The sequence below is a fragment of the Flavobacterium sp. DW-iso2 genome (assembly GCF_058725285.1).
In genome coordinates, this window is sequence record NZ_JBZXDY010000005.1 from 1 (window position 1) to 115,343 (window position 115,343).

85 protein-coding genes, 3 tRNA genes, 1 other RNA gene and 1 pseudogene are annotated in these 115,343 nt (G+C 33.5%); 48 read left to right on the top strand and 42 right to left on the bottom strand.

The window, feature by feature from the left end:
* Positions 1–79 precede the first annotated feature (79 nt).
* Positions 80–217 (top strand): annotated as a pseudogene (locus AC4PRO_RS04860) (HipA family kinase); the annotation flags it as partial.
* The gene (locus AC4PRO_RS04865; RefSeq protein ID WP_492116524.1) at positions 195–578 is read left to right on the top strand and encodes a DUF3037 domain-containing protein; all 384 of its coding nucleotides are present in this window, start codon (positions 195–197) and stop codon (positions 576–578) included. The pseudogene AC4PRO_RS04860 and the gene AC4PRO_RS04865, both read left to right, overlap by 23 nt.
* A gap of 159 nt (positions 579–737) precedes the next feature.
* Here AC4PRO_RS04865 and AC4PRO_RS04870 read toward each other — a convergent pair whose 3' ends face one another.
* On the bottom strand, positions 738–1,247 hold the full coding sequence (locus tag AC4PRO_RS04870) for a GNAT family N-acetyltransferase (protein WP_074722463.1): 510 nt from the start codon (positions 1,245–1,247) through the stop codon (positions 738–740).
* 204 nt (positions 1,248–1,451) lie between these two features.
* Between AC4PRO_RS04870 and AC4PRO_RS04875 the strand changes: the two genes are divergently transcribed.
* Positions 1,452–3,902 carry a hybrid sensor histidine kinase/response regulator gene (locus AC4PRO_RS04875; RefSeq protein ID WP_492116525.1) on the top strand — a complete coding sequence of 817 codons (2,451 nt, stop codon included), beginning with the start codon at positions 1,452–1,454 and terminating at the stop codon, positions 3,900–3,902.
* Positions 3,903–4,426: 524 nt separating this feature from the next.
* Here AC4PRO_RS04875 and AC4PRO_RS04880 read toward each other — a convergent pair.
* From AC4PRO_RS04880 to thrA, 4 genes are all read right to left on the bottom strand, one after another.
* The gene (locus AC4PRO_RS04880) at positions 4,427–5,065 is read right to left on the bottom strand and encodes a hypothetical protein (RefSeq protein WP_492116526.1); all 639 of its coding nucleotides are present in this window, start codon (positions 5,063–5,065) and stop codon (positions 4,427–4,429) included.
* A 619-nt stretch (positions 5,066–5,684) separates the two neighbouring features.
* Positions 5,685–6,974, bottom strand: a complete 1,290-nt coding sequence (gene thrC / locus AC4PRO_RS04885) for a threonine synthase (RefSeq protein ID WP_492116527.1) — start codon at positions 6,972–6,974, stop codon at positions 5,685–5,687.
* Between the two features lie 117 nt (positions 6,975–7,091).
* On the bottom strand, positions 7,092–8,012 hold the full coding sequence (locus AC4PRO_RS04890; RefSeq protein ID WP_492116528.1) for a homoserine kinase: 921 nt from the start codon (positions 8,010–8,012) through the stop codon (positions 7,092–7,094).
* Positions 8,013–8,050: 38 nt separating this feature from the next.
* Positions 8,051–10,498, bottom strand: coding sequence for a bifunctional aspartate kinase/homoserine dehydrogenase I (gene thrA / locus AC4PRO_RS04895; RefSeq protein WP_492116529.1), 2,448 nt, complete (start codon positions 10,496–10,498; stop codon positions 8,051–8,053).
* A 682-nt stretch (positions 10,499–11,180) separates the two neighbouring features.
* Between thrA and hutH the strand changes: the two genes are divergently transcribed.
* From hutH to AC4PRO_RS04910, 3 genes are read left to right on the top strand one after another with little or no spacing between them, the layout of a single operon-like run.
* A complete protein-coding gene (gene hutH / locus AC4PRO_RS04900; protein ID WP_074722451.1) occupies positions 11,181–12,689 on the top strand; it encodes a histidine ammonia-lyase in 1,509 nt (502 codons plus the stop codon).
* 53 nt (positions 12,690–12,742) lie between these two features.
* Positions 12,743–13,387: a DUF47 domain-containing protein gene (locus tag AC4PRO_RS04905; RefSeq protein ID WP_074722449.1), complete on the top strand. Its 645-nt coding sequence runs from the start codon at positions 12,743–12,745 to the stop codon at positions 13,385–13,387.
* A gap of 30 nt (positions 13,388–13,417) precedes the next feature.
* Positions 13,418–14,755 (top strand): inorganic phosphate transporter, encoded by a 1,338-nt coding sequence (locus AC4PRO_RS04910; protein WP_074722447.1) that lies wholly within the window; start codon positions 13,418–13,420, stop codon positions 14,753–14,755.
* Positions 14,756–14,856: 101 nt separating this feature from the next.
* Here AC4PRO_RS04910 and AC4PRO_RS04915 read toward each other — a convergent pair whose 3' ends face one another.
* From AC4PRO_RS04915 to AC4PRO_RS04925, 3 genes are all read right to left on the bottom strand, one after another.
* Positions 14,857–15,366: a DUF421 domain-containing protein gene (locus tag AC4PRO_RS04915; RefSeq protein WP_492116530.1), complete on the bottom strand. Its 510-nt coding sequence runs from the start codon at positions 15,364–15,366 to the stop codon at positions 14,857–14,859.
* Positions 15,367–15,376: 10 nt separating this feature from the next.
* On the bottom strand, positions 15,377–16,750 hold the full coding sequence (gene rimK / locus AC4PRO_RS04920; protein WP_074722443.1) for a 30S ribosomal protein S6--L-glutamate ligase: 1,374 nt from the start codon (positions 16,748–16,750) through the stop codon (positions 15,377–15,379).
* Between the two features lie 142 nt (positions 16,751–16,892).
* The gene (locus AC4PRO_RS04925) at positions 16,893–19,442 is read right to left on the bottom strand and encodes an ATP-dependent Clp protease ATP-binding subunit (protein ID WP_074722441.1); all 2,550 of its coding nucleotides are present in this window, start codon (positions 19,440–19,442) and stop codon (positions 16,893–16,895) included.
* Between the two features lie 254 nt (positions 19,443–19,696).
* Between AC4PRO_RS04925 and gyrA the strand changes: the two genes are divergently transcribed.
* On the top strand, positions 19,697–22,342 hold the full coding sequence (gene gyrA / locus AC4PRO_RS04930) for a DNA gyrase subunit A (RefSeq protein WP_492116531.1): 2,646 nt from the start codon (positions 19,697–19,699) through the stop codon (positions 22,340–22,342).
* Between the two features lie 50 nt (positions 22,343–22,392).
* Positions 22,393–23,661 (top strand): tetratricopeptide repeat protein, encoded by a 1,269-nt coding sequence (locus AC4PRO_RS04935; RefSeq protein WP_492116532.1) that lies wholly within the window; start codon positions 22,393–22,395, stop codon positions 23,659–23,661.
* Positions 23,662–23,716: 55 nt separating this feature from the next.
* On the opposite strand, the gene AC4PRO_RS04940 is transcribed toward AC4PRO_RS04935, so the two are convergent.
* Positions 23,717–24,478, bottom strand: a complete 762-nt coding sequence (locus tag AC4PRO_RS04940; RefSeq protein ID WP_492116533.1) for a C40 family peptidase — start codon at positions 24,476–24,478, stop codon at positions 23,717–23,719.
* Between the two features lie 71 nt (positions 24,479–24,549).
* Positions 24,550–25,728, bottom strand: coding sequence for an acetyl-CoA C-acyltransferase (locus AC4PRO_RS04945; protein WP_074722433.1), 1,179 nt, complete (start codon positions 25,726–25,728; stop codon positions 24,550–24,552).
* A 238-nt stretch (positions 25,729–25,966) separates the two neighbouring features.
* On the opposite strand from AC4PRO_RS04945, the gene AC4PRO_RS04950 reads away from it, so the two are divergent.
* The 4 genes from AC4PRO_RS04950 (at position 25,967) to AC4PRO_RS04965 (ending at position 27,059) form a co-directional block, all read left to right on the top strand.
* Positions 25,967–26,050: transfer RNA gene (locus tag AC4PRO_RS04950), tRNA-Ser, on the top strand.
* 100 nt (positions 26,051–26,150) lie between these two features.
* Positions 26,151–26,225 (top strand) — tRNA-Pro (locus tag AC4PRO_RS04955).
* A 23-nt stretch (positions 26,226–26,248) separates the two neighbouring features.
* A tRNA-Arg gene (locus AC4PRO_RS04960) sits at positions 26,249–26,322 on the top strand.
* Positions 26,323–26,399: 77 nt separating this feature from the next.
* The gene (locus tag AC4PRO_RS04965) at positions 26,400–27,059 is read left to right on the top strand and encodes a M15 family metallopeptidase (RefSeq protein ID WP_492116534.1); all 660 of its coding nucleotides are present in this window, start codon (positions 26,400–26,402) and stop codon (positions 27,057–27,059) included.
* A gap of 1 nt (position 27,060) precedes the next feature.
* Here AC4PRO_RS04965 and AC4PRO_RS04970 read toward each other — a convergent pair whose 3' ends face one another.
* The 9 genes from AC4PRO_RS04970 to tsaD all read right to left on the bottom strand — a co-directional run bounded on the left by AC4PRO_RS04970 (position 27,061) and on the right by tsaD (position 37,048).
* The gene (locus AC4PRO_RS04970; protein ID WP_492116535.1) at positions 27,061–27,627 is read right to left on the bottom strand and encodes a hypothetical protein; all 567 of its coding nucleotides are present in this window, start codon (positions 27,625–27,627) and stop codon (positions 27,061–27,063) included.
* A gap of 2 nt (positions 27,628–27,629) precedes the next feature.
* Positions 27,630–28,811: a THUMP-like domain-containing protein gene (locus AC4PRO_RS04975; RefSeq protein WP_492116633.1), complete on the bottom strand. Its 1,182-nt coding sequence runs from the start codon at positions 28,809–28,811 to the stop codon at positions 27,630–27,632.
* 2 nt (positions 28,812–28,813) lie between these two features.
* Positions 28,814–29,905, bottom strand: a complete 1,092-nt coding sequence (locus AC4PRO_RS04980; protein ID WP_492116536.1) for an AI-2E family transporter — start codon at positions 29,903–29,905, stop codon at positions 28,814–28,816.
* 78 nt (positions 29,906–29,983) lie between these two features.
* Entirely contained in the window at positions 29,984–30,934 is a 951-nt protein-coding gene (locus tag AC4PRO_RS04985; RefSeq protein WP_074722425.1) for a zinc metalloprotease, read from the bottom strand.
* Between the two features lie 728 nt (positions 30,935–31,662).
* Entirely contained in the window at positions 31,663–32,610 is a 948-nt protein-coding gene (locus AC4PRO_RS04990) for a zinc metalloprotease (RefSeq protein WP_492116537.1), read from the bottom strand.
* A gap of 591 nt (positions 32,611–33,201) precedes the next feature.
* Positions 33,202–34,149: a zinc metalloprotease gene (locus AC4PRO_RS04995; RefSeq protein WP_074722421.1), complete on the bottom strand. Its 948-nt coding sequence runs from the start codon at positions 34,147–34,149 to the stop codon at positions 33,202–33,204.
* Positions 34,150–34,594: 445 nt separating this feature from the next.
* Complete coding sequence (locus AC4PRO_RS05000) at positions 34,595–35,233, bottom strand: DUF4159 domain-containing protein (protein WP_492116538.1); 639 nt, start codon at positions 35,231–35,233, stop codon at positions 34,595–34,597.
* 81 nt (positions 35,234–35,314) lie between these two features.
* Entirely contained in the window at positions 35,315–36,022 is a 708-nt protein-coding gene (locus tag AC4PRO_RS05005) for a 16S rRNA (uracil(1498)-N(3))-methyltransferase (RefSeq protein ID WP_074722417.1), read from the bottom strand.
* 3 nt (positions 36,023–36,025) lie between these two features.
* Positions 36,026–37,048, bottom strand: a complete 1,023-nt coding sequence (tsaD, locus tag AC4PRO_RS05010; protein ID WP_492116539.1) for a tRNA (adenosine(37)-N6)-threonylcarbamoyltransferase complex transferase subunit TsaD — start codon at positions 37,046–37,048, stop codon at positions 36,026–36,028.
* Positions 37,049–37,235: 187 nt separating this feature from the next.
* Here tsaD and AC4PRO_RS05015 point away from each other — a divergent pair, with 187 nt between their 5' ends.
* The 4 genes from AC4PRO_RS05015 (at position 37,236) to AC4PRO_RS05030 (ending at position 45,393) form a co-directional block, all read left to right on the top strand.
* Complete coding sequence (locus AC4PRO_RS05015) at positions 37,236–41,687, top strand: translocation/assembly module TamB domain-containing protein (protein ID WP_492116540.1); 4,452 nt, start codon at positions 37,236–37,238, stop codon at positions 41,685–41,687.
* A gap of 654 nt (positions 41,688–42,341) precedes the next feature.
* Positions 42,342–43,328, top strand: coding sequence for a 6-phosphofructokinase (gene pfkA / locus AC4PRO_RS05020; RefSeq protein WP_492116541.1), 987 nt, complete (start codon positions 42,342–42,344; stop codon positions 43,326–43,328).
* Positions 43,329–43,408: 80 nt separating this feature from the next.
* On the top strand, positions 43,409–44,413 hold the full coding sequence (gene gap, locus AC4PRO_RS05025; protein ID WP_492116542.1) for a type I glyceraldehyde-3-phosphate dehydrogenase: 1,005 nt from the start codon (positions 43,409–43,411) through the stop codon (positions 44,411–44,413).
* 128 nt (positions 44,414–44,541) lie between these two features.
* On the top strand, positions 44,542–45,393 hold the full coding sequence (locus AC4PRO_RS05030) for an N-acetylglucosamine kinase (protein WP_074722407.1): 852 nt from the start codon (positions 44,542–44,544) through the stop codon (positions 45,391–45,393).
* 42 nt (positions 45,394–45,435) lie between these two features.
* On the opposite strand, the gene AC4PRO_RS05035 is transcribed toward AC4PRO_RS05030, so the two are convergent.
* Both AC4PRO_RS05035 and AC4PRO_RS05040 read right to left on the bottom strand, forming a co-directional pair.
* A complete protein-coding gene (locus AC4PRO_RS05035) occupies positions 45,436–45,837 on the bottom strand; it encodes a RidA family protein (RefSeq protein WP_492116543.1) in 402 nt (133 codons plus the stop codon).
* A gap of 63 nt (positions 45,838–45,900) precedes the next feature.
* Positions 45,901–48,654 carry a putative LPS assembly protein LptD gene (locus tag AC4PRO_RS05040; protein WP_492116544.1) on the bottom strand — a complete coding sequence of 918 codons (2,754 nt, stop codon included), beginning with the start codon at positions 48,652–48,654 and terminating at the stop codon, positions 45,901–45,903.
* Between the two features lie 79 nt (positions 48,655–48,733).
* On the opposite strand from AC4PRO_RS05040, the gene AC4PRO_RS05045 reads away from it, so the two are divergent.
* From AC4PRO_RS05045 to AC4PRO_RS05085, 9 genes are all read left to right on the top strand, one after another.
* A complete protein-coding gene (locus AC4PRO_RS05045) occupies positions 48,734–49,792 on the top strand; it encodes an N-acetylmuramoyl-L-alanine amidase family protein (protein ID WP_492116545.1) in 1,059 nt (352 codons plus the stop codon).
* Between the two features lie 78 nt (positions 49,793–49,870).
* The gene (locus AC4PRO_RS05050) at positions 49,871–51,043 is read left to right on the top strand and encodes an N-acetylmuramoyl-L-alanine amidase family protein (RefSeq protein WP_492116546.1); all 1,173 of its coding nucleotides are present in this window, start codon (positions 49,871–49,873) and stop codon (positions 51,041–51,043) included.
* 48 nt (positions 51,044–51,091) lie between these two features.
* Entirely contained in the window at positions 51,092–52,057 is a 966-nt protein-coding gene (locus AC4PRO_RS05055; protein ID WP_492116547.1) for an MlaD family protein, read from the top strand.
* Positions 52,058–52,062: 5 nt separating this feature from the next.
* Positions 52,063–53,400, top strand: a complete 1,338-nt coding sequence (locus tag AC4PRO_RS05060) for a 4Fe-4S dicluster domain-containing protein (RefSeq protein ID WP_492116548.1) — start codon at positions 52,063–52,065, stop codon at positions 53,398–53,400.
* 81 nt (positions 53,401–53,481) lie between these two features.
* On the top strand, positions 53,482–54,273 hold the full coding sequence (locus AC4PRO_RS05065; protein WP_074722395.1) for a (Fe-S)-binding protein: 792 nt from the start codon (positions 53,482–53,484) through the stop codon (positions 54,271–54,273).
* Positions 54,274–54,320: 47 nt separating this feature from the next.
* Entirely contained in the window at positions 54,321–54,803 is a 483-nt protein-coding gene (locus AC4PRO_RS05070) for an ABC transporter ATPase (protein WP_492116549.1), read from the top strand.
* A gap of 14 nt (positions 54,804–54,817) precedes the next feature.
* A complete protein-coding gene (locus tag AC4PRO_RS05075; protein ID WP_492116550.1) occupies positions 54,818–57,811 on the top strand; it encodes a serine hydrolase domain-containing protein in 2,994 nt (997 codons plus the stop codon).
* A 95-nt stretch (positions 57,812–57,906) separates the two neighbouring features.
* On the top strand, positions 57,907–59,076 hold the full coding sequence (gene bshA / locus AC4PRO_RS05080) for an N-acetyl-alpha-D-glucosaminyl L-malate synthase BshA (protein WP_492116551.1): 1,170 nt from the start codon (positions 57,907–57,909) through the stop codon (positions 59,074–59,076).
* A gap of 27 nt (positions 59,077–59,103) precedes the next feature.
* Positions 59,104–59,532 carry a protease complex subunit PrcB family protein gene (locus AC4PRO_RS05085; protein ID WP_074722387.1) on the top strand — a complete coding sequence of 143 codons (429 nt, stop codon included), beginning with the start codon at positions 59,104–59,106 and terminating at the stop codon, positions 59,530–59,532.
* A 48-nt stretch (positions 59,533–59,580) separates the two neighbouring features.
* Here AC4PRO_RS05085 and AC4PRO_RS05090 read toward each other — a convergent pair whose 3' ends face one another.
* Complete coding sequence (locus tag AC4PRO_RS05090; RefSeq protein ID WP_074722385.1) at positions 59,581–60,084, bottom strand: hypothetical protein; 504 nt, start codon at positions 60,082–60,084, stop codon at positions 59,581–59,583.
* A 162-nt stretch (positions 60,085–60,246) separates the two neighbouring features.
* Entirely contained in the window at positions 60,247–61,050 is an 804-nt protein-coding gene (locus AC4PRO_RS05095; RefSeq protein WP_074722383.1) for a UDP-2,3-diacylglucosamine diphosphatase, read from the bottom strand.
* Between the two features lie 189 nt (positions 61,051–61,239).
* Between AC4PRO_RS05095 and aroC the strand changes: the two genes are divergently transcribed.
* The 4 genes from aroC to AC4PRO_RS05115 all read left to right on the top strand — a co-directional run bounded on the left by aroC (position 61,240) and on the right by AC4PRO_RS05115 (position 67,500).
* Positions 61,240–62,298 carry a chorismate synthase gene (gene aroC / locus AC4PRO_RS05100; protein WP_492116552.1) on the top strand — a complete coding sequence of 353 codons (1,059 nt, stop codon included), beginning with the start codon at positions 61,240–61,242 and terminating at the stop codon, positions 62,296–62,298.
* A 78-nt stretch (positions 62,299–62,376) separates the two neighbouring features.
* Positions 62,377–63,657, top strand: coding sequence for a dicarboxylate/amino acid:cation symporter (locus AC4PRO_RS05105; RefSeq protein ID WP_492116553.1), 1,281 nt, complete (start codon positions 62,377–62,379; stop codon positions 63,655–63,657).
* Between the two features lie 82 nt (positions 63,658–63,739).
* Positions 63,740–65,020 carry a dicarboxylate/amino acid:cation symporter gene (locus AC4PRO_RS05110; protein ID WP_074722377.1) on the top strand — a complete coding sequence of 427 codons (1,281 nt, stop codon included), beginning with the start codon at positions 63,740–63,742 and terminating at the stop codon, positions 65,018–65,020.
* Between the two features lie 272 nt (positions 65,021–65,292).
* On the top strand, positions 65,293–67,500 hold the full coding sequence (locus AC4PRO_RS05115; RefSeq protein WP_492116554.1) for a tetratricopeptide repeat-containing hybrid sensor histidine kinase/response regulator: 2,208 nt from the start codon (positions 65,293–65,295) through the stop codon (positions 67,498–67,500).
* A 108-nt stretch (positions 67,501–67,608) separates the two neighbouring features.
* Here AC4PRO_RS05115 and AC4PRO_RS05120 read toward each other — a convergent pair whose 3' ends face one another.
* From AC4PRO_RS05120 to AC4PRO_RS05130, 3 genes are all read right to left on the bottom strand, one after another.
* A complete protein-coding gene (locus AC4PRO_RS05120) occupies positions 67,609–68,085 on the bottom strand; it encodes an Hsp20/alpha crystallin family protein (RefSeq protein ID WP_074722373.1) in 477 nt (158 codons plus the stop codon).
* A gap of 185 nt (positions 68,086–68,270) precedes the next feature.
* Entirely contained in the window at positions 68,271–69,530 is a 1,260-nt protein-coding gene (locus AC4PRO_RS05125; RefSeq protein ID WP_074722371.1) for a DEAD/DEAH box helicase, read from the bottom strand.
* A gap of 132 nt (positions 69,531–69,662) precedes the next feature.
* A complete protein-coding gene (locus AC4PRO_RS05130) occupies positions 69,663–70,700 on the bottom strand; it encodes a formimidoylglutamase (RefSeq protein WP_074722369.1) in 1,038 nt (345 codons plus the stop codon).
* Positions 70,701–70,797: 97 nt separating this feature from the next.
* Here AC4PRO_RS05130 and AC4PRO_RS05135 point away from each other — a divergent pair, with 97 nt between their 5' ends.
* Complete coding sequence (locus AC4PRO_RS05135; protein WP_492116555.1) at positions 70,798–71,682, top strand: DUF8428 domain-containing protein; 885 nt, start codon at positions 70,798–70,800, stop codon at positions 71,680–71,682.
* Positions 71,683–71,730: 48 nt separating this feature from the next.
* On the opposite strand, the gene hutI is transcribed toward AC4PRO_RS05135, so the two are convergent.
* Together hutI and AC4PRO_RS05145 are read right to left on the bottom strand one after the other, a co-directional pair.
* A complete protein-coding gene (hutI, locus tag AC4PRO_RS05140) occupies positions 71,731–72,969 on the bottom strand; it encodes an imidazolonepropionase (protein ID WP_492116556.1) in 1,239 nt (412 codons plus the stop codon).
* 13 nt (positions 72,970–72,982) lie between these two features.
* On the bottom strand, positions 72,983–74,032 hold the full coding sequence (locus tag AC4PRO_RS05145; protein ID WP_492116557.1) for a glutaminyl-peptide cyclotransferase: 1,050 nt from the start codon (positions 74,030–74,032) through the stop codon (positions 72,983–72,985).
* Positions 74,033–74,119: 87 nt separating this feature from the next.
* Here AC4PRO_RS05145 and ffs point away from each other — a divergent pair.
* The 3 genes from ffs to fsa all read left to right on the top strand — a co-directional run bounded on the left by ffs (position 74,120) and on the right by fsa (position 75,933).
* Positions 74,120–74,217, top strand: an RNA gene (ffs, locus tag AC4PRO_RS05150) — signal recognition particle sRNA small type.
* A gap of 104 nt (positions 74,218–74,321) precedes the next feature.
* Complete coding sequence (locus AC4PRO_RS05155) at positions 74,322–75,125, top strand: SDR family oxidoreductase (RefSeq protein ID WP_492116558.1); 804 nt, start codon at positions 74,322–74,324, stop codon at positions 75,123–75,125.
* Between the two features lie 151 nt (positions 75,126–75,276).
* Positions 75,277–75,933: a fructose-6-phosphate aldolase gene (gene fsa / locus AC4PRO_RS05160; protein ID WP_492116559.1), complete on the top strand. Its 657-nt coding sequence runs from the start codon at positions 75,277–75,279 to the stop codon at positions 75,931–75,933.
* A 101-nt stretch (positions 75,934–76,034) separates the two neighbouring features.
* Here fsa and fahA read toward each other — a convergent pair whose 3' ends face one another.
* Positions 76,035–77,318: a fumarylacetoacetase gene (gene fahA / locus AC4PRO_RS05165; protein WP_492116560.1), complete on the bottom strand. Its 1,284-nt coding sequence runs from the start codon at positions 77,316–77,318 to the stop codon at positions 76,035–76,037.
* 107 nt (positions 77,319–77,425) lie between these two features.
* Between fahA and glyA the strand changes: the two genes are divergently transcribed.
* From glyA to AC4PRO_RS05225, 12 genes are all read left to right on the top strand, one after another.
* Positions 77,426–78,700, top strand: coding sequence for a serine hydroxymethyltransferase (glyA, locus tag AC4PRO_RS05170; protein ID WP_074722357.1), 1,275 nt, complete (start codon positions 77,426–77,428; stop codon positions 78,698–78,700).
* Positions 78,701–78,832: 132 nt separating this feature from the next.
* On the top strand, positions 78,833–79,426 hold the full coding sequence (locus tag AC4PRO_RS05175) for a MiaE family protein (protein ID WP_492116561.1): 594 nt from the start codon (positions 78,833–78,835) through the stop codon (positions 79,424–79,426).
* A 179-nt stretch (positions 79,427–79,605) separates the two neighbouring features.
* A complete protein-coding gene (locus tag AC4PRO_RS05180) occupies positions 79,606–80,160 on the top strand; it encodes a helix-turn-helix domain-containing protein (protein WP_074722353.1) in 555 nt (184 codons plus the stop codon).
* A 48-nt stretch (positions 80,161–80,208) separates the two neighbouring features.
* Entirely contained in the window at positions 80,209–80,661 is a 453-nt protein-coding gene (locus AC4PRO_RS05185) for a response regulator (protein WP_245744895.1), read from the top strand.
* Positions 80,662–80,673: 12 nt separating this feature from the next.
* Complete coding sequence (locus AC4PRO_RS05190; protein ID WP_492116562.1) at positions 80,674–82,464, top strand: ATP-binding protein; 1,791 nt, start codon at positions 80,674–80,676, stop codon at positions 82,462–82,464.
* A 102-nt stretch (positions 82,465–82,566) separates the two neighbouring features.
* Positions 82,567–83,064, top strand: coding sequence for a GNAT family N-acetyltransferase (locus AC4PRO_RS05195; protein WP_074722349.1), 498 nt, complete (start codon positions 82,567–82,569; stop codon positions 83,062–83,064).
* Between the two features lie 133 nt (positions 83,065–83,197).
* Positions 83,198–84,286 (top strand): efflux RND transporter periplasmic adaptor subunit, encoded by a 1,089-nt coding sequence (locus tag AC4PRO_RS05200; protein ID WP_492116563.1) that lies wholly within the window; start codon positions 83,198–83,200, stop codon positions 84,284–84,286.
* Positions 84,286–85,542: an ABC transporter permease gene (locus tag AC4PRO_RS05205; RefSeq protein ID WP_492116564.1), complete on the top strand. Its 1,257-nt coding sequence runs from the start codon at positions 84,286–84,288 to the stop codon at positions 85,540–85,542. Before AC4PRO_RS05200 ends, AC4PRO_RS05205 begins: the two co-directional genes overlap by 1 nt.
* A 2-nt stretch (positions 85,543–85,544) precedes the next feature.
* On the top strand, positions 85,545–86,225 hold the full coding sequence (locus AC4PRO_RS05210) for an ABC transporter ATP-binding protein (protein ID WP_074722343.1): 681 nt from the start codon (positions 85,545–85,547) through the stop codon (positions 86,223–86,225).
* Between the two features lie 829 nt (positions 86,226–87,054).
* On the top strand, positions 87,055–88,137 hold the full coding sequence (locus AC4PRO_RS05215) for an efflux RND transporter periplasmic adaptor subunit (protein ID WP_492116565.1): 1,083 nt from the start codon (positions 87,055–87,057) through the stop codon (positions 88,135–88,137).
* Between the two features lie 25 nt (positions 88,138–88,162).
* Positions 88,163–91,342: an efflux RND transporter permease subunit gene (locus tag AC4PRO_RS05220; RefSeq protein ID WP_492116566.1), complete on the top strand. Its 3,180-nt coding sequence runs from the start codon at positions 88,163–88,165 to the stop codon at positions 91,340–91,342.
* Positions 91,320–92,747 (top strand): TolC family protein, encoded by a 1,428-nt coding sequence (locus AC4PRO_RS05225; protein WP_492116567.1) that lies wholly within the window; start codon positions 91,320–91,322, stop codon positions 92,745–92,747. The genes AC4PRO_RS05220 and AC4PRO_RS05225 overlap by 23 nt, the downstream gene beginning before the upstream one ends.
* 68 nt (positions 92,748–92,815) lie before the next feature.
* Here AC4PRO_RS05225 and AC4PRO_RS05230 read toward each other — a convergent pair whose 3' ends face one another.
* The 4 genes from AC4PRO_RS05230 to AC4PRO_RS05245 form a co-directional block, all read right to left on the bottom strand.
* A complete protein-coding gene (locus AC4PRO_RS05230) occupies positions 92,816–93,382 on the bottom strand; it encodes a pentapeptide repeat-containing protein (protein ID WP_492116568.1) in 567 nt (188 codons plus the stop codon).
* Positions 93,383–93,667: 285 nt separating this feature from the next.
* Complete coding sequence (locus AC4PRO_RS05235; RefSeq protein WP_492116569.1) at positions 93,668–94,186, bottom strand: hypothetical protein; 519 nt, start codon at positions 94,184–94,186, stop codon at positions 93,668–93,670.
* 92 nt (positions 94,187–94,278) lie between these two features.
* Positions 94,279–94,485: a hypothetical protein gene (locus AC4PRO_RS05240; protein ID WP_492116570.1), complete on the bottom strand. Its 207-nt coding sequence runs from the start codon at positions 94,483–94,485 to the stop codon at positions 94,279–94,281.
* Between the two features lie 99 nt (positions 94,486–94,584).
* A complete protein-coding gene (locus tag AC4PRO_RS05245; protein ID WP_492116571.1) occupies positions 94,585–95,082 on the bottom strand; it encodes a YqiA/YcfP family alpha/beta fold hydrolase in 498 nt (165 codons plus the stop codon).
* Positions 95,083–95,366: 284 nt separating this feature from the next.
* Here AC4PRO_RS05245 and AC4PRO_RS05250 point away from each other — a divergent pair, with 284 nt between their 5' ends.
* Together AC4PRO_RS05250 and AC4PRO_RS05255 are read left to right on the top strand one after the other, a co-directional pair.
* Positions 95,367–96,590 (top strand): metallophosphoesterase family protein, encoded by a 1,224-nt coding sequence (locus tag AC4PRO_RS05250; RefSeq protein WP_492116572.1) that lies wholly within the window; start codon positions 95,367–95,369, stop codon positions 96,588–96,590.
* A 12-nt stretch (positions 96,591–96,602) separates the two neighbouring features.
* A complete protein-coding gene (locus AC4PRO_RS05255; protein ID WP_492116573.1) occupies positions 96,603–99,647 on the top strand; it encodes an AAA family ATPase in 3,045 nt (1,014 codons plus the stop codon).
* A gap of 360 nt (positions 99,648–100,007) precedes the next feature.
* On the opposite strand, the gene AC4PRO_RS05260 is transcribed toward AC4PRO_RS05255, so the two are convergent.
* On the bottom strand, positions 100,008–100,259 hold the full coding sequence (locus tag AC4PRO_RS05260; RefSeq protein ID WP_492116574.1) for an RteC domain-containing protein: 252 nt from the start codon (positions 100,257–100,259) through the stop codon (positions 100,008–100,010).
* Between the two features lie 233 nt (positions 100,260–100,492).
* On the opposite strand from AC4PRO_RS05260, the gene AC4PRO_RS05265 reads away from it, so the two are divergent.
* Positions 100,493–101,074, top strand: a complete 582-nt coding sequence (locus tag AC4PRO_RS05265) for a helix-turn-helix domain-containing protein (protein ID WP_074722319.1) — start codon at positions 100,493–100,495, stop codon at positions 101,072–101,074.
* Between the two features lie 110 nt (positions 101,075–101,184).
* Here the strand turns inward: AC4PRO_RS05265 and AC4PRO_RS05270 are convergent, their stop codons facing one another.
* The 8 genes from AC4PRO_RS05270 to AC4PRO_RS05305 are packed head-to-tail and all read right to left on the bottom strand — an operon-like array spanning position 101,185 to position 114,800.
* Entirely contained in the window at positions 101,185–101,868 is a 684-nt protein-coding gene (locus AC4PRO_RS05270) for a phosphonatase-like hydrolase (protein ID WP_074722318.1), read from the bottom strand.
* Positions 101,869–101,870: 2 nt separating this feature from the next.
* Positions 101,871–103,028, bottom strand: coding sequence for a TIGR03364 family FAD-dependent oxidoreductase (locus AC4PRO_RS05275; RefSeq protein WP_492116575.1), 1,158 nt, complete (start codon positions 103,026–103,028; stop codon positions 101,871–101,873).
* Entirely contained in the window at positions 103,012–104,310 is a 1,299-nt protein-coding gene (locus tag AC4PRO_RS05280) for a DUF5690 family protein (RefSeq protein ID WP_492116576.1), read from the bottom strand. Before AC4PRO_RS05280 ends, AC4PRO_RS05275 begins: the two co-directional genes overlap by 17 nt.
* Positions 104,303–107,134, bottom strand: a complete 2,832-nt coding sequence (locus tag AC4PRO_RS05285; protein ID WP_492116577.1) for a bifunctional YncE family protein/alkaline phosphatase family protein — start codon at positions 107,132–107,134, stop codon at positions 104,303–104,305. The genes AC4PRO_RS05280 and AC4PRO_RS05285 overlap by 8 nt, the downstream gene beginning before the upstream one ends.
* Before the next feature lie 32 nt (positions 107,135–107,166).
* Positions 107,167–108,516 carry a (R)-1-hydroxy-2-aminoethylphosphonate ammonia-lyase gene (gene pbfA / locus AC4PRO_RS05290; protein ID WP_492116578.1) on the bottom strand — a complete coding sequence of 450 codons (1,350 nt, stop codon included), beginning with the start codon at positions 108,514–108,516 and terminating at the stop codon, positions 107,167–107,169.
* A 34-nt stretch (positions 108,517–108,550) separates the two neighbouring features.
* Positions 108,551–110,191: an alkaline phosphatase family protein gene (locus AC4PRO_RS05295; RefSeq protein WP_492116579.1), complete on the bottom strand. Its 1,641-nt coding sequence runs from the start codon at positions 110,189–110,191 to the stop codon at positions 108,551–108,553.
* Positions 110,192–110,199: 8 nt separating this feature from the next.
* Positions 110,200–111,705 (bottom strand): SusD/RagB family nutrient-binding outer membrane lipoprotein, encoded by a 1,506-nt coding sequence (locus AC4PRO_RS05300; protein ID WP_492116580.1) that lies wholly within the window; start codon positions 111,703–111,705, stop codon positions 110,200–110,202.
* An 11-nt stretch (positions 111,706–111,716) separates the two neighbouring features.
* On the bottom strand, positions 111,717–114,800 hold the full coding sequence (locus AC4PRO_RS05305) for a SusC/RagA family TonB-linked outer membrane protein (protein ID WP_074722308.1): 3,084 nt from the start codon (positions 114,798–114,800) through the stop codon (positions 111,717–111,719).
* Positions 114,801–115,343 lie beyond the last annotated feature (543 nt).

Genomic DNA, 115,343 nt, shown 5'->3' on the forward strand with positions numbered 1-115,343 from the left:
AATTCGCTTGTACGTTTTTTTCATAATTCAACAAAGATAAAATTTATCATTTGTTGCGTTAGGTTATTGAATTCTCCTGGAATGGCTGGACTGGCAAGATACGGACGAAAGCCCTGAGGCGGTACGTGAAGTCTACTTTCAATTTTTATCGATGCGCCTGAACCATTCTCAAATTTTCATTAAAGAAGCCCAAAATGCAAGAGAAGCACTTATATGAGTACTCGGTAATCCGTGTTGTACCAAGGGTAGAGCGTGAAGAGTTCCTCAATGTGGGGATTATTGTTTTTTGCAAAAAAGCGAAGTTTATAAAAATGCTTTACACTATTGATATTGCAAAGATGCAACTGTTTTCCGGTGATTTAGATTTGGAACAACTGCAATTAAACCTAGAGTCCTTCCAGAAAATAGCACATGGAACAAAGCAGGGCGGACCCATTGCACAATTTGATATTCCATCGCGTTTTCGTTGGTTAACGGCGTTGCGTAGCTCGGCAATTCAAACATCGCGACCACATCCAGGATTATGTGATGATTTAGAACAAACAACGCAACGCTTGTTTGAAGATATGGTTTTGTAAATTATAACTAAAGACATGCCATATAATTAAAAAGAGGTAGTTCTTCTTAACGAACTTAAATGAACTTCGATTACTTATATGGTGAAAGAAAAATTTGATTCCACTTTGTTTGTATTCGCTACTTCCTATAGAGGGGTAACAATTTTTCTAGTAGTAGATTTAATTTATCTTTTTTTCTAAAACGATAAACTCTAAAGGCTGTTCTACGATTGAAATATGAATATCGCTTACTGGGAAAGGTTCACGATCACCTGTATCCACATAACCGTGGCGTTTGTACCAGTTAATTAACTCCGTTCTAATTGAGATCACTGTCATTACAATTTTAGACAAGTCTAATGTTTGTGCATGAACTTCGGCCTGTTGTAATAATTTTTTTCCAATTCCGCTATTTTGTAATTCCGGTGATACCGTCAACATGCCTAAATACAATTGTTGTTCTTTTTCGACCAACAAAACACAACCAATAATCTGGTTGTCCTCCGTGAATTTTAGCAACGTATTTTTATTGGTACCAATAATTTCCTTCAGTTCGGCTTCGTTCGTTCGGCTACCTTCTAATATGTTGGCTTCGGTGGTCCATCCTTTTTTGGAATATTCCCCTCGGTATCCTGAATTGATTAATTTATTTAAGTCCGAAACGTCTTGTAGTGTTGCTATTGTAATCATGGCGAGATATGGTAAAATGTAGTTGCAAATATAATTAAAAAGGGAACAAAATAAGATTTTAAAGGAGTTCTTATACAGTGTTAATTAGGTTGAAATCCGTGGCATGAAATGACGTAATTGATTGCTGCAATTGAAAATTTACGAATGTATTTATTCAGATAAAATTTATATATTCGTGTGCACCAAGTTATTGAAAAGATAAAGATGAAAAATTTCACATATGGTTATTATAGGTTTCTCCTAATTCTACTTTGTTTCGGAGTTTCTGAAACTATTTTTTCACAAAAAAACAATGATCAAGTTATAAAAGTGGGTTTATATGATAACCCTCCAAAAATATTTATTAATGAAAAAGGGCAGCCTGATGGTTTTTTTATTGATATTATTAAAGAAATTGGAAAAAGAGAAAATCTGAAATTTGAATACCAATTTGACACTTGGGATAATCTTTATAAAAATTTACAAAGAGGTGAAATTGATGTATTACCAGATGTAGTATTTTCATCAGAGCGAGATTCTATTTTTACTTTAAGTAAAATGCCTGTACTAAGTTCGTGGGCAGAATTGTTTTCAAGAAAAGGATTGAATTTACATTCTATATTGGATTTAAAAAACCTAAAAGTAGGTGTTTTAAAAGGTTCCATCGAAGAGAAATACATGACGGATTTTGTATCTAAGGAGTTCGATATCACCTATAAACTTTATACGTATGATAGTTATTCAAAATCTGTTAGTGCACTTAAAAGTAGTAAAATTGATGTAATCATCGCCGATAGGTTTTTTACTTTTTCAAATTTATTCGCTAAGAGTAGCAAACCAACAGGAATCTTAATTAGACCATTAGGATTACATTTTGCATTTACAAAAAATAAAAATGCTGCGTTGGTTGCATTATTCGATAGGAATATTTCAGCGTTAAAAAATGATGCAAATTCTATATATTATAAATCATTGTTTCGCTGGTTAGATAAGGATCCTAAGCTACTGATTCCTGATTATACAAAATGGTTAATCCTTGTCATTTTTATAGTTTTAGTTATTTCTATATCTTTTGTGTTGTTATTACGAGAAAGGGTAAAAATAAAAACTAGAGAACTCATTAAAGCAAAAGAAAAAGCCGAAGAAAGCGAAGATCAACTGAAATTAATTGCTAATAATTTTGTGAAAGGAATGATTTATCAAGTAGTGACACTTAATACAAATAAAAGAAAGTTTAATTATGTGAGCGATTCCGTTTTGAAGCTTTATGGTTGTACGGCGGCACAAGCAATAAAAAACCCGTATTTAATTTTTGGAAAAATACATCCTGAAGATATAGAAATGTTGGTAGATGTAGAGAGAAAAGCATTAAAAAATTTATCAGTTCTTAATGTCGAATGTAGGATAATTAATCCAGATGGAAGTGTGAGATGGTCTTACTTTGTATCAAAACCAAGAATAGTCAATGATTTAGTTTGTTGGGATGGGCTTGAAGTAGATATCAGCGAAAGAAAAATGATGGAGATCGAACTGCATATTGCAAAAGAAAAAGCCGAAGAATCAGATCGTTTAAAATCAGCTTTTCTTGCTAATATGAGTCACGAAATACGTACGCCAATGAACGGAATATTGGGTTTTGCAGAATTGTTGAAAGAACCAAATCTTAAAGGAAAAAAGCAACGGAAGTATATCAAGATAATTGAAAAAAGTGGAGCAAGAATGCTCAATATTATCAATGATATTATAAATATTTCGAAAATTGAATCCGGACAGATGGAGGTTAATATAAAGAAATCTAATATTAATGAACAATTAGAATATATCTACACCTTCTTTATTCCAGAGGCAGAAAAAAAAGGTATTCATCTATCCTATAAATACACTTTGCCTTCAAATGAAGCCTTCATAACAACAGATCGTGAGAAGGTCTTTGCGATATTAACAAATTTGGTAAAAAACGCCATCAATCATACCGAAAAAGGAAGTATTGAAATCGGCTATAACTTAAAAGAGGAGTTTATAGAATTTTATGTAAAAGATACCGGAATAGGTATCCCAAAAGACAGACAACAAGCTATTTTTGAACGTTTTATTCAGGCCGATATTGCCAATAAAATGGCGCTGCAAGGCGCGGGTTTAGGATTGTCTATTTCTAAAGCTTATGTAGAAATGTTAGGTGGTGAAATCTGGCTTGAATCACAGGAAGGAAAAGGAACTGTATTTTATTTCACACTTCCTTTTAAAGCAGATAAAAGCATAGAAATATCAAATAATAGAGAAATTGTATCTCCCGTTGAAGTACCCAGTTTTAAAAAGTTAAAAATAGTTCTTGCTGAAGATGATGAAGTGTCAGAAAAACTTATTTCAAAAGTTATTAAGGATTTCGGAAAGGAAATTATCTATACAAGAAATGGAATAGAAGCTTTAGAAGCGTGCCGCAATAACCCAGATGTAGATTTAATATTAATGGATATTCAAATGCCGATAATGGATGGTTATGAAGCCACCCGAGAGATACGTAAATTCAATAAAGAAGTAATTATAATTGCACAAACAGCTTACGCTTTAGCTGGAGATATGGAAAAAGCGGTTGATTCAGATTGCAATGATTATATTTCTAAACCAATTAAAATTGAAGAGTTGAAACAGTTAATTGTAAAACATTTTAAGGATTAAGTATAGGGTCTAAAATGAGAACCTCTATAGTTAAGTCTACAGGTTTATTCTTAATTTTAAAATAGATTTGTAACAGTATTTTAGACCTCGTTTTGAGTCAGGCATAAGTGGAGGTTTAGCTTGCATAAGATTAATGTAAACAAATTAAAAAATTGAGAATTACTTCCTTAAAAATTGATTAAAATCATTTTTACGTATTTTTTTTGTGCGTAACCCCAAAGCAGAACATCCTTTTTCCAATGATTGAATCTGCTGCTTTGGGGTTGGACTTTTGGCTTTATCTTTATTTTTTAAAGAACAAAAATAAAGGATATCGCCGCAATCCCTTACGCTACTTTATGTTTAGGAGATAATTACACAACAATTGTATTTAGAGAATATAGAAAACCAACTACTGTAAGTCATAAAAAAAAGCTACTAACTTCATGTCGTTAGCAGCTTTTAATTACGCAGGATTACTTTAGAAATAAAAAGACAGTTGCGATCCAAGTGAAAGAATTCAGCAGAACTGAATAATTAATAGTCTAGTTTTTATTTAATAAAACATCAGCATGTACTGCTACTTCGCTCCATGTTTTACTTACGCCATCTTTACCAGTATGCAATGCTTCGCAAGCTTTGTTAATTGAAGCTACTGCTGCTAAAGCATCCCAGTTTTCTAAATTCATCACCCCGTCAAAAGATAAGCTAGTATCACTATTCGTAGTATATTGTAAAGGAATGTTTGCTGTTTTCCCGTTTAAGAGTACATCAATAGAACAAGTATTGTCAGCAGCCACTTTAAACTCACCAGAAATAAGTTCCGTATTTTTCATCACTCCAAAAAAGAATTTTAAAATCTTAGGATCTCTGGTTCCTGTAGCGTCATTAGTAAACAAACTACTAACCGGAATACTAAATTTAGTACCATTCAACGCTTCCAATGCTGTTTTTCCTTGTCCTGTATTTGTTAATGTTATTTCTTTAAATATACCACCAACAGCTGCTTTGTCTGTTGTTTTATAAGCTGTAAAACTCACTTTGGTAGAATCATTTACTACACTGTACGTTCCATCTGTCGTTTGAATTTCTGTAGTCGTTCCTTCCGTCTCTTTCTTAGAATCTTTACAGCTAACGGCAGTAATCAGAATCATTGCTAGAGCAATCAGTTTTAAGTTTTTCATTGTATTATCCTTTTTTAAAGTTTGATGTAAAATTAGGCATAATAAGATAGACGACATCCCTTATATTGGAAAGACTGCAAGGGGTTTAATGTTAAATCGTATAAAAGGGTATGTTAAGAGATGTTAAAATTAGGATTTTGTGGGTATAAAAAAAGCTATTGTTGTTTTACAATAATAGGACTTTCTTGTTAGGTCTAATTGTTTACTTCAGGACCATGTATATAATTTCATTATCGTTTAGGAACAGCTTGTAAACAGGTGTTTTTTATATTCGAAAGAAAATTACATAGTTCGGAAGGATTGGGAAATGGTATGACCCAATCGCAACGTGTTCTATTCTTTCATAAACACCACCACTTAGCTTGTCTCGCTGAAAGCGTCTAAAAATTGATGTGTAACGTTACGGAGACGCTTCCAGTGTGACAAATAGTAAGACTGATTGATAACTAAAGAATATGGGTAGTGAATAAATATGATTAGCAGCTCTTGCCTTGCGTATAGCCTGACCTCGTTGTAGAATCAACTGGAATAACGTATTGCTCTTTAACGAGGTTATGCCATAAAAAAAAACCGACTGAAAATCACTTCTCAGTCGGTTGTTATATTTGATGTTGAAAGTTTATCCTAAAAACGCTTTCAACTCTTCGTAGGTCTTAATCTTAGTGCTTACTTTTTCTTTATCCATTACACTTTCTATTTGTGCAGGAATTGGTAATTTTACGTTTAAAGCTGGTTCTACGACATCCAAAAATTTAATAGGATGTGCCGTTTCTAGGAAAATACCAATAGCATTTGGATAGTTATGCAATTCTTTTTTCAATCCTAAATAACCCACAGCGCCATGTGGTTCAGCGATATAGCCGTTTGTGTTATATATGGTTTTCATCGCTTCAGTTGTTTCTTTATCTGTAAAAGTATACGAAGAGAAGTCTTTCTTGAATTGCGCCAAATCGTTGTGGTACATTTCCTGAATACGGATGAAATTACTAGGATTTCCTACATCCATAGCATTAGAAATCGTCGCTTTCGATGGTTGTGGATCGTAAAATCCGCTTGCCAAGAATCTTGGTACCGTATCATTTACATTCGTGGAAGCTACAAAATGAAGTAGGGGCAGGCCTAATTTTTTAGCCATAATTCCAGCACAGATATTCCCAAAATTCCCACTCGGGCAAGAGAATACCAATTCCTTGTTTTGCTTCTTCAGTTCTTTGTAGGCAAAGAAAAAGTAAAACATTTGCGGCAACCATCGTGCGATATTAATCGAATTTGCCGAAGTTAGATTGTGATGCTTTAAACTATCGTCTAAGAAAGCTTTTTTAACCATGTCTTGACAATCATCAAAAACACCATCTACTTCGAGTGCTTTAATATTCTGACCTAAAGTCGTCAATTGTTTTTCCTGAATGGCACTTACTTTCCCGGAAGGATAGAGAATGATCACTTCTACGCCAGCAACACCTAAAAATCCGCTCGCAACGGCACCACCAGTATCTCCGGAAGTAGCTACAAGAACGGTGTTCTTACTGTCTTTTTTGTCTTTATTGAAGTAGGCCACACATCGCGACATGAAACGCGCTCCTACGTCCTTAAACGCCATTGTTGGGCCATGGAATAATTCAAGAGAATATATCCCTTTTTCGACTTCAATGACGGGGAAATCAAAACACAGGGTATCAGCAATAATTTCTTTAAGTACATCAGCGGGAATTTCATCTCCTACAAATTGCTTGATAGCTTCAAAAGCGATTTCCTCATTGCTTAAATTTTCGATAGTATCGAAAAAGGCCTGAGGCAGTGGTGTTATGTTTTCTGGAAAATACAATCCTTTATCAGAGGCTAATCCTTGTATTACTGCTTCCTGAAAGGAAACGTTTGGGGCATTATGGTTTAAACTGTAGTATTTCATTGTAACTTTGATTTTCTTAAATCTTTTGCCACAAATTCACGGATTAAAAATAATTGTAAAAAATCTGTGAATCAGTGGTTATCATTTTACATTTTCATTTTGGGCTTTTACTCGGAATTATAAAATTCTCACGCCATCAGGATTCACTTTTGAAACGTGAATCTCGTATGGTAACTTCATTTCGTCATAGACTGCGCTCATGGCTTTAGCAATTTTATCGGCGGCGTCTTTTCCTTTGCTTAAAGCAAAAATAGAAGGTCCAGAACCCGATATTCCAGATCCTAAAGCACCGTTTTCTAATGCGGTTTGTTTGATTAAGTCAAAACCAGGAATTAGTACAGAACGCAACGGTTCTACGATTTCATCATGTAGAGAACGACCTATCAAGTCATAATCCTTAGTATATAAACCAGCAATTAATCCGCCTACATTTCCCCATTGCATGATTGCATTTTTTAGGGGAACCATTTGCTTCAATACAGAACGTGCATCTGATGTTTTTAACTCAATCTGAGGATGAACTACCGTCGCATACAATTCTGAAGGACTTTCTATTTTTATAATATCTAAAGGACTGTAGCTTCTCACTAATGTAAATCCACCCAAAAGGGCAGGGGCTACATTATCAGCATGAGCGTTTCCGCAAGCTAACTTTTCACCTTGCATAGCAAACTGTACCAAATCTTTAATTTCAAATGGATTTCCTAACAAAACATTTATACCATAAACGGCTCCGGCGGCACTGGCAGCACTGCTTCCAATTCCACTTCCAGCTTTGATGTTTTTGTATATTTCGATCTCAAAACCTGCATCTGAATTCAAAGCTTCAAGCATTGCTAAAGCAGCAACTCCAGCGACGTTTTTTTCGGTTTCCAAAGGTAAATCAGCACCCACAATTTTAGTGATGCGAATTCCTTTTTGATCTGATTTTCTGATAATCATTTCGTCCCCTACATTGTCTAAGCACAATCCAAGGACATCAAATCCACAGGATAGATTAGCAATTGTAGCGGGACAGAATATTTTTATTTCATTCATTTTCTTTATACTTTTTTTGCCCCTTTAGGGGTTAGGAACTATACGTTTCCAATTCGAATCACATCGGCAAAAATTCCTGAAGCAGTAACTGCAGCACCGGCACCGGCACCTTTTATCAATAAAGGTTGGTCAACATAGCGATCCGTGTAAAACAAAACAATATTGTCTTTTCCTTCTAAGTTGTAAAAAGGATGGTCTTTTGGGATGAATTGCAAACCTACGCTAGCCTTACCATTTTCAAATTGAGCAACAAATTTTAAGCGGCTTTCTTTTGCATTGGCTTCCGCCAAAATCCCTTCAAAATGTGCAGCATGTTCGACAAGAGATTTAAAGAAATCTTCATTAGTTGTAGTTTCCATACAAGCAGCAGGAAGGAAAGATTGGTTTTCAATTTCTTCAATTTCCATTTCGTAACCACTTTCGCGAATCAAAATCAGGATCTTTCTAGCGACATCGATTCCGCTCAAATCTATCTTTGGGTCAGGTTCTGTAAATCCTTGAACACCAGCTTCTTTTACCACTTCACTGAAAGCGTTGTTTTCGTCAAAATTATTAAAGATAAAGTTTAAACTACCAGATAAAACAGCTTGAATTTTGTTGACTTTATCTCCTGATGCGACTAGGTTTTTAACGGTGTCAATGATAGGTAATCCTGCTCCAACATTTGTTTCAAACAAGAAAGGGGCATTATATCTTCGGGATAAACTTTTAAGATTTTTATAATTTTCAAAAGCAGAAGAACAGGCAATTTTATTACAAGTTACAACGGCTACACTTTGTCTTAAGAAATGCTCGTATGTTTTAGAAACACCTTCGTTTGCCGTGATATCCACAAAAATACTATTACGTAAATTCAGCTCTTTTACTTTGTTAATGAACAATTGTTGGTCAGCCGCATCTCCTTTTTCGATAAGAGGTTGCCATGCTTTTAAGTCAATTCCATCTTCGTCAAAAATCATTTTGCGTGAATTAGACAAAGCGATTACACGAAGATTTATTTTTAAGTTTTCTTTTAGGAACTTCTTTTGTTGGTTGATCTGATCAATGAATTTCTCACCTACATTACCAACGCCCATAACAAACAAGTTCAACTGTTTCGTATTGTCTTCAAAGAAACGTTCGTGAAGTGTATTCAATGCTTTTTTTACATCTCTTTGATTGATTACCGCAGATATGTTTCTTTCAGAAGCTCCTTGCGCAATCGCACGAATGTTTACATTGTTTTTTCCTAAAGTACTAAACATTTTACCGCTCAATCCTTGGTGATTTTTCATGTTTTCGCCAACTAAAGCAATAATACATAGATTTTTTTCTACGATACAAGGATCTACTTTGTGCTGTAAAATCTCGATTTCAAAGGCTTTGTTTATTGCAGCTTCGGCAGCTTCGGCATCTTCATTAAGGATTCCAATGCAAATAGAGTGCTCAGAAGAGGCTTGAGTAATAAAGATAACGTTGATTTCTTCTAGGGATAATACCTCAAAAAGTCTTTTTGATGAACCGGATACTCCAATCATTCCCGGACCTTCAAGTGTGATCAATGTGATATTTTCGATATGGCTGATTCCTTTTACAGGCTGACCATTAGAAATAGACTGGCTTGAAATATAAGTTCCTTCCGCTTTTGGTTCGAAAGTATTTTTGATGTGAATAGGAATGTTCTTTCTTAAAACTGGCTGAATTGTTGGAGGAAACAAGACTTTGGCACCAAAATGAGACAATTCCATCGCTTCCTGATATGATATAGAAGCTATAGGTTGGGCCTGTTTTACGATTCTTGGGTTAGCAGTATACATTCCGTTGACATCAGTCCAGATTTCTAAATCAGTTGCATCTAATGCTCCAGCTAGTATTGCAGCGGTATAATCTGATCCACCACGTCCTAAAGTCGTGTTTATTCCATCAATAGAAGACGAAATAAAACCGGGCATTACGACAACCTGACTTTCATTCGAGGCAAAAAAAGAAACAATTAATTCATCAGTAACTTTGAAATTTACTGTAGCTTTTCCAAAATTATTGTTGGTTTTTATAAGTTCACGGCTGTCTTTATAACTACTGCTTTTAAAATCTTGTTTAAGTGCCTCAGCAATGATATAAGAAGAAAGTAATTCTCCAAAACTTAAAATAGTGTCGGATGTTCTATTGGATAGTTCTCCTAGAAGGAAACAACCGTCCAATAAGGTTTCTAGATGATTGATGATGCGTTTGATATGACTTAGTAAGCTGCTTTGCTCACTTACAGGAATCAATTCTTTTACGGCATCTAAATGTTTTTTCTCAATATCACCCACAATTTCCTTATAACTTTCATCATTAGAAGCAGCTCTTAATGAAGCCAGTTGAAGTAAATCAGTTACTTTGCTAAGGGCAGATACTACTACGATTAATTGGTCTTGTTTTGCTTGGTTTTGAACTATCTCAAGGACTAGTTTTATATTTTGTGCATTGGCTACCGAAGTTCCGCCAAATTTTAATACTTTCATTGTGTTTGTTTTATTTTAGAAAAATGGCAATGCTATTTACCCACCTAAAATCTTTCCTTCTTAAAAAAAGAAAAATATAAAATAGGATTATATGTAAAATGAATACCCCTAAGGGGTAGTAGTTGTTGTAGTTGTAAAGGTAGAAGTAACAGAAGTTGCAACCCAAATTTGAGTTGTTATCGAAGATTGATATGTTGTTCTGTTATTTGTCATTACTATTTTCCAAAAATACAGCTTTTTATAAAAAGCAACCTCCTTTATATGGTTTTTTGCGAATATTTTAATATAAACGAGAGAAATCAGCTTCTATTGAATATTTCCTATTTTATGAGCGCATTGTGGCGGCTATTGTTATTTATTTTGAAAGCAGGAAGTGATAACTAGGTATATTTGAGCTCTTTTTTTTAATTTCAACTGCTAATTTGGACTAGTTTATGGGGGACGAGTAACACTTTTGGTTTTTCGGAGCGTTAATTGGCTTTTGAAAACTGTGATAGGAAACTTAACATTAAAGAAACCGAAGTAATTAAAATAGTGTCTCTTCAAAGCAGGATTATTCGGGGAGAATTTGCATCAAATTTAGAAAAGCGATGCTTTTGAATCTAAGTTTTAAATTATTACTAATATATGTTGCTTTTTAATATTGATTTCTCCAATTTTGGCTTTTAAAATTTAAGATTAAATGGACAATACACATTATATAAGTACCGCACTACTTTCCCTAGAGACCGTAAATGAAATTATTGCAAATCAGATGTTACTAGAACTGTCTGATGAGGCTAAAATTAATATTCAAAAATGCAGGGATTTTTTAGATAAAAAAATGGCAACGCATTCTGAACCTATCTACGGAATAAATACTGGTTTTGGGTCACTTTGTAATGTTAAAATCTCTAATGAGAATTTATCTAAGCTTCAGGAAAACCTTGTGAAATCGCATGCTTGTGGAACTGGAGAAGAAGTTCCAAATGAAATAGTAAAACTAATGTTGTTGCTGAAAATTCAGTCTTTGAGCTACGGACATTCAGGAATACAATTACAGACAGTGGATCGCTTGATTGCTTTTTACAACAACGATGTCTTACCTATTATTTATACCCAAGGTTCTCTTGGTGCATCTGGAGATTTAGCTCCTTTAGCGCATTTGTCTTTACCATTATTAGGAGAAGGAGAAGTGTATTTTGAAGGGAAAAAAGTCCATTCAAGTGTGATAATGGAGCACTTTAATTGGGAACCTATAATTTTGCAGTCTAAAGAAGGTTTGGCCTTGCTAAATGGAACTCAATTTATGAGTGCTTATGGTGCTCATATCTTAATGAAAGCCAATAAATTTTCCTATTTAGCAGATTTGATTGGTACAATATCTTTGGAAGGATTTGACGGAAGAATCGAACCATTTAATGAGTTGATCCATTTTATACGTCCTCACAAAGGCCAAATTACAACTGCCAGTCGTGTAAAAGAATTTCTGGAAGGAAGTCAAATTATCGAGCAGGAGAAAGTACATGTACAAGATCCTTATTCATTCCGTTGTATTCCGCAAGTTCACGGAGCTTCAAAAGATGCTATTGATTACGTTAAAAAAGTATTTAAAACGGAGATTAATTCGGTTACAGATAATCCAAATATATTCATCGAAAGTGACCAAATCATCTCAGGTGGTAATTTTCACGGACAACCATTGGCATTAGCCTTAGATTTTATGGCCATTGCTTTAGCGGAACTAGGGAGTATTTCTGAAAGAAGAACCTATCAATTGATTTCGGGATTGCGGAACCTTCCTGCATTTTTAGTGGATAATCCAGGGTTGAATTCCGGATTTATGATCCCTCAATATACCGCTGCCAGTATTGCTAGTCAGAACAAGCAATTAGCAACACCTTCAAGCGTAGATAGTATTGTTTCTAGTAATGGACAAGAAGATCACGTGAGTATGGGAGCGAATGGCGCCACAAAAGCATTGCGTGTTATGGAAAATCTAGAACGTATCCTGGCAATCGAATTGATGAATGCTTCTCAGGCAATTGAATTTAGAAGGCCACTTCAGTCAAGTGAGTTTATCGAAATGTTCTTAAGTTCCTATAGAGAAGAAGTTCCGTTTGTAAAAGAAGACCGCATTTTACATTATGACATTGAGAAAACCGTTTCTTTTTTGAATAGTTTTCGGATTGAAGATGAATTGTTAGATTAAATAAACATTCGCAGTTATAATTATAGTAATTTTGCGCCCTAAAAAATAATAAAATGTCAATAAATAGTGTTTTCCAGTTTTTAGTTCCAAAGGATAAAAAATTTTTCCCTTTATTCGAAGAAGCATCCAGCAACTTAATTGAATTAGCTGCAAACTTACATGAAGCAGTAAATCTTCCTTTAAAAGAAAGAGAAGTTCTTTTTCAAAAAATTGATAAATTAGAACAAAAAGGAGAACATATTACCCGTCAAACGAATCTTGAATTGAGTAGAAACTTTATTACTCCATTTGACAGAGAAGATATACATTCCTTGATTACATCGATTGACAATGTTGCTGATAATCTTCAGGGTGCAGCAAGTAGAATGCGATTGTATCAAGTCGATAAAATTACAAAGTCCATTAGAAAATTGACTGAAATTAATCTTGAAGCTTGTCAGAATATTGATGTCGCCGTTAAAGAATTGAAAAATTTTAAGAACATCAAAAATATTACTGAGGCTTGTGCCAGAATCAATAAGTTAGAGAATAAGTCGGATACCGTTTACAATAAAGCAATTTTTGAAATATTCGAAAATGAAACGGATGCAATCACCATAATAAAATACAAAGAAGTGTTATCTGTGTTAGAAACTGCAACGGATAAGTGTAAAAGTGTAGCCGGAGTTTTAGAATCAATTGCTGTAAAGCATTCTTAATTTAATCGGTTACTTTTTGAAATTACATTTATGGAATTTACTTTACTTATAGTTATTATTATACTGGCTTTAATCTTTGATTACATCAACGGTTTTCATGATGCGGCCAATGCTATTGCAACCGTTGTTGCCACAAAAGTTTTATCTCCTTTTCAGGCGGTTCTTTGGGCTGCTTTCTTTAATTTCTTGGCCTATTGGGTTTTTGGATTTGGAGTTGCTGACACTGTTGCTAAAACGGCGCATACTATGGAGATCAACCTTGTAGTCATACTCGCAGGTGTTATTGCTGCCATTTGTTGGAACTTGTTAACCTGGTGGTTGGGAATACCTTCAAGCTCATCGCATACTTTAATTGGAGGTTTCGCGGGAGCTGCGGTTGCTCATGCGATTGCTGTTCATGGTTTTTCAGGTTATTTACTGGAGGATGGAACTACCGCTTACTGGTATGACATAGTTAGTTGGTATAAAGCAGGTAAAGACGGCGGAGTGCCCTCAGGCGTTTCCATCATTATTCTTTTTATTGTTTTAGCACCGTTGTTAGGGGCCTTGATGTCATATTTAATTTCAATTTGGCTTTTAAATGCTTCCAAAAAAACGATTACCCCAAAACTGGTTACTTTAGCTATAATGGGTATCACGATCTGGTTTGTGGAGAGTCAAATGAAATATTATGAAGCAATAGAAAAACCAAGATTTGATTCTCATTTTTGGAGTGTTGCTTTTGAATCACACAACCTTAAATGGTTTTTGGTAGCGTTTATCATCTTAGCCATTAGCTCATTTTGTTTAATATTTAGTAGTTTGAACTTGAATCAAGCTACTGCATGGTTGAAAAAAATGCAGTTATTGTCTTCTGCTGCGTTCAGTTTAGGTCATGGTGGAAACGATTCACAAAAAGTAATGGGTATTATTGCAGCGGCAGTTGCAGTATATATTCACACTACAGGATCAGCTCAAGATAGCATGCCTGACTGGTTAAATGTTGTTTTGCCAAAAGAGGATTTAGCTGGAGTAATGCCTGCCTGGATTCCCTTAGCATGTTATACTGCAATTGCATTAGGGACATTAAGTGGAGGGTGGAAAATTGTAAAAACAATGGGTTCTAAAATTACAAAAGTAACTTCTTTTGAAGGTGTTGCCGCCGAAACAGCTGGAGCTCTAACCTTATATTTCACAGAACATTTAAAAATACCGGTGAGTACCACGCATACTATAACTGGTTCTATCATTGGAGTTGGTCTGACTAAACGTGTATCTGCGGTGCGATGGGGAGTTACAGTGAGTCTTTTATGGGCTTGGGTATTAACGATTCCTATTTCGGCATTATTGGCAGGACTAGTTTACTATTTCCTTAGCTTGTTTTTATAAAAGTATTATAGTTTTCGAAATAAATAAAAAACCATCCTAATTATAAAGTTAGGATGGTTTTTTTTAGTTTATTGAATTTCTATTCCTAAACTGTTTTGAATTTATTTGATTGCTTTTTTTAATTTTTTCAATCTTTTATAATGCGTTTGTTTTAAATTACCATTTCCTGAAATCATACTTATATTTCCATCTACTTCAAGCATTGATAGTTTTACGTCAGAGAAATGATCAATTCCATGCTCTCTCATAGCTTCTCTTAATTCATCAGAAGTGATATTCAATTTGCTTAAAAGTTTAAAATCAATTTTGCCATCATGGATTAATATTTCTGGTTTTTCTTGAATTAAATCCTTTAAAAATTTAAATTTGAACATTGCTTTTTTCAAAATATAATTAATCAAAAAAAGTCCCGTAGCTGCTACTAAACCTCCAATTAAACTATTGTTAGGGCCAACCATTGCATTTTGAACCGAATTGCTGATTAACAAAATTAAAATTATATCACTAGTATTGAGTTGAGATAATTCTTTTTTACCAAAAATTCGCAAAGCGATAATCATAAAAAAATAAACGGCTGTACTTCTAAAAATGATATCGAGGTAGAGATTCATTATTGTTTATTTACATTCTATGTTTAAAATTTTTCTCGATAGCTTTGATCATTTCACCAGCGATATCTTTATTAGTAGCACCTTCAATTCCCTCTAATCCCGGAGAAGAGTTTACTTCTAATAATAAAGGGCCTTTAGAAGAACGAATAATATCTACTCCAGCTACTTTTAAGTCCATGGCCTTAGCTGCTTTTATAGCAATTTTTTTCTCTTCAGCAGTTGGTTTTATGATAGAAGCAGTTCCACCAAGGTGAATATTAGCTCTAAATTCGCCTGGCATAGCTTCACGCTGAATCGTTGCAACAACTTTTCCGTCAATTACAAATAATCGTAAATCTTTACCATCTGCTTCTTTGATGAATTCTTGAACTAGTATATTAGCATTTACACTTTTGAAAGCATTAATAACACTTTCTGCCGCTTTTTTAGTTTCAGCAAGTACAACACCTTTTCCTTGAGTTCCTTCTAATAACTTTACAATTAATGGTGAACCACCAACCATTTTAATTAGGTCATTAGTATCCAATGGAGAATTAGCAAAACCAGTAGTAGGAATCCCAATTCCGCTATTTAATAACAATTGTAAAGAGAATAATTTATCTCTTGATTGTGTGATTGCGTTTGCCGAGTTTAAACTATAAACTTTTAAAGCTTCAAATTGCCGAGTTAAGGCACAACCGTAAAAAGTGATACTTGGTCTTATTCTTGGAATAATAGCATCAAATTGATTTAAGATGATTCCACCTCGATAATGAATTTCTGGAGTTTGTGCATCCAGCTTCATATAGCATTCTTTGATATTTAAAAAATGCATTTCGTGACCACGCATTTCACCCGCTTCCATAATACGTTTATTACTGTATAATTCAGGATTACTGGCTAAAACTCCAATGCGTAAACCGGTAGCTGCTTTCTCTGAATTTTTATATAATTCTTTTAAATTGTCAGTGGTAGGTTGACCCAATAGGTACTGTTGTTCTGGATCAACAAGAACTCTTCCGCTCATGGCTTCTCTTCCTAGAAGCATTCTGAATCCCATGGAATCCCTGTTGGTCAAAGTCATTTCTATTGGCCATATAGATTCTCCTATTTTTAAATTAGTCTGAATAACATAACGTTGTTCTCTAAATCCGCTGGAGCTTTTTACGATTCGTTTATCAATAAGCGGCGCTTCGCAATGAATAACTGTTTTTAAATTATTCTGAATAGGGTTGATGTCAAATCGTACCCAATTTGTTTCGTTTTTGATAAAAGGAGCTATGTTAATAGCATGTAAAGCAGATGTTTTTGCACCAGAATCTACACGAGCTTTTATTGTGGGAATTCCCAGTTCAGGAAAGGAGCACCATTCTTCACTACCTAGAATAACTTTTTCTTGCGGCATATTATTTATTTTTGTTAAGGTCAAATTATAAAAGTCAAATGTAAATATTTGTTTTTAAAAATAGGATAAATTTACATAAAGAATAAACCCGTTATGTTATAAAAACGTAACGGGTTTGTTTTAGTATCTAAAAGATGTTATTCTATTGTTTCGTTGGCTCTTCAGCTTTATTAACTTTTACATTTAGTTCTTGAGCTCCGTCTTCAATGTCCATGAATATTTCATCTCCAGAAGCAATTTTAGAAGTGATAATCTCTTCTGCAAGTGAGTCTTCAACATATTTTTGAATAGCTCTTTTTAGTGGTCTAGCACCAAATTGCTTGTCAAAACCTTTGTCCGCAATAAACGCTTTTGCTTTGTCAGAAAGAGTCAATTTGTATCCTAGTTCAGTAAGACGAGCATATAATTTTTTCAATTCGATTTCGATAATTAAATCGATATCATGTTTCTCTAAGGTGTTGAAGACAATTACATCGTCAATTCTATTTAAGAACTCAGGAGCAAACGTTTTTTTCAAAGCACTTTCAATAATACTTTTGGAATTATCTTCGGCATTTGCGGTTCTTGCAGCTGTACCAAAACCAACACCTTGACCAAAATCTTTTAATTGTCTGGCTCCAACATTTGAAGTCATGATAATTATAGTGTTTTTGAAATCAATTTTACGACCCAAGCTATCAGTTAAATAACCATCGTCCAAGACTTGTAAAAGCATGTTGAAAACATCAGGATGTGCTTTTTCAATTTCATCTAATAATACAACACAATATGGTTTTCTGCGTACTTTCTCTGTTAACTGTCCACCTTCTTCGTAACCTACGTATCCCGGAGGCGCTCCAACTAAACGAGAGATAGCAAATTTTTCCATGTATTCACTCATGTCGATTCGAACTAGTGCGTCTTCAGAATCAAATAACTCCTTAGCAAGAACTTTGGCTAACTGTGTTTTTCCAACTCCTGTTTGACCTAAGAAAATAAACGAACCAATAGGTCTGTTTGGGTCTTTCAATCCAGCACGATTTCTTTGAATGGCACGAGCAATTTTTAAAACAGCTTCTTTTTGTCCGATAACCTTACTTTCAATAAGTTCTGGTAATATGGCTAGTTTATTACTTTCTGTTTGTGCGATACGGTTCACTGGAATTCCAGTCATCATTGAAACTACATCAGCAACATTATCTTCTGTAACTTCAATTCGGTTGTTTTTTGCATCTTCTTCCCATTGTTCTTGAGCTATTGCTAATTCTTTTTCGATGCGTTTTTCATCATCACGAAGTTTAGCTGCTTCCTCATATTTTTGTTTTTTAACAACAACATTTTTCAGTTCGCGTATTTCTTCTAATTGACGCTCTAAATCAAGTATCTTTTTAGGAACTTCGATGTTAGTAATATGTACACGTGAACCTGCTTCGTCTAAAGCGTCAATTGCTTTGTCTGGTAAAAAACGTTCAGACATGTATCTGTTTGTTAATTTTACACAAGCTTCAATTGCTTCTTGTGAATAAGTAACATTGTGATGGTCTTCGTATTTGTTTTTGATGTTATTTAAAATGGTAATTGTTTCTTCAACAGATGTTGGTTCTACAATTATCTTTTGAAAACGTCTTTCTAGCGCACCATCTTTTTCAATATATTGTCTGTATTCGTCCAATGTTGTAGCTCCGATACATTGGATTTCTCCTCTTGCAAGCGCTGGTTTGAACATATTGGATGCATCCAAAGAACCTGTAGCGCCACCAGCTCCAACGATAGTATGAATTTCGTCTATAAAAAGAATGATATCGTCATTTTTTTCCAATTCATTCATTACGGCTTTCATACGTTCTTCAAACTGTCCTCTGTATTTAGTTCCTGCAACAAGACTTGCAAGGTCTAATGTGACTACGCGTTTGTTGAAAAGAATTCGAGAAACTTTCTTTTGTATAATTCGTAAAGCTAAACCTTCGGCAATAGCTGATTTACCAACTCCGGGTTCACCGATAAGTAATGGGTTGTTCTTTTTACGTCGGCTCAGAATTTGGCAAACGCGTTCAATTTCTTTCTCACGTCCTACAACTGGGTCTAATTTTCCTTCTTCGGCCATTTCTGTTAAATCTCGTCCAAAATTGTCTAACACAGGTGTTTTAGATTTCTTATTAGATTTATTGGCTGGATTATTAAAATTACCTTCTTTTAGACTGTCATCTTGTCCTGAATCGTCATTATAAGAGTCTGTAGCTTTAGGTAAATTTTCCAAAAATTCTTCTTCGTTTGGTGTCATATTGATATATTGTTCTTTAGCTACATCGTAATCAATCTTAAGTTTATTCAATAGCTTGGTTGTTGGATCGTTTTCGTTTCTTAGAATACAAAGCAGTAAATGCGCTGTACTTACAGAGGAACTTTGAAATACTTTTGCTTCTAAAAAAGTGGTTTTTAAAGCGCGTTCTGCTTGCCGCGTTAAATGAAGGTTTTTCTTTTCTAAATTAGTGTCTACGCTAGGGGTTGCTGGGCTTAGTATTTCTACTTTTCTACGCAGATGGTCTAAATCGACAGAAAGGTTATTTAATATTTGAATTGCTTTGCCATTACCATCTCGAAGGATACCTAGCATCAAGTGTTCAGTGCCTATGAAGTCATGACCCAATCGCAAAGCTTCTTCTTTGCTATAAGTAATAACATCTTTTACTCTTGGTGAAAAATTATCATCCATAATGTATATTTTGTATATGTAAATTTAGTGAATTAGTATCTTAAAAACAAAAATCATACCTTAAGATGTCCTGTCAGCTAAGTGACAAAAAAAATAGGGGATTATTATAGTATAGCTTCAAATTTATTAAACAAAACCAATATAATTTTGTTAATAAATCTTTGAAATAAGAGTGTTAAAATGTTATAAAAAACTTCAAAAAGCTGTATATTGGCACGTTTTGAAACTAATATAATATTTTAATATAACAACTTATGTCTGAAGGAGAAAACATAATTCCTATTAACATAGAAGATGAAATGAAATCAGCTTACATCGATTATTCGATGTCAGTAATTGTGTCAAGAGCACTTCCTGATGTTAGAGATGGTTTGAAACCAGTGCATCGAAGAGTTCTTTACGGAATGTATGATTTAGGAGTTTTTTCAAATAAAGCCCATAAAAAATCCGCCAGAATTGTCGGAGAAGTTTTAGGTAAGTATCACCCTCATGGAGATACGTCTGTTTATGATGCCATGGTTCGTATGGCTCAGGAATGGAGCATGCGCTATTTACTAGTTGACGGTCAAGGTAACTTTGGTTCCGTTGATGGCGATAGCCCTGCGGCAATGCGTTACACTGAAGCTAGAATGCGTAAGATTTCGGAAGAAATAATGGCTGATATCGAAAAAGAGACAGTTGATTTTCAATTGAATTTTGATGATACTTTATATGAGCCAAAAGTAATGCCAACTCGCGTTCCTACTTTATTAATTAATGGAGCAACAGGAATTGCTGTAGGTATGGCAACTAATATGCCTCCTCACAATCTTACCGAAGTTATCAATGGTACTTTGGCGTATATGGATAATAATGATATCGAGATTGATGAGCTGATTAACTATATTAAAGCACCAGATTTTCCAACTGGTGGTATTATTTATGGTTACGAGGGGGTGCGTGAAGCGTTCAAAACAGGAAGAGGTAGAGTAGTGATGCGTGCTAAAGTTGGCTTTGAAGAAGTAGACGGTAGAGAATGTATTATCGTTACCGAAATCCCTTATCAAGTCAATAAGGCTGATATGATTAAGCGTACCGCTGATTTAGTAAATGATAAGAAAATTGAAGGGATTGCAAATATCCGTGATGAATCAGATAGAAACGGTATGCGTATTGTTTATATTCTGAAACGTGATGCTACGCCAAATGTAGTTTTAAATACCTTATATAAGTATACTCAATTACAGTCTTCTTTTAGTGTAAATAATATTGCATTAGTAAAAGGCCGTCCGCAGATGTTGAATCTGAAAGACATGATTCACTATTTTGTAGAGCATCGTCACGATGTCGTGACTCGTAGAACTCAATTTGAATTGCGTAAGGCAGAGGAAAGAGCGCATATTCTTGAAGGTATGATAATTGCGTCAGACAATATTGATGAGGTTATCGCATTAATTAAGGCTTCAAAAAACACTGAAGAAGCAAGAGGAAAATTGATTGAAAGATTCAAATTATCTGATATACAAGCAAGAGCAATTGTTGAAATGCGTTTGCGTCAACTGACAGGTCTTGAACAAGATAAGTTAAGAGCCGAATATGATGAAATCATGAAGCTAATCGAGCATTTAAGAGCTTTATTAGCAGATGTTAATTTAAGAATTGCTTTGATTAAACAAGAGCTTGTTGAAATTCGTGATAAATACGGAGATGAACGTCGTTCATTAATTGAATATTCAGGTGGTGATGTTAGTATTGAAGATTTAATTGCTGATGAAAATGTAGTTATTACAATTTCTCATGCAGGATATATTAAACGTACAAATCTAACGGAATACAAAACACAGAATAGAGGAGGAGTTGGTCAAAAAAGCGCAGGAACGAGAGATCAAGATTTCTTAGAGCACATGTTTGTTGCGACAAATCATCAATATATGATGTTCTTTACCCAAAAAGGAAAATGTTTCTGGATGCGTGTTTATGAAATACCGGAGGGAAGTAAAACAGCCAAAGGTAGAGCGATTCAAAATCTTGTTAATATCGAGAGTGATGATAAAGTAAAAGCATTTATATGTACTCAGGATCTAAAAGACCAAGACTATATTAAGAGCCATAATTTGATTATGGTAACTAAAAAAGGTCAGGTTAAGAAAACATCTTTAGAAAAATATTCTAAGCCTAGGGTGAATGGTGTTGCGGCAATTACGATTAAAGAAGGAGATGAATTGTTAGAAGCGAAATTAACGAATGGTGAAAGCCAAATTATACTTGCTGTGAAGTCAGGTAAATTAGTTCGTTTTGAGGAAACAAAAACTCGTCCAATGGGAAGAACGGCTTCTGGAGTTCGTGGAATTTCACTCAAGGATGATTCTGATGAAGTGATTGGCATGGTTACTGTAGATAAGGATGCAGTAAACGATTCACAAGTTTTAGTGGTAACTGAAAACGGATACGGAAAACGTACCAAATTAGTTGATGATGACGGAGTAGATGTTTACCGTATTACCAACCGTGGAGGAAAAGGAGTGAAAACTTTAAATATTACGGAGAAAACTGGTAATTTGATTTCAATTAATGCCGTTACTGATGCAGATGATTTAATGATTATCAACAAATCAGGACTGACTATTAGAATGGCTGTTGAAGACTTAAGAATTATGGGACGTGCTACTCAAGGTGTAAAATTGATTAACTTAAAAGGTAAAGATTCTATCGCTGCTGTTACTAAAGTTATGAAAGATGATCCTGAAGAGGTTGTTGTTGATGAAGATGGTAATGTTCTTGAAGTGGAAACAATCGAAAGAGTTAAACCAGTTATGGAAGAATTAGAAGATGAAGGTGTCGCTGACGATGATGAAGACGAGGAAGATTCAGATGAAGAGGAATCTGATGATGATTCTGATGATGATGATGACGAAGCATAAATAAAGATTATATACAAGAACCAGAATAATTAATTATAAAATAGAATTTTATGAAAAGTAAATATGTAATACTAGCGTCAGCTTTATTGATATCAGTAGCATCTTTTGCTCAAAAAGACGAAATTAAAGCTGCTGAAAAAGCGCTAAAAAAGGGAAACTCCCAGGAGGCAGTGACAATTTTGCAAGGTGCTGAATCCTTAATGTCTAATGCTAGTGATGATGAAAAAGCTCAGTTTTTCTTTGTGAAGGGAAATACTTATCTTGATTTAGCGAATAAAAGTGTCGATACTGATAAAAATTTAGGTTTGGCTGCAGATGCTTATTTAAGTTTAGTAGATGTAGAGAAAGCATCTGGAAAATCAAAATATTCGGAGCAGGCTACTAAATCAATTATTGAGATAAAATTTAAATTGATAAATAGTGCGATTGCTGACTCTAAAATTGACAAGCACGCTGATAGTGCAAAGAAACTTTATGATGCTTATTTGTTAGATAAAAAAGACACTTTAAATCTATACTACGCAGCATCAACTTATGTGAATGCAAAAGAGTATGATAAAGCGCTAAAAAGCTATGAAGAGTTGAAAAGACTAAATTATTCTGGAAAAGGAATTAGTTATTTAGCTGTAAATAAATTAACAGAAGAGGAAGATCTTTTTACTACAGTTGCAGAAAGAGACAGGATGGTAAAAATGGGTACTCATGAGAAGCCAAGAACAGAAGTTATTCCTTCGAAAAGGGGAGAGATATATAAAAATATGGCTTTGATATTAGTTGATGCTGGAAAAACAGAAGAAGCTAAAAAAGCGATTGCTGAGGCAAGAGTAGCAAACCCTGAAGACGTATCATTGCTATTAACTCAAGCAAATTTATATTTAGATACAAAAGATTTTGTAACGTATAAAAAAATAATAACTGAAGTGTTAGAAAAAAGCCCTAACGATGCGGATTTGATTTTTAATTTAGGTGTTATTAGCGCTAATGCAAAAGACTTAGTTGAAGCTGAAAAATATTATAAAAGAGCAATCGAAATAAAACCTGATTATATAAATGCTTATTTAAATTTAGCTATATTAAAATTAGATGCCGATACGAATATTTTGAAAGAAATGAATAAATTAGGAAATTCTGATAATGATAACAAACGATACTTAGTCTTAAAAAAACAAAGAGAAGATGTATTCAGAGGAGCGCTACCTTATTTGGAGAAAGCTTATGAATTGAATCCTAAAAACGCAGAAGTAGCATCTACACTTCTTAGTGTATATAGTGCCTTAGAAATGACTGAGAAGAAAAAAGAACTGAAAGCCAAAATGTAATATTAGTTTTCGTTTAAATAAAAACCTATCTAAAAATATTTTTAGATAGGTTTTTTTATATAATTTTTTTTATGACTCTGAGTTGATGAGTATGCTTATTTATTTCTGCATTATAGATACCTAAATGATCTAATCTGTCAATCCTTACTTTTCCACTGGCATGAATAATATAATTATTTTCCATGATAATGCCTACATGAGTAATGTTGCCTTCTTCATTATCAAAAAAAGCTAAATCACCAGGCTCGCTTTCTTCAATAAAACTCAATGCCTCTCCTTGTTTAGCTTGCTGTGACGCATCTCTTAATAATTTGTACCCATTAAGTTTGTAAACCATTTGGGTAAAACCGGAACAATCAATACCAAATGGAGTTTTTCCACCCCAAAGATAGGGAGCGTTTAAATACAAAAATGCAGTGTTGATAAGGTGTTTTTTGTCTTTGATGCCATTAACTTTAGTTCCTTCAAAATCAAAATTATTAATATTTATGTTGTCGTTGTCAATAAACGAAACAGAAGCACCCAAGGGTATTGGGATTAACAAATTAGAAGACCCAGTAATGTACTCAATTAAATCAGAATTTAGAATAATTGGCTCCTCAGAAAGCTGATTAAAGTTTGATTCAGAAATGGTTTGATATTGTTTAGAATCTACCCAACCTTCGTACCCATCGAAATGCATTTTAATGCGAGACCATTGCTTCTGCTGTTCTAAAATTTCAAAATGCTCACCAAATAATACTTGAGAAACGGTTTCGCTTCTATCACTAGGTTCAAACCGAAGCGGGATTATTGCCAGATTACAAATTCCGAACATGTATGTTAAGGTATGAGGTAAGAGTGATGAGTTATACGTATCAAAACGTATAACTCACAACTCATAATTAATTAAATTCTTTCAATAACAACTGCTGATGCACCACCACCACCATTGCAAATTGCAGCAGCACCGATACTTCCATTATTTTGTTTCAAAACGTTAAGCAATGTGACAATGATTCTCACTCCAGAACAACCTAGAGGATGACCTAGGGATACAGCACCTCCATTTACATTTACTTTACTACTGTCTAATCCTAAAATTTTGGAGTTAGCTAAACCTACTACCGCGAAAGCTTCGTTAAATTCAAAATAATCAACATCGCCAATCGCTATTCCTGCTTTTGCTAAAGCTTTTGGAATTGCTTTTGAAGGACTTGTAGTGAACCACTTCGGTTCTTGAGCCGCGTCTGCATATCCTTTGATGTAAGCCAAAGGCTTCAAACCTAAAGCAAGTGCTTTTTCTTCGCTCATCAATATTACTGCAGCAGCCCCATCGTTAATTGTGGAAGAATTAGCGGCTGTCACTGTTCCTTCTTTTGTAAATGCTGGATTTAAAGAAGGTATTTTATCAATTTTTACGTTTGTAAATTCTTCATCTATAGAAACGATAATTGGATCTCCTTTTCTTTGAGGAACAGGAACGGGAACAACTTCATTATCAAATTTTCCTTCTTTCCATGCTTTAGCGCTGCGCTCGTACGATTGAATTGCGGCCTTGTCTTGATCTTCTCGGGTATAATTATATTCGGATGCACATAAGTCGGCACAAACACCCATAGCATTGTTGTCATAGGCATCAGACAATCCGTCTCTTTGCATTCCGTCAATCATTGTTGCTGGTCCAAACTTTGTTCCATTTCTCAAATGCATGTAATGTGGAATTAAACTCATGTTTTCCATTCCACCTGCTACTACAATTTCGGCATCACCACATTGAATGGCTTGCGCGCCTAACATGACTGCTTTCATTCCAGAAGCACATACTTTGTTTATTGTGGTACAGGCTACGGTATTTGGTAAACCTGCAAATATAGCGGCTTGACGAGCAGGAGCTTGACCTACGCCAGCTTGAACTACGTTGCCCATAAATACTTCATCAACTAAATTTGGATCTAATTTTATTTTGTCCAAAGCGCCTTTAATAGCGATTGCGCCTAATCTAGGAGCAGTGACTGTAGATAATCCCCCCATAAAACTTCCGATAGGTGTTCTAACGGCAGAAACGATAACAACTCTTTTGTTCATGACTTTATAATGTTGGTTTATGAAGCAAATTTAATCATTTTAAAACAAAATCTGATTTTGATTTGATTATTATATTTTTGAAAAAAAAATATTGATTTTATTTTGCTATATGTTTGATAGTGAACTCGTTTTATAAAAATGTAAAAAAACATTAAAAAAAAGCCCTGAAATAGTTGTGAGTAACGGTATGATGTCTTAAATTTGCAACCGCAAAACGAGACAAGTTTCTCTGAGCTTAGGAGGGGTGCCAGAGTGGTAATGGAGCAGTTTGCTAAACTGTCACCGAGCAATCGGTGCCAGGGTTCGAGTCCCTGTCCCTCCGCTTAATATTTTTTTTTCAAAATGTTGCAATTTTGAATCAAGTAGCTTAATTTTTTTAAGTTGTTTTTATAAAAAATATTTAAATGATGTTCTGTTTTTTTCGGGGTGTAGCGTAGCTCGGTTATCGCGCCTGCTTTGGGAGCAGGAGGCCGCAGGTTCGAATCCTGCCACCCCGACTAGATTTTTTTACATGAGCAATGGAGGCATAGCTCAGCTGGATAGAGCACCTGCCTTCTAAGCAGGCGGTCGAAGGTTCGAATCCTTCTGCCTTCACTTAAACGACACTAGAAATAGTGTCGTTTTTTTGTATATAATAGTTTTAAATGTTTTATTTTTATAAAAAAAGCTTCATGACGTTTCAAAATAAATCCCAATTTATATTTTTTTTGTTTTTGGCCATAATTTCTTGCAAAGCACAAGTACAAATTCCTGTTGGTCGAACCCCAAAATGCCCTGTAGTTAACGATACGACTTTTGTTAATTTAAAAAACTATAACAGCAATTTTGTTTATGATATGAAATATGCCACTGAGGATAACTTTTTGAAAGCAAAAGTATATGATTGTGCAGAGTGCTATTTGCGTCTAAAAACGGTGGAGGCTTTAGTGGAGGCAAATAAAGAATTTATTAAAAAAGGGTATAGAATTAAACTTTTTGACTGTTATCGCCCTTTAGATATTCAAAAAAGAATGTGGAAAATTGTTTCTAATCCGCAATATGTTGCTGATCCGGCTAAGGGTTCCATTCATAATAGAGGAGGAGCAGTAGATATTACTTTAGTTGATAGTAATGGTATTGAACTGGATATGGGAACTCCTTTTGATTTTTTCGGGATTGAAGCCAGTCATGGTTATGCTAAGCTATCAGAAGAAGTTAAAAACAACCGAAAATTGCTAAAAAGTATAATGATTGCCGGACATTTCAATTCCTTTGATTCTGAATGGTGGCATTATAATTTAAAATCTGGCCTGAAAGATAAAGTGTCTAATGTTAAATGGGATTGTGATTAATTTATTCGATACAACCTAAATTAGAAATGAAGTAGTTTTCAGGTTGATAAATTTCATTGTTCAATTCTGATTGAAATTCTTTTTTAATCACATAATCTTCATTTTCGGTCAAATATTTGATTCTCATCAAAGAAACTGGAGAACTTTTTAGCTGTTCAAAACTACCTTTAATAAACATAAAAGAACCAGTCATAATTCTATTATCAAAGCCTTTCTCATCTCGTATCATAGTGCCACAATCTTCTTGGTCAATAATATGCAGCAAGGTCACAATTTGGCCATTATGTAGTTGTAAATACAATTTCGAATTTTTATCCAAACAATTTGCTTTCATAAAGCCTTTACTTTTTTGAATAAATTGAACATTTAAGGTAGGTAGGCCGTCTGTTAGTACTAATGAATAGAAAATATAACTTGAATTTCCAGCAAAATGTTTCTCAGAGATCATGTATGCCTTAGTAGACTTGTAAGTTCCTATAGAGTCATTGATGTTTTCACTATAGTCGCATGGTGTTTGAGCAAAAAAATTTCCTGTTATGAGTAAGAATAATAGTGTTAGCTGTTTCATTTTTATTGTATTTTGGTGCAAATTAAAACAATTTTATTGTTATTATCATCAGTTGTAAAAAAACAATATACATTTCCTCCATCTTTTATTTTCCATTTTTTTCGAATGTTTTCTACAGTTTCTGGAAAATTTCTAGTTGTGACATTTGCTTTTTTATTCTGCAAAAATAATTTCATTTCATGCTTACTGTATGGAATGTAGTTTTGGATTTCAAAAATTCTTCCGGGGAATGAAATTAAATTTGTTGAAGTGTATAAATGAGAATGTTTTTGTAGCTTGTTAATAGCGAAGTAAGCACTTACTTCATCAAATCCTCCAGATTTCATTATAGCGCTGTTGGGTTCGTACAGATATCTTTGAGGTCTACTGTAGTTTGGTGTCTGCGAATCATCATTCCATATAAAATCAAAAGTTTCTGTTTTGTCTTTCAATATGTTTATTGTTTTAATCTTTATACTTCCTTGATAATCTTTATTCAATTCCCATAGTAATTCCTTTACATCATTTTCCAAAGCGACAATATGTACGGTTTTTACATTTTTCAATTCTAACACCCCTGCTGAAATATCCAATAAGGGAGCAGTTTTTATTAGAATAGCTTCCGTATTTTTAAAATAGTTATCAAGATTATTAGGAACGTTTGGTAAGCAATCTTTTAGCATAAATACTTTGCCTTTATCGTCATTACGTCTGGAAGGATCAATATAGATCCAATCCCATTTTTGGTTTAATGATTGTAAGGTGTTTAAACTGTCTCCAGTGTGGCAAGTAATATTAGTTACACCTAATTGTTTGTAATTGTGCGCCACAATTGCAGATAATTCAGGATTAATTTCGCAATGAGCTATGATAGTAACCCTTTTTGAAAAATAATAATCATCTACACCAAAACCTCCTGTTAGATCTACTAGAGAACTACCAGAAACAATAGTGGATTTGTATAGGGCTGTTTTTTCGGATGAAGTTTGTTCTATAGAAATTTTACTGGGGTAAATAATATTTTTAGTATTGAACCAATGAGGTAATTTGTCCTTAGCTTTTGATTTTGCTTCTATTTGATTTAAAATAGAAATCCATTCTACTTTTGGAAACTGATTTTTTTGCAAGGCTAAGTTTGTGATGCTAACGCCAATATTACGATCTATAAATTCTTGAATTTCAGAATTTAGTATGCTTAAATCCAACATTAAATATTTTTAGTTAAAAGGATAATTATTTTATTCTTTGGAAAAAATTCTTTACCTACTACTTTTAATATGGTGTAAAGAGGAACTGCTGCAATCATTCCTAAAATACCGAAAAGAAAACCCGCTATCAGTATCACAAGAAATATTTCTAGTGGATGAGAACTCACGCTTTTCGAAAAAATAATAGGTTGGGATAAATTATTATCGATAACTTGAACAATCCAAAAACCAAGTAAAACATATATTGTAGTAGGCAAAATTTCTGACTGAAAATCACTTCCTAGGTTACTAAGCATCGTTAAAATTGCTGCTAAAACGGAGGCGATTAGAGGGCCTATGTATGGGATAATATTTAAAACAGCACACAAGAAACCGATGATAAACGCATTGGGAACACCAAAGATCAGTAAGACGGTAAGATATAGAACAAAAACAATGAATAGTTGCAGTAATAAACCAATGAAATAGCGTGACAGTAAGGAGTTTATTTTCTCTAAAGAATTCAAAAATTGGTCTTCGTGGCTGTCTGGAATTAATTTTTTTATTCCTGTAATAAATGATTTTCGTTCTTTAAGAAAGAAAAATGTTATAAACAAGACAGAGGCTAATCCCATTCCGAAACTACTGATAGTAGAAAGTATTGTATTTAAAAAATTAGGAATAATGTTAAAATTTATTTTAGAGCTGATTTCTGACGCACTTAGAATTTTTGATGAATCAATATGGTGGTTGTCTAAAAATACGCTTATTTGGTTTACTAATTGAATGGTTTGTTGTTCAATAGCGCCAGTATTTAATAGCGACAAATTTTGACCTTGAGATAAAATTAAAGGAATAAACATCATTATAAAGCCAGCGATAATTACCGTGAAAATAAATAGGGTACCGATAGTTGCAAATACATGATTGAATTTCAATCTTCTTCTGAAGAAATCTAAAACTGGATTTCCAATTAACGTAAGGATTAACGCAATTATTAGATATATTAATACGGCTTGGATTTGATAAAGGAAATAAAGAAGAAGAGCAGTTAAGACTATGACGGTTATTGCTCTTAAAATTCCGTTTGCTATAGTTTTTGACGTAACCATTTATTTTTTTTAGGATATAAAGATAAAAAAAACTCGCTAACAAGTAGCGAGTTTTAGTATTCTTATTTTTAGTAAGGGTTAGATTCCGAAAGCTGCTCTTGCACCACCTGAAACAAATATGGCATCCATTCTTGATTTTTGTCCATTTGTAAACATATACATACCTGGATCGTCAGTATAATCCATATAGTTCATAGTCATTTCTACTGGAGTTCCAGAACAAGTACTGTAATGTGGGTAAGCTGGTACGCCATAGTTTGCAGAATCGTGAGTAGGAGTGTCAGAAACTAAATCGCTTCCACAATTTGCATCTCCCCATATGTGACGTAGGTTCAACCAGTGTCCCACTTCATGAGTAGCAGTTCTTCCTAAATTGTAAGGTGCATTAGTAGATCCGGAAAGACCAAAATATTTAGAGTCGATTGCAACACCATCAGTAGAGCTTTTTCCTCCAGGAAATTGTGCATATCCTAGGATACCTCCACCGATAGTACAAACCCACATATTTAATTTAGTGTCAGGAGAAGTTGCATCAATACCACCTCTTTTTCCATTTTTCATTGTGTCTCTTGTTCCCCAAGAAGATTTTTTAGTTGATTTTCTATTGACAGTTTCTAGAACAAAGCTGATTCCAACATTTGCTTTATCTCCAGAGAATAATGCAGGTACTGAATTGTAATCAGAATTTCCAGCATTGAAATCATCATTTAAAACATCAATTTGAGATTGAATCTGTGCATCGGAAATGTTTTCTTCAGCAGTTCGGTATAGTACGTTTACTACAACAGGAATTTCAACTTTACCATTCACTAAACGACCTGTTAACATCGCATTTTGAGTAAAGGCTTCAATTTGGTTCATTCGAATTGCCAATGTAGGGTCAGCAGCTAATTGGGCGGCTAATACTTCCTGAGATGCACAACCACGCTGGGCAATTGCATTTGTTGTCGAATTTGCAGATTCTGTTTGGTCATTTTGACACGAAAAAAGCATCAGGAATGCCGCGGCGGATAAAATAATTTTCTTCATAATAAAGTTGTTATAAAAAATTGGTTTCGGTTAATAATATAACAATTTTATAACAATTTATTTAAAAAAACAAATTATTGACAATGAAAATATAATTTTTTGTTAAAAATTGTGGTTTTAAGGAGGTTTGTTTTGTGAAATCAACCTAATATAAATTCTCTTTTTTGAAAATCCTTCTAATTTCAATTGCAACTAGTTACTACTATTATTTAATATTTAAATCGTGCTATTATTTTTTTTAAATAACTGTATTTAAGCAGTTTAGTATCTTTTTTTAGAAATAGCATCATTATACTAACTATCTTTTTTCTATGCTTTTAAACTTAAAAGTTGATCTTGTGTTGAAGACTTAAATTGATTTCCTGTTGGATGGAGGTTTTTATACAATAAATTTATCGATTATATTGCAGTTTGAACTATTTGTAATGCTGACTTCATATAATATAATTTTTGAGTGACTGGATTTTAGTTCTATTTGCTAAGTATTAATAGTAGTGTTGAAAAAGTAGTTGAGGCTTTTTTTTTCAAATATTCGAACAAATGTAAAAATAGATGTATAGGTTTTTTTTTAGAAAGGAAGAATTCAGTACTATAGCGTTATACTATGTTGGAAATTAATAGGCGTACGAGATAGTAAACCCAGTCTATTAATCTAATTGGATATTTAGTAAAAAAAAACTCGCTAACAAGTAGCGAGTTTTAGTATTCTTATTTTTTTAAATTTAGATTTAGATTCCGAAACCTGCTCTTGCACCACCAGAAACAAATATGGCATCCATTCTTGCTTTTTGTCCGTTAGTAAACATATACATTCCTCTGTCGTCTGTGTAATCCATATAGTTCATTGTCATTTCTACTGGAGTACCAGTACAAGTACTATAATGAGGATAAGCTGGAACACCATAGTTTGCAGTGTCATGTGTAGGAGTATCTGAAACTAAATCGCTTCCACATGTAGCATCACCCCAAATGTGGCGTAAGTTCATCCAGTGACCTACTTCGTGTGTAGCAGTTCTTCCTAAGTTATAAACTCCAGAAACTGTACCAGTACGTCCAAATGCATTATTATCCATAACTACTCCATCCGTTGCAGATGATCCTCCAGGGAATTGTGCATATCCAAGAATACCACCACCTAAATTACAAGACCACATGTTCAATACCGTGGTAGGTGTAGTTGGTGCAATTCCTTTGTTTGCTGTTTTCATCGCATCATTAGTAGAAAATGAAGTTGTTCTTGTTGATTTTCTTACTATGTTTTGTAGTACAAATGTAATTCCAACATTTGCTTTTACTCCAGAGAATAAAGCAGGAACACTTCCGAAGTCAGCGTTAGTTCCAGTAAAATCTTCATTTAATACATCAATTTGAGATTGTATTTGAGCATCGGAGATGTTTTCAGCTGCTGTTTTGTATAAAACATTTACAACAACTGGGATTTCAACTTTTCCGTTCACTAAACGACCTGTTAACATTGCCTTTTGAGTAAATGCTTCAATTTGATTCATTCTTATTGCTAAAGTGGGATCTGCTGCTAATTGAGCAGCAAGCACTTCTTGTGAAGCACAACCACGATGAGCAATTGCATTTGTTGCCGGGGTACCTGATTCTGTTTGATCATTTTGACAAGAAAAAAGCAACATAACAGTCATTGCGGATAAAATAAGTTTTTTCATAATAATAGTAGGTTTGGTTTGTTAAATATGTTTTTGGTTAATTATGTCGCAATTTTATAACATTATTATTTATAAAAAAAATAAATTTAAAAAATAAATTAACAATAATTTAAGAACCCTTATTTGACGCGCTTTACAGTAAATTCACTCTTAAACAAAAAATTAAAAAAATAGGATATAGCTTTCATTTCTGTAATCAATTTTTGCTAAAATTGCTTTTATTATATAGGAAATAAGATCATCAAAATAAGAAATAATTAATCACCTATTGAGTTTCATTTACTTTATAATCTCATAAGAGACATATATTGGGATAAAAAAAGAGAAAATTTATACGTTACAAAAGTTAATATGCTGTTTTAATCGGAGTTGTTTCCTGTTTTTTTAATAATACTAAAAAGAAATATTTAATTGTAATAGCAACTTAATACTTGAAATATAATGTTTTGTTTAAGAAGTACTTACGTTTTTTTGCTTTTTATCGAGGCCTTTTTTATTCAATTTACTATGATTGAGTGCGGAAATGTATTTTATTTTAAAAAAAAACTCGCTAACAAGTAGCGAGTTTTACTATTTTTATTTTGTTGCAATTTAGATTCCGAAAGAAGCTCTTGCACCACCAGAAACAAAAAGTGCTGCCGCTCTAGATTTTTGTCCTGCAGTAAACATATACATACCTCTATCGTCTGTGTAATCCATATAGTTCATTGTCATTTCTACTGGGGTTCCAGTACAAGTAGAATAATGAGGGTATGCCGGTACGCCGTAATTAGCGTCATTGTGCGTCGGTGTGTCAGAAACTAAATCGCTTCCACATGTAGCATCTCCCCAAATATGACGCAAGTTCATCCAGTGACCCACTTCGTGTGTAGCTGTTCTTCCTAAGTTGTAAACGCCAGAAACTGTACCAGTACGACCAAATGCATTATTGTCTATTACAACTCCGTCAGTAGCAGAAGCTCCTCCAGGGAATTGTGCATATCCAAGAATACCACCTCCTAAATTACATGACCACATGTTCAATACCGTTGTAGGTGTAGTAGGTGCGATACCTTTGCTAGAAGTTTTCATAGCATCATTTGTAGAAAATGAGGTTGTAGTTGTTGATTTTCTAACTACGTTTTGTAAAACAAAAGTAATCCCAACATTTGCTTTTACTCCAGAGAATAATGATGGTACGCTTCCATAATCTGAATTTGTTGCATTGAAGTCTTCGTTTAATACGTCAATTTGAGATTGAATTTGAGCTGTACTAATGTTTTCAGCTGAAGTTCTGTACAACACGTTTACAACAACAGGGATTTGAACTTTCCCATTTACAAGTCGACCTGATAATATCGCATTTTGAGTGAAATCTTCAATTTTGTTCATTTTTAGTGCCAAAGTTGGGTCAGCGGCTAGCTGGGCAGCAAGCACTTCTTGTGAAGCACAGCCACGAGTAGCAATAGCATTGGTTGTTGGTGCGCTTGATTCTGTTTGATCATTTTGACAAGAAAAAAGCAACATAAGTGCCATTGCTGATAAAAGAATTTTTTTCATAATAAGTGTAGGTTTTGTTAATTAAATATGTTTTTTGTTAATTATACCGCAATTTTATAACAAAAAGATTTATAAAAAAAAATATTTGTAAAAAATAAATTAGCAATAATTTAAGAGGTCTTATTTGGCGCGGTTTGGAGTGAAATTACCGACAAATAAAAAAATAAAATTGAATGATAAAGATTACATTTTTATTTTTTTTCTTAAAATTACTTCTCTTTATTTTTTTAAATAGGTTAATTAGAGTGTTTTTAGCGAAGAGAAATAACGACGTAACTATATTATGTTTGTCACTTAATAGATGAAAAGTAAAATTCTTTGCAGTTCCATTCTCTTTTCTTGTGGAAAGTGAAAAAAATTTGTGAAATAAATAGATTTTTAATTAGGATCTACGAAGAAAGAGTTTCTTATGAAATTGTTTTTTTTACGTAGTTATGTAAATGTTTTAATTATTAAAAATGTAGCTTATAATGTTTGCACCCATTTTTAATGCCTTTTCACGGATAGCTACTGGATCGTTATGAACCTCGGGATCTTCCCATCCATCACCTAAATCACATTCGAAAGTATAAAGGAGTACCAGTCTATTTTCTACAAAAATACCGTATGCCTGGGGACGTTTCCCTTCGTGTTCATGGATTTTAGGTAATCCATTAGAAAAGAGATAGGGCTTTTGAAAAATAATGTGATTGGAAGGTATTTCTATAAGTGCATTATTTGGAAATATTTTTCTTATTTCTTTTCTAATGTATTGATCCATTCCATAATTATCATCAATATGGAGAAAACCGCCGGCGCTCATATATTTATTTAGATTACTAACTTCAGCATCACTGAAAGCAACATTTCCGTGTCCAGTCATATGAATGAAAGGATAAGAAAATAAATCAGGGCTGCCTGGTTCTACGGTTGCTGGTTTTAGTTTTATGGTTGTGTTAATAGTAGCATTGCAGTATTTAATAAGGTTAGGTAACGAAGTGGGATTAGCGTACCAATCACCACCTCCATTATATTTTACTAAAGCAATTTCTTGAGAAAAGGCGGAGATTGAGATCAACAGCAAAAATATATATATTCTTTTCATATGCTACTATGTATTGTTTTTAGTCATCAGTAATTTACTAATTGCCGCAAATGCTTTGGTAATTAAACCTTATCCAAAATTTTATTCTTCATTAAAAAAGGCAATACTATGACAGGCAACCATCGCAGCAGTTTCTGTTCTTAACCTCGTATTTCCTAAAGATACAGGAACATATTGACTATCAATTGCCATTGTGATTTCCTTTTCAGAAAAATCACCTTCAGGACCTATCAGTATAGTGATGCTTTCATTTGGTTTTAAAACCGATTTTAATGTTTTTTTATCTGTATCCTCACAGTGCGCTATTAACTGCAGGCCGTCATTTTTATGTTTTAGAAACTCTTTCAAAGAAATAGCTTCATTTAATTTAGGAAGATATAACGCGTTAGATTGTTTCATAGCGGTCAATATGATTTTGTCAAATCTTTCATTATTGATCACTTTTCGTTCAGAGCGGTCGCATATAATAGGTGTAATTTCATGAATTCCTATTTCAGTCGCTTTCTCAAGAAACCATTCGTAGCGGTCATTCATTTTTGTAGGAGCAACGGCTAGGTGCAAATGGTATTTTGATTTTGGTTTTTTTTCGAAAGAAATAATTTTTACCGTACATTTACTGTCAGAAGCCAGGGTGATTTCAGTTTCGAATAAATAACCTTCACCATTCGTTACAAATAATATATCGGTATCTTTTTTTCGTAATACTTTTATAATGTGTTTACTTTCTTCTTTGTCAAAAGAAAAGGTTTCAGTAGTTGCGTCTATATTTGGGTTATAAAATAATTGCATAATTTAGAATTGTATTCGTGCTTTAGAAACTACTGCAGCAGTTTCAAATTGTTGTGATAAAAATTTTTGATAACCCACAATTCCAATCATTGCAGCATTATCGGTAGTATATTCAAATTTTGGAACAAAGGTTTTCCAACCGTATTTTTGTTCTGTATCTTTGATGGCTGTTCTAATTCCAGAATTAGCAGATACACCACCGCCTATGGCGATTTGATTAATTCCGGTTTCTTTTACAGCTAATTTTAATTTATCCAGTAAGATTTCGACAATTGTATATTGTATGGAGGCGCAAATATCATTTATGTTTTCAGCAATAAAGTCGGGATTCTCTAATTTTTTCTTTTGTACAAAATATAATATGGCTGTTTTTAAACCTGAAAAACTAAAGTTCAATCCAGGAACTTTAGGTTTGGTAAAGGCAAATGCCTTCGGATTTCCTAGTTGAGCGAGCTTATCAACCAAAGGACCGCCGGGATAAGGGAGGCCCAATATTTTTGCACTTTTATCAAAGGCCTCACCTACAGCATCGTCTGTAGTTTCACCAATAATTGTCATGTCAAAAAAGTCATTCACTTGTACAATTTGAGTATGTCCGCCACTAATGGTCAAAGCCAAAAACGGGAAGTTAGGTTTTTCAAATCCTTCTTCATCTATAAAATGCGCTAGAATATGAGCGTGCATGTGATTTACTGATACAAGCGGAATTCCTAAGGCTAAAGCCATTGATTTGGCAAAAGAACTCCCTACAAGAAGTGATCCCATTAATCCAGGACCTTGAGTAAATGCTATTGCTGACAATTGTTCTTTGCTAATGTTTGCTTGACGAAGTGCCGCATCTATTACTGGAACAATGTTCTGTTGGTGCGCGCGCGAAGCTAATTCTGGTACGACGCCACCATATTGGGCGTGAATTAGTTGATTTGCAACAACATTTGACAGTACTTTGTCGTTATGTAAAACGGCCGCTGCCGTGTCATCACAGGAACTTTCGATAGCAAGAATGAAAACCTTGGAATTTTGCATAAAAAGGCACAAATTTTTGAATTATATTTACAAACCGATTTTATTTTTTATAATTTTACGGCGCAGCCAAAATTAAAGAATTTTTATTAAAGGTGCCGCTCTTTCCGTGGGCAAAATAATATTTTAGGTTAAAAATAAAACAACAATAGGTATCAAAAAATTCATTAAAATATTTTTCCGCTTCATTTTGGGACTAGTTGTGCTTTTGCTGTTGCTAGGTATTGCACTTTCGATACCCTTTGTACAGACAAAAATTGCGCAGCATTTTACAAATAGCATTAATAAAGACTTTGGAACAAATATTTCAATTGACGCGGTGCGTTTGTCGGTATTTGGAGGTGTGAAATTCAAAAATGTTGTGATATTGGATCATCATAAAGACACTTTGATTTTCTCTAAAATTGTAAACACTAATATACTTGAAGGGAAAAAAATTCTTGATGGCGATTTGATTTTTGGAGATGTAAGACTTGATGGTTTGTTATTTAAAATTAAATTATACAAAAATGAAGAGCAAACTAATTTAGATCAGTTTATAAATGCCTTCGAAAGTGGTAAGCCCTCCACAAGAAAATTTTTATTAAAAGTTGATAACGCCTATGTTACCGATGCTCATTTTAGTGTAACCGATGAAAATAAAACAAATCCAGTTGATGTTAATTTCACAAAACTAAACACTACGCTTAGTGAATTTTTACTTTATGGTCCTGATTTAAAGACCAACATAGTTAAAATGTCTTTTCTGGATCATCGTGGTTTGTATGTTGCAAATATGAGTTCTAACTTTACTTATTCTAAAAAGAAAATCCAATTTGGTAACCTTGATTTGACTACTAAAGAATCAAAATTTAAGGCTAATGTAATTTTAAATTACAAACCCGGTGATTTTTCACATTTTACTGACAAAGTGAACTTTGATGTTAAAATCAAACCATCTCAAATTGCCACTAACGATATTAGACATTTTTATAATGAATTAGGTAAAAACCAATTTTTTAAAATAAATGCTGATATAAAAGGGCCCTTAAATAAGTTGAACATCAGAAATCTAAATTTAGCTGATTCAAAGGATACTCGGATTGATGGTTCAATACTATTTAAAAATCTATTTGGCGACGCTAATCAGAAATTTTATATGGATGGACAGTTTGCCAGGATTATAAGTAGTTATGATAATTTGGTAACAATACTTCCAAATGTTTTGGGGAAGAAATTACCAGCAGAACTAAAAAAATTAGGGAGGTTCACTTTAGTAGGTAATTCACAGTTAAGCGTGACTGCTATCGATGCTGATTTTACCATGGTCTCAGATTTAGGGAAAGTAGAATCATTCTTCAGTATGAAAAGCATTGATTTTATTGACAAAGCTTCTTATATGGGTAATGTTGTTTTGGAAGATTTTGATTTAGGAACTTTGCTTGACCGAAAAGATTTGGGGAAAATCACAATGAACATTGACGTAGATGGTAAAGGTTTTACTGAAAAATATCTAAACACAGCGTTAAAAGGGGATGTCTCTAAAATAGATTTTAATAATTATACCTATACTAATTTAGTAGTTAACGGTAACTTTAAAGCGCCTAATTATAAAGGTCGGATTTCGATAAACGACCCAAATCTGAGTATGAACTTTGATGGTTTATTAGATTTAACCAATAAAGAAAATAAATATGATTTTCATATTAATGTTGAAAATGCAGATTTAAACAAGCTGAAATTTGTTAAAGATTCGACTTCTGTATTTAAAGGAGATGTAGTTGTTCAGGTTACTGGAAATTCAATTGAAAATTTACAAGGAAACGTCTACATAAAAGAGACTTCATATCAAAATGGAAAAGACATCTATAAATTTGATGATTTTAATATCAGCTCTAGTTTTGATGCAGAACGAGTTCGTACAATTACCGTAAACTCGCCTGATATTATTGAAGGTGAAATTGTGGGGAAATTTCAATTTAGCGAACTCGGGAATTTAGTTAAGAATTCTTTGGGGAGTTTGTATACTAATTTCAAGCCCAACAAAGTTAGTAAAGGACAGTTCTTGAAGTTTGACTTTACGATTCACAATAAAATTATCGAATTGTTGTATCCTGAAATTGCTATTGGGTCTAATACCGTTGTAAAAGGAAATATCAAATCAGATACGCAAGAATTTAAACTAAAATTTAATTCACCACAAATCATCGCTTCAAAAAATACGTTTGATAATATCAGAGTATCGATTGACAATAAAAATCCGCTTTATAATGCCTATATTGAACTAGATAGTATAAAAACTAAACATTATAAAATTCGCGATTTTAGTCTTATCAATGTAACAATGAAAGACACACTATTCTTTAGGTCAGAATTTAAAGGCGGACCAAAAGGAGAAGATTATTTTAATCTGAATTTATACCACACCATTAATAAGGACAACGATAATGTTGTAGGATTAAGTAAGTCCGAAATGAAATTTAAGGATTATCTGTGGTTTTTAAATGAAGATGAAACTCCTAATAACCAAATTGTTTTTGACAAGTCTTTTAAAAACTTTAAGATAGACGATATTATTTTATCGCATGAAGAACAAGCTATATCATTAAAAGGAACTATAAAGGACAATACAAACAAGGATTTAAAACTAAGTTTTAAAGATGTTGATCTCTATAAGATCACACCGGAAGACGATAAATTCGTGTTTCAGGGAAATATAAATGGAGATATTATTTTTAAACAAAATAACGCTGTTTATAAGCCCACAGCTTCATTGATTGTTGACCATTTAAATATAAATAAAACGGATTTAGGTGATTTAAAATTTGATATCGAGGGAGATCAAAATTTGGAAAAATTTACAATAAATTCTTATTTAGAAAATGAAAATTTTGAATCGTTTAATGCGTTTGGGAATTTCCAAATTATAGACAATGAAACAGTGCTTGACATGAGACTGAAATTTGCTGAATTTGATTTAGGAATTTTAAGTTCACTAGGAGGAGATGTAATTTCAAATATAAGAGGACTAGTTAGTGGAAACGCTACGATTCAAGGTAATTTGAAAAAACCTGCAATTAATGGACGTTTGTATGTTGAAAAGACGGGTCTGACAATTCCTTATTTGAATGTAGACTATGAACTAAATGACAGATCGATAGTCGATCTGGTTGGTCAAAAATTCTTATTTAGGAATAATGCTTTGACTGATTCTAAATTTGGAACAAAGGGAACTTTAAACGGGAGTATCGAGCATAATAATTTTGGAGATTGGAGACTAGATTTGGCGGTAAATACTAAAAGATTTCTTGTTCTAAATACTGTAGATAAAGAGGATGCAGCGTATTACGGCACTGCATTTATTGATGGTAATGCGACCATAAAAGGGCCGACGAATGGTTTATTCATTAAAGTAGAAGCAAAATCAGAGAAGGGTACTGAGATCAAAATTCCGATTAATTATGCAGAAAGTGTCAGTGATAATTCTTTTGTCCATTTTTTAACAGCCAAGGAGAAGTACAACATCCAGATGGGAATCGCTGAGGATACTAGGAAATATAAGGGACTGGAATTAGAGTTTGATCTTGATATTACAGATGATGCAGAAGTGGAAGTAATTTTAGATCGGAATTCAGGACATGGAATAAAAGGAAAGGGTTTTGGATCCTTGCTTTTTAAGATCAATACTTTAGGAAAATTCAATATGTGGGGAGATTTTCAGGCATATGAAGGTTCTTATAATTTTAAATATGGTGGGTTAATAGACAAGAAATTCGATGTTAAGAAAGGTGGATCTATTTCTTGGGAAGGTAATCCAATGAAAGCGCAACTGAATCTGGAAGCCGTTTATAAGACGATTGCAAATCCAGCGGTATTATTAGAGAATTCCTCATTTAATAGAAAAGTTCCGGTAGAGGTAGTTATCGGGATTCGCGGGGATTTAGCCAGTCCAGAACCTGATTTCAATATTGAATTTCCTACAGTTAGTAGTGTGTTAAAATCAGAGATTCAATACAAATTAAATGATAAAGACGTTAGACAAACGCAAGCACTTTATTTATTGTCAACAGGGGGATTTTTAAGTCCTGAGGGAGTAAGTCAATCTGATTTTTCGGGAAGTTTGTTTGAAACGGCATCAAGTTTATTGGGTGGTATCATAAAGTCTGATAATGAAAAGTTCAAAGTGGGACTTAATTACATTTCTGCAGACCGAAGAATTGGGAAGGAAACTGACGGAAGATTTGTCGCAACGATTTCATCAAAAGTAAATGAAAGAATCACAATTAATGGAAAAGTAGGTGTGCCATTCGGAGGGATTAATGAGTCGGCGATAGTAGGGGATTTAGAAATTCAATACAGAGTAAATGAGGACGGAACTCTTAATTTGCGTTTGTTTAATCGAGAAAATGATATTAATTATATTGGACAAGGTATTGGATATACTCAAGGAGTGGGGGTGACTTATGAAGTCGATTTTGATACATTTAGAGAATTAGTTAATAAGATATTTAAAAACCATAAGTTAGGAGTTGAAAACACTAATACTCTAGAATATCAGGATTCTAATTTGGCTCCTGAATATATTAATTTTTCTAAACCCAAGAGTCCTAAAACTGAAACTCCAAAGAAAAGTATAGAAGCAACTATTCCCGAGGAGGATTAGGGATATTCTAATATATTACTATCGTCAAACAAATCTATTTTTTCCTTCGCTACCAATGTAATATAGGTTGTCCTTTTGGACGCTGCATCTTATTTAAATTTTAAGATAGTTATGTTTTTGCTTGTCCTATCAGACAGGTACTATTGAGAACTCCTGTTTCTTTAGACATGTTATAAACGAAAAAAAAATGTAGTACTGTATTTTTATCAGTCACAATAAGACTTAAAACAAAGCTATTCAAGATGTTTGCTTCGTCTTTTAAACCCCTTTTAGTCATTGATTAAATTGCTTAACAGATCATAATCTGTGAGAAGCTGTATAACATATAGCAAGTTTTTAGCAGTACAGGCTTTCAAGATACTAAACTAAAACGTTGAGATTTAAGACGAAATTTATATCTAAAAAAATGCATTAGAAATGTTTTAGAGCCGTTTTCTGTTTATGATTATAAAGCCACTATTTCCGCTAAATAATAGTTAATCAGCAAATAATATTTAAATAATTTAACTTTTATTAAAAAAACCAGCGTTTTTTATAGTTTTTCGAAAACTTATTAACGAAAACGTTTGAATTTAGTATAGTTGACTAATTTAATAAAAACATAACGTAAAAAGTGCGTTTTGTTTGTTAAATTTACGCTTTAATACTTAAATAATGCCAAAAACAATAAAAAAAGTCGGTGTTCTTACGTCGGGTGGAGATTCACCTGGAATGAATGCTGCGATTCGATCAGTTGTTCGAACTTGTGCTTATCATAATATAGAATGTATAGGAATTTATAGAGGGTATCAAGGAATGATTGAAGGGGACTTCAAAGAAATGGGAGCTCGTAGTGTGAATAACATAGTAAATAAAGGAGGAACAGTTTTAAAATCAGCTCGTTCTCTTGAATTCAAAACTCCAGAAGGAAGAAAAAAAGCACATGACCATCTTGTAAAAGCTGGAATAGATGCTTTAGTAGTAATTGGTGGAGATGGAACCTTTACAGGAGGAATGATATTTAATGCCGAGTTTGATTTTCCAGTGATGGGTATTCCAGGAACTATTGATAACGACATATTCGGTACTAGTCATACATTAGGTTATGACACTGCTTTGAATACAGTAGTGGAAGTAATAGATAAAATTAGAGATACTGCAAGTTCACATAACAGATTGTTTTTTGTGGAAGTTATGGGAAGAGATGCAGGACATATTGCTTTGAATGCTGGTATTGGAGCAGGAGCAGAGGAAATTCTTATTCCAGAAGAAAATTTAGGATTAGACCGATTATTGGAATCTTTGCAAAAAAGTAAAGCTTCAGGGAAATCATCTAGTATCGTTGTGATTGCAGAAGGGGATAAAATTGGTAAAAATGTATTCGAATTAAAAGATTACGTTGAAGCAAATCTACCTGAATATGATGTAAGAGTTTCTGTTTTAGGCCATATGCAGCGTGGTGGTTCGCCATCTTGTTTTGATAGGGTTCTAGCCAGTAGATTAGGGGTAAAAGCGGTAGAATCACTATTGGAAGGAAAATCAAATTATATGGTTGGATTACAAAATGATACTGTTACGCTAACGCCATTGGAACAAGCCATAAAAGGAAAGACAGAAATAGACAGAGAGTTACTTAGAGTCTCTGATATTATGTCGACATAAATAAAAGAATGAAGTTTATTGTGAGGAAATTAGACTTTAAAATGAAAGTTACAGAAAAATAAACAAAAAAATTAATTAAGATGTCAAAAGTAAAATTAGGAATAAACGGTTTTGGAAGAATTGGAAGAATTGTTTTTAGAGAATCATTTAACAGAGATAATGTAGAAGTTGTAGCAATAAACGATTTATTAGACGTAGATCAGTTAGCATACTTATTAAAATACGATTCAGTTCACGGACGTTTTGCTGGGAAAGTTGAAGTGATAGACGGAAAACTTTTTGTAAACGATAAAAATATCAGAATTACAGCTGAAAGAGAACCAGCAAATTTGAAATGGAACGAAGTTGATGTAGATGTTGTTGCTGAATGTACTGGATTCTTTACAACTAAAGAAACTGCAAATGCACACATCATTGGTGGAGCTAAGAAAGTAATTATTTCTGCACCGTCTGCTGATGCGCCAATGTTTGTTATGGGAGTAAATCACGAAAGTGCTAAAGCTTCTGACTTAGTTGTTTCTAATGCTTCTTGTACAACAAACTGTCTAGCTCCGTTGGCTAAAGTTATTAATGATAATTTTGGAATAGTTGAAGCTTTAATGACTACTGTTCATGCTACTACTTCAACTCAGATGACAACTGATGGACCATCTAAAAAAGACTGGAGAGGTGGTCGTGCTGCATCTTGTAATATAATCCCTTCTTCAACTGGAGCTGCAAAAGCTGTTGGAAAAGTAATTCCTGAATTAAACGGAAAACTTACTGGTATGGCTTTCCGCGTTCCTACTACCGATGTTTCTGTAGTTGATTTAACAGTAAAAGTTGCAAAAGAAACTTCATACGAAGAGGTAATGGCGGTTTTGAAACTAGCTTCAGAAACTACTATGAAAGGAGTAATGGGTTACACAGAAGATCTTGTAGTTTCTCAAGATTTCGTGTCAGACTCAAGAACTTCTATTGTTGATGCAAATGCTGGAATTGGGTTAAATTCTACTTTCTTTAAAATTATATCTTGGTACGATAATGAATATGGGTATTCTAGCAAATTGATTGATTTATCAGTTCATATTGCAGGATTAAAATAGTAATGCATTTGATGAAATCCCGTTTTTAATTTTTAAACGGGATTTTTTTTATTTTTATAGATTAATAATAGTAAACCAAATCTTTATTAGATTTAGAAGAAAGAGGAGATAACCAAAAACCAAAAGAAATGAGATTATTAGTTGATAGTGGTTCTACAAAAGCCGATTGGATTGCAATAGACGATGATGGAAAAGTATTGTTTACCACGCAAACATTGGGATTAAATCCTGAAATTCTTCAAAACGAACAAATTATTGAACGTTTAAATGACCGTTTTGATATTGTTCAAAGTAAAAAAACGGCTACGCATTTGTTTTTTTATGGAGCAGGTTGTGGAACAGATAAGATGAAATTGACGCTATCACAAGCTTTTCAAAGTTATTTTACTAATGCAATTGTTTCGGTTGAAGAAGATACTTATGCCGCGGTTTATGCAACTACCCCTAAAGGTGAAAAGGCAATTGTTTCTATTCTAGGAACAGGTTCTAATTGTAGTTATTTTGATGGTAAAGAATTGCATCAAAAAGTACAGTCACTAGGATACATTATTATGGATGATTGTAGTGGAAATGTTTTTGGGAAAGAATTACTAAGAAAGTATTATTTTAATAAGATGCCAAAAGAATTGGCAGTTGAATTTGCGAAAGAATATAATGTAGATCCAGATTTTATTAAAAGTAAGTTATATAAAGAAGACAATCCCAATGCTTATTTAGCCACTTTTGCAAAGTTTTTAATTCAACATAAAGAAACAGAGTTCTGCAGGAAGATTATCTTTAAAGGAATGAAGTCTTTTGTAAAAAACTACATTAAACAATATGATAATTGCAAAGAAGTACCAGTACATTTTGTAGGTTCTATTGCTTTCTATTTAAAAGAGGAGTTACAACAGACATTTGATAAATATGAATTGCAATTAGGTAATGTGCTTAGAAGACCTATAGATGGACTGATAGCCTATCATATTGCAAATAAATAAGGAAGTTCCAAAAATAAAATTCCAATATCTAATATTGGAATTTTATTTTTGGATTTTTTTATTATATAGTATTGCAATCATAGAAATTTCAACATTTACATTTTTTGGCAAGCAGGCCACTTGAACTGTTTCACGGGCTGGAGCGGTTTTTTCATTGAAATAAGAACCGTAAATGGTATTTATTTTTCCAAAATCATTCATATCCATTATAAATATTGTTGTTTTAACGATATTTTCAAAAGTCATTCCTGCAGCTTGTAGTACCGCTTTCATATTTTGCATTACTTGTTCCGTTTCTGCTTCAATAGTGTCTAATACTAACTCTCCTGTCGCAGGGTTAATCGCAATTTGCCCAGAAGCATAAAGTGTATCTCCTTTTAGCACAGCTTGACTATAGGGTCCTATTGGTGATGGAGCTTTTTCGGTAAAAATTATCTTTTTCATAAAAATGTTTTTCTGTCTTTTCTAATGAGTTATTTAAGTAAAAAGTAGTAATGATTGCCTAGTTTAACGTAATGTATTTGTACTTCGTTTATCCCACTTAATGTCGCTTAATACCCCTGATTTAATTCCAATAAAGAACCCCCAGTTGGCATTTGTTCCAAAAGGAGTCCAATTAAAATCCATTCTCCAGCTCAACAAATCACGCTCAAACCGCAGTTGTGTAAAGGTAACTCCGTTTTGTACAAAATCATAACCGGTAGATATTCCAGCTTTCCATTTTGGTGTCAAGTCAGTATTAGCTGATATCATGATAGAATTTCCAATAATTTTTTTCTCTCGGTTATTGTTTCCATAGGTTAGAGAATAGGCGAAAGTCATATCCCAAGGTAATTTCGAACTAAAGAATTCTGAAATTTTATCGTCTCCTTCCTCTTCAGCACCGTCAAACTGACTTTTACGAGTATCATTTAAAACAGTGTTGGCACCAAAAAGATCATCCTCACGACCACCATTTCTTTGACTTTGTTCGTTTTTATCTTTTTTAGCTTCGTCTTTGTCTTTACTGGATAAGGAATAATTAAAAGTCATATTAGCACTTGTCATTCTAAACAAGCTACCCCCGTTATTAATATTATACATTGAAATTCGGTTCCCAGAATTATCAATGGCGTAAGGATCTAATGTAGCACCAAAGTTGACATTCATCTTATCTCTAAATAATTGTGTTCCGCCACTGACACGAACGGGCGACCAAGCGAGTGCCGTTACTCCATCAGCATCTAAATTGTAACTTGTTGACAAATTTAAATTATTGAGTAGCATTATTTTTTTAGCTTCTACTTTAGTACTGTCTTTATCGGTTACTTTTGCCTCAAAGGTATTGCTTAAGTCGAATCCAAGCGTATTAGAGTTGCTTATTCCTGGTGCGCCAAAGATTCCGCCTTCAAATCGAGAATATTGCTTGGTAATGGTTCCGGAGGCATCAGAGGCGTAAGTATCATAGTATTTTTCGAAACTTGGTGTATATCCATAAGAAACAGAAGGTCTCATGACGTGTCGGATCGATTTTATTTTTTTGTCTTCGCCAAAGTTGAAAGTACCATAAATTGTGGTCCCAACACTTGATGAAAAGGAATACGTTCTAAAGGCATCAAAACCGCTTACAATCTTATCGACAACTGCACTTTGTTCTGTATTGTAGCTTCTTTCAATTGTTTTTGCATACCAGACTTCTTCATAATTTAGAGAGGTCGAAGCACTAAAATATTTAAACAATTTAAAATTAGTACTTAACGGGATGCTATGTTGCACCCCCAACTTGGCATCTCTAAACATTTGCGGTTTAAAAAAAAGCGAATCAGTTGTAGTAATTGTGTTTCGACCGTTTAAATTATATTGTAAATTTATATTTTTGAAAAAACCTTTTTTAATACCGTCTTTTCCAACAAAAGGATAGATTCGATCCACACTAAGCTGAAGCGTAGGTAAGGTCATATTAATCGATTCAGTTTGCGTATTTTGCGAATGGGTTGCTGACAAAGACATTCTTACTTGTGGTACGGACTGGAATGTTTTTGAATAAGAAATAGAGGAACTTAAAGTATTATTAAGATTCGAACCAATATTAGCCAAATTTATCGATTGCTTGAAATATTTACTACTTCCTAGATTCACAGATGCTGAAAAACTAGAATTAGGGTTTGCTTTTGTATCTCTAGAATGCGACCATTGGATATTATAAATTTTTTGTTTAGAATAGTCTGGATAGCCTCTTTCGCTAGAAATTAAATTTTCAAATCGAACATTGATATTTCCTCTAAATTTATATCGTTGGGCATAAGAAGATTCAAAACGCATTCCGTAACTTCCATTGGTATAATAATCACCTAAAACTGTTAAATCATAATGGTCGTTTAAGGCAAAATAGTAGCCCCCGTTTTGCAAGGAGAAACCTCTGGTATTTGAATCATTATAACTCGGTAAAATAATTCCTGATATATTCGTTTCCTTGGTCATTGGGAAATAAGCAAACGGCAAAGCTATCGGTGTGGGTACATCTGCAATTACCATATTAGTCAAACCGGTTATTACTTTTTTTCCTGGGATGAATTTAACTTTACTAGTTTGAAAATAATATTCAGGATTGTCTACATTCTTAGATGTGGTAAATCGAGCTCCTTTTAAAAAGTATACAGAATCATTTTCTTTTTTCGTAATTTGTGCTTTTACTTTAAATTCACCTTGCTCTGTTCTTGAGTTCCAAATCAATGCTTTTTGCGTCTTGAAATTGAAGCGAATAGAATCCGGCTCCACAACGTTTCCAGCTTGTTTGAAGTTAGGGTATTGTGTATATTTTCCAGTAGAATCTTTAATTCTACCGGCATAAACCTCGTTCTTTTCATAATCCAAAACAATTATTCCTGCCTTTAATTCAACATCTTGATAATAAAGTTCAGCTTGATCGTATAAAGTAATCAGCTTTTTCTTTTGATCAATCTTGGCATATTGCTCAGCCTTATATCTAACCTTCCCGTCAAGAAATGCTTTTTTAGGTTTAATCGTGTCTTTCTTAGTAATAGTATCCGTTTCTTTCTTTAAATCTGAAATGGAAATACTCTTTTTATCAATTACTGAAGAAGATTTTTCGGCTTGTTTTTTAACGGTAATAGCGGTTGTTTTTTTTGATATATCTTGAGAATACAAGTTGGCACCTCCCATTGTCAGGAAAAAGGATATTAAAACGATATTAAATAAGTTTGTCTGCAAAGGTTTAAATGCTATTTTTGTAAAATTATGGCTTGTTTTTTGAAGTGTCAAACTTACTGATTATTTTTTGGCAAAAATAATCAAATAAAAAAATTAAGTACTAGTGTTCCAATAAAATTAACTTTAACATATGAAATTCAATTATTATATTTTTTTGATAGCGATTTTTATAGTGTTTACCCATACTGCTGTGTTTTCTCAAAATGATCAAAATTTCACAGTAATACTTGATGCGGGTCATGGCGGTAAAGATCCAGGAAATTCGTATCATGGCTATACTGAAAAAGACATTGCGCTTAAAACTACGCTTAAAGTGGGTGATTTTTTAGAAAAAGTAGCCGATTTTAAAGTTGTTTATACTAGAACCACTGATGTTTTTATTGAATTGGCTAATAGACCGAAAATTGCTAATAAAGCGAATGCTAATATATTTGTGTCTATTCATTGTAACTCAGTAAAAAGTTTCCAGCCCTACGGGACCGAAACTTTTGTAATGGGGTTGTCCCGAAGTGATTTAAACCTAGAGGTAGCAAAAAAGGAAAATTCTGTAATTCTATTAGAAGATAATTTTAAAGATACTTATCAGGGTTTTGATCCAAATAAACCAGAATCCTTGATTGGATTGACGATTTTACAAGAAGAGAATTTAAATAACAGTATCATTTTAGCTACTGAGATTCAAGATAATTTCACACATAATTTAAAAAGAAACTCTAGAGGTATCAAGCAGCAACCGCTTTGGGTTTTAGATGCGGTCTATATGCCTAGTGTTTTAATTGAACTTGGGTTTTTATCAAATAGAGAAGAAGGACAGTTTTTAAATTCAGAAGAAGGACAAGACCAAATGGCATTGCAAATAGCAAAAGCAATAGTTGAATACAAGAAAAAATATTTCGGGGCAGGATCGATTGTGAATAGCAAAGTCAAGAATAATACTGCAAGTACAGTAAGTGCTATTACGACTTCAAGTAGTGATACTATTTATAAAGTGCAACTTTTAGCAAGTTCTAAAAACATACCGTTAATACCCAGTAATTTCAAAGGATTAAACAATATAACAAGTACATTTGATAATGAAATATATAGGTACATGTATGGAGCAGCATCTACTATTCAAGAAGTAAAAAAAATGAAATTAGAAGCTCAGATGGTTGGATATCCAGATGCTTTTGTAGTTACCTCTAATTAAGATTAAAGTCTTGTCTTAATAATTTTGATGTTGATAAGAAGAATAATTAAATTTGTAAAAAATAAATAAATTTTGAAATTGAAAAATAGTAATAATGATAATGTGTTTAAAGTGTTATTATTTCTTTCCTTTTTGGTTAGTAGCCTTTCTTTTGGTCAAAATACTAACTTTAAGGTGACCTTAGATGCAGGGCACGGCGGGCATGATTTTGGAGCTGTGTATAATGGGCATGTGGAAAAAAATATCGCTTTGGCGGTTGTACTTAAAGTGGGTAAGATCTTGGAAAGTAACCCTAAAGTTGATGTCATCTATACAAAAAAGACGGATATTTTTGTTGATTTAGTCGAAAGAGCCAATATTGCGAATAGAGCCGATGCTAATATTTTTGTATCAATTCACTGTAATGCTAATAGAAATACTGATGCAGATGGGACGGAAACCTATGTAATGGGTATGAATAAAATTGCTTCAAATCTAGAAGCGGCTAAAAAAGAGAACTCTGTTATTACTTTAGAGAAAGATTACAAAAGAAAATATGAAGGTTTTGATCCTAATTCTCCAGAAACCATGATCGGAATGACATTGATGCAAGAAGAATATCTGGATAATAGCATTTCGTTGGCTAGTAAAATCGAAAATGAATTTGAAGGCTTAGGAAAGAGAATTCGTGGTGGAGGCGTAAAACAAGCTCCTTTTATGGTGCTGCATAAAGCATATATGCCTAGAGTTTTAGTAGAAATGGGTTTTATATCTAATTTTGATGAAGGAAATCGATTAGACTCAGAAGAAGGCCAGAATGAAATTGCCAACGCTATCGCGAATGCAATAATTAGTTATAAAAATGAATATTACGGGACAGGTGGAGCAGAAACTACTGAACCTAAGCCTTCACAAAGGAATAGTGAAAGTTCAGCTAAGGATAATGAAACTCCGATTAAAACAAAATCAGTTACAGAATCTGTAGACAATAGAAAAGTAGCTCCAAAACAAGATAATACTCAGATTCTTTTCAAAGTACAAATTTCTGCAAGTGGAAAAAAAATGGATTTACAACCCAGAAATTTTAAAGGTTTAAATTATATATCTGTGGACTATGATAATAATGTCTATAAATATATGTACGGTGAAACGTCTGATTATAATGAATCAAAAAATCTGTTGCAAGAAGCTAAGGCAAAAGGGTATAGTTCTGCTTTTTTGATAGCTTTTAAAAACGGAAAGAAGATAAGCATACAAGAAGCGATTAAATAATAAGAATTTCAATTATTTTATATTAAATTTGTACAAAATACTTACATTTTGAAATTAACACGAGAAATTAAAACTGCAGTTTTAGTAATTGCATCGATATTATTATTTATTTGGGGATATAGCTTCTTAAAAGGTCGAGATCTTTTAAATAGTTACAAAACATTATATGTCGAATACGAAACAGTAGAAGGATTGACTTCCTCTGCACCCATTACACTAAATGGTTTGGAAATAGGTAGAGTGGCCAAAATCACTATTAATGAAAACACAGGTAATTTGTTAGTAGAACTACAAATTAAATCTGATTTCCCTATTTCAAGATCAAGTATCGCTACGATTTATGAGCCTGGTTTTATTGCTGGAAAGCAAATTGCTATAGAGCCTAATTTTAAAGACAAGTCGATTGCATTAAGCGGTGAAAAACTTAAAGGGGCAATTCGATTGGGACTTACTGATAAAGTTGGAGAGAAACTAGTTCCGCTTCAAGAAAAATTAGATAAGATTATGGTTAACGCCGACGTTCTAATTACTGGGGTTAATAATGTCTTAGATAAGAAGGCACAAGAGGATTTAAGAAATAGTTTAGCTGAATTAAGCAAAACAATGGAACAGTTTCATAAAGCTTCGTTGAGTATGAATACTATTCTTGATGAAAATAAAACTCAGATAAAAGGTGTCGTAACTAATTTTAATAAAATATCTGTTGATTTTTCTAAAATTTCAGATTCTTTAAATAAAGCTGATTTAGGCAAAACAGTGAGAAATCTAAACAGTACCTTGGCGAAAGTGAATGGTATCATGAAAGGATTAGAATCTGGAAAAGGTACAATGGGTAAATTGTTGAATGACGATGCATTTTATACCAACTTGTCAAAAACTTCAAAAGAATTAGAGCTATTGCTGCAAGATGTTAGACTCTATCCTACAAGATATGTAAATGTTTCTCTTTTTGGAAAGAAAAACAAACCGTATAAAGCCCCTGTAACCGACACTATCTCAAAAGAAAAAAACTAGTAATTATGAGCTACTTAGACAATATTTTATTTGCCCTATTATTAATTATCGGGTTTGGCTATTTTTTTGTAAACATAAAAAAGATAAGAAGAAACATCAATCTAGGTATCGAGATAGATCGAAAAGATAATCCCAGTGCGCGATGGAAAAACATGGCCATGATTGCATTAGGACAGTCAAAAATGGTGAAAAGACCCATAGCCGGAGCACTTCATATTGTGGTTTATTTAGGTTTTATAATTATCAATATAGAATTGTTAGAAATTATTATTGACGGTTTATTTGGGACACACCGAGTTTTTGGCTTTTTGGGTTCTTTGTATGATGTTTTAATTGCATCATTTGAAATATTGGCAGTTTTAGTGTTGATAGCAGTTGGTGTTTTCTGGATTAGAAGAAATGTTATAAAATTAAAACGATTCATAAATAAGGATTTAACAGGATTCCCTAAAAATGATGCTAATTATATCCTTTATTTTGAAGTGGTCTTAATGACATTGTTTTTATTGATGAATGCATCTGATTTGCATTTGCAAAATGTACCTGGAGGCTTTTCTCATTTTATAGTGGCAGGTTCTTTTCCTATTAGCCAATTCATCGAACCGTTATTTAACGGAATGTCAAATGAGTTAGTGATGCTACTTTTTGAAGTGTTCTGGTGGTTGCATATTGTAGGTATTTTAATTTTTATGAACTATTTGTATTTTTCAAAACACTTACACATTTTGTTGGCTTTTCCTAACACCTATTTTGCTGACTTAAATCCACAGGGACAGTTTAATAATTTAGAAGCAGTGACTAAAGAAGTAAAAATGATGATGGATCCTAATGCTGATCCATTTGCAGCAGCGCCAGCTCCGGCAGAGGGTGAAGTTCCCGCTAAGTTTGGAGCAAGCGATATTCAGGATTTAAATTGGGTACAATTATTAAATGCTTACACCTGTACAGAGTGTGGTCGTTGTACTTCATCTTGCCCTGCAAATATAACAGGTAAAAAACTATCTCCTCGTAAGATTATGATGGATACTAGAGACAGAATGGAAGAAGTAGGAAGGAATATTGATGCTAATAAAGGTGTTTTTATTCCAGATAACAAAACATTATTGAATGATTACATTACTGCAGAGGAACTTTGGGCTTGTACATCTTGTAATGCATGTGTTGAAGAATGCCCTGTAAATATTAGTCCTTTATCTATTATTATGGATATGCGTCGTTACCTAGTTATGGAGCAAAGTGCTGCACCAATGCCTATAAATGCGATGATGACCAATATAGAAAATAATGGAGCACCATGGCAATACAATCAACAGGATAGATTGAACTGGAAAAACGAAAATTAATTTTGTAAAGTTTAGGTGGTTATTCGTTTAATCGCTTTTCAAATAACTAGTTAGTTAGCTAGCTGAATAAAAAAATATAAAATGTCAGAGAATTTAATAGTGCCAACAATGGCGGAAATGCTTGCCCAAGGAAAACAACCTGAAGTGTTGTTTTGGGTAGGTTGTGCAGGAAGTTTTGATGATAGAGCAAAAAAAATAACAAAGGCATTTGTACGAATTTTGAATCGTGCAAACGTTCCTTTCGCCGTACTTGGTACCGAAGAGAGTTGTACTGGTGATCCCGCAAAAAGAGCAGGAAATGAGTTCTTGTTCCAAATGCAAGCGATGATGAACATAGAAGTTTTGAATGCGTATGAAGCCAAGAAAATAGTGACGGCTTGTCCGCATTGTTTTAATACTTTAAAAAATGAATATCCAGAATTGGGTGGGAAGTACGAGGTAGTGCATCACACTGAATTCTTGAAATCATTATTAGATGACGGAAGACTGACAATAGAAGGTGGGCAATTCAAAGGAAAACGAATTACTTTTCACGATCCATGCTATTTAGGAAGAGCCAATAATGTATATGAAGCTCCTAGAGAGCTGATTCAAAAACTGGATGCTGAATTAGTAGAGATGAAACGTTCTCGTGCAAATGGATTGTGCTGCGGTGCTGGAGGAGCTCAAATGTTTAAAGATGCAGAGCCAGGAGACAAAGAAATTAATATTGAAAGAACAGAAGACGCATTAGACACAAAACCAGAAATAATTGCTGCTGGATGCCCGTTTTGTAATACTATGTTGACGGATGGTATTAAAAATAAAGAAAAAGAAGGAGATGTAAAAGTGATGGACATTGCAGAATTAATTGCAAATGCTCAAGATTTATAGAACTTTAGAGTTGAAATCGAAAATTCGAAATTTAAAAATAAAAAAAAATGTACGTACCATTTGAAAATTTACCGGAAGAATCTAAAATTTGGATCTACCAATCGAATAGAAAATTTTCGGATGCTGAATTTTCCGAAATAGAAACTGATTTACAGGTATTTCTAGAAAATTGGGCTGCACATGGGACGAGTTTGGTTTCTTCGTATCAGTTAAAATACAATAGATTTATTATACTAGCCGTTGATCAAGATGTTCAAACTGCTACTGGTTGCTCTATAGATTCATCTGTTGAATTTATCCAATCATTAGAAAAGAAATACAATGTTGATCTATTGGACAAAATGAATGTGACTTTTAAACTAGGAGAGCACATTGCGCACAAGCCATTAATAGATTTTAAAAAAATGGTAAAAGATAAAGCAGTCACTGAAAATACTATTGTTTTTAATAATTTAATTAACAATATTCAGGAATATAATGAATCATGGGAAGTCCCGGCTATCGATAGTTGGCATAGCCGTTTTTTCTAAAACATAATACTTTAATGAAAAATACAGGCATCAGAATTTCTTTTCTTTATGTCTTATTTTTTTTTATAACCAGTTGTATTGGAGTAAAAAATAATAAGCAGAAGGTAATACTTGCCCATCATCCTTCGGAAATTGATAGTGTAGTAGTTGACAATTCTCAAAAGCCTTCTATGCTTTTTGAAATATCAATTGAAGGGAAAAAATGGGTGGACAGTATTTATAATGCGATGACATTTGATGAAAAAGTAGGGCAGTTATTTATGGTTGCTGCCTATTCAAATAGAGATAACACTCATTATACTGCGATTGAAAAACTCATAAGTGAAAATAAAATTGGTGGATTACTATTTTTTCAAGGTGGGCCTGTACGTCAGGCCAATTTGACAAATCGGTATCAATCTAAATCTAAAACACCACTATTTATAGGTAATGATGCTGAATGGGGACTCAGTATGCGTCTCGACTCTACCTATACATATCCATGGAATATGACTCTTGGTGCGGTGCAAGATATTAAATTGATTGAAAAATTAGGTACTCAAATAGGAGAGCAAAGTAAAAGATTGGGTCTGCAGTTCAATTTTTCTCCCGTATTGGATATTAATACGAATCCTAAAAACCCTATTATTGGTTTCCGTTCATTTGGCGAAGATAAGTATAAAGTTACGGAACGAGCCATTGCAATGATGAAGGGGATGCAGAGTAAAGGTGTGTTTTCGACAGGGAAACATTTTCCAGGTCACGGAGATACAGATATCGATTCCCACAAAGGATTGCCAACTGTTAATTTTTCTAAGGAAAGATTAGAGATAATGGAGTTCTATCCCTATAAAAAGATGTTTGAAAAAGGACTTGCGTCAGTAATGGTTGCGCATTTAAACGTACCAAGCTTAGAACCTAAACCAAATTATCCTTCTTCTATATCTTATAAAATTGTCACAAATGTTCTCCAAAAGGAATTAGGATTTCAAGGTCTTATTTTTACAGATGCTTTAAATATGAAAGCAGTAAGTAGATTTAGCACTCCAGGTCAGATTGACTTAAAGGCGTTTCTGGCCGGCAACGATGTTTTACTGTTTCCTGAAAATGTTCCACTGGCTTTAGATGCTTTCAAGCAAGCCTATCAGGACTCTTTATTCACGGAAAGTAGACTGGCTTTGTCAGTGAAGAAAATTCTTAAATTCAAATACCACGCTGGTTTAAATACGTACAAGCCTATTGATACTAAGAATTTGTATCAGGATCTTAATTCATCTAAAAATGATGCTTTGCAATATGAATTGTACGAGAATGCCATTACTGTTTTAAAGAATACAAATACTATTTTACCAATCAAAGATTTAGCAAATCAAAAGATTGCCTACGTGAAAATGGGCGATGCAACAAATAGTACGTTTATTTCCACATTAAAAAAGTACACCGAAGTAACTGAAATTGCAGATGACAATCTTGAGAATTTACAATCAAAATTAAATCAATTTACAACTCTAATTATTGGTTACCATAAATCGGATATAGCTTGGAAAAGCTTTGATTTTAGTCAAACAGAATTACAAAAATTAGCTTTTTTAGCCAAAAACAACAATGTAATATTAGATGTTTTTGCTCCGCCTTATTCTTTGATTCCAGTAGATAGTTTTAATGATATCAAGGGCGTGGTGCTTTCGTATCAAAATAGTCTGATTGCACAAGAAGTTTCTGCTGAGTTGATTTTTGGTGCTATTGCTGCCAAAGGGAAATTACCTGTTACTGTCACGACTGAGTTTACTGCTAATTTAGGACTTTCAACAGAAAAATTAAATGTTTTAGGATTCACAGCAGCTGAAAATGTGGGAATGAATCCTTTGATTTTGGATAAAATTGAAGCCGTAGCACAAAAAGCAATCAATGGCAAAATGGCCCCTGGAATGCAGATTTTGGTAGCAAGAAAAGGAAAAGTCATTTATCAAAAGTCTTTTGGATACCAGACCTATGAAAAGAATTCAAAAGTCACTAATAGTGATGTGTATGATGTGGCTTCTTTAACGAAGATCTTATCTACATTGCCCAACGTAATGCTCCAATATGACCAGCAGAAAATAAACATGGAAACTAGATTAGACTCCATGCTACCTATATTTAAAAATTCAAATAAACAAGACATACACTTTAAGGAACTATTGTCGCACTATGCCAGACTGCAACCTTGGATTCCTTTTTATAAAGCTACGGTAGATAAAAGTGGGAACCCCTTGGATAAATATTATAAGAAAATATCAGAGGCACAATTTTCCACAAAAGTGGCTGATAGTCTTTTTTTAAGAAATGATTATCATGATACTATTATGAATTTGATTGCAGACAGTAAGTTGCTTCCGCAAAAAAAATACAAGTACAGTGATTTTACGTTTATGATTCTAAAAGAGTATTTAGAAAAAGCTACTGGAAAAACATTAGATGTTTTAAGTACTGATAATTTTTATAAACCACTTGGCGCCAATAATACCATGTACAATCCGTTGCAAAGTATTCCTAAAGATCGAATTGCACCAACAGAAATTGACACGTATTTCCGTAATCAGATTATACAAGGATATGTTCATGATATGGGTGCTGCAATGGAAGGTGGAATAGGAGGACATGCTGGAATTTTTTCAAATAGTATGGATATCGCCAAAATAATGCAGCTGTATTTACAAAAAGGAAATTATGGGAACAAGCAATATTTCTCTGAGAAAACATTCGATGACTTTAATACCTGTTATTTTTGTGCAGAAGGCAATCGAAGAGGCGTAGGTTTTGATAAACCTCAATTAGGAGATAAAGGCCCTACTTGTGGTTGTGCTTCCATGACTAGTTTTGGACATACTGGATTTACAGGCACAATGGCTTGGGCAGATCCAGAAACCGAAATCGTTTATATCTTCTTATCCAATAGAACATTTCCTGCAGATAGTACAAATAAATTATCAAGAGAAAATATTCGAGAAGACATTCAAGAAATAATATATGATGCAATTGAACGGTAATTAGTTTAAAGCAGATATATAATTAAAGATTTCTTTTGTCATTTTAAAAAATGGCGTTCCTATTTTCCTTAAATTCGTTACATTAAAATAAATACATGAAAATTGCAATAGTTTGTTACCCTACGTTTGGAGGAAGTGGAGTTGTCGCTACAGAGTTAGGGCTTGAATTAGCTCGTCATGGCCATGAAGTTCATTTCATTACTTACAGTCAACCCGTTCGTTTGGCATTGTTAAATCCTAACGTTCACTATCATGAAGTTAACGTTCCTGAATATCCATTGTTTCATTATCAGCCTTATGAATTAGCACTATCGAGCAAATTGGTCGATATGGTTAAACTATACAAAATTGAAATTCTGCATGTGCATTATGCTATTCCTCACGCTTATGCGGGTTATATGGCTAAGCAAATGTTGAAAGATGAAGGAATTGAAATCCCGATGGTTACTACGCTTCATGGAACAGATATTACATTGGTTGGAAATCATCCTTTCTATAAACCGGCGGTAAGTTTTAGTATCAATAAATCTGACGTGGTGACATCAGTTTCACAAAGTTTGAAAGAGGATACTTATAAGTTATTTAACATAAAAAAAGATATTCATGTCATACCTAACTTTATAGAATTAGATAAGAATACTAAAGATCCGAGTATTTCATGTCGCCGTTCTTTGATGGCTAAAGGAGACGAAAGGATAATTACTCATATTAGTAATTTTAGAAAAGTAAAGCGAATTCCTGATGTTATCAAAATATTTCATAAAATTCAACAGGAAATTCCTGCTAAATTAATGATGGTAGGTGATGGGCCTGAGAAAGAAAAGGCTGAATATCTATGTCAGGAATTAGGTATTTTGGATAAAGTTATCTTTTTTGGAAACAGTAATGAAATCGATAAAATTTTAAGTTACACTGATTTATTTTTGTTGCCATCTGAAACAGAAAGTTTTGGTCTCGCAGCATTAGAAGCTATGGCTTGGGGAGTTCCGGTGATCTCTAGTAATTCTGGAGGGTTGTCTGAAGTAAATTTTGAAGGGATTTCAGGTTATTTGAGCGACGTTGGGAATACAGATGAAATGGCTCAGAATGCGTTGAAAATATTAAAAGATAATACTGTTCTTTTAAAATTTAAAGAAAATGCATTGTCTGTAGCAAAGAAGTTTGATATTAAAAACATTTTGCCATTGTATGTCGATTTATATCAAAAGGCAATTAAGAAGTATTCGAAAAAAAATAAATTTTTGAATCAATCGAAAAAAGAATAACGCTTTGAATCAACTTAAAATAAACCAATGAAAAAAATCAGTTCTGTGTTTATTATTTTTTTATTAGTTTCCTGCGGGGCTACTGTTATAAAAGAAACAGGGAAATCACCTTTATTTGAAGTATTGACGCAACAATCTGATGGAGGGGGTAACATCCATTTCTACGAGATCTTGACTGAACCAAATGAAATAAAAATGTTGCAGAACGATAAGCAGTTGAAAAATAAGATTACTGCTATCGATGTTCAAAGATCAAATTTTGTTATTTTGAATATGGGCGAAAAAAGTACTGGAGGTTATTCAGTAGCGGTTGAAAGTGTTCAGGAAACGGAAAAAAATATAATAATCAATGTAAAAGAAAGTAGTCCGGAGCTTGGTACGATGGTATCTCAGGTAATAACTTATCCTTTTTGCGTTGTCAAAATTAACTCGAAAAAAGAAATTATTATTAAATAAAAAAATGCCACTAGAGATAGTGGCATTTTTTATATAAACAGAGTAATACTAGAATTGGTATTTAAGACCCAAGGCAATATCAGAACCGTAATTGTTTTTGTAGTAACCATTTCCACCAAATTCAGGTCTGAAATCTAAAGAGATTAATAATGGAATATCAAAATTATACTCAATTCCTATGTCCCCTGCAGCAAATGCAAACGTATCGTTATAATGAGTATTGTCGTTATCATAACTATAACTACCTAAACCACCACCTACACCAGCGTACCAGTTGAAACCACCATCAATGTTCCATACCCATTGGTACAAAGCAGCAAGTTTGATTGCGTTGTCATCATAACCATTATTATTGTAGTCTTTTCTATTTCTCCAACCTAAATCAAGTTCAAGTCTGTTGTTGCTTCCCAAAGCTCTTTGGTAAGTAATTTCAGTTCCAAAACCGCCACTGTCTCCTAAACGTAAACCTATTGCGTTTTTAGAGATGTCTTGTGCTTGTGTGCTAAATGCTAATCCAATTAACATAAAAGCAGATAAAATAATTTTTTTCATAGTTAAATATTTGTTGCTGCAAAGTTACAACGAAATGGGAACGAAAAATTTATATTTTAATTGTTAATTGTTTCAAAATTCACACCTTGAGTTTTGTTGATTTATGCTTTAAGCAATGATTACCAATGGTTTGTTATTTGTTTCTATTTTATTAAAAAAACGTTAAATTATTTGGTGACTCAGGTTGTCTTCCATTTCGAAGAGGTTTTCTTCTTCTGAAAAATTAGATTCCTGATAGCAGTATAGTTTCCATCTTTTCTTATTGTATTCAAGGGCTGTTAAATTTTCGACCCAATCGCCAGAATTGAGATATAGGACAGACCCATTTTTATTTTCCTTTTTTATAATTTTTGGTTCATGAATATGCCCGCAGATTACATAATCATACTTTTTTTCAATTGCGAGTTCTGTGGCCGTTTCTTCAAAATCAGAGATATGCTTTACTGCTTTTTTTACGCCTGCTTTTATTTTTTTCGAAAACGAATACGGTTCTTTTCCAATCTTTTTTAAACACCAATTAACAAACCGATTGGAAAGAATGAGATAATCGTAACCGAGGCCACCTAATTTAGCAATCCATTTTGCATGATTCACGGAAGCATCAAAAACATCACCATGAAAAATCCATGCTTTTTTATCATCCATTTCTAATATTAATTTATCCACTAGTGCGATGTTGCCCATATTCAGGTCACTGAATTTTCGAAGCATTTCATCGTGGTTTCCGGTAATGTAATAGACTTTAGTGCCTTTGGAAGCAAAGCTCATTATTTTTTGAATGATTTTCAAATGTGTTTGAGGAAAATAGGACTTTCTAAATTGCCAAATGTCTATGATATCACCGTTCAACACTAAAATTTTTGGTTTTATTGATGATAGGTACTTATTAAGTTCTATGGCATGACTGCCAAAGGTTCCAAGATGTACATCAGAAATTACAACGATCTCAACTTTTCTTTTTTTCAATTGATTCTAATTTGAAGTTTCACAAATTTAGGCATTGGGTTACGAATTCCGTTTTATTAGATTGTTATGAATTAGTAGTAACCATTAACTAAACGTAAACTTTTTAAGTTGGGGATTTTATTATGCAATCCTAATTTTAAATTTTTTACTTTAAGTCATAAAACATATATTTGTTCAAAACTTATTATAATGGCAGGAAATAGCTACGGTACTCTATTTAGAATAACAACTTTTGGAGAATCTCACGGAGAAGCATTAGGTGGAATAATTGACGGATGCCCGTCTGGAATAACGCTAGATTTAGAGGCAATTCAGCTAGAAATGTCAAGAAGAAAACCAGGCCAATCTGCTATCGTTACACAACGAAAAGAACCGGATGATGTTCAGTTTTTATCAGGCATTTTTGAAGGAAAAACGACAGGCACACCAATAGGATTTATTATACCCAATACAAATCAGAAATCAGACGATTACTCTCATATAAAGGATAATTATAGACCTAGTCATGCCGATTATGTTTATGAAAAGAAATATGGTTTTAGAGACTATCGCGGAGGCGGAAGAAGTTCAGCACGTGAAACTGCCAGCAGAGTAGTGGCAGGTGCAATTGCTAAGCAAATGTTGCCAGATATTAAAATTAATGCCTATGTATCTTCAGTAGGGTCAATTTTTCTGGAAAAACCCTATCAAGATTTAGATTTTTCAAAAACTGAAAATAATCCTGTTCGTTGTCCTGATGAAGAATCTGCAGTGATAATGGAAGAGTACATACGCGAAATTCGCAAGCAAGGAGATACCGTAGGGGGAACTATTACCTGTGTGATTCAGAATGTTCCAGTTGGTTTAGGGGAACCTGTTTTTGACAAACTGCATGCAGAACTGGGTAAAGCAATGCTTTCTATCAATGCTGTGAAAGGATTTGAATATGGAAGTGGATTTTGTGGTGCCAAAATGAAAGGTAGTGAGCACAATGATTTATACAATCCTGACGGGACGACAAAAACGAATCTTTCTGGTGGAATTCAAGGTGGCATTAGCAATGGTATGGATATTTATTTCCGAGTGGCTTTTAAACCAGTAGCTACCATTATGCAAAAACAGGAGTCGTTAGATAATCAAGGAAATATTACAGAGATGACAGGAAAAGGACGCCATGACCCTTGTGTTGTACCTAGAGCAGTCCCTATTGTGGAAGCGATGGCGGCAATTGTATTAGCTGATTTTTATTTGATTAACAAAATATATTAAAAACTAATTGAATGGTAACTCCAGTTTAAGGAGGTACTTTTAATGATAAACCAACCCATAAAACCAATAATAAACCAAATGAGTTCTACAAATACACAAGATAAGTCAATAACATCAAACTTGACGACACAAATACTGATTGCGATGGTTCTAGGAGCCATTTTAGGAATTGTTATTCACAATACCATTTCGGTAGAAGCTGCCTTATCTTTCAGTAATAAAATAAAAATTCTTGCTACCGTTTTTATAAGATTGGTGCAAATGATTATCGCACCATTAGTTTTTACGACGTTAGTTGTGGGTATTGCAAAATTGGGAAATGTAAGTGCAGTGGGTAGAATTGGGGGAAAAGCTTTAGGTTGGTTTTTTACAGCTTCTTTTATTTCACTATTATTAGGAATGTTTTTTGTGAATCTTCTTAAACCGGGAGTTGGACTTAATTTATCTAATGTTGATTTGACGTCAGCTTCAGAAGTGGCTGCTAAAACTCAGAGTATTTCCTTCGAAAATTTTATTGAGCATATTGTTCCAAAGAGTATTTTTGAAGCACTGGCTACGAATGAAATTTTACAAATTGTTGTGTTTTCAATTTTCTTTGGTTTAGCTGCTGCATCAATTGGTGACTATGTTAAACCTGTAGTTACTGCACTGGATAAAATGTCGCATATCATTTTAAAAATGGTAAATTATGTGATGAATTTCGCGCCAATTGGAGTTTTTGGAGCTATTGCGGGAGTTTTTGCAGTTAGGGATTTTCAAGAATTGGCTATTACATATTTTAAATTTTTCGGTTCCTTTTTAATTGGTATTTCGTCGCTTTGGATCGTATTAATCCTTGTTGGTTATATTTTCCTTAAGAGTAGGATGACAGTTTTGTTAAAAAGAATCGTTAGTCCATTAATTATTGCTTTTGGAACGACAAGTAGTGAAGCGGTTTTTCCAAAATTAACGGAAGAACTAGAGCGTTTTGGAGTGAAAGATAAAATTGTTTCCTTCATGTTGCCATTAGGGTATTCTTTTAACCTTGACGGTAGTATGATGTACATGACTTTCGCTAGTATTTTTATAGCGCAAGCCTATGGAATTGATTTGGATTTAGGAACGCAAATGACAATGCTACTCGTTTTAATGCTTACAAGTAAAGGAATAGCAGGAGTGCCAAGGGCTAGTTTAGTTGTTGTGGCAGCCACTTGTGGTATGTTTGATATTCCAATTGAGGGCATCGCTTTGATATTACCAATAGATCACTTTTGTGATATGTTTAGAAGTGCTACTAATGTTTTAGGAAATGCATTAGCCACTTCGGTGGTAGGACAATGGGAAGAAAATAACGAAATAGAAATAGATTCCTTAGACTAAATGATACTAAAAAACTCCTCAGATTTGAGGAGTTTTTAATTTAGGGATATTTGGCTTTATAGCTAAAATTAAAATTAAAATTATGAAGAAACTTGCGATGCATTGGAAAATCTTAATAGGAATGATATTAGGATTACTGTTTGGATTATTAATGAAGAATCTTGAACAAAAAGGGATTGTCGTCGATTGGATTAAACCCTTTGGGACTATTTTTATAAATCTTCTTAAAATGATTGCCGTTCCATTAATAGTGGTTTCGTTAATAGTAGGGTTAGCAGATTTAAAAGATATTTCTAAGCTTTCAAAACTTGGTGGAAGAACGGTATTATTTTATTTATGTTCTACCGTAATAGCCGTTACTATTGGTTTAGGTTTGGCTAATCTAATAAAACCAGGGAGGTATATTAATCAAGAGTCGAGAGAAAGTTTGATCCAAAATTTTTCTGTGGATGCCTCTCAAAAGATAGAAATGGCGGCGAGTACTAAAAAGAATGGCCCCCTTCAACCATTGATTGATATTGTTCCAGATAATTTTTTCAAGGCTTTAAGCGATAATGGTAGTATGTTACAGGTTATCCTTTTCGTAATCCTTCTTGGTATCGGACTTATCTTAGTTGAGGAAAAGAAAGCGAAACCTGTTGTCGAATTTTTTAAAGGGTTAAATGAAGTTATTATGAAAATCATCGATATCATAATGCTTTTTTCTCCTTATGGTGTTTTTGCTTTAATGGCCTCTTTGATGGTAGAAATCCCCGACTTTAGTACGCTAAGAGCATTAGGTATTTATGGATTGACGGTTGTCTTAGGGTTGTTTATTATGACTTTTCTATTTTACCCTGCGTTGTTACTGATTTTTGCAAAAGTAAATCCAATAAAATTTTTCAAAGCAATTGCACCTGCACAATTGTTGGCTTTTTCGACAAGTTCAAGCGCAGCTACGTTGCCAGTAACGATGGAATGCGTAACGGAACATGTAGGAGTTGATGAAGAAGTGTCCAGTTTTGTATTGCCGCTAGGCGCTACGGTAAATATGGATGGTACAAGTCTTTATCAGGCGGTAGCAGCTATTTTTATTGCTCAGGCAATGCTCCCAAATCCTTTAGACTTAAATACACAATTAATGATCGTGGTTACGGCAACGCTTGCTTCGATAGGATCTGCAGCAGTTCCTAGCGCCGGAATGGTCATGCTTGTTATCGTTTTAGGTCAAGCTGGAATTCCTGAAGCGGGATTGGCACTTATCTTTGCCATTGATAGACCTTTAGATATGTGCAGAACCGTGGTCAACGTGACTAGTGATTCTACTGTTGCTACCATCGTAGCAAAATCCGTAGGGAAATTGCACCACCCTAAGGATTTTTAGTTAAATACAAGTATAAATATTTTATATATTAGAAATAAGCCGTTCACACTATTTATTTAAGGTAAAATATCTTGAATAGATTGATTTGGAACGGCTTTTTATATTGTTTTAGAATTCGTTTTTAAGTTGTCATGTATAGTTTTAAATTTAGTTTATAAATTTCCGTGTAGGATATTTCTTTTTATTGTTTTTCTTTAATTTGTTAATATCTATTTAATTTAAATATTGATAGTCAATTATATAAATGTATATTTGATAATAAAAAGCAAGTTATGCCGCACATACGAATACTTTTATTCCTTTTTTTTTCGTTAAAAATGTTCAGCAATGTTCCTATTGCAAACGCGGATACTCCTTCTAGAAAAGCAATTTTAAAATTAACCGTTGTTGCTACTACTAAATTAGCTGAGTCTAAATTTGAACAATCATTAGCCACCGCAAGATTAGCATTGCGGTATGCTATCGACAGGAATGACGACGAATTGATTGCTAAATCATACAATACGATTGCGGCAAATTTTGAAGAATTGTCTGAAATTGATAAAGCTGTCTTTTATTATAAAAAAGGACTGTCGTATGCAGATAAAACTAATAATGATACTATCAAGAATTCGCTCAATAATAACATAGGGAATGTTTATTGTTTTGAATTAAACAACCTTAGCGAAGGGATAAACTATTACCAAAAAGCACTTGAGTATAGTTCTAAAATTAACGATTCCAAGGGAGCCTATATCACAAAAATGAATATTGCATGGGCTTATTTTTATAAAGGAAGTTTTAACAAAGGGAAACCCTATTTAGATTTTATAAATACCCATCAAAGTGAATTAGATGATAAGGAGACTATTGTGGCTGTAAATATGCTAAATGGGATGTTTTTTACCAATAAATTAGAATTTGATAAAGCCGATTCGTTTTTTAAAAAAGCAATTATATTAGGAAAAGAAGGTAATGAGCAATCTGATTTGTTGTATGTGTATGAAGAGTATGCCAATCTATTGATGAAGAAAGGAGATTATAAAATGGCTTATGAAAATTTAGTCCTTTATAATTCAATAAAAAAAATACTTGAAGATTCTAACAAGCTTAAGAAAGCAAATGTTGTTGGTCTTAATCTAGAGTTAGATGAATATAAAAGAAAAGTTGATACAATAGAAAACGAAATAAATTTACAAGAAATAAGTTTGCAAAAGTCAAGGATTATTGTAATATTATTTATTATAGCCTTTAGTGTGGTGCTACTATTACTTTATAATTTTTATAGGAATAATAGGTTTAAGAAGAAAAAAAATGCGGAGTTCATCATCGCGAATGAAAAATTATTTATTGCAAAAGAGAGAGCAGAAGAAGCGTCTCATTTGAAATCACAGTTTGTATCAACTATCAGTCATGAACTACGTACGCCTTTATATGGTGTTGTAGGTATAACAAATTTGTTATTGGATGAGCATAAAGAACTGGCCGATAGTCCTCATTTAGCCTCCCTTAAATTTTCGGCACGTTACTTACTGTGTCTGGTTAATGATGTTCTTCAAATCAATAAGATCGAAGAAAATAGAATTGTGCTCGAAAGCTTAACGTTCAATCTAGCTGATGAAATTAATCTGATTAAGAATTCATTATCATTCATTGCTAAAAGCCATAAGAACCATATTAATGTTAGTATCGACCCTGCAATTCCTGAATATTTAATAGGGGATAAACTAAGGTTTTCTCAAATTATAATAAACATGGTAAGTAATGCACTGAAGTTCACAAATAATGGGGAAGTAAATATTAAAGCTGATTTAGTTAGAATCGAAAATAAAGCTCATTTTATTGAATTTAATATTGAGGACAATGGGGTTGGAATTGCAGAGGAAGATCAAGAAAAGATATTTGAAAAATTTGTACAGATTGGAAGAAAAGAAATTGATTATCAAGGTACCGGCTTAGGTTTATCTATTGTAAAACGACTATTGGAATTGTTTGATAGTACTATCTCTCTTAAAAGTAAAACAGGAGAAGGGACTACTTTTACCATTGCATTTGATCATGATCCTATTAAAACTATGGAGCTTATAAATAAGATTCAAGTTGATTTAAGCTCGAGTGAAATATTTAAAGTACTTGTGGTAGATGATAACAAAATTAATCAGCTAATCACGAAAAAGATTATTGAAAAAAATAATTGCAAAAGCAGAGTAGTTGATTCAGGTATGGCCGCTCTTGCGATACTTGAAACCGAAAAATTTGATATTATATTGATGGATATAAATATGCCGTTGATGAATGGTTTTGAAACTACCAAAAGAATACGTCAAAAAGGGATAGTAACTCCTGTAATAGCAGTAACTGCCTTTGACAAAGAAGAAATTTCAGAAGAGGCACTTTCAGCTGGAATTAACGACATTATCATTAAACCTTTTGAGCCAGTACTTTTATTTAAAACGATAAATCAGCTTTTGTATGGAGAAAACAAGACCGAGCTGGTTTAGAAGCTTTATATTCGATTAAAAAAAGAGAATCGCAAAATCTTACTAAATTATTTCTAGTTTAAATGATTTCGCGATTTCTTTATATAAGAATTTAAAAAAAACTCCTGTTTATTTAATGGCAATAGTCTTTGCTGTTTTTTTCTTGCCTCCTTCTTTTTTGGCTATATCAACATGCAGTATGCCATCTTTGTAATTGGCATTAATGTGGTTTTCATCAGTATAATCCGGAAGATTAAAAGATCTAGAAAAGGATTGATAGCTAAACTCTTTTCGATAGTAATTCTCTTTTTTACTTGTCTCTTCTTTCTCTTCTTCTTTTTCTGAAGAAATAGTTAGCATGTTGTTATCTATTTCGATTTTAAAATCTTCTTTTTTTAGACCTGGAGCTGCTAATTCGATTTCAATTTTTTTATCTGTTTCTTTTAGATTAACAGATGGTAAATTGGTTCCTAATGTTGCAAAATTTGGGCCAGTCATTTCCATAAGATCTCTGGATAAAAAATCATCAAAAAATGTATTCGTTGTTGGTAAAAAACCAGTGCTTACTAACGGAGTAAATCCGTTTCTTTTTACTAATGCTTCCATAATTGGTTAGTTTTAAATGATTATTAATTACTATTAAAATTATAAAATAAAAGAGTGTACTTAAATTTTGACAACAACAATAACATTTAATTAACTAATAAACAAGTAGTTACGTAATAAAAAAATACCTTTCTCCATGTTGGAAAAAGGTATTTGTTATAGTTGATTGGTAATAATAAATTTATTTAATACCAGCGTTTTTTATTTTGTTTTGAAGCATCTGACTTTCTTGATTTATGAGCAGCACCACTTCTGTTTGAATTTTTTGGTTTTGTAGATCCTCCAGGAGCTGTTTCAGGATTTCCAGAGTGCCATGGGTACGGGTGATCACTTACGATTTTTACATCTACTTTAATTAATTTTTGGATGTCTTTCCAATAGCCATGCTCATCTTTACTACAAAATGAAATAGCAATACCACCATTTCCAGCGCGTCCTGTTCTTCCTATTCGGTGAACGTATGTTTCAGGAATATTTGGCAAATCAAAATTAATTACATAGGGCAATTGATCAATATCAATTCCACGAGCCGCAATATCAGTTGCTACTAGAACGCCTACTTCTTTGTTTTTAAAAGCTTCTAACACACGTTGTCTCGCATTTTGAGATTTGTCTCCATGTATTGCTTCAGCTGCAATTCCGTTTTTACGTAATGCTTTTACCACATTATCTGCACCATGCTTCGTTCTTGAGAAAACTAAAACGTCAGACAAATCTTGATTCTTAATTAAATGATATAATAAGTTTCTTTTTTCTGTCTTTTCAACAAAATAGACGTTTTGTTCCACATTTTCAGCAGTAGATGAAACTGGGGAAACGGTTACCGTCTCTGGGTTTGTTAAAAAGATTTCAGCCAGTTCTCGAATTGCAATTGGCATTGTTGCAGAGAAAAATAGTGTTTGTCTATTTTTAGGAGTCAGTTTAACTATTTTTTTCACATCGTTTACAAATCCCATATCGAGCATTTGATCTGCTTCATCAAGTACCAACGCATGTAAATGATCAAGGTCAATGAAGCCTTGTTTGTGTAAATCAAGTAATCTTCCCGGAGTTGCTATTAAAATATCAACACCATTTTTTAAGGCGTCAACCTGCGGGTTTTGTGAAACACCACCAAAAATAGTCAGTTGTGTTAAGTTCGTATATTTAGCATAGGTGTCAAAACTTTGACCAATTTGTACTGCTAGTTCTCGTGTAGGAGTTACTACTAATGCACGAATTTGTTTGGCCTTCTTTGATGAGCCTACAATGCGATGTAATTGGTGTATAATTGGGATGGCAAATGCTCCTGTTTTTCCGGTTCCGGTTTGTGCACAACCTATTAAATCCTTTCCGGCTAATACTAGCGGAATTGACTGTTCTTGAATGGGAGTGGGGTTAGTATAGCCTTGTTCATATACGGCTCTTTGTATACTTTTGGAAAGTGATAAATCTTCGAATAACATATTTTTGAAATTTAATATCCTGTATTAAGTACGAGGATAGTGTGGCAAAGATAGTATTATTATTTTTGATGCTTATTTATTACTACTGTTCAAGGAGTTTCATTCTTGTATTGGATGAGTTTAAGTGGCTATTTAGACTATACTATTATTCGCTTTTATAAAATCAGTTACAAAGTAGCCTATTAGTTTACCTATCAAATGATTGTTTTTTTCTTCACCTAAGTCTGGCGCACCTTCACATATGTGTATGTAAGAGGCATTTTTATTTTTTCCGAAAAAGGAAATAAACTGTCTGAGTTCTTCCACTGAAAAACCACTCAAAGTCATTGCACTGCTCGCAATATTTGGAATGGCATCTAAATCAATTTCAATTCCGTAATAATCAGTTTTTATAAATTCAAGAGCACTAATCATTTCTTGATTAAATTCTTTTTCTTTTCGAATTGCCAGGCTGTCATAGGTATTGTAACGTACGCGATCCTCTGTTTTTTTGATTAGATCTAAAACACTTTTGGAGGTGTAGTTTTCATGTAATCCAAAAATAAAATATTTTTTAAGAAAACCTTCTTCGTATGCATATGAAAAACCATTACCGCTATGACGTCCTTCTAGGATTCTAAAATCAGAATGAGCATCAAAATTAACTGCATTTACTGGCTTTCCTTTTGCAAGAGCGGTACCTTTTATATTACCGTAGGAATTATTGTGTCCTCCGCCAATTATTATTGGGGTTTTGCCAGATTTGATAATATTGAAGACAATATGAGAAACATCTTTGTCTATTTTTTCAACTAATTGACTTAATTTGGAACGATCATCAATATCATGGAAATCTAGATTTTCGACTTCTTTCATTTCGGCGGAAACATTCACTTGCCCCAAGACAATTATCTGGCTCCCTTTACAAAAACGATTGTGCTGAATGTTAGCAATACTTCTAATAGCGCTATCCCATGCCGAAGCCGTCCCTGGTCTTCCGAAATTTGCTCTTACACCTATATCTTCAGGGATTCCGAATAGCACATACTTAGCCTCACACGTTTTTAAAAAAGTAAGCGTATCTACTCCTTTTGGTACGGTGATCATTTTTTCGCCAAATTTTATTTCACCACTTCTATGGTTGGTGATTTTAGCAAGGTCATTCATTGTAAAAGGCAGAAGCTTTTCCATAAAAAGAAAAATATTTTTTCCAAAAATAATATAATTGTGTTAACATACGTTATAACTTGAATATATATTGTTAAATTTGAAAAAAAATATTTTAAAAATGGAAAATCAAAAAAGTAGTTCAAGTCTGAAAGCAGTTATTGCTGTATTAGCGGTTTTATTAGTAGGTAGCTTAGTTTATATCTTTAAAGTTACTTCTGATGTAAAAACAGTAAAAACAGAATTGAAAAGTACAATGACTGAAAAAGAAACAGTTATGAAAGATTTACAAGAATTAAAAGCTACTTATGACACAGCAATTTCTGAAAACACCTCAATGTCTGATGAGTTAATTCTAGAAAGAGATAAAGTCGTGGGTTTAATGGCTGATTTGAATAAATCTAAAGGGGATGTAGCTTCTATGGCTAAATATAAAAGCCAATTTAATGCGCTACAAAACAACATGAAGGCTTTAATGGCTGAAAATGAAGGTTTGAAAACGGAAAATAAAATGGTGACTTCACAACGTGATAGTACTGTAGTTGTTTTAGGAGAGTCTAAAAAATACAATGAGGTTTTAGTTGGACAAAATGAAGAATTAGCGAAAGTGGTAGAAAAAGGTTCGAAATTAACTGTTTTGAACATAAAAGCTCTAGCGTATAAAATGAGAAGTTCTGGTAAACAAATCGAAACGGATAAAGCCAGTAGAGCAGATGCGCTAAAAATTAGCTTTACTATTGCAGAAAACCAAATTGCAAATTCAGGTGATAAAACCTATTATGTACAGGTAATCGATAGTAAAAATAATGTTTTAGGAGAAAAGAAGACTGTGAGTTTTGGTGATAAAGATTTAACATACAGTTTTGCAACTAATGTAAAATACGAAAACAAAACAGTTCAAGTATCAGAAGTTTTGCCTGGAAAAGATTTTGCTCAAGGAACTTACTTTGTAAATGTTTTTGACAAAGGAGAGATGGTATCAAAAACTAGTTTTACTTTGAAGTAGTATATAGTTTGTATAAAAATGAAGAGGAGCTTAATGGCTCCTCTTTTTTTATGTAATAATTTTTCCTTCAAGAAATATGCGGTCTATTAAATTGCTGCCAAAGGCATAGGGCAATTGATAATAAGACGGGATAGGCTTCGTAATAATAAAATTAGCTTTTTTACCGATTGTTATACTTCCATGAGTATCCGAAATTCCCATTGCATACGCTCCATTGATAGTGGCGGCATTAATTGCTTCCTCGGGAGTCATTTTCATTTTTATACAGGCGGTAGCTACAACAAAGTTCATGTTTCCGGATGGAGTAGAACCAGGATTGTAATCTGTAGCTAGTGCTAGCGGAAGTCCAGCTGCAATCATTGCGCGTGCGGGTGTGTACGGGATACTCAAAAAATAAGAACACGAAGGTAAGGCTACAGGCATGGTATTTGTATTTTTTAAAGCTTCAATATCTTCCGGCGTCATTACTTCAAGATGATCCACAGACAACGCATTGTGTTTTATCCCTGCTTGAATCCCACCAATTGAATTGAACTGGTTTACATGAATTTTTGGCTTTAAGCCAAAGTGTATTCCGGCATTCATAATTTCTTCTGTTTCTTCAACAGTAAAATAACCAGTTTCACAAAACACATCAATGAACTGTGCTAGATTATTTTTAGAAATTTCAGGAAGCATATGATTGATTATCATATCAATATATCCTTTTCTATCTTCTTTATAGGCTAAAGGTATAGCATGAGCTCCCAGAAATGTAGCTTTTATTGTTATGGGGTAGTTTTGTGCTAACTGTTTAATTACACGGAGCATTTTTAACTCTCCGTCTATGGTTAAACCGTAACCTGATTTGATTTCGACTGCTCCAGTTCCTAATCGCATGACTTCTTCTAAACGTACCTTGGATTGATTGTATATTTCTTCTTCGGTTGCGTCGTTGAGATTTTTAGCTGAATTTAAGATTCCGCCACCACGGTTGGCTATTTCTTCGTAGCTCATTCCATTGATGCGATCTACAAATTCCTGTTCGCGATTACCAGCATAAACTATGTGAGTATGACTATCGCACCAGGAAGGCAATATTATTTTACCAGTCGCATCGATAGTTTGATCAGCTTTAGTTTTTGGTAAAATGTCCATTGAACCAAAATCATCAATCAGATTATCTTTAATTATCAAATAAGCATTTTTGATGGTAGGAAGAATACCCATAGCAGCACCAGATATTTTTGCAACTCCTATTTCTCTAATTTGAAGTAGTTCCTTTATATTTATAATTAATGTGGTCATCGTTCTTTTTTAGTTATTCTGAAACCGTTATTTCAAATAATGTATCCCAATATTTTCCTGTTACAAAAATAGTTTTGGTTTTGGGGTTGTATGCTATTCCATTCAAAACATCGGCATTGGTATTTTTAACTAATTTTTTTAAACCAGACATGTCTAAAATCCCTTCAACTGAGCCAGTAGTAGGATTCACAACAGCAATGGCATCTTTTTGCCACACATTAGTATAGATTTTACCATTAATCCATTCCAATTCATTAATTGCTTTAATTTTTGAACTTCCAGAATAAACATTGACATAATCAATCATTTTTTGAGTTTCAGGATCCATTTTCCAAATTTTTTCTGTTTTATCAGTTTGGTAAATGTATTTCCCGTCGTTTGTCATTCCCCAACCTTCGATATCCTTTTCGTAAGCAAAGGTTTTCTCTAATTTTAAGGTGTTTGCGTTATAGATAAATCCTGTTTTTTCTTGCCAAGTTAATTGGTATAATTTACCATTGATAAAAGTAATTCCTTCTCCAAAATATTTTTTATCTAAATCATGTTGATAATACACTTTACCGGTTTTGTAATCATATTTTCTAAAATAAGATGATTCTTTTTGACCTGTACTTTCATATAATGTGTCTTTATAAAACTCTAAACCTTCAGTGAAAGAAAGCGTATCGTGAGGATATTTATTAACTATTTTATATTTTAAAAGTTTAGGTTGTATGTTTGAAACTAATTCTACTCTTGCGGTAGCCTCAGCATTTTGACCTTCATAGTATACCAATGCCTTTAAATTTTGATAGCCTAGTTTTTGGTCTTTAAATTCAAACTTAAAGGTATCAAGTCCTTTTTTTGAAGCTATTTTTTTATCGTTTACATAGTAGATAACGCTGTCTACTTTTTTAGTATTTAGGTTAGAAACACCTAGATTTATAGCCTCTTGTGGCTGATATTGTTCCTTAAAAGTAGAAATATCAAAAGTAAAAACAGTATTCTCTCCTTTTTTTTGATCGTTGCAACTAACTAAAGCGATTCCTAATAAAATGAAAGATAGGAAGTTATATTTTTTCATGGCTAAAATTTTTAATAGACCAATATACAATGTTATTTTTACAGCACAAAGCACTTGCAAAAATATAAAAAGATTGTATATTTGCACCGGCAAGTCCTACACGACCAGCTCCTGCAGACTCCCCCAGGATGGGAACATAGCAAGGGTACGTGGTTGAGCGGTGCGATGTAGGTCGCTTGCCATTTTTTTTAATCTGAATTTAATTCAGATTCTTTTTACAGAAATTAAACAAAAGTAGTCTTCCTTATGGAGGATTTTTTTATTTTTGGCCCAACCAATAAAAGCAACCATGAGTAAAGTAGTTTTGATTACGGGAGGTTCCTCCGGAATAGGGAAATCAATTGGTGAGTTTTTGCATCAAAAAGGATTTGTTGTATATGGAACGAGCAGGAACCCAGAACGGGTGCTCAATACTATTTTTCCATTAGTGGCATTAGATGTTCGTAACTCAGAATCGATTCAAACCGCTGTTGCAAAAATCATTGCTGCCTCCGGTAGATTAGATATTGTAATTAATAACGCAGGTGTTGGAATCACAGGGCCATTAGAAGAAATCCCTACAGAAGAAATAAAAAATAATTTTGAAACTAACTTCTTCGGGCCTATTGAAGTAATGAAGGCAGTGTTGCCACAAATGCGTGCGCAAAAATCAGGTTTAATCATTAATGTTACTTCGATTGCCGGATATATGGGATTGCCTTATCGCTCTATTTACTCTGCTTCTAAGGGTGCTTTAGAATTAATAACTGAAGCATTGCGCATGGAAGTAAAGTCCTTCGGTATTCATATTGCTAATGTTGCTCCGGGTGATTTTGCTACTAATATTGCTTCAGGACGATATCATGCGCCGGTTATCAAGGGTTCTGCTTATGAGGGCTCTTATGGAGAATCGTTGCGAACGATGGATGAACATGTCGATGGCGGTAGTAATCCTAATGAAATGGCAGAAGCAGTTTATAAAATTATCCAGACTAAAGAGCCGAATGTTCATTATAAAGTAGGGGCTTTTATGCAGAAATTTTCGATTGTTTTAAAGAGAATTCTTCCTGATAAAGTATATGAAAAGATGCTGATGAACCATTATAAGTTGTAATTTTGTATCAAATTTGCGTGAGGGATTATAGCGAAAATCCTTTTATTTTTTTTCTTTAAAAAAATAAAAGATTGTAGCGGAAAGCCCGGCCCGAAGTTTTTACGAAGGGGCACGCCCAAAAGACAAACACATAATTAAACAAACAGATATTATGAAATTTTTTATTGACACGGCTAATTTAGCTCAAATTAAGGAAGCGCAAGCGTTAGGAGTTTTGGACGGAGTTACTACAAATCCATCATTGATGGCGAAGGAAGGAATTACTGGAAAAGACAATATTTTGAAGCATTACGTTGACATTTGCAATCTTGTTGAAGGAGATGTAAGTGCTGAAGTGAATGCGCTTGACTATGACGGAATGATTAAAGAAGGGGAAGAATTAGCCGAATTACACGAACAAATCGTAGTAAAATTACCTATGACTAAAGAAGGTGTTATGGCGGCAAAATATTTTTCTGATAGAGATATTAAAACCAATGTAACTTTAGTATTCTCAGCAGGTCAAGCTTTATTAGCTGCCAAAGCTGGTGCTACTTATGTTTCTCCATTCATTGGTCGTTTAGATGATGTTTCTACTGATGGATTGGCTTTGATTGAAGAAATTAGATTGATATATGATAACTACGGTTATGAGACTCAAATTCTTGCTGCTTCAGTGCGTCATACCATGCATATTGTAAACTGTGCTAAAATAGGTGCAGACGTTATGACAGGGCCGCTTTCTGCGATATACGGATTGTTAAAACACCCTTTAACTGATATTGGTTTAGCTCAATTTGTTGCTGATTTCGAAAAGGGAAATAAGTAAAAGAAGATAGTAGTATTCAGTGATTAGTCACGGTATGTTGCTTAGAAATAAAAAGCCCCATTTGCATCTGCAAATGGGGCTTTTTTATGATTATTAGCAAATTACTTTCTTACAAAAGGAGGTAATAATTTAGAAGAAACTTCTCCAAATCCTATTCTAACTTGGCTATTTTCGCAATACCCTTTCATGATCACAGTATCGTTATCATTTATGAATTTACGTTCTGTACCATCATTCAATTTTATTGGGTTTTTTCCTCCCCAAGTCAACTCAAGCATCGAACCATAGCTCCTTGGTGTTGGTCCAGAAATTGTTCCTGATCCCATCATATCTCCAGAATTTACACGACAACCATTTGAGGTATGATGTGTTAATTGTTGACTCATGGTCCAGTACATATGTTTAAAATTGGAATTGCTTATCACAGTAGGTTCTACATTTTCTGGTTGTAGTGCCACTTGTAAATGAATATCAAAGGAATGTTTTCCTTTTTGTTGCAAATACGGTAGCGGACTCGGATCTTGTTTTGGACTAAGAACTCTAAAAGGCTCTAAGGCATCCATAGTTACAATCCAAGGTGAAATTGATGATGCAAAGTTTTTAGCTAAGAACGGTCCAAGTGGTACATATTCCCATTTTTGGATGTCTCTAGCGCTCCAATCATTCAATAAAACCATTCCGAAAATATAATCTTCGGCCTCGTTAATTGGAATCATTTCCCCCATTACGTTAGCGTCTGTTGTAATAAATGCAGTTTCTAGTTCAAAATCGATTAAACGAGAAGGCCCAAAAACAGGAGTAGTTTCACCAGCTGGTAAAGTTTGGCCAATAGGTCTGTGAACCGGAATTCCTGAAGGGATGATAGTAGAACTTCTTCCATGATATCCTACTGGTATGTGAAGCCAGTTAGGCAATAAAGCATTTTCTGGATCACGAAACATTTTTCCTACATTAGTGGCGTGTTCTTTGCTGGAATAAAAGTCAGTATAGTCTCCGATAAGAACGGGTAATTGCATTTCTACTTCGTCCATTTTGAATATTACGATATCCTTATGTTTATCGCTATCTCTTAATTTAGGATTGTTTTCATCAAATATATCGGCAATGCGATTTCGTACTAATCGCCATGTTTTTTTACCATCTGAGATAAAATCATTTAAAGTGTCTTGCATGAACATATCGTCAGTCAATTCTATACCTTCAAAGTAATTTAACTGTTGTAAAGCACCTAAATCTATAGCAGAATCACCTATTCGTGTACCCACAGTCACTACATTTTCTTTCGTAAGAAATACTCCGAACGGAATGTTTTGAATGGGGAAATCACTGTTTTCTGGTACTTCTAACCATGATTTTCTTTTGGTATCGTTAGCTGTTATTGACATATAATGTTAATTGTTTTGTTGAAAATTATACTTCAAATATATTATAATCTAACAGTTTCACAAACGTTTTTTTGTATTTTTGCTACAAATTAACTAAAAACAAAGAAATGCAACGCGACAAACAAATTTTTGACCTTATTCTAGAAGAACAAGAAAGACAAATACACGGATTAGAATTAATTGCTTCAGAGAATTTTGTAAGTGATGAAGTGATGGAAGCAGCAGGTTCTGTTCTAACAAATAAATATGCCGAGGGATATCCAGGAAAAAGATACTACGGAGGTTGCGAAGTAGTGGATGTTGTGGAGCAAATTGCCATTGATAGAGCTAAAGAATTGTTTGGTGCTGAATATGCTAATGTGCAGCCACATTCTGGTTCACAGGCTAATACAGCAGTTTTCTTTGCTTGCCTTAAACCTGGTGACAAGATTCTTGGTTTTGATTTGTCTCATGGTGGACATTTAACACACGGTTCACCAGTAAACTTTTCGGGACGTTTATATAGCCCAGTTTTCTATGGTGTTGATGCAGAAACAGGACGTTTAGATTATGACAAAATTCAAGAAATAGCAACAAAAGAACAACCGAAATTGATTATCGCTGGAGCTTCGGCTTATTCTCGTGATATGGATTTTGAGCGTTTTAGAGTAATTGCAGACAGTGTAGGCGCTATTTTATTTGCTGATATTTCGCATCCTGCAGGATTGATTGCTAAAGGTTTGCTTAATGACCCAATTCCTCATTGCCATATCGTTTCGACTACAACACACAAAACATTACGCGGACCGCGCGGAGGTTTGATTATGATGGGTAAAGATTTTCCTAATCCATTTGGTTTAACAACTCCAAAAGGAGATATCAGAATGATGTCATCCCTATTGGATTTAGCTGTTTTTCCTGGAAATCAAGGTGGGCCTTTAATGCATATCATTGCTGCAAAAGCAGTGGCTTTTGGTGAAGCTTTGAAAGATGAATTCTTTACTTATGCTTTACAATTGCAAAAAAATGCTAACGCAATGGCAGACGCTTTTGTGAAAAGAGGATATAATATCATTTCGGGAGGTACAGACAACCACATGATGTTGATTGATTTGAGAAATAAAGGAATTTCGGGAAAAGAAGCTGAAAATGCTCTAGTAAAAGCAGAAATTACCGTTAATAAAAATATGGTCCCATTTGATGACAAGTCTCCATTTGTAACTTCTGGTATTCGTGTTGGAACTCCAGCTATTACCACACGTGGATTAGTTGAAGAAGATATGGAAACTATCGTTGAATTGATTGACAGAGTGTTGATGAATCATACAAACGAAGATATCATTGAAGAAGTGGCTAATGAAGTGAATGAAATGATGAGCGAAAGAGCTATTTTCGTTTTCTAAAAAACTTTTGTTTAAAGTTCCAGGTTTAAAGTTTAAAGGTTTGTGTTTACGGAAATGTATCGCATGTTTTAGACTTTAAACTTTTTTTTTGAATTCAAACTTTAAACTTTTATAAACTTTAAACAAAAAAAAATGGGTGTATTACGATTGCAATTACCAACGGATCCAAGATGGGTCAATATTGTTGAGAAAAATATCGAAGAAATTTTGACTGATCATGCTTGGTGTGAACAAAAAGCAGCAACCAACGCGATTACTATAATCACCAATAATTCAGAGCATCAAGATTTGGTTAAGGATCTTTTGGCTTTGGCCAAAGAAGAAATTGATCATTTTGAGCAAGTTCATAACATTATCATTAAGCGTGGGTTGAAATTAGGACGTGAACGCAAAGACGACTATGTAAACGAGTTGTATTTGTACATGAAAAAGAACGGCAATGGAAGTAGAGTTTCTAGTTTAGTAGAACGATTGCTTTTTTCGGCTATGATTGAAGCCAGGAGTTGTGAACGTTTTAAAGTGCTGTCAGAAAATATTCAGGATGAAGAATTAGCTTTATTTTACAGGGATTTAATGGAAAGTGAAGCGGGTCATTATACCACATTTATTACCTACGCTCGAAAATATGGAACAGGAATTGATGTAGAAAAACGTTGGAGAGAATGGATCGATTTTGAAGCTTCGATTATCGAAAATTATGGCAAAAACGAAACGATTCACGGATAAATGGGTTAGTTATAGTACTATTTAGGATGTGATATAAAAGAATAGAAATCAGAAAATTATACTATTATTTGGGATTTGAACCCAAGTTTTATAGTAACAGATGCTTTATTTTTTGCTCTGATTGATAAAATTAATATATATTTATAACCGTTAATGTTCAATAATTATAATTTTTTCAAATGAGACTCTATATAAAATATGATGGAATCGTGGCTTGTAGAGTGATTTTACAAGAACAATTAGAAAGATTAAATATCAAACACAAGCTTTTAGAATTAGGAGAAATTGAAATAAGCAATACTGTATCTGATGTCGATTTTGCTGAACTTCAAGCTTCTTTAAATAGATATGCTATTTATATTGTAAATAATGAAAAAAGCCAACTGATACAAAGAATAAAAGATACTATTGTAGAAATGATTTATGAGAATGACAAGTTGCCAGCGGTTACCATTTCTCAGTATTTATCAGATAAACTTAATTTAAGTTATGGATATATAACTAATGTTTTTACGGAGAATACCTATTCTTCTATTGAGAATTTTATTATTATTCAAAAAATTGAAAGAGCAAAGAAATTAATACTAGAAGATCAATTGACTTTAACTGAGGTATCTTATAAATTGAATTATAGTAGCGTGGCTTATTTATCTAGTCAGTTTAAAAAAGTAACTGGATTAACGCCTTCAGCATTTAAAAGAATTGTTGATAAAAGAAGAAATTTATCGAATTAACAGTTTAGGTATCCAAATAATTATACATAAAAATAATACCTTATATATATGATTTCACATAACGATTCTATGCATATTTTGATAGCAGATGATGATGAAGATGACCGCACTTTTTTTAGTGAGGCAATGATGGAACTTAAAATGAATAACAAGTTAACCTTGTTTAACGACGGCAAAGACCTAATGGATTATTTGGCAAACCCTGATATAATAATGCCACATATACTGTTTTTGGATTTAAATATGCCTTACATGTCAGGATTTGAGTGTCTTAAAGGTATAAGAGCCGATGTTAGATTTAAGGATGTTTCAATTGCCATATATTCAACCTCTTCATCTGAAAAAGATATTGAAGAAACATTTGTTGAAGGAGCTAATATTTATATTAAGAAGCCTAATGATTTCACTAAGTTAAAAAAAGTCATAAAAGAAGTGGTGAACATAAATTGGCAGTTTCATTCTTCAGGATTAAATAAGGAAACTTTTTTCTTTAGCATCTAAAAAAAATTGCTAATGAAGTTGAAAAAATTATATAAAAACACTCAAATATTTAAAATTGCTTTAGGTATAGCAATTGTGGTGGTCGGTTATATAGCTTCGGTTTTTTACACCCAAATGAGAGGTCTTGATTCATCGGTGGATTTAATTACGAATTCAACTGAAACCCAATTAGAACTGGAAAAAATACTATCAACAATTAGTATGTATGAGAGTAATCTAAGGGGCTACATTATTACAAAAGACGAGTCCTATATTAAAAATAGATTTTTGAGAAGAGGAGAAATTGATCAAAATATACTAAAAATAAAAGAATTAGTAGCAAGTAATCCTAATAGAGTAAAAGAGATTGAAAGACTAAATAAGTTAATTGATCATAGGTTTGATTTGTTTAGAGAGACTTTGTTATTATCTAAAAGCAAATATTTTGATAGTGTTATATTTAATAAAAAGCTTCAGGAGAGCAATAGTTTTACGGAGTCTATGAAAACATTTGTCTATAAAACGATAAATGCTGAGGGAGATAAAATAAAAGTTCATAATGTTAATCATCAATTTGAATTAGAAGATTCTATTATAAGTGCTTTTTTATTGGTGATACTTACATTATTAATTTTGCTATTATCCTTTAATAAAACAAATGTTGATGTCGTTGAGTTGAAAAAAGCCAATGACGAAATGAAGTTTTTAAATCTATCGTTTACCAATGCTGAAAAAATAGCTGGATTTGGTCACTGGAAAATTAATATAGAAACAGGACTATATACTTTCTCAGATAATTTTTATCGTCTTTTAGGAGAGGAACCAAATGCTTTTGAGCCCAAATTAGAGAACCTGAATAAATACATTCATCGAGACGATTTAGAAAATGTGATTCAAAGTCATAAGGATTCATTAATTAGCTATGAACCTACATCGCTAACGTTTCGTTTTGTATTGACTAATGGAGAAATAAAATACATTAAGTCAGTAGGAAGCTTTACTCAGAATAGTAAAGGCGAAATGATAAAAACAGGTGTAAATCATGACATTACAGAGCAGTATGTAAAAACACTAAAATTAGAAGAAAGTAATACAGAGCTAAAAAGTATTAATGAAGAATTAGAGTCTTTCAATAATATCGTAAGCCATGATTTGCAAGAGCCACTCCATAAGATTCAAATGTTTATTTCTAGAATAGGAGATAATGATAAGGAAACTATTTCAGAACAAGGAAAAACATATTTATCAAAAATTGGTATTTCGGCTAATAAAATGCAAGCCCTATTAATTGATTTAGTTAATTATTCCAGAACTATAAAGGGCGATAAAGTTTTTGAAGAAGTAAATTTAAATGATATTGTAAATGTGGTAATTGACGATTTATCGTCTAGTATCGACGATAAAAAAGCAGTTATAGAAGTCGGATCTTTACCTACGATAAAAGGAATCTCTTTTCAAATAGATCAACTTTTTGTAAATTTAATAACTAATTCATTGAAATACAGTAAAGATACGATTGCTCCCCAAATTAATATTTACATCGAGGATATTGGTATCGATGAATTTTATAACGACAAATTGATTTTAGATAGCGATTATCATAAAATTGTAATTAGGGATAACGGAATAGGATTTAAGCAAGAATATGCCGATAAAATATTCATGTTGTTTCAACGTTTGGAAACAAGTCCAAAATATTCTGGAACTGGTTTAGGTTTAGCTATTTGTAAAAAAATAGTTGATAATCACCACGGATACATTACGGTTCAATCAGAACCAAATATTGGTACTACATTTTATGTTTTTATGCCTAAAGAGATTTAATCTTTAAAAGTAGTTTTAGGAGAGTAAGAGCAGATCTAAAAACGTTTTTATAAATACTATTTTTTTATATTTGCATAATTATAAATTTTACAATCCATTTAAATGATAACTATTTCTGAAGCCACTTCTAAAGATGTCAAAACAATTCAAAATATCGCCTATAAAACTTGGCCAGATGTATATGGCGAAATTCTTTCTGCAGCACAATTGGAGTATATGTTAAAAGCCTTTTATTCTGAGGAGGTGCTATTGGATAATATAGTCAATAATGGGCATCACTTTATCTTAGCTTATGAAGGGACTGTTTGTCTTGGTTTTGCGTCCTTTCAGCATGATTATTTAGAGGATAAAATAACTCGTTTGCATAAGATTTATTTACTTCCCGAAGCGCAAGGAAAAGGAGCAGGTAGGTTGTTGATTGATACCGTGATAAAGAATGCCAAAGAGAATCATTCAAAAGTTCTTTCCTTGAATGTAAATCGGTTCAATAAAGCATTAACCTTCTATCAAAAACTAGGTTTTGTAATTGCGGGGAAAGAAGATATAGAATTAGATCACGGTTATTTAATGGAAGATTATAAGTTAGATAAATATTTGTAATAATTTCTTCCTCCGTTTAGTTTTAAAAAAAATCAGATTATTCTATTAAAAAAGCTTTTAATAGAATGAATGTGAGAAAAAAGCGGTAAATTTAAGTGTTTATTTGTTACTTATTTTTATTAAATCGATTGAGATGAAATTTGCAAACTGTACTTTATTAGCTGTGCTATTTTTAGCATTGTCCTGTTCGAAAAACAGTGAAGGAATAAAACCTACTGTTGGTTCTGTAACCGAAAGTGTCTATGCATCCGGAATCATTAAAGCAAACGATCAATATACCGTTTACTCCAGCGTAAATGGTATTTTGCAAAAAATAAAAGTTGCTGCGGGACAACCCATAAGTAAAGGGCAGTTGCTTTTTGAACTTGAAAGTGAAAAAGCGGAATTAAACACTGAAAATGCCAGATTAGCGTATCAGCTTAGTCAAGGAAATAGTCTCTACATCAGGGATAAGATCGCAGAGATGGAGCTAAAAGTACAATCGGCAAAGGATAAGCTCACTCTTGACGAATCCATTTATAATAGAAATAATAAAATAAGGTCTCTTGAAGGGATCTCAGAAGTTGACTTTGAAAGATTCGAATTAGCTTATAAAAGTTCTAAGCTAAATTATGAGTCAACTAAAAAGCAATTGGCACAACTAAGAGTACAATTGAAGAACGACCAAGATCGTAACAGCATCAATCTTAAATACAGTCAAAATACCCAAAGTGATTTTAGTATAAAAAGTGCTATGGCCGGTCGATTGTACGATGTTTTGGTTGATGAAGGCACCCTGATTACCACGCAGACTCCACTTGCGATTATTGGGAAGGCAAATTCGTTTGTATTGGAACTCGAAGTGGACGAGAATGATATGGTGCGTGTAGTTTTGGGACAGAAAGCATTAGTTACGATGGACAGTTATAAAGGGGAAGTTTTTGAAGCGATTGTTGATAAAATATATCCCATTATGGATGCCCGTTCACGCACATTTAAAATTGAAGCGCATTTCGTTCACGCACCAAAAAAACTATACCCTAACCTAACAGCCGAGGCAAATATAATTATTAAGACAAAAGAAAATACGATTACCATTCCTAGAAGTTATTTACTAGATAATGAGTATGTTATCGTAAATAATGATGAGAAAAGGAAAGTAAGAATAGGTTTGAGTGATTACCAAAAGGTGGAGATTTTAGAAGGATTGAAAAAGGATGAAACCATTTATATACCAAAATAGTGAATTATAAACTGATTTTAAATATTGCTTTTCATTTACTTAGAGCTAGACTTAAACAAACTATTGTTGCAGCTGTGGGTGTCACTTTTAGTATTGCTATGTTTATCGCTTTAGTCAGTTTTATGAGCGGATTAAATGAAATGCTAGATGGTTTAATGCTAAATAGAACGCCGCACATCCTTTTGTATAATGAAGTGAAACCATCGGAAAATCAGCCTTTATCTTTATCTGGAGACTATAAAGGGAACACGAATTTCATTCGCTCCATAAAACCAAAAGACAGAGGTAAATCGATATATAATAGCATGTCTATTATTAAAACTTTAAAGCAGGATAAACGTATTATCGATGTAGCGCCAAAGGTGACTGCCTCTGTTTTATTTAACTCAGGAACGATAGAAATTGCAGGTTTTGTAAATGGTATCGATATGATTGCTGAGGATACCCTTTTTAAGATTAGTGATTACATTAAAGAGGGGAAAGTGACAGATCTAAGTCAGAACAACAGTATTATTATTGGAAAGGGACTGTCTGACAAAATGTTACTTTCGAAAGGGGATATTATAAAAATATCAACTTCTAGCGGCAATCTTGCGTCCTTAAAAATAGTGGGGATTTCTGAAATAGGAATTGCCGAAATTGACAATGTGATGAGTTATACTTCATTGGCTACAGCCCAAAAACTGCTAGGGCAGACCAAAAGCTATATTACCGATATCCAGATTAATCTTTATGATAAAGAATCGGCTGTTCCGCTGTCCAAAGAGTTTCATACAGCTTTCAATTTGGATGCAATGGATTATCAAACTGCTAATTCGCAATTTGAAACGGGAAGTACAGTACGAAGCATTATATCTTATTCGGTTGGAATTGTTTTGCTTATTGTTGCCGGTTTTGGAATTTACAATATATTGAATATGATGATTTATGAAAAAATGGATAGTATTGCTATTCTTAAAGCCACTGGCTTTTCAGGTAACGATGTAAAATGGATTTTTATCTCACTATCTATAATAATTGGTTTGACAGGAGGTATTTTTGGATTGGTTTTCGGCTATGTTTTTTCGGCGATTATCGATGTCATCCCTTTTGAAACGACTTCTTTGCCAACTGTTAAAACGTATCCAATTGATTATAATATAGTGTATTACAGTATCGGAATAACCTTTGCACTTTTTACGACAATTATTTCAGGTTTGTTTCCAGCTTTAAAAGCAAGTAAAGTGGATCCGGTAGAAATTATTAGAGGGAAATAGGTATGGAAAATAATAAAGTAATAGAAACCATTGGTTTAACAAAGTATTTCTATAATCCTGCAAAATTTCAGGTAATTAAGGATGTCAATTTAAGTATTAATCATGGCGAGTTTGTTTCTATAGAGGGACGTTCTGGTTCTGGAAAATCTACCTTGTTGTATTTGCTTTCAACGATGGATACGGATTATGAGGGACAATTGTTGATCCATGATGAGTTAATTACGGGACAACCGGATAAGAATTTGGCAAGAATCCGAAATGAGAAAATAGGTTTTGTCTTTCAATTTCATTATTTGTTGTCAGAATATGATGTGTTAGGTAACGTGATGCTTCCTGGGTTTAAATTAGGTAAATATTCTAAAGAGGAATTAGAACACCGTGCGATGGGACATTTGAAAACATTGGGAATTGAAAAGCACGCAACAAAAAAGACAAATCAGTTGAGTGGTGGGGAGAAGCAGCGCGTCGCGATTGCAAGAGCTCTTATAAACGATCCTTTGATTATAATGGGGGATGAGCCTACGGGAAATTTGGACAAAAAAAATGGCGACGTTGTTTTTGATATCTTTAAAACATTGACACAAGAGTTTAATCAGACGATATTAATTGTTACCCATGATCCTGATTTCGCCAATAAAACAGATCGAATAATTACAATGGAGGACGGCCGAATAATTTCTTAGGAAAATAGATTACTTTTTTACTTTTTGAAAGTTATTTAAATATAAAAAAAACAAATATTTCCAATATTTTAAGAAGTAATACGGTATAAATGAATAAGGAGTTAAAGTAAATCATAATAAATGGTTTGGTCTATAAAAGTATTAATAGATTCTTTTTTAACTACTTATAATTATTGTGTTGCTACAACCATTTGCAGGGAAAACGATTTCGTTGATTTTTACTTAACAAAATCATAAAATTTATTTTCACTATCAATGTTTGACTACATTTGGTCTCGAAATGAGAGCAACAATTTTTTTTATATTCCTTTGCTCATTCTTTTTTTGCAAAGGTGAAAATTTAACTGTTAATCGTACACATCCTTGTAGTACGAAGAACTCTTTGACTCAAAAACATTTTTTAGAAAATCAAGGTATAGTTGACAATTCAGATCAGTATAATAAAATTATTGAAGATACAGATACTGGAGAGGATAATCTTAATTCAGATAATACCTCGAATAAATTTGCACCATTAAATTTTGAGGCTACTCACAAATGGTATATTACAAATTCCAATTTCTTTTATTTAAAAGATAACTTAAAAGGCATAAAAAACTTTCCGTCTTTTTTTGGATATTCTCAACCAATATACATTCTAATCCGAGTTTTAAGAATTTGATTATTGGCTTCATCAGTTGATAATTTAATGATTTTTAATCTCTAAAAGAGAAAAATAACTTTATTTTTCTAAATGACGGTTCTCGGACACGTCATGGCTGCTGATGTTTTGTTTTACCCTATAAAATTTTTAAATCCAAACAATCAAGTACTCAATTCATAAACTATCATGAAGAGAATCGCCATTATATCTGGGCTAATAGCCCTAATAAGCTTAACGAGTTGTAACTCAAAAAAAGAAGAGAAAGAAGTAGCTGAAACGTTTTCAGTTACAAATCCAGTTGTAGTTGACACTTCATTTACAAAGGAGTATGTCTCACAAATTCGGTCTGTTAAAAACATAGAAATTAGAGCTTTAGAAAAAGGGTTCTTACAAAAAATTTATGTTGATGAAGGTCAATATGTGAAGGCAGGTCAAATATTATTTAAAATATTACCTACGATGTACGAAGCTGAATATCAAAAGGCGCTAGCCGAAGTAAAAGCTTCAGAAATAGAAGTACAAAACACCAAGGATTTAGCGGATAAGAATGTAGTTTCTAAAAATGAATTGGCTGTAGCCAAAGCTAAATTAGATCAGGCAAGAGCAGAAATGGCAATGGCTAAATTTCATTTATCTGCAACTGATATTAAATCGCCATTCTCGGGAACGATAGATAGAATTCCTAAAAAATTAGGTAGCCTTATTGATGAAGGTGAACTACTAACTAGTCTTTCTGACAATAGTGAAATGTATGCTTATTTCAATGTTTCTGAACCAGAATATTTAGATTATGAAACTGATATTAAAAACCGTGCTCAAAACCAAGTAGGTTTACTTTTAGCAAACGGTACTCCATTGAAATACAAAGGAAAGGTAGAGGTTATAGAAAGTGAATTTAATAGCGAAACTGGAAATATAGCTTTTAGATCTCGATTCCCTAATCCAGATAAATTACTCAAAAATGGAGAAACAGGTAAAGTGCTAATGACTGTTCCGCTTAAAAATGCTTTAGTAATTCCACAAAAGGCGACTTATGAAATACAGGACAAAAAGTATGTGTTTTTAGTAGATAAAAACTGCATTGTACATTCACAAGAAATTCAAATTAAAGGGGAAATGCCTGATTTATATGTGCTAAAAAGTGGTGTTTCAGCTAGTGATATGATTTTATTAGAAGGTGTTCAAAAGGTAAAAGAGGGCGATAAAATTAAATGCAAAACAATGGATCCTAAAATTGTAATTGAGCATTTAAGATTAAAAGCGGAGTAAATTAATCATATAAAAAAATATAAAAATGTTTAATAAATTTATCCAAAGACCCGTTTTGTCGATAGTAATATCGCTAGTAATTGTCTTTTTAGGGGTATTATCGGTGATGAATTTACCTATTACCCAATTTCCTTCTATTTCGCCACCAATGGTGAATGTTACAGCAGATTACCCTGGTTCTAATGGAGAATTGATGATCAAATCAGTTGTTATTCCTTTAGAACGAGCCTTAAATGGAGTTCCGGGAATGAAATACATGACTTCTGATGCTGGAAATGACGGTGAAGCTAGTATTCAAGTCGTATTCAACTTAGGTACTGATCCTAACCAAGCCGCTATTAATGTGCAAAATCGTGTGGCTTCGGTAGTTAATAAACTACCGCCATTAGTGGTAAGAGAAGGTGTGAAAATTACTCGTGAAGTTCCCAGTATGTTGATGTACGTCAATCTTTTTAGTACTGATAAAGGAACCGACCAAAAATTCTTGTATAATTATGCTGATATCAATGTTTTATCTGAATTGAAAAGGGTAAATGGTGTTGGTTCTGGAGATATTCTAGGGACTCGTGAATATGCCATGCGTATTTGGTTGAAACCCGATCGTATGTTGGCCTATAAAATTTCTACCGATGAGGTAATGGAAGCTTTATCAAGTCAAAGTTTGGAAGCTTCACCGGGAAAAACAGGAGAGGCCTCGGGAAAACGTTCACAAGCATTTGAATATGTATTGAAATATTCAGGCCGATTCACAGACGAAAAACAATATGGAAATATAATATTACGATCCAATGCTAATGGCGAAATATTAAGATTAAAAGATGTTGCAAATATTGAGTTTGGAAGTTCGATGTATGATATTTATTCGAATCTAAATGGAAAACCATCTGCAGCAATTGTATTAAAACAGTCCTTTGGTAGTAATGCAAATCAGGTTATTGAAGATGTAAAAGCCAAATTAGAAACCATCAAGAAAAAATTTCCAAAAGGAATGGATTACGAAATTTCGTATGATGTTTCTAAATTTTTGGATGCTTCTATTGAAAAAGTAATACACACTTTAATCGAAGCTTTTATTTTGGTAGGGTTAGTGGTATTTCTTTTCTTGGGGGATTGGCGTTCTACAATTATTCCAGCAATTGCGGTGCCAGTATCATTAGTTGGAACTTTTATGTTCATGCAATTGTTCGATATTTCACTTAACTTAATTACGTTGTTTGCTTTGGTTTTGGCAATTGGAGTCGTCGTCGATGACGCCATTGTGGTTATTGAAGCGGTGCACGCAAAAATGGAAGAAGAGCATCTTTCAGCTTTAAAAGCGACTAAAAAAGCGATGCATGAAATTTCTGGAGCTATTGTGGCGATAACGTTCTTGATGGCTGCAGTATTTATTCCAGTTGCGTTTATGTCTGGACCAGTTGGAGTATTTTATAGACAATTCTCTATTACGATGGCAACAGCAATTATTCTTTCGGGAATCGTAGCGTTGACATTGACACCTGCGCTTTGTGCGATGATGCTAAAAAACAATCATGGCAAACCTAAAAAGAAAACACCTATAAATAGATTTATAGATGGCTTTAATAACACCTTTAATCTTGCTCAGGGTAAATATCAAAATTTACTAGGGAAAATTATAAATAGAAGAGCGATTACTTTTATTGCATTGGTAGGATTTTGTGCTGGAACATGGTTAATTAGTAGTACCGTTCCTTCTGGATTTATCCCGAATGAGGATCAAGGTATGTTTTATGCTATTATTCAAACACCTCCGGGATCTTCATTAGAACGAACTAATGATATTTCAGTAAAATTGCAAAAAATTGCTGAAGGTGTCGAAGGAGTGAAATCCGTTTCTTCCTTAGCAGGATATGAGATTTTGACTGAAGGTACTGGATCTAATGCAGGAACTTGTTTGATTAACCTTAAGGACTGGGATGATAGAAAGCAATCTGTTGTTGAGATTATGGCGGAATTAGAAGAAAAATCTAAAGACATTCCAGGCGCAAACATCGAATTTTTCCAACCACCTGCCGTACCAGGATATGGAGCTGCTGGAGGATTTGAGCTTCGTTTATTAGATAAAACGGGATCAGGTGATTACAAAAAAATGGAGGCAATTAATAATGATTTTGTAAAAGAATTAAACAAACGTCCTGAATTATCTAATGTGTTCAGTTTCTATAGCGCCAGTTTTCCTCAGTACATGATGAAAGTGGATAATGACCTAGCACAGCAAAAAGGAGTTTCCATTGAGAATGCAATGAATACCTTGTCTACATTAGTGGGAAGTAATTACGAAATTAGTTTTATTAAATATGGAATTAATTATAAAGTAATCGTTCAAGCGTCTCCTGAATACCGTGCATTGCCAGAAGATATTTTGAAACTCTATGTAAAAAATGACCGAGATGAAATGGTGCCTTACTCTGCTTTTATGAAGTTAGAAAAAGTGTATGGACTATCGGAGATTACGAGACATAACATGTACACTTCTACAGAGATTAGTGGTTCTGCTGCCTCAGGATATAGTAGTGGTACAGCTATTAAAGTTATTCAAGAAGTTGCCGCTGAAAAATTACCAAGAGGGTATGATATTGATTGGGCAGGTATTTCTGCCGATGAAGTTTCACAAGGGAATCAGGCTATCTGGGTATTCCTTATCTGTTTAGGTTTTGTGTACTTAGTCTTAGCGGCACAATACGAAAGTTTTATTCTGCCTTTATCAGTAGTTCTATCCTTGCCAGCGGGTATTTTTGGAGCCTTTCTTTTACTGAAATTAACAGGACTCGAAAACAATATTTACGCTCAAGTAGCTATGGTAATGTTGATTGGGTTGCTGGGTAAAAATGCTGTTTTGATTGTAGAATTCGCCATTCAGCGGCATGCAGCAGGGAAATCAGTGCTAGAGGCTGCAATGGAAGGAGCAAAAGCAAGGTTCCGTCCTATTTTGATGACATCATTTGCTTTTATCGCAGGTTTACTACCATTGGTTTTTGCTACAGGGCCGGGTAAAATTGGTAATAGAACTATTGGAACAGCCGCAGCAGGAGGGATGCTTATTGGTACTATTTGCGGTGTGTTTGTTATTCCGGGATTGTATTACATATTTGGTCGAATAGCTGAAAAATATAAGTTGGTAAAAAATGAAGAAGAAAATCCATTAACTGAAGAAATTGATAATAATGAAGTTCATAAAGAAAAATAGTATTGCCATAGCTATCTGTATTACGATAGTAGGCTGCAAGGCACCATCAGTTGTAGAAAGTACAACTAAAGTAGCTATTCCAAATGTATTTGTTAGTAGTACGGATACCGCTTCTATTGCAAGTATGAAGTGGAGAAATTTCTTTACTAATAAGAACCTACAAAACTTGATTGATACTGCACTTCAAAACAACCAAGAGTTGCAGATTACGTTGCAGGAAATTGAAATAGCCAAAAATGAAGCACGAATTAGAAAAGGGGCCTATCTCCCTACTGTAGCTCTTAGAGCCGGTAGTGGAGTCGAAAAAGTAGGGCGTTATACTAGTACGGGCGCGGGTGATGCTTCTACTGAAATTTATCCAGGAAGAGAAATGCCTGATCCGCTGACGGATTTTAGTATTGGGGCTTACGCCAATTGGGAAGTAGATATCTGGAATAAACTGCATACTGCAAAGAAAGCAGCAGTTACACGCTATTTAGCAACAGTAGAAGGGAAGAACTTTGTACTGACTAATCTAGTTGCCGAAGTGGCTACTTCGTATTATGAATTGCAAGCTTTAGATAACCAACTTCTAATTGTAAAGCAAAATATTGCACTTCAAAAAAATGCCTTAGAGATTGTAAAATTACAAAAAGAAGCGGCAAGAGGAACGGAATTAGCAGTGCAGAAATTCCAAGCTGAGGTGCTGAAGTCGCAAAGCATGGAGTTTGATATTAATCAAAACATCAAGGAAACTGAGAATAGAATCAATTTTCTTTTAGGGCGTTTTCCTCAAGAGATTCAAAGGGACAGAACCGCTGTTTTGAGTATTGTTCCAGAATCGATTCAGGCAGGGATTCCTTCGCAATTGCTAACGAATCGTCCGGATATTAAACAAGCCGAACTAGAATTGGCTGCAGCCAAATTAGATGTAAAAGTAGCGAGAGCAGAGTTTTTTCCTTCTTTTGGGATTTCTGCAGGAGTAGGATATAATGCTTTCAAAACATCGTTTTTGTTTAAGTCACCGGCTTCATTATTGTACTCTTTAGCCGGAGATTTAGCAGCACCTTTAATTAATAGGAATGCTATAAAAGCGGAGTTCAGTAGTGCAAATGCAAGACAAATTCAGGCGATGTATAATTATGAGCGTGTCATTTTAAATGCCTATTTAGAAGTGTCGAACCAACTTTCTAAAATTGATAATCTAGAAAAAAGCTATGATCTACGATCAAAACAGGTAGCAGCTTTAGACCGATCAATTGAGGTGTCAAATGACTTGTTTAAGTCGGCTAGAGTTGATTATTTAGAAGTTTTACTGACACAACGAGATGCATTAGAAACAAAATTGGAATTAATAGAAACTAAAAAAGACCAATTGAATGCCGTTGTTAATGTGTATAAAGATCTTGGAGGCGGTTGGAGATAACCACTAATTTAATTCGAAAATCAGAGTCGGGAATTTTTCTTGGCTCTTTTTTTTGTCAAAAAATTTTATTAGACAATGATATCGTATTTGGTCAACAGTCCTTTAAGACCTTCAATAGAAAATTGGGCTTTTTTAAGTTTTGTCTTTGTAGGATCGATTGAATAATTGTAGCTTGTTCTAAAGTCGGCTTTGTCAGCGACTGCTTTTTCAAATTCAGAACGGTATAAATCACAGTTGCTAAATAAGACTTCGGTTAAATTAGTACTCATAAAGTCAACGGCAACAAGACTAGTATTTGTGAATGTAGTTCCTTTCATCTTTAAGGCATAAAATTTGGAGAAATCCAAAATACAATCTTTAAAATGAACTTCAAAAATGAATTTGTCGCACATGGCAAAGTTTACATCGATCATTTTACATTTATTAAAAAAAACTGTTCTAAAGGCAACATGATTTATTTTTGAACTAGAGAAATTGCAAGAATTAAAATTGCAATCGATAAATGTGACAGCAATAAAATTACATTGGGAGAAATCACAATTGGTAAAAGTGCAAGATTCAAATTCCTTGAAATTGACTTCGTCTTCACCATAAGTGATGTCATTGTATTGTAAATCAAGGTTGTATTCAGACATTTTTCTGGGGATGAATGTGGTAAAAAGCAAGTGTCATAATTTAAGGTAATTACGTTTTGTTTTGGCGGTAAATATACAAATTTCAAATCGTTTTTTTTACAAGATTTGTAGAAGCCGGGATGTTTTTTTAATGATTGATTATCAGGTAAATTGAGTCCTAGTACAGAAAAGCAGATTAAGATAATTAAGGAAGTGTTTTTACAAAACAGCATTCTATCTTTATCTCGCAGCGGGATTGTGAAGGATAAACTTTTTTATTTGGTTTTTTAAGGAATAACGTACTATTTATTTAATCTCAAAACTAGTCTGATAGGTAATAGCCGTGTCGTTTTTTACGGCATTCAAGTGTTTATTTTGATATTTAATATCACTTAGAAATCGCTCGTTTTTAAACTTGGTTGTTATGAACTTAAAATCATCTATTTGAAGTAGGTTTGTAGCAATTTCAAATTCTAAGCAGCTAATTAATCCAATTTCCTTTTTCATAATATAGAGCCCTGTTTCTAATTGATTTGAATTAAAAAGTTGGTTTTTATCGACTTGGTATAACGGAAATAATACTAATTCATTGAAGAGCTCATTTGGTTTTAGCTTCAATACTTTGTGCCGGTTGAACCAAAATTCGATTTGGTTTTTTGGTTTATCTAAAACTCCCGATACTACGGTTGCATCTAAGTCTAAAATTGAAGTAAACCGATTATCCTTTAATTGATCATAAAAAAAGGGATCTAAGAGTAAATCGGTGAGAGATCTCTTTTTTCTAGAGGCAATTTCCGTCCAATGCGCATAGATATCCGCATCCAATTGTAGTTGTCTGACCTCTATTCCTTCTCCGAATATGTTGATTTTGTTTTAATTTATTCTGAAAAGAGATCATTAAACGTAAAATTAGAAGATTAGCGTATTTCCCAATTTACGTCACCCAAATCTAGTTCACCGTTCATGTCAACCGTTAACCATGACATTCCTGCAAAAGCTTCATTTAAAGTAATCGAAAAACCTGAAAGGGTGGTATGTTCTAAATTTTTATGTGCCTCGTTACTCAATTTAGCCGTCAATTTTTCGTGCTGCTCATCGGTCAATTTAATTCGTAGTTCTTTCATAATAGGTTGTTTAGGGTCTTTTTTATTTAGTATCATTTGTTTTTGCTGACGAGTAATTACGAACTGCGAAGCAAAGAAGTCATGCAAAAACATTTTAGTTTATAACTCCAATTGACGGAAAAATTCAGTTATTTCTTTTTCAAAAACATCCAGTAGAATTTGATGCCCCATTTGGTTGTGAATCGAAATTTTTATGTCGGTAGTAGTCTGTCTGTTTTCAGAAATCCATTTTAGATTATCGTTAGCTTTGATCACGTCGTCTTGTCCGCCTAAAGCAAAATGTAAAAGAGAGGAACTATTTGAAGAATTCAAATCAGGAATATTTTGGGGAACTGGTCTGTGTGGTAAAGCTGGATTGAAAAGTAGGGCAGGGCACTTGATAGTATTAGCAAAATAATAACTCATAAAACCTCCCATGCTACTCCCAATAGCTACATCAAATTTATGCTCTTTGTTCAGTTGCAAAAGGTATTTAAATACATTCGGGTTATTGTAGTAATCAAGATCAGGCGCAATAACGGTTCCGAAACGTTCTAAAACGGATCTCTTTGGTGGACTAAGTTTGCTTTCGAGTCCATGTAAGTATAAAATGGTCATCTGTTTTTATTTTTTTAGTAATTCTATCGTAAAAGTAAGGGGCTATAACGACAAATTATGTCGTTTGAATTTTTTTTAGCTCAATTATTTTGAAACAATAATACGGATAATTAAGCGTGTCATATTACGGTTTTCCGTAAAACAGATCATTATTAATTTAGTATTTTTACAATGATTCATTTGTGCTAAATGCTACTTTTATACCGTTTTTTATTGCGATATTGCTATTGAAATAGTACGATTGAACCAAGATTAAGATAAGTTACTCATTATAAGTTTAAAGAATGAAAGTATTACATACTGCCGATTGGCATTTAGGAAAAAAACTGGATCATTTTTCGCGATTGGAAGAGCAAAAGATCGTTATGAACGAAATTTGTGAGATCGCCGACAGTCAAAATGCAGATGTAGTTATAGTGGCAGGTGACTTATTTGACACCTTCAATCCTCCAGTGGAAGCTATTGATTTACTATATAAGACTTTGAAAAGACTGACCAATAACGGGAAACGCCCCGTAATTGCCATCGCGGGTAATCACGATAGTCCAGATCGAATAGATTCCCCAAATCCTTTGGCACGGGAATGTGGGATACTATTTGTAGGTAATCCAGATGTTACGATTCCAACGATAATTATTGAGAACGGATTTGAAATAACCCAGTCAGAAAATGGATTTCTAGAAATTCAACTGCCGCAATATGAATTTCCTATTCGCATTATCACCACACCTTATGCGAACGAAATGCGGTTAAAAACCTATTTGGGAGCTGAAAATAAAGAAGATCAATTGAATCAATTATTGCAAGATTCTTGGGCTGCACTTGCCGATAAATATTGCGATACCAAGGGCGTTAATATCCTCACGACCCATTTGTACATGCTCAAGCGTGGAGGCGAAATATTGGAAGAACCCGATGGTGAAAAACCATTGCGTATAGGTAACGCCGATATCGTGTACACCGATTGTATTCCGCAGCAAATTCAGTACACCGCTTTAGGGCATCTGCATCGTTTTCAGAATGTGGGTGGGCATCCTAGTCCTGCAGTGTACTCTAGTAGTCCACTGTCTTATAGTTTTTCGGAAGCGGGACAAGAAAAAAAAGTAGTTCTAATTGAGGTACAACCGAACGAGGCCGTAAAATTTACGGGTATTCCGTTGCAGTCTGGGCGGGTTTTACATCGAAAACGATTCGAAAACATAGACGAGGCTGTAACTTGGTTGTTAGAGAATCCCTATTGTTTGGTCGAATTGACTTTGGTTAGTGATACTTTTTTTGCAACCAAAGATCTCAAACGAATCCATGAAAGTCACGACGGAATCATCTTTATCATTCCCATTGTGACTAAGGATGGCGATACAGAGCAACAAACCCCAAAAGTAAATTTAGATCAAGACATTCAAGGATTATTTAAAGATTACTTTGTTTCGAAACACAAACAGGAACCCAATTACGAATTATTGGAGTTGTTCAATGAAATTATTGGAAGTCAAGCTAAAAACGAATAAAAAAAAACCTTTATGTTACCACTAAAATTAAGTATTACTGGTTTGTATTCGTATCAAAAAAAACAAACCATTGATTTTGAAGAATTGACAAATGCGGGTTTATTCGGGATTTTTGGAGCGGTTGGTTCTGGGAAATCTTCTGTTTTAGAAGCGATTGGTTTTGTCTTGTACGGAGAAACAGAGCGTTTGAATAGCAGAGATAAACGTTCGTACAATATGCTAAATCTAAAATCGGATAGAGCCAATATTGAATTTGAATTTTTAAATTTTGAAGAACGAAAATTTAAGTTTGTAGCCGATTGGAAAAGAAATAAAAAACGTTTTGAAGAAACCACAACTATAGAACGCCTTGCTTACGAATGGAAAGAGGAGGAATGGGTTCCAATGACTTCTGCCGATGCGACAGCGTTAATAGGACTTACTTATGAAAATTTTCGCCGTACGATTATCATTCCGCAAGGGAAGTTCAAAGAATTTTTGGACTTGAAAGGAAAAGACCGCTCGGATATGATGAAAGAAATTTTTCATCTCCAACGCTTTGATTTAGCTTCGAAAGTGGCAACCGCGCAAAGTGCTGCTAGAACACAATTGGATCAACTTAAAGGAGCATTATCAGGATTCGATGCTATTTCGAAAGAAACCATTTCAGCTTTAGAAGTTGAACTTGCAGAAGCGAATACGGAATTACAAACGAATAAAACAGAATTGGAATTGGTAGAAACCGAGTTCCAAAAAATGACCACTTTAAAAACTAATTTTGAAGATTTAGAAAAAAAGAAAAACCTTCTTTCGACTTTTATCGAACAAAAACCAAAAATGGATGCGCTACAAACCGAGATCGATACGTTTGAAATCACAGACAAAGCTTTTAAGGTGGTAATAAATGAGTTGGGTTCTGCAAACACAACGTTATTCAAAGCAATAGAACAATTCCGTTTACTCGAAAGTAATAAAAAAGGAGTAGAGGAGAGTAAGAAAGTGAATCAAACTGTAATGGAACAATTACAGCAGAAGTTCGACCAATTAGAAACTTCTAAAAATAAAGTATCCGATTTAGAATCGATTGAAAAAATAGTTGGTTTACAGTTGGAAGTCGCATTAATCGAAAAAAAGAGTAAAGCTAGCGAACTATTATTTTTAGAAAGTGAAAAGAAAGAAACTGAGCTCAAGAAAGACCTAACGACTATTCAATTGGATTTGGTTGCTTTAAAATCTAAAAAACTAGATGGGGATGTATTATTAGATGTGGGGAATTGGTTTACTAAACAAGAATCGTTAGTAGAGCAATTAACGGCGAAAGCGAAAAGAATCAGTGTTATTCAAGACTATTTAGAGAAGCAAAAAGTCTTGTTTTCAGAATTAGAATTACCTGTGGAGACTTGGAAAACAATTTTAGATACAAAACGAGAACAGCTTTCGATAGAAAACAAAATCGTTTTGGCAACCAAAACAAAGCTTTTGGTTTCCAAAGAATTAGCGCAATTTGCCCATAATTTGCACGATGGCGAAAACTGCCCTTTGTGCGGATCGCTGGAACATCCTCATGTAATGCAAGCCGAAGATGTTACGGACCAATTGGCGATTGCGGAAGCCATGATTTCAAAATTAGAAAATAGCGAAAAAGAAATTGCTCTACTCGAAAAGAAAGCTTTCAAAATCGAAAATGATAGTACACATGCCGTCGAACAATTGCAGTTGACTGTTATTGATAAAGAAGCTTTGGAATCCGACTCCAAAATTCATCTTTCAAAATTTATTTGGGCAGTGTTTAGTGCTGCCGATAACGCTGGTTTTTTGGCAAAAAAACAAGAGCAACAAATTATTGAAAAAGCGATATCCGAGACCGAAAAAAGGGAAAAAGATACTCGTACACTGCAGGAACAACTAGCAGAACAACTGAAGGTTCAATCGACAAATAAAGGAAATATCGCCAATGAAAAAGCATCCATATCAGGAGGCATTACCAATGAATTATCCCAGCTAAAAGTACTTACCTTTGCGGATTATGCGCAATCAGACATTGCTATAATTCGAAATGAAAAAACAAAATTACATTTAGAAAACAGCAGAATAGCATTAGAATATAAATTAAAATCGGATGCGATTGTACTTCAAGATAAAGAATTAGCAGGAATAGAAGCCAGTTTGAAACTAATCAGTGAACAAGTGGTTTCAAACGAAAAATTAGTACTCGAAACCCAAAATAAAATAACTGAATTACTCCAAACCCATCAATTGGATTCGATAGATACCGTTCAATCAATTCTTTCTAAAACTTGGGATATCGAATTGGAGAAAGCCCGAACCAAGCAGTTTACCGTAGATTTGAAAGTAGCAGAAAGTGCTGTTATCGAATCAGAGAAGTTGGTAATGAACGAGCGCTTTGATAGTACAATTTTTGAAGATAAACGAATTCTGGTTGCAGAAGGTAAATTAAAGTTTGAAACCCAATTAGGAAAGCTATCTACTTTGCAAGATAACTTAAAACGTATCAACGCATCGTTGTTAGAAAAAGCAGCCTTATTAGCTCATTTTGAAGTACTAAATACACGTTCTACAAACTTAGTTACCTTGGCGAATATGTTTAACGCTAGTGGCTTTGTAAACTATGTTTCTAGTATTTATTTGCAAAATTTAGCAGATGTGGCCAATGTCCGTTTTCATCGTATGACTAAAAATCAACTGAGTTTAACGATTAACAGTTCCAATGAGTTCGAAGTGATTGATTACCTTAATGATGGTGCTTCTAGAAGTGTAAAAACACTTTCTGGAGGGCAAGGTTTTCAAGCTTCTTTATGTTTGGCTTTGGCATTAGCAGAAAGTGTGCAATCTTTAAATAAAAACGATAAAAATTTCTTTTTTATTGACGAAGGATTTGGAACGCAAGATCCTGAAAGTGTAGCCATTGTATTTGAAACCCTGCAATCGCTCTACAAAGAAAATAGAATCGTTGGAATTATTTCGCACGTCGCAGAACTGCAAGAACGAATTCCTCGTTCTATCAATGTGATTAAAGAGGAAGAAAAGGGAAGTTTGGTGAGTGAAAGTTGGAGTTAGGGTGTTTAGTTCCTGACTTTTATTCTTGATACTATATTAGCTCTAACTACTTGATTTTAGGCTACTTTTGACTGTAAAGCATAAAAAAACCCCAACATCTGTTGGGGTTTTGTGACCTTGACTGAACAATTTACAAACCATTTTATGAATGATTTAAAGAAATTAGCGATGTGGAATTCATTATAGGATCTACAAATTTTATTCTAGTTTTAAGTGAAATTAAACCGTTTTTTAGAAAAATTCACCTAAAAATTTAGGTCTGTTAGAGGTGTTTTTTATACTTGGAGAAAATGTCTCTAAATTATAATTGATTTCAGCATTATTTCGAATAAAAATTTTACTATCAATGAACTCACCTCCTTATCGATAATAATTATAAAATTCTATATTTTCAGTAAAATTAATATTGAGTTTGTTTAATTCAGAATCCAAATACTCACGCTGAATTCTTTTGCTGCTAAGCGATTTTCGAGTTTCCAGTTTTCTAACTTTCTTGAAGTATATTAATTTTGAAGTGAATTTTGGTTTTATGATTTTAAAAAAGTGAATTTCATCTTTATCATTTTTGTTTTGACCGCTATAAAACAAGAGTATTCTTCTAAATTCAGACATTTTTTCACTGCTTTTTTTATTGTTTTTTTGAGAAATACAAACAAAAAAGAGATTGTGCATGGACTTATTATTACTGGGGTTACTTTAGTCAGCTAAATTTAAAATGACTTATTAATTGCACCCAAAAGGCTGATTTAAGTGATAGAAATAAATGCATTAATAAACCAGCGAAATAATTATTGTTTTTCAAAGGTAAAAACGTACTTTTATTTTCAATTGCAATTCAATCATAAATGGAGAACTATTTACTTAACATCGGTAAAAGAATTAAAAATATTAGGAAAGAAAAACAATTAATTATTAGTCAAGTTGCTGATGGCGCAGGAGTAAGTAATGGTTTAATATCTCGGATAGAAAACGGCAGGACTATACCTTCATTACCTGTTCTATTTAATATTATAGGGGCCTTACAAATTGATATTGGTTCTTTTTTTGACGGAATGGAAAGCGCAAACGATAATAATCATATTGTTATTCGTGCAAACGAATATAAGAATATTGAAAAAGAAGTAGAGGCAGAAGGTTTTGCTTATAAATTTATTTTCAATAAGGGATTGAAATCCATAGGTTTTGAAGCTGTTTTGTTGGAGGTGATGCCAAATAGTAAAAGAGAAAAAGTGTCCACGGATGCCTACGAATTTAAGTATGTTTTAAGTGGTGAAATAAATTATTTAATTGATAAAGAGGAAGTGTTACTTAATGAAGGAGATTCATTGTTTTTTGATGGACGTATTCCTCATGTACCGGTCAACAAGAGTGACAAAAAGGCAAGTATGCTAGTCTTATATTTCTTTAACGCAGCACTTGATAATTAATCATTTTTATTAATTTAAACTATAGCAATACTAGGGATTTAGTAAAATAAAAACTCCCCATAATTAGATACTAAAATGAGGAGTTTAAACAAAACACAATCCAAAATGAACTACAAGAGTATCGCTCTCAATTCAGTTAAACTTTCCAATATGTAAGTTGGATTTGCTTCTTGTATCTGTTCTCTATCTTGAGCACCTGTTAGTACTCCAGCAGTTATTCCGCAATTAGCGCTGATTCCCTCTTCGATATCTATTTTAGAATCTCCTACTTTTAATACTAATTTACTATCCTTTATCCCAACAATTTCCATAGCCTTAAAAATCATATCGCCAGCGGGTCTTCCATTTTTAACATCATCTGCAGTAACCAATGCATCTATAGTTTCTCCAACTGTCCAATCTAATTTTTGCAACAATCCGTTAGCTGTTTTAGCATCATAACCCGTATTCAATACTACTTTAATGTCATTTTTTCTCAAGTCTTTAAAAAGTTGTTCTGTTCCTTCAAAAGTCTTCACGTCTAAATTAGCATATGCTATTTCTAATTCAGATTTAAAACTAGTAAAAATAACGTCTACAATCTTAGAAATCTTAATTAAATTAGTGCAGTTATGGAGTACATCAGTAATAGCTTGATGCTTTTCTTTACCAGCTCCGTATTTTAAAACATCTTGTAAAGTGACATTATATCCCGCATTGTTTATCGCTTTTTGTACTGTTTTGTAGACTACATTGTTTTCATTAACAGTAGTTCCTGCCATATCAAAAACAACCAATTTTATTTCTTCTTTCATTTTTATTTATTAAAAATTTTACTAATATTTTCTTTAGAAAATCCTGCGCTTCCCGTCATTCCTTTTCCACCAATTCCAGTGATGATATGAATGTTTTTGCCAATGGTATGCTCAAAAATATCTTTAGTTTTGCATTGTGAATAGATCCCAAACCATCGGTTTTGAATTTCGTAATTGGGCAAATTAATGATTTTTTTTGCTTCTTGAATCATGAAGTTATCGATATCCATATCTAAATTAGCACCTAAATCATCTGTGTTTTGGGCATCAGCATATTGATGGGAATCTCCCAAAATAATAGATCCATCTGTAGCTTGTTTAAATAAAATATGTACACTCCATTTTTTTTCTAAGGTGTTTTTTTCTTCTTTTGATTTAATGGTCTTAAATGAAGGACATTCATAAAAAGACTCGTAACGTCTTATAGATAAACCTGATAACACAGAACCGTTCAGAGTATAATTTTTCTGTGGCTTAGTTTGCATCATTTGTAATTTAGAAATTTCTAAATCACTATTATTATATAAATGAGGAAATAAGACTTTGAACTCACTTCCATTACAAATAATTACTTTTGTGGCAAAAAATTCTTCATTAGAAGTACTTCTAATAAATACGCCATCATTAACATTTTCGCATTGTACAACACAGACATTAGTTGAAAATTCCAATCCCATATGCTGAATCATATACTCTTGTAATTTGTATATCATGGTTTTAGGTTCTATGGTAACTTCCTCTGGAAAAAACAATCCTGCCTGTACATAATCACCCCGTACTCCTGGATATTTATCTAAACATTGTTGTTTGCTAAGTAAATGCGATTCATAATTATTAGATTTATTAATTTGAGCTAATTCTTCAATCAACTGAAGCTCTTCTTCATTTGAGGCTAAATAAACCGAACCGTTCTGTCTAACCGAAATGTCGAATTGATTTTGAATTTTTTTATAAATCGCTAAACTTTCTCTTCCATACCTTTGCCATTTAGAGTCCATACCAGAGGGAACTACTTGTCCAAAATTTTGAATAGTAGCTCCTTTTGCCATTTTGTCTTTCTCTAATATAGCAACTTTAAGTCCTTTTTTTAGTGCATGATACGCATGAAAAGTTCCTAAAACTCCCCCGCCTATTACTATTAAATCATAGTGTGTTCTCATTTAAAACTAATTGATAATTTATATTTTGTTTCTTATTTTTCTTGTGTTTTTTATTCAGATATAGAATCGAAAAGGAGGTTACAAGTACTCCGATGCCAGCGACTAAATACGCTCCTTTGACAAAAAAGGCTAACCAAGACAGACTGCTTTGACCAAAATTTTTATATAACAGAGCCAATACACTACCAAAATATCCAAAAGCGTCTGCAATATAAATTAGAAACCCTGCATTCCCTTTAATTTTGAAAGCACCCACAAAGCGATCGAAAAAAAGGCAATTAAACGGGACATAACAGATGTATAGACCAAATCCAGAGATAACCATCCAAATAAAAGGACTAATGTTTCCAAACTGGAATAATAAGGTAGAAATTCCTATTGAAAAAGAGCCTATTAAAAGTAAAATTTGATAAAAAATAAGGGCTTTCATATTATCTTTAAAATAAAAGGCAGTTGCTAAAACTAGCAATACAACAATAGCAACCAAGGTTTCTGAGGAAGTATAGACTGAAGGATCTTCTTTAAAACCGAGACTGTCCCATAATTCGCGAGAAAAGTTATCTCTAAAATCCCTGAATGCAGTTAAAAAAGTATAAAATAATACCCATAATGTTATAGGAAATAAAAATTTGAGCAACACTTTTTTCCGACTTGTTGCTGTCATCGGAATACGCTCGGTTCTCAATTCGATATCTTCTTGACTCGGTTTTGGAATGCGCTCCAACATCCAAGTAAAAAACAACAACGGAATCACAAACAACAAACCGGTAATAGCTGGCATCCAAAACGCTGAAAATCCCCAAGTATGCATCACAAAGTAGCCTGCAGATTTTACCACGCCGCTCGATACTATAAAACTTGTACTCAAAGCTACACCTAAAATTTCAGTAAATCGCCTTCCTTCTAAATATGAAAAAATTATCCCCCAAATCATTCCTAATGGCAAGCCATTCATAAACATAAAGAAGATATTGTAGGGCTTCGGAACTATTGCGAAAAGTACCAATGCAATTTCTGCAATACCTATCAAACCCAATAGATAGTATACGCGCTGGTTCGTCTTAAGTTCAGATATTACCTTAATGCCAATAAACTTAGATAAAACATATCCGATTACTTGAGCAATAATCAAGAGGATTTTATAGTCGATATGAAACACTTCCAACCCCTCAAAAGAGGCTACAGTAAATGGCTTTCTAAAAGCATACATGCAAAAATAGGCCCCAAACGATGCTACGGAAGCATTTAGAATAAAAAATATATTGGACTTACTTTTACTCATTTTTACTGTTTTTCTTCTGAATGTTTTTCTTTTCGCGATTTTCTAATCGGTATTCGTCTTGTTCTTTGCTTTCACGTAACATATCAGCTTCGTTGTCCATCTCTGGTGATTCTTTTAATGATTTCCAATCAAAATTTTCATCAAATGGATCCAGTGCTTTTTGAGGGTTGAAAACTCTTGGGTCAACTTCTACGGCGTTGTACGGTTTATAATTAGGTGTACTAGTGAAAAAATCAGATAAATCAGTAGCGCCAGCATCATATTGATTGAGATAGGGCGTAGCTAAAACATTCCAAAATGTTTTAAATATACTTCCAAAACTGTAATGAAGGTGACTTGCATACTCTCTTTTTACCCAAGGGGAAATTAACAGTAGGACACTGCGATGCGCATCAATATGATCAACTCCGTTTTGAGCATCATCTTCTGTAACTACGATTAGCATGTCTTTCCAATAGGGCGTTCTTGATAAGTATTCTACAATTCTGCCTAAAGCCAAATCATTGTCAGCCATATAGCTTTCTTTGAAAGGATATCCTGACTTTGGATTATCTCCGGCACCGTGATCGTTGGGTATAATTACTGTAATTAGCTCTGGCATAAGCTCTTTGCCTTTAACCCACTTTTCATCAAACTCTTTCTCAAACTGATCTATTCTAAATTGATCTGGAATAGACGTATTGTAGGTAGGATACGTTTTAGAAGTTCTTGTAAACAAAGGTTGTGGCATAGGGTAGTTCACAAATTGTTTGATACCTGTATACTTGAAATTGGCTTCGTATAGTGCTGGTTCAAACATGATACTAAAACCAAAGTTGTAAAAACGTATCGCGTTACGTTCCAAATGATCCCACATTGATCCCGCTTCATTATAATCTTCAGGATAAATGGCTCCTGCTGCTCCGTTCATTGCAAAAATTCCTGGCGCTTTTGATTCTGATTTAAAATCTCTATTGCCCCCATAACTAGCTGCTGTAGCCGTTTCACACCATTCATTTGGGTAGGTGTTTACTAACCAACGATGTCCATCAGCAGAGACATCAGAATCTACATAGAAATTATCGGCTAAACCAAACTGTCTTGCTAGAGCTAGGTGATTTGGCATAACAGTAATAGCAGCTAATGAATCTGTTTTTTCTCTATTTACAAAGTCAGCATTTTCACCATATCTAGCAAGTGATGCATCGCCATTCCCTTTTTTTATTTGTCCAAAAATCTCGTCATAGGTTCTATTCTCTTTAGAAATAAAAACGATATGTTTAATCGGACTCTCTTTTTCACCTGGATACAGCGGAATAGGATTGTCTTTTCTGCTGTTATAAATAGTATCGGTTGCCTTTGTAAATTTAAAGTTGTTTGAAATAACTTGCTGCGTAATTTCTTCTAGTCGGTCATCAGAAGGAATAGCTGCAACTTGGACGGTTCCTTTCATTAACGAACCAATATAACTTCCTTCTGAGCCTACTTGAAAAGAACGACCTCCGTTTGGACCGCTTCCGTATCCTTTTGCATTAGCAATAATTAAGTGCTTCCCATCTTTGGTCACTTCGATTTTAGAGGGAAACCATCCCGCAGGAATATGTCCTACCACTTTCTGATCTTTTATATTGATTACGCCAATGGCGTTGATTCCTGATTCTGCGACATACAATCGTTTTTGATCTGGGCTTATTGCCAAGCCAAAAGGGATAACTCCTCTAAATTGTTTAACTCTGTAATCTGGTTTTAACGCAATGGTGTTAATAATAGTATCTTTCTTGATGGAAATTACCGAGATGTTGTCATTGGTACCGTTACTCACAAATACATAATCATTTGTGGCAACAATAGAATTTGGGCTTGACCCACCAACAGCTGGAATTCCTTCTATCATGGCGCCTACTAAATGACCTGTTTTAATTTTAGCAACTACTTTTGCATTGTTTTTATCCTCTAAATTAATGGCAAAAACGGAAAAAGCCTCAATAGCATTCAGTGCGCCTAAACCATTAATTTTTATTGTATCATTTTGAATTCCCTCGACCATTTCTTTAGAGCCATAAGCGGTCGCCGGATAACTAATTGGCGTGATTTTAGCTTCTTCTTTTTCACTGTCTTTTATGTACGAATATTGAAACATCCCGACATTAGCAACATAAGCCTTTTTTTCATCAGGCGATAGGCAAATTCCAAACGGATAGCGTCCTACAGGTACTGATTGTGTTAAGGTTTTAGAATCCGTATCTGCAATGATCATTCTAAAACCAATTTGGTCCACTGCATAAATGGTTTTCCCATCTTTGGAGAGTTTTAAATCACCAATGTAACCATCTGTATAATCATGAATTTCAGATTTGGAAGTACAATCAATAAAACCTTTGGCTGCACCATTTGCCAAATCAAAAAGATAAATTTTATTTTCTTGCCCCCCAGCTACATACACTGTTTTATTATCAGGAGAAATGGCTAACCCCATAAACACAGAAGCAAGAACTCCTTTGTCTGTAGCTGAAGTAGGAGGGACCTGCTGCACTTCAGGATGATTGGATAATAAGTTTCGAATGATTGAAATCGAAATCGGATTAGTCCCCGAATTAGCTGTAACGGCGATAGTATTATCGGGACTTATCGTTAGTCCGTATGGATGAGGAGCTGTTACTATACTTTTGCCGAGTGGAGTAACAAACCGTCCGTTAGGAATTATTGTTTTACCCTGTTTATTAATTTGTGTGAGCTCTATTCCAGCTGGAGCTGAAGCCAGCCATATGGTACCAATAACTTTACTTTTGGTACTGCAAGCAGCAATTAAGAGCAGGAAGAAGCATGAAATAATTTTCTTTATCATTTGTGTTGTTTTATTATTTTATAAAGTGTAAGCTAAATATTTTCAATATTAGTTAGACTATCGTCTAAGATAGTCAATGCAAGATCTAACTCTTCCCGAGTAATTGTTAATGTAGGTGACAATTGCAATACATTTCCAGCAGATATCTTAAAACTTAACCCTCGTTTTAAACATTCGTACATTATCTTTTCAGCTTCAGTATTGGCTTTTTCTTTGGTGAATTTATTAGTCACTAATTCTATGCCCCACAACAAACCAATACCTCTAACATCTCCAATTAAAGCATGTTTTAATTTTAATACTTCAAATGCTGATTTTAAATACACTTCATCTTTCTTTACCTTTTGCAAGAGGTTGTCATTTTCAATTATAGCTATTGTAGTTAAACCAGCAATAGCTCCTAACGGACTTTTTTCATGCGTATAATGCCCTAAGGAAATATCCTGAAATCGATTGTACTTGTCTCTAGTGATAATGGCCGCTTGTGGAATAACCCCACCACCTAAACCTTTACCAATACACAAAATATCAGGTTCGATGTCATAATGTTCAAAGGCAAACATCTTAGCTGTTCGACCCAAGGCAATAGGAATTTCATCTAAAATCAATAGGACTTCATATTTATCGCAGAGCTTTCGGGCTTCTTGCCAAAAATGCTTCGAAGGAATCTGGACGTCTGTATTTCGAATCGTTTCGGCAATAAAAGCACCAATATCATTTTCTTTCGAAAAAACATATTCTAAGTATTCTAGACATTTGTTTTCGTTATCTTCGAAGATACCTCTATACGTTACTGGTGGTGGAATACGCTCAACACCGGGCGTCAAAGGGCCCATATAGTCCCTAAAAGCAGATTCCCCGCCAACACTGATCGCATCTAATGAAGCCCCATGAAAAGAATCCCAAAATGAGACTACCTTGAATTTTCCTGTTATTGCTCTGGCTAGTTTTAATGCAATTCCCACCGCAGCGCTACCGTTAGGAGTTAGCAGAATTCGATTGAGATTAGAAGGCATAAGACTAGCTAGTTTTTCAGCAAAATTAATTGCCGGTTCATTGGTAAAACGTCTTGGAGAAAATGGTAAAGTTTGTAATTGTTTGATAATATTTTCAATCAAAATAGGATTACCATAGCCTATTTGATGTACATTATTTCCATGGAAATCTAAATATTTCTTACCAGAAATATTTTCGATATAAGCACCACTACAACTTTTCAAAACATCTAAGCAAGGTGTTGATAATGATTGATGTAAAAAATAGCGAGCATCTTTGTCTAAAAGAATTTTCGTCTTATCATCAATTTCATTTGCTATCCAAGCATCCCTAATCAAAGAAATATTGATGTCCCCTTCTGTTTTCTTGTTCTCTCCTAAAATCATAATTTATATGCTAATATGTTTCTTTACCCTCTTTTTAGCCTTTAAAAAGGGTTGTTGGAATAATTTGTTTAGGCATTGAAGCTGTTTTGTAATAAACATCAAGCCATCCTGAGCCACCGCCATTAAACCATGTGACCTCTAATGGATAAATTCCTGGCTTCAACCTTATCTTACCCGATTTTTCTACAACACCATGGTCTCCATCATTGTTTACAATAATTTCGTTATTGATTTTAAGAATGCTTCCATCGTCAGAGCGAGTGAAAAATACGTAAGTATCTTCCTTCTCGATAACCATTTCAGTTGTAAACTTTACAACAGTATTATCCTTGATAGCTTCTTTTACTTCATCTGATGTAATTTCGAAGCAAGTTCCTTTAGCATCAGGAGACAGTTGATCCAAAAAAGGAATGCTAGTTAAATTCGACAAATAAAATACCTCATAAGAAACTGGTGGTTTTAAATGTGTGGGATACACTCTAAAAAATGCCTCAGTAACCGTGCTCACAATTTTATCATTTTCGAAAACAGCACTTTTAACTACTGTGTTTTTCAAAACTTGAAATGGTTTAATGTAACTATTCGATGAGCGAGAAGGCATGGAACCATCTAAGGTGTATTTTATGCTTCCTTGATTATTCGGGTTTTCAATCAGCACTTCAGCATTATCTTTAAACAGACCACCCGCTTTTTTAATCATTGTTGCTTTTGGTACAATTACCGGTTCTAGCAGCCTTTTAATAATAGGATAATCATCTGATTGATTAAAACCTACAAACGCATTTTTTATTGGTTTTCCAATACCAGCCATTGGTAACTGCAAACCCAAAGCAAAAGCTACTGTTGCTGCGTTGTCATATTGATAAACTGGGTATTTTATAGTGTACCCTTTCTTTACCGACTTTCCCCAAATAATAAATGGAATTTCTACTTCTTGCAAAGTTTCGCCACCATGACCTTTGCCGATTCCACCGTGATCTGAAGATACTATTACTAGCGTTTCATTAGCCATTGGAGACGAAGTAATAGCTTGCATCACTTCAGCCAATAAGGCATCGGCTTTTTCAACAGCTATGTAATACTCGGGAGTACCATGACCAAATTCATGACCGGCATGATCAACGTGATCAAAGTGTATGAAAGTAAATGTTGGTTGTTTTGATATTATGTAAGCACTAGCAACTTGAGCTGTTTCATCTTCTGATTTTGGATTTATATCATAATCAACAGCACTTTTTTCAAAAAGTCTCCCAAATCCATCCCAATGGTAAATTGCCCCAATTTCTGCATTTTTTATTTTGGTGTTAACCAAATTAAAAATAGTAGGAAACAAAAAATCATCACTTTGTACCACTGCGGGTAATACAAAATTATTTTTTTCCCAACTATTAGAAGTAATCCCATGCTGTTCAGGCCCAGCACCTGTAATCATGGTAGCCCAATTAGTGCTTGAACTTGAAGGTAAAACTGCTCTAGCATGCATGGTTGAAGTACCTTCGGAAATTATTTTATCAAATTCTGGTGTTTTTGTATTAGCCAGACCGTCAGGACTTAAACCATCAAATCCGATAACTACTACGTGTTTAACAGGGTCTAATTTTTGACTCTGTATTGGAAAACAAAACCACAGGGAATAAATCCCTATGGTGATGAATATACTTTTTTTTATTTCCATATTAATACCTATTTGATTATCCACATTGTGGCATTAATATCGTCAGAACCGCTGTATTGAGAACCCAATGCTGCATTTACATTTGTTGTATTGTTTTCGAATTCACTTACAGGATATTTCCAACGTAAAGGTATCTTGCCTCCGTTTTTATTGGCTGGACCAATATCAAACGAAGGAATACCTGTCCTTCTAAAATTACAATATGCTTCTATTCCAGAATTATCAAAAAAGGCAACGTATTTTTGAGTTAGAATTTGATTCAGTCCATTGGTATTGTTTCCTTTATAAACCACATTAGAATTTGTTAGAAAGGAATCAATATCTGCTTGTTCTATGTCATAGAATTGCATAGATCCCTTGATCCCATTTTCATAGTGTGTTTCTGCATTGCCAGTCGTCCAGCCTCTATTAATAGCTTCGGCAATATTAAATTCCTGCTCTGAATAACCAATCTGTATATAGGGCTCGCCTTTAAATGTCGAATAATATCTTTTTTCACTTGGGTAACTGTATTTTCCCGCATCAGAATCTACTTGCATTTGTCCTTGTTCATCACCAGTTTTAGCACCTACATAAGCATTTAAGTTTAAAGGATCATTAGCCTTGAAAAAAAACGGTGCAGGATCTGCAACAACGTAAATGCGGGGATCATTATTAGCTTTAAGTAAATCTAAATAGGTTGCGCCAATAATATTCCTATTTCTACTGAAACCATAGCTTGTTGGATTTAATTCATAACGGTTCCCCTGCTCGTCAGAGAATGTACGCATCATATTATCTGATATACCACTTAACAATGGGTATTTTGAAGGATTAGAAATGATTGCATTTACTTTACTTGCAATATTTAAGTCTGCATTTTTCTTGCTCAAAGAAATTAAAACTCTCAAATGATAAGCATTAATTGTTTTTTGCCATTTATCTAGATCTCCATTGAAGAAGAAATCGCCAGAAATTACTGAAGTTCCTACCTGTGTCTTTGCTTTAGTTATCTGGTCGTTAGCGGCTTCCAATAAATCTAAGACTTCGATGTAAACTGATTTTTGATCATCATATTTTGGCTTGGTAATTGCAATTTCAGATGACGCTTGTAAAGCCTCGGTTAGAGGAATGTTTCCAAGTCTTTTAGACATATAATCATAGAAATACGCTTTAAAAAATTTAGCAAGAGCTTCATACTTTTCTTGATTATCGAGTCCTTTAGCTTCTTTTTCCATTGCAATTACTGTGGATAAGGTATTGTATCTAAAATTTGCTGTACCCCAGTTATAATCTTGATCGCCATAATAATCAAAAGAGATTACCCAGAATTGATTGTCACGCTGCGTTTCACGCCAAGGCCCATCGTCACTAATATTGTTAACAACATTTAAAACTTCTGATAATAACATCGAAGGAGGGACGCTAGTGGCTTTGTTTGGATCATCTGTTAAGTCGCTAAACGGTGTGCAGGAAAACACTAGTAGCATAACAGCTAAAATTGTTAAATACTTTGTACTATTATAATTTTTCATTTTTAATTTATTTAGAATTTAAGGTTTACGTTTAAACCGTAACTTTTTACTGTTGGTGTTTGTAATGGAGATCCTTTTTCACTGTTAAACTGGTCTAAATCAATGTCTTTGTGCTTGGCAAAATAGATTAAATTTCTACCTAATAGCGAGACAGATGCACTATTAATAAAAGTATTTTTTAGCTTTTTTGATGGTAAGTTATAGGTAAGAGTTACTTCTCTTAATTTAAAGAACGTTTTGTCAATAATGTTTGCAGCTGTTTGTCCATGATACGACTTTGAAAAATCTTGATAATACATTTTTGTTGTATTGGGAGCAAAAGTTCTAGTATCTGATAGTACATTTCCTTCACCATCAGTAGTTAATAGACCTCCAGTAATTATTACTCCATCGGTTACATATGATTTTATACCCTGAACGTCAAAGGCTCTTTCGGGAGTGTCTGTACCAATTTGTCTACCACTTTGCCACATTTTAAGTGCTACATAATTTTCAATTTTTCCCCCATAACGACCATCAAGTGAAAAATCAAGAGAGAAGTTTTTGTATCGTAGATTGTTTGCAATTCCTGCAGACCAATCTGGTGCTGCATAACCAACTCTTGTTTGATACGCATTTTGCAATGGCTTACCATCATTTCCAACAATTAATTGACCTTCGTTAGTTCTCATGAAATCTGTGATATAATAAGCGTCTACTCTTTCGCCAACTTTTATCCTTCCATTATTGGTTATGTCGCCGTACACTTCTTGTAAGTATTCTTTATATGCAGACCAGTTCAGACCAATATTCCAACTAAAACTTTCATTTTTTATAGGAGATGTTGTTAATGCTATTTCCCAACCTTTTGTTTTAGTAGTAATACCATTTTGTTTTTTACCATCATACCCTGAAGCTGCAGAATATTGTAAGTCAAATATTTGAGGACCATTTTTATTTTCATAATAGGTAATATCAAAACCCAATTTATTTTTCAACAATTTAGTTTCTATACCAAATTCAGTAGAGGAGTTGAAAGCTGGCTGCAAATCTTGATTTGACAAAACCGAATTGACATAGGCAGGATTATAAGTTGTACCATTTATAGTAAACGGACTGTTTAATTTATAGGTGTTTAAATTACTATAAATAGCTAAAGAACTTCCTACTTTGGCATAAGATGCTCGTACTTTTAAATAATCTACTATAGGTATATTTACTACTTCACTCAATACAGCACTCAATGAAACCGATGGGTAGAAAAAAGAATTGTTTTTTTCTGGCAATCTAGAATCTTTATCAATACGTCCTGTTGCGCCCAAAAATAAGAAAGACTTGTAAGAGAAATCAGCAGAGGCATAGTAGCCATAAGTTTCATAATGGCTATTGTAGTTTGTCGGTTGAACCGGTGTTTGTGTATTACTTAATGTATATAATCCAGGAACGATTAAATAATCTGTGGTAGCAAATAAGTTTCTATATTTTTCTATGTTTATATTTGAACCTAATGTAGCGTTTAAACCGAAATCACCAAATGTATTATTGTAATTCAACATGAAATCAGTATAGCTCTTAATATTATTATAGTACGATTCCTTATAATCACCTTGTGCTTTTTCTCGCCCATACGTAGACATTGAATAAGGAAATTTTTCATTTTCAAATTCGTTTTCAAGAGCTATATTTGTTCTTATGGTAGCATTTAAATTAGTATTGAATTTGTGGTTTAAGTTTATTTGTCCTCTGAAATCATTTGTTTGTTTTCCTCTCAACCATTCATAAGCCATAAAATAAGGGTTGTTGTAACGTGTATATTCAAAATTCTTTTGCTGCAAACCTTCTTTGCCATCTTGCCAGTAATTTCTAAGATCCCTAACATCATAATCTGCACCACCCCAGATAAGCATGTTGTATATGTAACTATTTGGTCCGTAATTTACATTTGGATTATTTGGTGAAGTTTGTAAACTAAAATTAGCGCTTGCATCTATAGAAGTTTTTTCGCTAAAGTTATATTTACTACTTAAGTTGAAGTTATATATGTTAAGTTTAGTATTTGGATTAATTCCTTTTTGATATGTGTGTGACATCGAGAAGCGAACGTTTCCTTTGTCAAATTGGGATGCTACAGCTAGATTAGTTGTTTCTAAAATTCCAGTTTCAAGAAAATTATTTAAGTTATTTGCTCCTCGTGCTAGCCATGGTGTTGGGATTAGTTTTCCGTTTGCATCTAAAGGGCTGTCATATTGAGTAATTAACTGTCCATCAAATTTTGGTCCCCATTGATCATAATCTGCATCATTAATTCCTCCACCTTTTCCGTCCAAAAAAGCATAATTTCCATAAGAACCTGGCCCATAATTATTTTGTGTTTTTGGAACTGCATTAAAACCTCCTTGCAAAATGCTGTTTTGGTTTAACTCTACGACGAAACCTCGTTTATCTTTAGTTCCTCTTTTCGTAGTAATTTGTACTGCTCCATTTCCACCGTCAGATCCATACAATGCAGCAGCATTAGCGCCCTTTAATACGTTAATACTTTCTATGTCGTCTGGGCTGATATTCCAAGAATCTGTACCTAATGGAACTCCATCAACAACTATTAAAGGTTTTTTCCCTCTTAAGTATAAATTTGGAGCAGTAAAAAATTCTGCTGAAGAAGCAACAACCAGTCCTGAGACTTTTCCAGATAACGAATTTAGAACATTTGGATCTCTTGCTTTAGTAAGATCACCTTTAACTTCTTGAACTGAGTATCCTAATCTTTTTTTCTCTTTTTTAATTCCTAAAGCAGTAATAACTACTTCATTTAATGATTGTGAATCTGGTTTCAAAACAATTACCAAATTAGAGGTCGTGTTGGTATCTAATTCTACTAATTTATATCCTATGTACGAAATCAACAGAATTGATTTGTTCGCTGGAAGTTCAATTTTGAAGTTACCATCAAGATCTGTTAAAGTGCTAATAGTACTTCCTTTTACAGCGATTGATACCGATGGTAAGGGGATATTATTTTCACCTAAGACCTTCCCTTTTATATTACTTTGAGAATGGCTAATAACAAATGATAAAAGGGTAATTATCAATATTAGATTTGCTTTAGTTTTTTTCATTTTTTAATATTTGTAAATTTAATTAATTATTATGTGGCAAATATCGATAGGGAATATATACTTAACTTGCTTGTAATGTTATTAAATAAATGCCTTATTGTTAAAGACGTTATTAAATAGTTAACTAAAAATGTTTACAAATAGTAAATATTTTATAAAGTCATGATAGTAATATTTTATATTGTTACACCGTATTTTAAAAATATACTGTCATATGTAAGTCAAGATCAGGTATGCCAAGTACAACAGACAGCGGGTCTATTTCATACGACTCAATTCTGGGAGGAGGAAGGACCTCATTTAGTTTTTATTCAAACCATTTAGGAGAAGCTTCAACAATTTCATAGAGCTTAACTTTTACGATAATTAAATTTTTAATTATTTAGCAGGTAAAGATTGCGGTGGTAAGTAATTCGACGAATATTTTTTAATACGTCGAAACGACTTAACAAAGAAATAGCTTAAAATGGCTAAAGAAAAATATCAGCTATCAACGAATTTTTCCTTAGGTCTTTATTTGCGGGGGAGGTTTTATGAGATGAC

Excerpts from the sequence above, each read along its gene's own strand:
- AC4PRO_RS04880 (WP_492116526.1), bottom strand. The coding sequence starts at position 5,065 with ATGAAAAACTTAAAACTGATTGCTCTAGCAATGATTCTGATTACTGCC.
- pbfA (WP_492116578.1), bottom strand. The coding sequence starts at position 108,516 with ATGATTTTAGGAGAGAACAAGAAAACAGAAGGGGACATCAATATTTCT.
- AC4PRO_RS05130 (WP_074722369.1), bottom strand. The coding sequence starts at position 70,700 with ATGGAAAAGCTTCTGCCTTTTACAATGAATGACCTTGCTAAAATCACC.
- AC4PRO_RS05005 (WP_074722417.1), bottom strand. The coding sequence starts at position 36,022 with ATGCAATTATTTTATAACCCAAATATAGACGCAACTACTGAAACCTTT.
- AC4PRO_RS05195 (WP_074722349.1), top strand. The coding sequence starts at position 82,567 with ATGATAACTATTTCTGAAGCCACTTCTAAAGATGTCAAAACAATTCAA.
- AC4PRO_RS05075 (WP_492116550.1), top strand. The coding sequence starts at position 54,818 with ATGAAAAATACAGGCATCAGAATTTCTTTTCTTTATGTCTTATTTTTT.
- AC4PRO_RS05270 (WP_074722318.1), bottom strand. The coding sequence starts at position 101,868 with ATGAAAGAAGAAATAAAATTGGTTGTTTTTGATATGGCAGGAACTACT.
- AC4PRO_RS05000 (WP_492116538.1), bottom strand. The coding sequence starts at position 35,233 with ATGAAAAGAATATATATATTTTTGCTGTTGATCTCAATCTCCGCCTTT.
- AC4PRO_RS05255 (WP_492116573.1), top strand. The coding sequence starts at position 96,603 with ATGTTACCACTAAAATTAAGTATTACTGGTTTGTATTCGTATCAAAAA.
- AC4PRO_RS04985 (WP_074722425.1), bottom strand. The coding sequence starts at position 30,934 with ATGAAGAAAATTATTTTATCCGCCGCGGCATTCCTGATGCTTTTTTCG.
- AC4PRO_RS05300 (WP_492116580.1), bottom strand. The coding sequence starts at position 111,705 with ATGAAAAATTATAATAGTACAAAGTATTTAACAATTTTAGCTGTTATG.
- AC4PRO_RS05030 (WP_074722407.1), top strand. The coding sequence starts at position 44,542 with ATGAGATTATTAGTTGATAGTGGTTCTACAAAAGCCGATTGGATTGCA.
- AC4PRO_RS05295 (WP_492116579.1), bottom strand. The coding sequence starts at position 110,191 with ATGGAAATAAAAAAAAGTATATTCATCACCATAGGGATTTATTCCCTG.
- AC4PRO_RS05230 (WP_492116568.1), bottom strand. The coding sequence starts at position 93,382 with ATGTCTGAATACAACCTTGATTTACAATACAATGACATCACTTATGGT.
- AC4PRO_RS04990 (WP_492116537.1), bottom strand. The coding sequence starts at position 32,610 with ATGAAAAAACTTATTTTATCCGCAATGACTGTTATGTTGCTTTTTTCT.
- AC4PRO_RS05240 (WP_492116570.1), bottom strand. The coding sequence starts at position 94,485 with ATGAAAGAACTACGAATTAAATTGACCGATGAGCAGCACGAAAAATTG.
- AC4PRO_RS05175 (WP_492116561.1), top strand. The coding sequence starts at position 78,833 with ATGGGTGTATTACGATTGCAATTACCAACGGATCCAAGATGGGTCAAT.
- AC4PRO_RS05260 (WP_492116574.1), bottom strand. The coding sequence starts at position 100,259 with ATGTCTGAATTTAGAAGAATACTCTTGTTTTATAGCGGTCAAAACAAA.
- AC4PRO_RS05220 (WP_492116566.1), top strand. The coding sequence starts at position 88,163 with ATGTTTAATAAATTTATCCAAAGACCCGTTTTGTCGATAGTAATATCG.
- AC4PRO_RS04965 (WP_492116534.1), top strand. The coding sequence starts at position 26,400 with ATGACGTTTCAAAATAAATCCCAATTTATATTTTTTTTGTTTTTGGCC.
- AC4PRO_RS04995 (WP_074722421.1), bottom strand. The coding sequence starts at position 34,149 with ATGAAAAAAATTCTTTTATCAGCAATGGCACTTATGTTGCTTTTTTCT.
- AC4PRO_RS05135 (WP_492116555.1), top strand. The coding sequence starts at position 70,798 with ATGGAAAATCAAAAAAGTAGTTCAAGTCTGAAAGCAGTTATTGCTGTA.
- AC4PRO_RS05200 (WP_492116563.1), top strand. The coding sequence starts at position 83,198 with ATGAAATTTGCAAACTGTACTTTATTAGCTGTGCTATTTTTAGCATTG.
- AC4PRO_RS05045 (WP_492116545.1), top strand. The coding sequence starts at position 48,734 with ATGAAATTCAATTATTATATTTTTTTGATAGCGATTTTTATAGTGTTT.
- AC4PRO_RS05210 (WP_074722343.1), top strand. The coding sequence starts at position 85,545 with ATGGAAAATAATAAAGTAATAGAAACCATTGGTTTAACAAAGTATTTC.
- AC4PRO_RS05245 (WP_492116571.1), bottom strand. The coding sequence starts at position 95,082 with ATGACCATTTTATACTTACATGGACTCGAAAGCAAACTTAGTCCACCA.
- AC4PRO_RS05115 (WP_492116554.1), top strand. The coding sequence starts at position 65,293 with ATGCCGCACATACGAATACTTTTATTCCTTTTTTTTTCGTTAAAAATG.
- AC4PRO_RS05155 (WP_492116558.1), top strand. The coding sequence starts at position 74,322 with ATGAGTAAAGTAGTTTTGATTACGGGAGGTTCCTCCGGAATAGGGAAA.
- AC4PRO_RS05090 (WP_074722385.1), bottom strand. The coding sequence starts at position 60,084 with ATGAAAAAAATTATTTTATCTGCTTTTATGTTAATTGGATTAGCATTT.
- tsaD (WP_492116539.1), bottom strand. The coding sequence starts at position 37,048 with ATGCAAAATTCCAAGGTTTTCATTCTTGCTATCGAAAGTTCCTGTGAT.
- AC4PRO_RS05180 (WP_074722353.1), top strand. The coding sequence starts at position 79,606 with ATGAGACTCTATATAAAATATGATGGAATCGTGGCTTGTAGAGTGATT.
- AC4PRO_RS05225 (WP_492116567.1), top strand. The coding sequence starts at position 91,320 with ATGAAGTTCATAAAGAAAAATAGTATTGCCATAGCTATCTGTATTACG.
- AC4PRO_RS05070 (WP_492116549.1), top strand. The coding sequence starts at position 54,321 with ATGTACGTACCATTTGAAAATTTACCGGAAGAATCTAAAATTTGGATC.
- AC4PRO_RS04910 (WP_074722447.1), top strand. The coding sequence starts at position 13,418 with ATGGAATTTACTTTACTTATAGTTATTATTATACTGGCTTTAATCTTT.
- AC4PRO_RS05065 (WP_074722395.1), top strand. The coding sequence starts at position 53,482 with ATGTCAGAGAATTTAATAGTGCCAACAATGGCGGAAATGCTTGCCCAA.
- pfkA (WP_492116541.1), top strand. The coding sequence starts at position 42,342 with ATGCCAAAAACAATAAAAAAAGTCGGTGTTCTTACGTCGGGTGGAGAT.
- AC4PRO_RS04940 (WP_492116533.1), bottom strand. The coding sequence starts at position 24,478 with ATGTTCGGAATTTGTAATCTGGCAATAATCCCGCTTCGGTTTGAACCT.
- fahA (WP_492116560.1), bottom strand. The coding sequence starts at position 77,318 with ATGTCAATAACAGCTAACGATACCAAAAGAAAATCATGGTTAGAAGTA.
- AC4PRO_RS05105 (WP_492116553.1), top strand. The coding sequence starts at position 62,377 with ATGAGTTCTACAAATACACAAGATAAGTCAATAACATCAAACTTGACG.
- thrA (WP_492116529.1), bottom strand. The coding sequence starts at position 10,498 with ATGAAAGTATTAAAATTTGGCGGAACTTCGGTAGCCAATGCACAAAAT.
- gap (WP_492116542.1), top strand. The coding sequence starts at position 43,409 with ATGTCAAAAGTAAAATTAGGAATAAACGGTTTTGGAAGAATTGGAAGA.
- AC4PRO_RS05035 (WP_492116543.1), bottom strand. The coding sequence starts at position 45,837 with ATGAAAAAGATAATTTTTACCGAAAAAGCTCCATCACCAATAGGACCC.
- AC4PRO_RS04905 (WP_074722449.1), top strand. The coding sequence starts at position 12,743 with ATGTCAATAAATAGTGTTTTCCAGTTTTTAGTTCCAAAGGATAAAAAA.
- fsa (WP_492116559.1), top strand. The coding sequence starts at position 75,277 with ATGAAATTTTTTATTGACACGGCTAATTTAGCTCAAATTAAGGAAGCG.
- AC4PRO_RS05085 (WP_074722387.1), top strand. The coding sequence starts at position 59,104 with ATGAAAAAAATCAGTTCTGTGTTTATTATTTTTTTATTAGTTTCCTGC.
- AC4PRO_RS04865 (WP_492116524.1), top strand. The coding sequence starts at position 195 with ATGCAAGAGAAGCACTTATATGAGTACTCGGTAATCCGTGTTGTACCA.
- AC4PRO_RS04925 (WP_074722441.1), bottom strand. The coding sequence starts at position 19,442 with ATGGATGATAATTTTTCACCAAGAGTAAAAGATGTTATTACTTATAGC.
- aroC (WP_492116552.1), top strand. The coding sequence starts at position 61,240 with ATGGCAGGAAATAGCTACGGTACTCTATTTAGAATAACAACTTTTGGA.
- AC4PRO_RS05120 (WP_074722373.1), bottom strand. The coding sequence starts at position 68,085 with ATGGAAGCATTAGTAAAAAGAAACGGATTTACTCCGTTAGTAAGCACT.
- AC4PRO_RS05190 (WP_492116562.1), top strand. The coding sequence starts at position 80,674 with ATGAAGTTGAAAAAATTATATAAAAACACTCAAATATTTAAAATTGCT.
- AC4PRO_RS04870 (WP_074722463.1), bottom strand. The coding sequence starts at position 1,247 with ATGATTACAATAGCAACACTACAAGACGTTTCGGACTTAAATAAATTA.
- AC4PRO_RS05060 (WP_492116548.1), top strand. The coding sequence starts at position 52,063 with ATGAGCTACTTAGACAATATTTTATTTGCCCTATTATTAATTATCGGG.
- AC4PRO_RS05305 (WP_074722308.1), bottom strand. The coding sequence starts at position 114,800 with ATGAAAAAAACTAAAGCAAATCTAATATTGATAATTACCCTTTTATCA.
- AC4PRO_RS05275 (WP_492116575.1), bottom strand. The coding sequence starts at position 103,028 with ATGAGAACACACTATGATTTAATAGTAATAGGCGGGGGAGTTTTAGGA.
- AC4PRO_RS05110 (WP_074722377.1), top strand. The coding sequence starts at position 63,740 with ATGAAGAAACTTGCGATGCATTGGAAAATCTTAATAGGAATGATATTA.
- rimK (WP_074722443.1), bottom strand. The coding sequence starts at position 16,750 with ATGCCGCAAGAAAAAGTTATTCTAGGTAGTGAAGAATGGTGCTCCTTT.
- AC4PRO_RS05145 (WP_492116557.1), bottom strand. The coding sequence starts at position 74,032 with ATGAAAAAATATAACTTCCTATCTTTCATTTTATTAGGAATCGCTTTA.
- AC4PRO_RS05265 (WP_074722319.1), top strand. The coding sequence starts at position 100,493 with ATGGAGAACTATTTACTTAACATCGGTAAAAGAATTAAAAATATTAGG.
- hutI (WP_492116556.1), bottom strand. The coding sequence starts at position 72,969 with ATGACCACATTAATTATAAATATAAAGGAACTACTTCAAATTAGAGAA.
- AC4PRO_RS04935 (WP_492116532.1), top strand. The coding sequence starts at position 22,393 with ATGAAAAGTAAATATGTAATACTAGCGTCAGCTTTATTGATATCAGTA.
- AC4PRO_RS04945 (WP_074722433.1), bottom strand. The coding sequence starts at position 25,728 with ATGAACAAAAGAGTTGTTATCGTTTCTGCCGTTAGAACACCTATCGGA.
- gyrA (WP_492116531.1), top strand. The coding sequence starts at position 19,697 with ATGTCTGAAGGAGAAAACATAATTCCTATTAACATAGAAGATGAAATG.
- AC4PRO_RS04915 (WP_492116530.1), bottom strand. The coding sequence starts at position 15,366 with ATGAATCTCTACCTCGATATCATTTTTAGAAGTACAGCCGTTTATTTT.
- AC4PRO_RS05125 (WP_074722371.1), bottom strand. The coding sequence starts at position 69,530 with ATGTTATTCGAAGATTTATCACTTTCCAAAAGTATACAAAGAGCCGTA.
- AC4PRO_RS05215 (WP_492116565.1), top strand. The coding sequence starts at position 87,055 with ATGAAGAGAATCGCCATTATATCTGGGCTAATAGCCCTAATAAGCTTA.
- AC4PRO_RS05280 (WP_492116576.1), bottom strand. The coding sequence starts at position 104,310 with ATGAGTAAAAGTAAGTCCAATATATTTTTTATTCTAAATGCTTCCGTA.
- AC4PRO_RS04875 (WP_492116525.1), top strand. The coding sequence starts at position 1,452 with ATGAAAAATTTCACATATGGTTATTATAGGTTTCTCCTAATTCTACTT.
- thrC (WP_492116527.1), bottom strand. The coding sequence starts at position 6,974 with ATGAAATACTACAGTTTAAACCATAATGCCCCAAACGTTTCCTTTCAG.
- glyA (WP_074722357.1), top strand. The coding sequence starts at position 77,426 with ATGCAACGCGACAAACAAATTTTTGACCTTATTCTAGAAGAACAAGAA.
- AC4PRO_RS04970 (WP_492116535.1), bottom strand. The coding sequence starts at position 27,627 with ATGAAACAGCTAACACTATTATTCTTACTCATAACAGGAAATTTTTTT.
- hutH (WP_074722451.1), top strand. The coding sequence starts at position 11,181 with ATGGACAATACACATTATATAAGTACCGCACTACTTTCCCTAGAGACC.
- AC4PRO_RS05250 (WP_492116572.1), top strand. The coding sequence starts at position 95,367 with ATGAAAGTATTACATACTGCCGATTGGCATTTAGGAAAAAAACTGGAT.
- AC4PRO_RS04980 (WP_492116536.1), bottom strand. The coding sequence starts at position 29,905 with ATGGTTACGTCAAAAACTATAGCAAACGGAATTTTAAGAGCAATAACC.
- AC4PRO_RS04890 (WP_492116528.1), bottom strand. The coding sequence starts at position 8,012 with ATGAATGAAATAAAAATATTCTGTCCCGCTACAATTGCTAATCTATCC.
- bshA (WP_492116551.1), top strand. The coding sequence starts at position 57,907 with ATGAAAATTGCAATAGTTTGTTACCCTACGTTTGGAGGAAGTGGAGTT.
- AC4PRO_RS05285 (WP_492116577.1), bottom strand. The coding sequence starts at position 107,134 with ATGATAAAGAAAATTATTTCATGCTTCTTCCTGCTCTTAATTGCTGCT.
- AC4PRO_RS05185 (WP_245744895.1), top strand. The coding sequence starts at position 80,209 with ATGATTTCACATAACGATTCTATGCATATTTTGATAGCAGATGATGAT.